The 111,005-nt window shown below is 67.5% G+C and carries 106 protein-coding genes, 1 tRNA gene and 1 other RNA gene; 55 read left to right on the top strand and 53 right to left on the bottom strand.

All coding sequences use genetic code 11. The annotated features are described in order from the left end of the window. Nucleotides 1–155 precede the first annotated feature (155 nt). The gene (gene corA / locus G315_RS0110320; protein WP_019612476.1) at nt 156–1,238 is read right to left on the bottom strand and encodes a magnesium/cobalt transporter CorA; all 1,083 of its coding nucleotides are present in this window, start codon (nt 1,236–1,238) and stop codon (nt 156–158) included. Between the two features lie 140 nt (nt 1,239–1,378). Between corA and G315_RS0110315 the strand changes: the two genes are divergently transcribed. Continuing rightward, entirely contained in the window at nt 1,379–1,864 is a 486-nt protein-coding gene (locus tag G315_RS0110315; RefSeq protein ID WP_018146349.1) for a universal stress protein, read from the top strand. 22 nt (nt 1,865–1,886) lie between these two features. Continuing rightward, nucleotides 1,887–2,141: a Smr/MutS family protein gene (locus tag G315_RS0110310; RefSeq protein ID WP_018146348.1), complete on the top strand. Its 255-nt coding sequence runs from the start codon at nt 1,887–1,889 to the stop codon at nt 2,139–2,141. A gap of 409 nt (nt 2,142–2,550) precedes the next feature. Here the strand turns inward: G315_RS0110310 and G315_RS0110305 are convergent, their stop codons facing one another. Together G315_RS0110305 and G315_RS0110300 are read right to left on the bottom strand one after the other, a co-directional pair. After that, nucleotides 2,551–3,510: a patatin-like phospholipase family protein gene (locus tag G315_RS0110305; protein ID WP_018146347.1), complete on the bottom strand. Its 960-nt coding sequence runs from the start codon at nt 3,508–3,510 to the stop codon at nt 2,551–2,553. Nucleotides 3,511–3,723: 213 nt separating this feature from the next. After that, entirely contained in the window at nt 3,724–4,161 is a 438-nt protein-coding gene (locus G315_RS0110300) for a hypothetical protein (protein WP_018146346.1), read from the bottom strand. 115 nt (nt 4,162–4,276) lie between these two features. On the opposite strand from G315_RS0110300, the gene G315_RS0110295 reads away from it, so the two are divergent. The 3 genes from G315_RS0110295 (at nt 4,277) to G315_RS0110285 (ending at nt 5,689) form a co-directional block, all read left to right on the top strand. After that, nucleotides 4,277–4,753, top strand: a complete 477-nt coding sequence (locus G315_RS0110295; protein ID WP_018146345.1) for a YbhB/YbcL family Raf kinase inhibitor-like protein — start codon at nt 4,277–4,279, stop codon at nt 4,751–4,753. Between the two features lie 424 nt (nt 4,754–5,177). Then, nucleotides 5,178–5,438, top strand: a complete 261-nt coding sequence (locus tag G315_RS0110290; RefSeq protein ID WP_018146344.1) for a type II toxin-antitoxin system Phd/YefM family antitoxin — start codon at nt 5,178–5,180, stop codon at nt 5,436–5,438. Next, nucleotides 5,435–5,689, top strand: coding sequence for a type II toxin-antitoxin system RelE/ParE family toxin (locus G315_RS0110285; protein WP_018146343.1), 255 nt, complete (start codon nt 5,435–5,437; stop codon nt 5,687–5,689). Before G315_RS0110290 ends, G315_RS0110285 begins: the two co-directional genes overlap by 4 nt. A gap of 460 nt (nt 5,690–6,149) precedes the next feature. Here G315_RS0110285 and G315_RS0110280 read toward each other — a convergent pair whose 3' ends face one another. Beyond that, complete coding sequence (locus G315_RS0110280; RefSeq protein WP_018146342.1) at nt 6,150–7,082, bottom strand: carbohydrate kinase family protein; 933 nt, start codon at nt 7,080–7,082, stop codon at nt 6,150–6,152. An 853-nt stretch (nt 7,083–7,935) separates the two neighbouring features. Between G315_RS0110280 and G315_RS14655 the strand changes: the two genes are divergently transcribed. The 6 genes from G315_RS14655 (at nt 7,936) to G315_RS0110245 (ending at nt 15,725) form a co-directional block, all read left to right on the top strand. After that, the gene (locus G315_RS14655; protein ID WP_018146341.1) at nt 7,936–8,112 is read left to right on the top strand and encodes a hypothetical protein; all 177 of its coding nucleotides are present in this window, start codon (nt 7,936–7,938) and stop codon (nt 8,110–8,112) included. Beyond that, nucleotides 8,109–8,858 (top strand): ABC transporter ATP-binding protein, encoded by a 750-nt coding sequence (locus G315_RS0110270; RefSeq protein ID WP_019612475.1) that lies wholly within the window; start codon nt 8,109–8,111, stop codon nt 8,856–8,858. The genes G315_RS14655 and G315_RS0110270 overlap by 4 nt, the downstream gene beginning before the upstream one ends. Nucleotides 8,859–8,876: 18 nt before the next feature. Further along, a complete protein-coding gene (locus tag G315_RS0110265; protein ID WP_018146339.1) occupies nt 8,877–11,237 on the top strand; it encodes an ABC transporter permease in 2,361 nt (786 codons plus the stop codon). A gap of 241 nt (nt 11,238–11,478) precedes the next feature. Beyond that, entirely contained in the window at nt 11,479–12,672 is a 1,194-nt protein-coding gene (locus G315_RS0110260) for an efflux RND transporter periplasmic adaptor subunit (RefSeq protein ID WP_018146338.1), read from the top strand. Between the two features lie 7 nt (nt 12,673–12,679). Then, nucleotides 12,680–15,187, top strand: coding sequence for an ATP-dependent helicase HrpB (hrpB, locus tag G315_RS0110255; RefSeq protein WP_018146337.1), 2,508 nt, complete (start codon nt 12,680–12,682; stop codon nt 15,185–15,187). Between the two features lie 316 nt (nt 15,188–15,503). Next, the gene (locus G315_RS0110245) at nt 15,504–15,725 is read left to right on the top strand and encodes a hypothetical protein (RefSeq protein WP_018146336.1); all 222 of its coding nucleotides are present in this window, start codon (nt 15,504–15,506) and stop codon (nt 15,723–15,725) included. A gap of 12 nt (nt 15,726–15,737) precedes the next feature. Here G315_RS0110245 and G315_RS0110240 read toward each other — a convergent pair whose 3' ends face one another. The 5 genes from G315_RS0110240 to glgA form a co-directional block, all read right to left on the bottom strand. Then, on the bottom strand, nt 15,738–17,132 hold the full coding sequence (locus G315_RS0110240; protein WP_019612473.1) for a sigma-54 dependent transcriptional regulator: 1,395 nt from the start codon (nt 17,130–17,132) through the stop codon (nt 15,738–15,740). Next, nucleotides 17,129–18,766, bottom strand: a complete 1,638-nt coding sequence (locus G315_RS0110235; RefSeq protein WP_019612472.1) for a PAS domain-containing sensor histidine kinase — start codon at nt 18,764–18,766, stop codon at nt 17,129–17,131. The genes G315_RS0110240 and G315_RS0110235 overlap by 4 nt, the downstream gene beginning before the upstream one ends. Before the next feature lie 9 nt (nt 18,767–18,775). Next, nucleotides 18,776–19,048: a PP0621 family protein gene (locus G315_RS0110230; protein WP_018168003.1), complete on the bottom strand. Its 273-nt coding sequence runs from the start codon at nt 19,046–19,048 to the stop codon at nt 18,776–18,778. Between the two features lie 65 nt (nt 19,049–19,113). After that, nucleotides 19,114–21,957 (bottom strand): phosphoenolpyruvate carboxylase, encoded by a 2,844-nt coding sequence (gene ppc / locus G315_RS0110225; protein ID WP_019612471.1) that lies wholly within the window; start codon nt 21,955–21,957, stop codon nt 19,114–19,116. 82 nt (nt 21,958–22,039) lie between these two features. Next, on the bottom strand, nt 22,040–23,527 hold the full coding sequence (gene glgA / locus G315_RS0110220; protein WP_019612470.1) for a glycogen synthase GlgA: 1,488 nt from the start codon (nt 23,525–23,527) through the stop codon (nt 22,040–22,042). Nucleotides 23,528–23,657: 130 nt separating this feature from the next. Between glgA and pgi the strand changes: the two genes are divergently transcribed. Further along, the gene (gene pgi, locus G315_RS0110215) at nt 23,658–25,301 is read left to right on the top strand and encodes a glucose-6-phosphate isomerase (RefSeq protein WP_026338871.1); all 1,644 of its coding nucleotides are present in this window, start codon (nt 23,658–23,660) and stop codon (nt 25,299–25,301) included. A 22-nt stretch (nt 25,302–25,323) separates the two neighbouring features. On the opposite strand, the gene G315_RS0110210 is transcribed toward pgi, so the two are convergent. Next, nucleotides 25,324–26,172, bottom strand: coding sequence for a bifunctional nuclease domain-containing protein (locus G315_RS0110210; protein ID WP_019612468.1), 849 nt, complete (start codon nt 26,170–26,172; stop codon nt 25,324–25,326). Between the two features lie 95 nt (nt 26,173–26,267). On the opposite strand from G315_RS0110210, the gene G315_RS0110205 reads away from it, so the two are divergent. Further along, nucleotides 26,268–26,867 (top strand): DUF938 domain-containing protein, encoded by a 600-nt coding sequence (locus G315_RS0110205; protein ID WP_018146328.1) that lies wholly within the window; start codon nt 26,268–26,270, stop codon nt 26,865–26,867. A 127-nt stretch (nt 26,868–26,994) separates the two neighbouring features. Here G315_RS0110205 and G315_RS0110200 read toward each other — a convergent pair whose 3' ends face one another. Beyond that, nucleotides 26,995–27,420 (bottom strand): DUF3617 family protein, encoded by a 426-nt coding sequence (locus tag G315_RS0110200; protein WP_018146327.1) that lies wholly within the window; start codon nt 27,418–27,420, stop codon nt 26,995–26,997. 123 nt (nt 27,421–27,543) lie between these two features. Between G315_RS0110200 and G315_RS0110195 the strand changes: the two genes are divergently transcribed. Beyond that, nucleotides 27,544–28,500, top strand: a complete 957-nt coding sequence (locus tag G315_RS0110195; protein WP_018146326.1) for a matrixin family metalloprotease — start codon at nt 27,544–27,546, stop codon at nt 28,498–28,500. Nucleotides 28,501–28,539: 39 nt separating this feature from the next. Here the strand turns inward: G315_RS0110195 and G315_RS0110190 are convergent, their stop codons facing one another. The 3 genes from G315_RS0110190 to G315_RS0110180 all read right to left on the bottom strand — a co-directional run bounded on the left by G315_RS0110190 (nt 28,540) and on the right by G315_RS0110180 (nt 30,409). Next, entirely contained in the window at nt 28,540–29,823 is a 1,284-nt protein-coding gene (locus G315_RS0110190; protein WP_018146325.1) for an OmpP1/FadL family transporter, read from the bottom strand. 113 nt (nt 29,824–29,936) lie between these two features. Next, entirely contained in the window at nt 29,937–30,134 is a 198-nt protein-coding gene (locus tag G315_RS0110185; RefSeq protein WP_018146324.1) for a DUF3185 family protein, read from the bottom strand. Between the two features lie 23 nt (nt 30,135–30,157). Continuing rightward, entirely contained in the window at nt 30,158–30,409 is a 252-nt protein-coding gene (locus G315_RS0110180) for a GlsB/YeaQ/YmgE family stress response membrane protein (RefSeq protein WP_026182156.1), read from the bottom strand. Nucleotides 30,410–30,820: 411 nt separating this feature from the next. Between G315_RS0110180 and mltF the strand changes: the two genes are divergently transcribed. Then, nucleotides 30,821–32,287 carry a membrane-bound lytic murein transglycosylase MltF gene (gene mltF / locus G315_RS0110175; RefSeq protein ID WP_018146322.1) on the top strand — a complete coding sequence of 489 codons (1,467 nt, stop codon included), beginning with the start codon at nt 30,821–30,823 and terminating at the stop codon, nt 32,285–32,287. Here mltF and G315_RS0110170 read toward each other — a convergent pair. From G315_RS0110170 to G315_RS0110155, 4 genes are read right to left on the bottom strand one after another with little or no spacing between them, the layout of a single operon-like run. After that, on the bottom strand, nt 32,274–33,368 hold the full coding sequence (locus G315_RS0110170; RefSeq protein ID WP_019612467.1) for a DUF3524 domain-containing protein: 1,095 nt from the start codon (nt 33,366–33,368) through the stop codon (nt 32,274–32,276). The two genes, mltF and G315_RS0110170, sit on opposite strands and share 14 nt — an antisense overlap. Before the next feature lie 53 nt (nt 33,369–33,421). Then, entirely contained in the window at nt 33,422–33,799 is a 378-nt protein-coding gene (locus G315_RS0110165; protein ID WP_018176524.1) for a DsrE family protein, read from the bottom strand. 36 nt (nt 33,800–33,835) lie between these two features. Continuing rightward, complete coding sequence (locus G315_RS0110160) at nt 33,836–34,396, bottom strand: carboxymuconolactone decarboxylase family protein (RefSeq protein ID WP_019612466.1); 561 nt, start codon at nt 34,394–34,396, stop codon at nt 33,836–33,838. After that, a complete protein-coding gene (locus tag G315_RS0110155) occupies nt 34,386–35,027 on the bottom strand; it encodes a TetR/AcrR family transcriptional regulator (protein ID WP_019612465.1) in 642 nt (213 codons plus the stop codon). Before G315_RS0110155 ends, G315_RS0110160 begins: the two co-directional genes overlap by 11 nt. A gap of 65 nt (nt 35,028–35,092) precedes the next feature. Between G315_RS0110155 and G315_RS0110150 the strand changes: the two genes are divergently transcribed. Further along, nucleotides 35,093–35,812 (top strand): hypothetical protein, encoded by a 720-nt coding sequence (locus G315_RS0110150; protein WP_019612464.1) that lies wholly within the window; start codon nt 35,093–35,095, stop codon nt 35,810–35,812. Between the two features lie 35 nt (nt 35,813–35,847). Here G315_RS0110150 and G315_RS0110145 read toward each other — a convergent pair whose 3' ends face one another. Together G315_RS0110145 and G315_RS0110140 are read right to left on the bottom strand one after the other, a co-directional pair. After that, entirely contained in the window at nt 35,848–39,078 is a 3,231-nt protein-coding gene (locus G315_RS0110145) for an EAL domain-containing protein (RefSeq protein WP_019612463.1), read from the bottom strand. A gap of 237 nt (nt 39,079–39,315) precedes the next feature. Next, a complete protein-coding gene (locus G315_RS0110140; protein ID WP_018146315.1) occupies nt 39,316–39,636 on the bottom strand; it encodes a high-potential iron-sulfur protein in 321 nt (106 codons plus the stop codon). A gap of 294 nt (nt 39,637–39,930) precedes the next feature. Here G315_RS0110140 and G315_RS0110135 point away from each other — a divergent pair, with 294 nt between their 5' ends. Next, nucleotides 39,931–40,473 carry an outer membrane beta-barrel protein gene (locus tag G315_RS0110135; RefSeq protein ID WP_018146314.1) on the top strand — a complete coding sequence of 181 codons (543 nt, stop codon included), beginning with the start codon at nt 39,931–39,933 and terminating at the stop codon, nt 40,471–40,473. A 121-nt stretch (nt 40,474–40,594) separates the two neighbouring features. After that, nucleotides 40,595–43,354: a cation-transporting P-type ATPase gene (locus G315_RS0110130; RefSeq protein WP_019612462.1), complete on the top strand. Its 2,760-nt coding sequence runs from the start codon at nt 40,595–40,597 to the stop codon at nt 43,352–43,354. Between the two features lie 44 nt (nt 43,355–43,398). Here G315_RS0110130 and G315_RS0110125 read toward each other — a convergent pair whose 3' ends face one another. The 3 genes from G315_RS0110125 to G315_RS0110115 all read right to left on the bottom strand — a co-directional run bounded on the left by G315_RS0110125 (nt 43,399) and on the right by G315_RS0110115 (nt 46,743). Next, nucleotides 43,399–45,474: a bifunctional diguanylate cyclase/phosphodiesterase gene (locus tag G315_RS0110125; protein WP_019612461.1), complete on the bottom strand. Its 2,076-nt coding sequence runs from the start codon at nt 45,472–45,474 to the stop codon at nt 43,399–43,401. Nucleotides 45,475–45,679: 205 nt separating this feature from the next. After that, nucleotides 45,680–46,204, bottom strand: coding sequence for a cytochrome c (locus G315_RS0110120; RefSeq protein WP_019612460.1), 525 nt, complete (start codon nt 46,202–46,204; stop codon nt 45,680–45,682). Further along, complete coding sequence (locus G315_RS0110115) at nt 46,204–46,743, bottom strand: hypothetical protein (protein ID WP_019612459.1); 540 nt, start codon at nt 46,741–46,743, stop codon at nt 46,204–46,206. Before G315_RS0110115 ends, G315_RS0110120 begins: the two co-directional genes overlap by 1 nt. Nucleotides 46,744–47,024: 281 nt before the next feature. On the opposite strand from G315_RS0110115, the gene G315_RS0110110 reads away from it, so the two are divergent. Next, nucleotides 47,025–47,285, top strand: coding sequence for a hypothetical protein (locus tag G315_RS0110110; RefSeq protein ID WP_018146309.1), 261 nt, complete (start codon nt 47,025–47,027; stop codon nt 47,283–47,285). 84 nt (nt 47,286–47,369) lie between these two features. On the opposite strand, the gene G315_RS0110105 is transcribed toward G315_RS0110110, so the two are convergent. The 7 genes from G315_RS0110105 to ispB all read right to left on the bottom strand — a co-directional run bounded on the left by G315_RS0110105 (nt 47,370) and on the right by ispB (nt 53,598). Continuing rightward, nucleotides 47,370–48,032 carry a class I SAM-dependent methyltransferase gene (locus G315_RS0110105; protein ID WP_019612458.1) on the bottom strand — a complete coding sequence of 221 codons (663 nt, stop codon included), beginning with the start codon at nt 48,030–48,032 and terminating at the stop codon, nt 47,370–47,372. Then, nucleotides 48,033–49,109: an SO_0444 family Cu/Zn efflux transporter gene (locus G315_RS0110100; protein WP_019612457.1), complete on the bottom strand. Its 1,077-nt coding sequence runs from the start codon at nt 49,107–49,109 to the stop codon at nt 48,033–48,035. A gap of 78 nt (nt 49,110–49,187) precedes the next feature. After that, nucleotides 49,188–51,368, bottom strand: coding sequence for a bifunctional GTP diphosphokinase/guanosine-3',5'-bis pyrophosphate 3'-pyrophosphohydrolase (spoT, locus tag G315_RS0110095; RefSeq protein WP_018146306.1), 2,181 nt, complete (start codon nt 51,366–51,368; stop codon nt 49,188–49,190). 12 nt (nt 51,369–51,380) lie between these two features. Then, the gene (rpoZ, locus tag G315_RS0110090; RefSeq protein WP_018146305.1) at nt 51,381–51,656 is read right to left on the bottom strand and encodes a DNA-directed RNA polymerase subunit omega; all 276 of its coding nucleotides are present in this window, start codon (nt 51,654–51,656) and stop codon (nt 51,381–51,383) included. Nucleotides 51,657–51,693: 37 nt separating this feature from the next. After that, on the bottom strand, nt 51,694–52,344 hold the full coding sequence (gene gmk / locus G315_RS0110085) for a guanylate kinase (RefSeq protein ID WP_018146304.1): 651 nt from the start codon (nt 52,342–52,344) through the stop codon (nt 51,694–51,696). 101 nt (nt 52,345–52,445) lie between these two features. Beyond that, nucleotides 52,446–52,522, bottom strand: a tRNA-Pro gene (locus G315_RS0110080). A gap of 107 nt (nt 52,523–52,629) precedes the next feature. Then, on the bottom strand, nt 52,630–53,598 hold the full coding sequence (gene ispB / locus G315_RS0110075) for an octaprenyl diphosphate synthase (RefSeq protein WP_018176512.1): 969 nt from the start codon (nt 53,596–53,598) through the stop codon (nt 52,630–52,632). A 243-nt stretch (nt 53,599–53,841) separates the two neighbouring features. Here ispB and rplU point away from each other — a divergent pair, with 243 nt between their 5' ends. The 4 genes from rplU (at nt 53,842) to proB (ending at nt 56,734) form a co-directional block, all read left to right on the top strand. Beyond that, nucleotides 53,842–54,153 (top strand): 50S ribosomal protein L21, encoded by a 312-nt coding sequence (gene rplU / locus G315_RS0110065; RefSeq protein WP_018146302.1) that lies wholly within the window; start codon nt 53,842–53,844, stop codon nt 54,151–54,153. A gap of 29 nt (nt 54,154–54,182) precedes the next feature. Next, nucleotides 54,183–54,443, top strand: coding sequence for a 50S ribosomal protein L27 (gene rpmA / locus G315_RS0110060; protein ID WP_017941884.1), 261 nt, complete (start codon nt 54,183–54,185; stop codon nt 54,441–54,443). Between the two features lie 78 nt (nt 54,444–54,521). Next, nucleotides 54,522–55,604, top strand: coding sequence for an Obg family GTPase CgtA (cgtA, locus tag G315_RS0110055; protein WP_019612455.1), 1,083 nt, complete (start codon nt 54,522–54,524; stop codon nt 55,602–55,604). Further along, nucleotides 55,601–56,734: a glutamate 5-kinase gene (gene proB / locus G315_RS0110050; RefSeq protein WP_018176510.1), complete on the top strand. Its 1,134-nt coding sequence runs from the start codon at nt 55,601–55,603 to the stop codon at nt 56,732–56,734. Before cgtA ends, proB begins: the two co-directional genes overlap by 4 nt. 310 nt (nt 56,735–57,044) lie before the next feature. On the opposite strand, the gene xseA is transcribed toward proB, so the two are convergent. Continuing rightward, entirely contained in the window at nt 57,045–58,454 is a 1,410-nt protein-coding gene (gene xseA / locus G315_RS0110045; protein ID WP_018951325.1) for an exodeoxyribonuclease VII large subunit, read from the bottom strand. 15 nt (nt 58,455–58,469) lie between these two features. Then, nucleotides 58,470–59,243 carry a DUF4197 domain-containing protein gene (locus G315_RS0110040; RefSeq protein WP_019612454.1) on the bottom strand — a complete coding sequence of 258 codons (774 nt, stop codon included), beginning with the start codon at nt 59,241–59,243 and terminating at the stop codon, nt 58,470–58,472. Between the two features lie 190 nt (nt 59,244–59,433). Here G315_RS0110040 and guaB point away from each other — a divergent pair, with 190 nt between their 5' ends. The 6 genes from guaB to G315_RS0110010 all read left to right on the top strand — a co-directional run bounded on the left by guaB (nt 59,434) and on the right by G315_RS0110010 (nt 65,753). Continuing rightward, complete coding sequence (guaB, locus tag G315_RS0110035; RefSeq protein WP_018650432.1) at nt 59,434–60,894, top strand: IMP dehydrogenase; 1,461 nt, start codon at nt 59,434–59,436, stop codon at nt 60,892–60,894. A gap of 71 nt (nt 60,895–60,965) precedes the next feature. After that, entirely contained in the window at nt 60,966–62,543 is a 1,578-nt protein-coding gene (gene guaA / locus G315_RS0110030) for a glutamine-hydrolyzing GMP synthase (protein ID WP_018650431.1), read from the top strand. A gap of 203 nt (nt 62,544–62,746) precedes the next feature. Next, the gene (locus G315_RS0110025) at nt 62,747–64,045 is read left to right on the top strand and encodes a ferric reductase-like transmembrane domain-containing protein (RefSeq protein WP_019612453.1); all 1,299 of its coding nucleotides are present in this window, start codon (nt 62,747–62,749) and stop codon (nt 64,043–64,045) included. Then, nucleotides 64,042–64,851, top strand: a complete 810-nt coding sequence (locus tag G315_RS0110020; RefSeq protein ID WP_019612452.1) for a cytochrome b5 domain-containing protein — start codon at nt 64,042–64,044, stop codon at nt 64,849–64,851. Before G315_RS0110025 ends, G315_RS0110020 begins: the two co-directional genes overlap by 4 nt. Before the next feature lie 342 nt (nt 64,852–65,193). Next, nucleotides 65,194–65,478: a YqjD family protein gene (locus tag G315_RS0110015; protein WP_018146293.1), complete on the top strand. Its 285-nt coding sequence runs from the start codon at nt 65,194–65,196 to the stop codon at nt 65,476–65,478. A gap of 41 nt (nt 65,479–65,519) precedes the next feature. Further along, on the top strand, nt 65,520–65,753 hold the full coding sequence (locus G315_RS0110010; RefSeq protein ID WP_018650423.1) for a hypothetical protein: 234 nt from the start codon (nt 65,520–65,522) through the stop codon (nt 65,751–65,753). A gap of 7 nt (nt 65,754–65,760) precedes the next feature. Here G315_RS0110010 and G315_RS0110005 read toward each other — a convergent pair whose 3' ends face one another. From G315_RS0110005 to G315_RS0109985, 5 genes are all read right to left on the bottom strand, one after another. Continuing rightward, entirely contained in the window at nt 65,761–66,210 is a 450-nt protein-coding gene (locus G315_RS0110005) for a hypothetical protein (RefSeq protein ID WP_018146291.1), read from the bottom strand. Further along, on the bottom strand, nt 66,207–67,388 hold the full coding sequence (locus tag G315_RS0110000; protein WP_019612451.1) for an AI-2E family transporter: 1,182 nt from the start codon (nt 67,386–67,388) through the stop codon (nt 66,207–66,209). Before G315_RS0110000 ends, G315_RS0110005 begins: the two co-directional genes overlap by 4 nt. 14 nt (nt 67,389–67,402) lie before the next feature. After that, on the bottom strand, nt 67,403–67,636 hold the full coding sequence (locus tag G315_RS0109995) for a DUF3185 family protein (RefSeq protein ID WP_019568800.1): 234 nt from the start codon (nt 67,634–67,636) through the stop codon (nt 67,403–67,405). A 163-nt stretch (nt 67,637–67,799) separates the two neighbouring features. After that, complete coding sequence (locus G315_RS0109990) at nt 67,800–68,207, bottom strand: PRC-barrel domain-containing protein (protein ID WP_019612450.1); 408 nt, start codon at nt 68,205–68,207, stop codon at nt 67,800–67,802. Continuing rightward, nucleotides 68,204–68,383 (bottom strand): CsbD family protein, encoded by a 180-nt coding sequence (locus G315_RS0109985; protein ID WP_018146287.1) that lies wholly within the window; start codon nt 68,381–68,383, stop codon nt 68,204–68,206. Before G315_RS0109985 ends, G315_RS0109990 begins: the two co-directional genes overlap by 4 nt. Nucleotides 68,384–68,479: 96 nt before the next feature. Between G315_RS0109985 and G315_RS0109980 the strand changes: the two genes are divergently transcribed. Next, nucleotides 68,480–68,995, top strand: coding sequence for a DUF2254 family protein (locus G315_RS0109980; protein WP_255349315.1), 516 nt, complete (start codon nt 68,480–68,482; stop codon nt 68,993–68,995). Between the two features lie 158 nt (nt 68,996–69,153). Here G315_RS0109980 and G315_RS0109975 read toward each other — a convergent pair whose 3' ends face one another. The 3 genes from G315_RS0109975 to G315_RS0109965 form a co-directional block, all read right to left on the bottom strand. Then, entirely contained in the window at nt 69,154–69,666 is a 513-nt protein-coding gene (locus G315_RS0109975; RefSeq protein ID WP_018146285.1) for a PRC-barrel domain-containing protein, read from the bottom strand. 532 nt (nt 69,667–70,198) lie between these two features. Beyond that, entirely contained in the window at nt 70,199–70,780 is a 582-nt protein-coding gene (locus tag G315_RS0109970) for a BLUF domain-containing protein (RefSeq protein WP_019612449.1), read from the bottom strand. A gap of 52 nt (nt 70,781–70,832) precedes the next feature. Beyond that, the gene (locus G315_RS0109965; RefSeq protein WP_018167949.1) at nt 70,833–71,684 is read right to left on the bottom strand and encodes an HDOD domain-containing protein; all 852 of its coding nucleotides are present in this window, start codon (nt 71,682–71,684) and stop codon (nt 70,833–70,835) included. 130 nt (nt 71,685–71,814) lie between these two features. Here G315_RS0109965 and G315_RS0109960 point away from each other — a divergent pair, with 130 nt between their 5' ends. After that, nucleotides 71,815–72,411 carry an RNA ligase partner protein gene (locus tag G315_RS0109960; RefSeq protein WP_018937979.1) on the top strand — a complete coding sequence of 199 codons (597 nt, stop codon included), beginning with the start codon at nt 71,815–71,817 and terminating at the stop codon, nt 72,409–72,411. A gap of 13 nt (nt 72,412–72,424) precedes the next feature. On the opposite strand, the gene G315_RS0109955 is transcribed toward G315_RS0109960, so the two are convergent. Genes G315_RS0109955 through G315_RS0109945 form a run of 3 tightly spaced genes read right to left on the bottom strand, consistent with a single transcriptional unit; the run spans nt 72,425 to nt 76,605 of the window. Further along, entirely contained in the window at nt 72,425–73,528 is a 1,104-nt protein-coding gene (locus G315_RS0109955; RefSeq protein WP_019612448.1) for an RNA ligase, read from the bottom strand. Then, complete coding sequence (locus G315_RS0109950) at nt 73,525–75,195, bottom strand: Na/Pi cotransporter family protein (RefSeq protein ID WP_019612447.1); 1,671 nt, start codon at nt 75,193–75,195, stop codon at nt 73,525–73,527. Before G315_RS0109950 ends, G315_RS0109955 begins: the two co-directional genes overlap by 4 nt. A gap of 9 nt (nt 75,196–75,204) precedes the next feature. After that, nucleotides 75,205–76,605 carry an MBL fold metallo-hydrolase RNA specificity domain-containing protein gene (locus tag G315_RS0109945; RefSeq protein WP_018146279.1) on the bottom strand — a complete coding sequence of 467 codons (1,401 nt, stop codon included), beginning with the start codon at nt 76,603–76,605 and terminating at the stop codon, nt 75,205–75,207. Nucleotides 76,606–76,761: 156 nt separating this feature from the next. Between G315_RS0109945 and G315_RS0109940 the strand changes: the two genes are divergently transcribed. Together G315_RS0109940 and G315_RS0109935 are read left to right on the top strand one after the other, a co-directional pair. Next, nucleotides 76,762–77,226, top strand: coding sequence for a YbhB/YbcL family Raf kinase inhibitor-like protein (locus tag G315_RS0109940; protein ID WP_018146278.1), 465 nt, complete (start codon nt 76,762–76,764; stop codon nt 77,224–77,226). A 34-nt stretch (nt 77,227–77,260) separates the two neighbouring features. Next, nucleotides 77,261–78,805 (top strand): BCCT family transporter, encoded by a 1,545-nt coding sequence (locus tag G315_RS0109935; RefSeq protein WP_018146277.1) that lies wholly within the window; start codon nt 77,261–77,263, stop codon nt 78,803–78,805. A gap of 3 nt (nt 78,806–78,808) precedes the next feature. On the opposite strand, the gene G315_RS0109930 is transcribed toward G315_RS0109935, so the two are convergent. From G315_RS0109930 to G315_RS0109920, 3 genes are read right to left on the bottom strand one after another with little or no spacing between them, the layout of a single operon-like run. After that, a complete protein-coding gene (locus tag G315_RS0109930; RefSeq protein WP_018146276.1) occupies nt 78,809–79,159 on the bottom strand; it encodes a hypothetical protein in 351 nt (116 codons plus the stop codon). A gap of 27 nt (nt 79,160–79,186) precedes the next feature. After that, the gene (locus tag G315_RS0109925) at nt 79,187–79,516 is read right to left on the bottom strand and encodes a hypothetical protein (protein WP_018146275.1); all 330 of its coding nucleotides are present in this window, start codon (nt 79,514–79,516) and stop codon (nt 79,187–79,189) included. Between the two features lie 28 nt (nt 79,517–79,544). Further along, nucleotides 79,545–80,663, bottom strand: coding sequence for a transporter substrate-binding domain-containing protein (locus G315_RS0109920; RefSeq protein ID WP_018146274.1), 1,119 nt, complete (start codon nt 80,661–80,663; stop codon nt 79,545–79,547). Nucleotides 80,664–80,748: 85 nt separating this feature from the next. Between G315_RS0109920 and G315_RS0109915 the strand changes: the two genes are divergently transcribed. The 5 genes from G315_RS0109915 to G315_RS0109895 all read left to right on the top strand — a co-directional run bounded on the left by G315_RS0109915 (nt 80,749) and on the right by G315_RS0109895 (nt 87,953). Continuing rightward, nucleotides 80,749–81,993 (top strand): methyltransferase domain-containing protein, encoded by a 1,245-nt coding sequence (locus G315_RS0109915; protein ID WP_018146273.1) that lies wholly within the window; start codon nt 80,749–80,751, stop codon nt 81,991–81,993. Between the two features lie 372 nt (nt 81,994–82,365). Further along, nucleotides 82,366–84,708 carry a DNA translocase FtsK gene (locus G315_RS0109910; protein ID WP_018146272.1) on the top strand — a complete coding sequence of 781 codons (2,343 nt, stop codon included), beginning with the start codon at nt 82,366–82,368 and terminating at the stop codon, nt 84,706–84,708. 140 nt (nt 84,709–84,848) lie between these two features. Then, a complete protein-coding gene (lolA, locus tag G315_RS0109905) occupies nt 84,849–85,520 on the top strand; it encodes an outer membrane lipoprotein chaperone LolA (protein ID WP_018146271.1) in 672 nt (223 codons plus the stop codon). A 294-nt stretch (nt 85,521–85,814) separates the two neighbouring features. Next, the gene (locus G315_RS0109900; RefSeq protein WP_018146270.1) at nt 85,815–87,191 is read left to right on the top strand and encodes a replication-associated recombination protein A; all 1,377 of its coding nucleotides are present in this window, start codon (nt 85,815–85,817) and stop codon (nt 87,189–87,191) included. Between the two features lie 9 nt (nt 87,192–87,200). Beyond that, nucleotides 87,201–87,953, top strand: a complete 753-nt coding sequence (locus G315_RS0109895) for a TVP38/TMEM64 family protein (protein WP_018146269.1) — start codon at nt 87,201–87,203, stop codon at nt 87,951–87,953. Here G315_RS0109895 and G315_RS0109890 read toward each other — a convergent pair. After that, the gene (locus G315_RS0109890) at nt 87,888–88,445 is read right to left on the bottom strand and encodes a TMEM165/GDT1 family protein (RefSeq protein ID WP_018146268.1); all 558 of its coding nucleotides are present in this window, start codon (nt 88,443–88,445) and stop codon (nt 87,888–87,890) included. The two genes, G315_RS0109895 and G315_RS0109890, sit on opposite strands and share 66 nt — an antisense overlap. 164 nt (nt 88,446–88,609) lie before the next feature. On the opposite strand from G315_RS0109890, the gene G315_RS0109885 reads away from it, so the two are divergent. From G315_RS0109885 to G315_RS0109820, 14 genes are all read left to right on the top strand, one after another. Further along, on the top strand, nt 88,610–88,852 hold the full coding sequence (locus tag G315_RS0109885; RefSeq protein ID WP_018146267.1) for a hypothetical protein: 243 nt from the start codon (nt 88,610–88,612) through the stop codon (nt 88,850–88,852). Between the two features lie 91 nt (nt 88,853–88,943). Beyond that, complete coding sequence (locus tag G315_RS0109880) at nt 88,944–89,300, top strand: DsrE family protein (protein WP_018146266.1); 357 nt, start codon at nt 88,944–88,946, stop codon at nt 89,298–89,300. Between the two features lie 126 nt (nt 89,301–89,426). After that, entirely contained in the window at nt 89,427–90,752 is a 1,326-nt protein-coding gene (locus G315_RS0109875) for a nitrate regulatory protein (protein ID WP_018146265.1), read from the top strand. 464 nt (nt 90,753–91,216) lie between these two features. Continuing rightward, the gene (locus tag G315_RS0109870) at nt 91,217–92,521 is read left to right on the top strand and encodes a CmpA/NrtA family ABC transporter substrate-binding protein (protein ID WP_018146264.1); all 1,305 of its coding nucleotides are present in this window, start codon (nt 91,217–91,219) and stop codon (nt 92,519–92,521) included. Between the two features lie 48 nt (nt 92,522–92,569). Next, the gene (gene ntrB, locus G315_RS0109865; RefSeq protein WP_018146263.1) at nt 92,570–93,508 is read left to right on the top strand and encodes a nitrate ABC transporter permease; all 939 of its coding nucleotides are present in this window, start codon (nt 92,570–92,572) and stop codon (nt 93,506–93,508) included. A gap of 25 nt (nt 93,509–93,533) precedes the next feature. After that, nucleotides 93,534–94,334 (top strand): ABC transporter ATP-binding protein, encoded by an 801-nt coding sequence (locus G315_RS0109860; protein ID WP_018146262.1) that lies wholly within the window; start codon nt 93,534–93,536, stop codon nt 94,332–94,334. Next, complete coding sequence (gene nirB, locus G315_RS0109855) at nt 94,334–96,823, top strand: nitrite reductase large subunit NirB (protein WP_018146261.1); 2,490 nt, start codon at nt 94,334–94,336, stop codon at nt 96,821–96,823. Before G315_RS0109860 ends, nirB begins: the two co-directional genes overlap by 1 nt. Beyond that, the gene (nirD, locus tag G315_RS0109850; RefSeq protein WP_018146260.1) at nt 96,820–97,182 is read left to right on the top strand and encodes a nitrite reductase small subunit NirD; all 363 of its coding nucleotides are present in this window, start codon (nt 96,820–96,822) and stop codon (nt 97,180–97,182) included. Before nirB ends, nirD begins: the two co-directional genes overlap by 4 nt. 1 nt (nt 97,183) lies before the next feature. Then, complete coding sequence (locus G315_RS0109845) at nt 97,184–99,874, top strand: nitrate reductase (protein ID WP_026182155.1); 2,691 nt, start codon at nt 97,184–97,186, stop codon at nt 99,872–99,874. A 2-nt stretch (nt 99,875–99,876) separates the two neighbouring features. After that, nucleotides 99,877–101,331, top strand: a complete 1,455-nt coding sequence (gene cysG, locus G315_RS0109840) for a siroheme synthase CysG (protein ID WP_026182154.1) — start codon at nt 99,877–99,879, stop codon at nt 101,329–101,331. Next, nucleotides 101,328–102,179, top strand: a complete 852-nt coding sequence (locus G315_RS0109835; RefSeq protein WP_018146257.1) for a uroporphyrinogen-III synthase — start codon at nt 101,328–101,330, stop codon at nt 102,177–102,179. The genes cysG and G315_RS0109835 overlap by 4 nt, the downstream gene beginning before the upstream one ends. A gap of 59 nt (nt 102,180–102,238) precedes the next feature. Then, complete coding sequence (locus tag G315_RS0109830; RefSeq protein ID WP_018146256.1) at nt 102,239–103,180, top strand: aldo/keto reductase; 942 nt, start codon at nt 102,239–102,241, stop codon at nt 103,178–103,180. Between the two features lie 36 nt (nt 103,181–103,216). Continuing rightward, nucleotides 103,217–103,885 carry a DUF6064 family protein gene (locus tag G315_RS0109825; RefSeq protein WP_019612446.1) on the top strand — a complete coding sequence of 223 codons (669 nt, stop codon included), beginning with the start codon at nt 103,217–103,219 and terminating at the stop codon, nt 103,883–103,885. A 70-nt stretch (nt 103,886–103,955) separates the two neighbouring features. Further along, complete coding sequence (locus tag G315_RS0109820) at nt 103,956–104,231, top strand: cupin domain-containing protein (protein ID WP_017941843.1); 276 nt, start codon at nt 103,956–103,958, stop codon at nt 104,229–104,231. Nucleotides 104,232–104,367: 136 nt separating this feature from the next. On the opposite strand, the gene G315_RS0109815 is transcribed toward G315_RS0109820, so the two are convergent. The 6 genes from G315_RS0109815 to G315_RS0109795 form a co-directional block, all read right to left on the bottom strand. After that, entirely contained in the window at nt 104,368–105,045 is a 678-nt protein-coding gene (locus G315_RS0109815; RefSeq protein WP_018146254.1) for a glutathione S-transferase family protein, read from the bottom strand. A 4-nt stretch (nt 105,046–105,049) separates the two neighbouring features. Then, the gene (locus G315_RS0109810; RefSeq protein ID WP_018146253.1) at nt 105,050–105,514 is read right to left on the bottom strand and encodes an EVE domain-containing protein; all 465 of its coding nucleotides are present in this window, start codon (nt 105,512–105,514) and stop codon (nt 105,050–105,052) included. An 18-nt stretch (nt 105,515–105,532) separates the two neighbouring features. Beyond that, a complete protein-coding gene (locus tag G315_RS0109805; protein WP_019612445.1) occupies nt 105,533–106,180 on the bottom strand; it encodes a 5-formyltetrahydrofolate cyclo-ligase in 648 nt (215 codons plus the stop codon). 31 nt (nt 106,181–106,211) lie between these two features. Next, nucleotides 106,212–106,397, bottom strand: a non-coding RNA gene (gene ssrS, locus G315_RS14280) — 6S RNA. A 74-nt stretch (nt 106,398–106,471) separates the two neighbouring features. Beyond that, the gene (locus G315_RS0109800) at nt 106,472–106,909 is read right to left on the bottom strand and encodes a rhodanese-like domain-containing protein (RefSeq protein WP_018146251.1); all 438 of its coding nucleotides are present in this window, start codon (nt 106,907–106,909) and stop codon (nt 106,472–106,474) included. Nucleotides 106,910–106,954: 45 nt separating this feature from the next. Then, nucleotides 106,955–107,461, bottom strand: coding sequence for a heme-binding protein (locus tag G315_RS0109795; RefSeq protein WP_019612444.1), 507 nt, complete (start codon nt 107,459–107,461; stop codon nt 106,955–106,957). 148 nt (nt 107,462–107,609) lie between these two features. Between G315_RS0109795 and aroC the strand changes: the two genes are divergently transcribed. The 3 genes from aroC to dapB all read left to right on the top strand — a co-directional run bounded on the left by aroC (nt 107,610) and on the right by dapB (nt 110,787). Next, nucleotides 107,610–108,713, top strand: a complete 1,104-nt coding sequence (aroC, locus tag G315_RS0109790) for a chorismate synthase (protein WP_018176466.1) — start codon at nt 107,610–107,612, stop codon at nt 108,711–108,713. A 44-nt stretch (nt 108,714–108,757) separates the two neighbouring features. Then, nucleotides 108,758–109,921 carry an MFS transporter gene (locus tag G315_RS0109785; RefSeq protein WP_019612443.1) on the top strand — a complete coding sequence of 388 codons (1,164 nt, stop codon included), beginning with the start codon at nt 108,758–108,760 and terminating at the stop codon, nt 109,919–109,921. Nucleotides 109,922–109,992: 71 nt separating this feature from the next. Then, the gene (dapB, locus tag G315_RS0109780) at nt 109,993–110,787 is read left to right on the top strand and encodes a 4-hydroxy-tetrahydrodipicolinate reductase (protein ID WP_018146247.1); all 795 of its coding nucleotides are present in this window, start codon (nt 109,993–109,995) and stop codon (nt 110,785–110,787) included. Nucleotides 110,788–111,005 lie beyond the last annotated feature (218 nt).

The following is a 111,005-nucleotide window of genomic DNA, read 5'->3' as shown; positions in this document are numbered from 1 at the left end:
GATCCCGGCTCTTCGCTGCGCTACGGCCGGGATGACGGGGTGTGGGGCTGCGGCGGGGGTGTTTGGCGAGGCCGGGGAAGACGGTGGGGCGGTAGGTGTGCGGAAGCGGGGCGCGGCCGGGTTGCGGCCTCGCGATGACGGGTGGGGTGTGGGGGCTACAGCCAGCCGCGGCGGCGGAAGAGGTAGAGCATGACGGCGACGACGGCGAGCATGATGCCGAGCAGGATGGGGTAGCCGTAGTAGGTGTAGAGCTCGGGCATAGACCAGGGGCTGTCGGGGTGTTCGAAGTTCATGCCGTAGATGCCGACGATGAAGGTGAGCGGGATGAAGATGGTGGCGATGATGGTGAGCACGCGCATGACGTCGTTGGAGCGCTGGTTGATGGCGGACATGTAGGCCTCGATCAGGGTGGCCGCCATCTCGCGGTAGGACTCCAGCAGATCCATGATCTGGATGGTGTGGTCGTAGGCGTCGCGCAGGTACGGGAACAGCTCCGGGGTGAAGGGCTCGAGGTCGTCGCGCATGAGGCGGGCGATCACGTCACGCGTGGGCCAGAGCTGGCGGCGCAGGACAAGGAGCTCGCGCCGCAGGATATGGATCTCGTTGAGGGTGTGGCGGTCGGGCTGGTCGAGGACGGTCTCTTCCAGTGTCTCCAGGCGTTCGCTGATGTGTTCCAGCACCGGGAAGGCCTGGTCGATCACGCTGTCCATCAGGGCGTAGGCGAGGTACGCGGCGCCTAGACGGTTGAAGTTGCGGTTGGCGTTGCGCATCCGTTCGCGGACCGGCCCGAAGGGATCGGCCGCGCCGCTATGGACACTGATGACGAGGTGGGTGCCCACCACGAACAGGTTGAGCTGGTCGAGTTCGATGTTGCCGTTGTGATGGCGCGGCTGACGCAGGATGGCGACCATTTGCGCGTCGAAGAAGTCCACCTTGGGGCGCTGGCCCTGGTGGCGCACGTCTTCCAGCGCCAGCGGGTGCAGGTCGAAGGCCGCGCCCAGGTCGTGCAATTGGCGCGGGCTGGGGGCCCCCTGCAAGTGCAGCCAGACGAATCCGCCGTCGACGGTCTGCACGCCTTCGCGCAGGGTGCGCTCCGGGTCGAGTTCGACGAGCTGTTCGCGATGGTAGTGCCAGGCGGAGACGGTGGCGTCGTCGGCGTGCGGGTGTTCGGTGGCGTGGGCGCCGTGGCCGGGGGCGGCGCCGGGCTTAAGGTAGGTCTTTTCGAACAGGCGGGTCATCGCGGTTCCTGTGCGGATTTTCTGCCCAGTATAGGGTGCTGAAAAGTGCTGCGCGCGGGGGGCAACTCTGGCAGTCTGGGCGGCGACTGAACGGCCCGGAAGCGGCTGGGTCCCACGGGGTGAGGAACAAGGAGCGCGGTATGGAACTGAAGACCATGTTGGTGCCGGTGGATGGTTCCGCCAACGCCTGGCGGGCGGTGGAAGTGGCCGCGGATCTGGCGTCCAAGTATCACGCCCGGGTGGTGCTGGTCAGCGTGCTGCTGCAAGGCGAGGTGCCGCCGCATATCCGCCAACTCTCGGACCTGCCGGACCCGAACGATCCGCCGCTGGCAGCGGGCGGTGCGGCCGTGGGCGCCGCGGTGCCGCCGAAGGTGCTGCGGGATATCGCGAAGAAGCTGATCGAGCAGGCCCACGGATACTTCACCGATCTGGGCGTGACCGACATCGAGCACCATGTGGAAGACGGCTCTCCGGCCAAGGTGATCCTGCAACAGGCCGAGTATCACGACGTGGACATGGTGGTGATGGGCTCGCGCGGCCTTGGGGGCCTGCAGGGGCTGCTCTCCGGGAGTGTCTCGCACAAGGTGCAGCAGCTGGCGCGCTGTATCGTGGTGACGGTGAACTGAGCCTCTACTCGCGGGGTTCGCGATGTCGCGGTTGTCGATCGATCTGCACGAGTGCTTCCGCAATGGCCGCCGGATCGACGCCGAGCTGAACGGCGCGATCGAGCAGGCCTGCGACAAGCGCATCAAGACGGTGGAGATCATCCACGGCAAGGGCAGCGGGCAGCTGAAGAAGCGCGTGCTGCGCTTTTTGCAGCAGCCCGAGGTCAAGGCGCGCTATCACCGCCTGGAGAAGGATTCGAAGAACCACGGGCGGCTGTTCGTGCACTTCAAGCATTGATCCGATGCCTCCTACAGTTTGGGGTTCTGTCGGCGCGTGCCTGAGTCCAATTTTGGCAGGGGCTTCGCGTGCAGGCACGCTCCCACAGGGGGGGCTTCCACAGGGGTGATGGATGTTTCTGGCGGCCGGGAAGGGGCTGTCATCCCGGAAACCGCGAAGCGGTTATCCGGGATCTCGGGCGTTGGGGGTGGGCTGGCGTTGGAGATCCCGGCTCTTCGCTGCGCTACGGCCGGGATGACGTGGTATGGCGCGGCGGCCGGGATGACTTGGTGGGGGCGCTGGCCGGGAGGATATGGGTTGGGGTTCTGTAGGAGCGTGCTTGCACGCGAACCCCACGCCCGCGTCCGACTCTGGCAGGGGCATTCGCGTGCAGGCACGCTCCCACAGTGATATTCCCACCGGGGGGCAACTAAGGCTTCTGGTGGCCTAGTTTGCGGTCGGCGAGTTCGTAGCCGAGGTCGATCATCTCGGCGGCGCGGTGGAAGTCGAATATGCCGCAGGCGTTGACCGGGATCTCGATCAGGTGCTCCGGGTTGTAGGCGGCGATGCGAAAACGCGCGATTGTGCCCTGCATGGCCTCGATGGAGTGGGAGACGATGTCGATCAGGCCCAGCGCGCGGGCCTCCTGTTCGCGGCTCAGGCCGGGGTCAGTCTCGCCCAGGCCCAGCTTGTCCTGCCAGTCCAGCAGCCAGCTGCCGACGCGATCCGGCAGGGCATCTGTCAGGCGATGGTTGAGGAACCCGCTGTCGGGTTCTTCCCGGTCCGGGTCGGGCGCCTTGGCGCGCTCGGGACGGATCAGCTCTTCGCCGACGCGGCCGTTCAGGCTGACGGCCAGGGTGATGTCGGTGTCGTCGGTCAGGGTCGGGGCGATCGGGACCGGGTTCAGCAGGCCGCCGTCCACCAGCAGCCGGCCCTTGTGGCGCACCGGGGTGAACACGGTGGGGATGGCGATGGAGGCGCGGATGGCGTCGAACAGCGAGCCGGAGTTCAGCCAGACCTCGCGTTCGCGTTCGATATCGGTGGCCACGGCGGTGAACGAGATCGGCAGGTCCTCGATGTCCATGTCGCCGAGCATGTCGCGCAGCTTCTCGATCAGGCGGTCACCACGGATCAGCCCGGCACCGCGGAAGGAGAAGTCCAGAAGTCGCCAGACGTCCTGACGGCGCAGGGACTTTACCCAGTCCTCGTAGGCATCCAGCTGGCCGGCGGCGTAGATGCCGCCGACGACCGCGCCCATGGAGGCACCGGCAATGGAGCGGATGCGGTAATCCGAGTGTTCCTCCAGCCAGCGGATCACGCCGATCTGTGCCAGACCGCGGGCGCCGCCGCTGCCGAGGACCAGGGAGATGGACTGGGGCTTTCGCGTCATGGTGGTCGGTGTGCCTGGGTGGAGTATTGGGAAATCGACGGGCGTGCGCTGCGGTTTTCCGTAGCGCGCCCATCATCGATTCGCGGAGCGGCCGGATTCGGTTGGCTTCAAGGATATGTTGGGGGTGTGATCGGGTTTTTCCAGCCTGAAGGCCCGGTTCCAGCGAATGGGTCTCACGCTCCTACCAGGGCGGATGGTATGCGGCGATGCGTGCTATTCGGGGGAGCGGTTCGGGTCGAGCAGGTGGTCGTGCAGGGCCTGGGCGGACTCGCCGGCGGGTTCTTCCACCCGCAGCTGCCAGACGGCGGCGGGGTGATCCGGCGACCATTCGCTGAAGACTACGAGGCCGGCGTATGGGCCGTACCCGCGGATGGTGCCCAGCGTCAGGCGGCCGTCCGGGTCGCCGTACAAGTGCACTTCGAACTCGGGGGCGGGTGGCGGCAGCTTCCAGTAACCGTCGCGACCGGTCTCGCGGAAGGTGGCGTCGGAAGGCTCGGCGTCGTCGCCGAAGTGGCGGCGCAGCAGCGGTACCGACAGTCGGTGCGGCAGCCCCAGGACGGTCTCGATGCCCGTGCGGCCATGGTCAACGGCCTGGGCGGCGGATGCCAGCGGATCCCGCCGGCCCAGCCATTTCTTCAGTAGCTTGCGCATGCGCGGATCATCCGTGTGCCGTCCGCGGTCTGCAAGCGCCGTCCTTCACGTATTGGCTTGGAGACCGTCGGCCGGCGGCGTTACCGTGCGGGTAGGTAATGCAAAGGAGTACGTCATGGGTTTTGCACTGTCCGCGATGCAGCTGTCGAGTTCCGCCTTTGGCCCTGGCCAGCCGATCCCCAAACGCCACAGCGGCGAGGGTGAGGACACCTCCCCGGCATTGCGGTGGCGGGACGTGCCGCAGGGCACCCAGTCCCTCGCGGTGATCTGCCATGACCCGGATGCGCCGCTGATCCAGCCGGGCACCTACGGCTTCGTGCACTGGGTGCTGTACAACCTGCCGCCGGATCTGGATGGCCTGTCCGAGGCAACCGATCTGGGCGCGACCGGCCAGACGGACTTCGGTCGCACCGGCTACGGCGGGCCGATGCCGCCCGAGGGCCATGGAAAGCACCACTACTTCTTCTGGCTGCTGGCGCTGGACGCCGACCTGCAGCTCCCACCCGGCCTGACCCTGTGGCAGTTCCTGGAGCACGCCGAGCCCCACGTGATCGGCATGAACCGCCTGGTGGGCACCTACCAGCGCGACTGAGGTCTTGTAGGAATGCCTTGTGGGAGCCGGCTTGCCGGCGAAGCCCCTGCCAGAGTCGGACGCGGGCAGGGGCTTCGCGTGCAAGCACGCTCCCACAGTGACGCCCCCACCGGCGGGGGCCAAGGCTGGCGGCGGTCTGGAAGACGGCGTCATCCTGGAAACCGCAAAGCGGTTATCCGGGATCTCGGGCGTTGGGGATGGGCCTGGCGTTGGAGATCCCGGCTCTTCGCTTCGCTACGGCCGGGATGACGGGGTATGGCGTTGCGGGCGGGATGACGGGGGCAGCGGTTGGTGCGGGCAGGGGCTTCGCGTGCAAGCACGCTCCTACTGGGCCCTGATCCCGCTTCGGGCCGTTTGGTCTTGACCGGGTGGGGCGGTGGGCGCACGATATGTACCACTTTATGTACGTTTCGGGTGACTGGCGATGACGACGCTGACGGCTACCGAGGCTCGCAAGGGTCTGTTCGATCTGATCAAGGGCGTGAACGAACAGCACGCGATCTACCATATCCGGCATCGCAACGGCGATGCGGTGCTGATGTCGGAAGACGAGTACGCCAGCCTGATCGAGACCCTGGAGCTGCTCTCCGAGCCCGGTTTCCGGCAGGAATTCGAGCAGGGCCGCCGCGAGGCGGATGAGGGCGATACGCTGGGCTTCGAGGAGGTGTTCGGGGAGAAGCAGTGACCTGGACCATTCGGTTCACCCGTCAAGCGGAGAAGGATTTGCGGCGTCTGACGCCGAAGCTGCGTGACAAGGTGAAGCAGATCCTGCGCAACCGGGTGGCGGTTGACCCGTACTGCGGCAAGGCGCTGGTTGGTGATCTGCGCGGGTACTACTCCCTGCGGATCAGCTACAAGGACCGTCTGCTGTACACGATTCGGGACGAGCAGTTGCTGGTGATCGTGATCCGGGCGCGTACGCACTCCGGCGAATAGCCTTGCAGGAATGTCTTGTGGGAGCCGCCTTGGCGGCGAAGCCCCTGCCAGAGTCGGGCGCGGGCAGGGGCTTCGCGTGCAGGCACGCTCCCACAGTGATGCCCCCCGCGGGTGGGGGCCAAGGCTTGTGTCGGTCTGGAAGAGGGCGTCATCCCGGAAACCGCGAAGCGGTTATCCGGGATCTCGGGCGTTTGGGGGTGGGCCTGGCGTTGGAGATCCCGGCTCTTCGCTTCGCTACGGCCGGGATGACGAGGTATGGCGCTACGGGCGGGATGACGGGGGATGGCGCTACGGCCGGGATGACGGCGTATGGCGTTGCGGGCGGGATGACGGGGGGTGCGGTTGGTGCGGGCAGGGGGTGGCGGCGTTGTTGGCTCCATCCACAAAAAAGGCCCGGGCCGAGCGAACTCGGTCCGGGCCTTTTGCGTTCCCGGGCGAGTGCCCGGGGCGGCGGCGTTGCTTAGTAGCGGTAGCCGAAGGCCTTTTCGAACTTGTCGGCGAACTCTTCGGCGGTGAAGTGGTGGTTCTGGGTGCCGGAGTGCGCGATCTTGATCGAGCCGATCAGCGAGGCGATACGGCCGGTGGTCTCCCAATCAAAGCCCTTTTCCAGGCCGAACAGGATGCCGGCGCGGTAGGAGTCGCCACAGCCGGTCGGGTCCTTGATCGCGGCCGGTTCGACCGACGGGATGGTGATCTTCTTGCCGCCGGTGTAGATGTCGGAGCCCTCGCCACCGCGGGTGACGATCATGGCGTCGACCATTTCGGCCAGCTGTTCCAGGCTCAGGCCGGTACGGTCGGCGGTCAGCTGCGCTTCGTAGTCGTTGAACGCGGCGTAGGTGGCGTTCTCCATGAAGCGCTTCAGGTCGTCGCCGTCGAACATTGGCAGGCCCTGGCCCGGGTCGAACATGAACGGGATGCCGGCGTCGGCGAACTGCTGGGCGTGCTCGATCATGCCGTCACGGCCGTCCGGGGATACGATGCCGACCTTGATGCCGTCGGCGTCGGTGACCTTCTGCTGGTGCGAGAAGCCCATCGCGCCCGGGTGGAAGGCGGTGATCTGGTTGTCGTCCTGGTCGGTGGTGATGAAGGCCTGACCGGTGTAGGTGTCCTTCAGCTCCTTGACGAACGTGCGCGAGATGGCGTGCTTGTCCATCCAGTCGGCGTACGGGGTGAAGTCGCCGCCCACGGTGGCCATGATGGTCGGGTCCGCGCCCAGCAGCTTCATGTTGTAGGCGATGTTGCCGGCGCAGCCGCCGAACTCGCGGCGCATGTCCGGGACCAGGAAGGACACATTCAGCATGTGCACCTTGTCCGGGAGGATGTGGTTCTTGAAGCGATCGGGGAACACCATGATGGTGTCGTAGGCCATGGACCCACAGATCAGTGCGGACATTGTTGCTCCTTAGCGTTGGCTGAAATCGTTGTCGTGCGCGCCTTTGCAGGCGGCACAGGACGTCCCGTGGCGCGCGCTGGAAGCCATGATTGCGCGCCGATGGCGGGTCGTGCGATGTGCATAGGGTAAGTATTTGGGCGCAAAACAACAAATCGGGGGGCGATGGAAGCAGGGGTCGCGCTGGTATTTCACCCCCTGTCATCCCGGCCGAAGCGAAGCGCAGAGCCGGGATCTGTGACGTCAGCGGTGCCACCGTGGGAGATCCCGGATCACCGCTGCGCGGTGTCCGGGATGACGGGGATGGGGCGCACCACATGACGCAGATCCCGGCTCTACGCTTCGCTTCGGCCGGGATGACAGAAGGTTGGGGCGGGGTGTCCGGAAGCGCCTCGTTGCGGGGCGCCGCAGGCCGCCCCGAAGGGCGAGCGCAGCGAGTAACCTCCTGAAGCTGAGACCGAAGGCGGATCTTGGAGGCACTGCCAGCTTTCGGAGGTTGCTTCGTCGCTGCGCTCCTCGCAATGACGGGGGCAAAAGCACCGTCATTGCGAGGAGCCGCAGGCGACGTGGCAATCGGGTGAAGCTGGCGGTGCGGCGGGCTCGGGTGGTTCTGGGTGGAGATCGCCACGGCGCTACGCGCCTCGCGATGACGGTGATTGTTGCCTCGTCATCGCGAGGCGCCGAAGGCGACGTGGCGATCATCCGGATGGAACCCCGACGTTCGGCCGATTGGCGCCGGGACGGCCCCGAAGGTCGCGGCGGTGCTGCACGCCACGCAATCACGCTGCGTGCGGTGCCGTTGTGCCGGGGGCTTTGTGGCAGCATGGGGTCATTCCCGCGAGCGAGGGCGTGACTGATGAATCCGCGCGTACTGATACCGATCCTGATCATCCTGCTGTTGTTGCTGAGCCTGTGGTCCATGAGCCTGGACGGCGACGGGGGTATCCTGCCCGGCGCGCCCGATACGGGTGCGGCACCGGCGGCCGAGCGCCTGGCCGCTGGATCAGGATCGGTTGCGCCCCGGGCGGCATGAATACAGCCACGGCGCCCGCCCCGGATGCGCCGCACGCCGGGCGCGAAGTGATCTTCCGCGCCGCCGGGGTGACCAAGGTCTACCGCATGGGCGAGGTGACCATCCACGCCCTGCGCGGGGTGGACCTGGAGCTCTACACCGGCGAGCTGGTGGTGATGCTGGGGGCCTCGGGCTCGGGCAAGTCGACGCTGCTGAACATCATGGGCGGGCTGGATACCGCGTCCGAGGGCGAGGTGCGCTACCGCGACCAGGATCTGGCACAGGCCTCAGAGCGCACGCTGATGAACTTTCGCCGGGACCATGTCGGCTTCGTGTTCCAGTTCTACAACCTGATCGCCAGCCTGACCGCGCGCGAGAACGTGGCGATTGTCACCGAGATCTCGCGCGACCCGATGCCGCCGGAGGAGGCGCTGGCGCTGGTCGGGCTGGAGGACCGCATGGACCACTTTCCCTCGCAGCTCTCCGGCGGCGAGCAGCAGCGGGTGGCCATCGCCCGCGCGATCGCCAAGCAGCCGGCGGTGCTGCTGTGCGACGAGCCGACCGGCGCGCTGGATTCGAAGACCGGTATCCGCGTGCTGGAGGTGCTGCAGCACATCAACGAACGGCTGGACACGACGGTGGCGATCATCACCCACAACGCGGTGATCGGCGAGATGGCCGATCGCGTGATCCATCTGAGCGACGGGCGCGTGAGCGAGATCCACGAGAACGCCACCCGCCAGCCGCCGTCCGCACTGCACTGGTAGCGACGGCGCTCCTGCCCTGTGCGTGCCCTCAACCGCAAGATCCTGCGCGATCTCGGCCACCTGAAGGGCCAGGCGGCGGCCATCGCGCTGGTGATCGCCAGTGGCGTGATGACCCTGGTGATCGCGGTCACCAGCCTCGACGCCCTGACCATCACCAAGGAGCGCTTCTACTCCGAATACCAGTTCGCCGACGTGTTCGCGGAGATCACGCGCGCGCCGGAGAGCGCGGCGGAGCGCTTCCGCGATGCGCCGGGTATCAACCAGGTCGAGACCCGCGTGCAGGCCCCGGTGCGCCTGGAGGTCGCCGGTTTCGACGACCCGATCCGGGGCACCATGCTCTCCCTGCCGGACGGGGGCGAGCCGCTGCTGAACCGGCTCTACCTGCGCGAGGGCCGGCTGCCCGAGCCGGGCCGCGCGCGCGAGGTGGTGGTCAGCGAGGCCTTCGCCGAGGCGCACGGGCTGGGCGCCGGGGATGCCCTGCGCGCGATTATCGACGGGCGCCTGACCGACCTTCAGATCAGCGGCATCGCGCTGTCGCCGGAGTTCGTCTACCAGATCAGCCCCACCGACCTGCTGCCGGACTACGAGCGCTACGGCATCCTGTGGATGAACCGCCGCGCGCTGGCGGCCGCCTACGGCATGGAGGGGGCGTTCAATTCCGTCACCGTGAGTCTGCAAGCGGGCGCCGACCCGGAGCCCGTGATCGAGGCCATGGACCGCGCGCTGGCCCGCTACGGCGGCCTGGGCGCCTACGGGCGCGAGGACCAGTTCTCGCACCGCTTCCTGTCCGAGGAGCTGACCCAGCTGCGCGCCCAGGCGGCGATCCTGCCCACCATCTTTCTCGCGGTGGCGGCGTTTCTGCTGAATGTCGTGGTCGGGCGCATCATCCGCTCGCAGCGCGAACCCATCGCGGTGCTCAAGGCCTTCGGCTATGGCAATGGCGCGATTGCCGCGCACTACGGCCTGCTGACCGGCGGCATCGTGCTGGTGGGTTGTGCGCTTGGGCTCGCGTTCGGGGCTTGGGCCGCGCAGGGCCTGGCCGGCATCTACGCCGAGTACTTCCGCTTCCCGGCGATGAGCTTTCGCCTGCAGCCCTGGGTGATGGTGCTGGCGGTGGCCGTGGCGATGGGCGCGGCCATGCTCGGCACCTTCCGTGCCGTCTGGCAGGCGGTGCGCATGGCCCCGGCCGAAGCCATGCGCCCCCCGGCGCCGGAGCACTTTCACCGCGGCTGGCTGGAGCGGTCGGTGGCCTGGCGCGCAATCGACCAGCCGACCCGCATCATCCTGCGCAACCTGGCCCGCCACCGACTCAAGTCCGTGCTGTCGGTGATCGGGATCGGACTGTCCGGTGGCCTGCTGTTGATGGGCGCCTACCAGCTGAACGCGGTGGACCAGATGCTGGATACCCAGTACGGGCAGGTGCTGCAGATGGACATCGATCTGCAGTTCACCGATCCGGTGCCGGCGCGCGTGGCCGGGGAGCTGCGCCACGAGCCGGGCGTGCTGGCGGTGGAGACCTTCCGCGCGGTGCCGGTGCGCCTGGTCGGCGTGAACCGCGAGGAGCGCGTGCGCCTGCTGGGTCTGGACGCGGAACCGCGTCTGCGCCAGTTGCCGATGGCCGGCGGTCGCGGCCGCCTGCCGGAGGAAGGCATCCTGCTGACCGACTACCTGGCGGAGCAGCTGGGGTTGCGCGTCGGCGACCCGGTAGAGCTGGAGATCCTGGAGGGGCGCCGGCGCACCGTGTCGGTGCCACTGGCCGGGGTGGTGGAGGAGCCGATCGGCGTCGGCGCCTACATGCACCGCCCGGCGCTGAATCGCCTGATCGGCGAGGGGCCGGCCGTCTCCGGGGCCTGGCTGCTGACCGACCGTGCGCAGGAGGCAGCCCTGTTCGCGCGGCTGTCCGATCGCCCGCGCGTGGCCAGCGTGGGGCTGATCGCGGAGGCCGAGCGCAATATCCGCGAGTACATCGGCGAGACCATCATCGTGTTCGCCCTGGTGTTCGTGGCGCTGGCCGTCTCCATCGCCTTCGCCGTGACCTACAACAACGCGCGCATCACCTATGCCGAGCGCGCCCGGGATCTGGCCACGCTGGAGGTGCTCGGCTACTCGCGCGGCCAGGTCAGCTGGATCCTGCTGGGCGAGATCGCCGTGCTGACACTGGCGGCGATCCCGGTCGCCTGGCTGACCGGTACCGGTTTCGCCTGGCTGCTGAACCAGGCCTTCGCGATGGATTTGATGCGTGTGCCGCTGGTGATTACGCCGCAGGCCTACGGCTTCGCCGCGCTGGGCATCCTGGTGGCGGCCAGCCTGACCGCCTTCCTCGCCTGGCGCCGCCTGCAGAGCCTCGACCGCGTGCAGGCCCTGAAGGCGGCGGAGTAATGGCCACGGCACCACTCAATCACCACGTAGGATGTGATGAGCGGAGCGAATCGCATCATCTGGAAGCCGCGGGAATCCACCGATGCAGGAATGTGGCGAAACCGTGGATGCCGGCCATTCGCGAGGCTTCCCGGCGCCGTCTTGATGCGATTCGCTTCGCTCGTCGCATCCTACGTGTGGGGGGCGTGTTGCCCGGGGGTGGCCCCGGGCGCGTCGAGGCGGGATTTGCGAGACTGAAGGCATGGCGATGAAGAAGCGGATCACGATCGGGCTGGTGGTGCTGGCGGGGGTGGCCGCGCTGGTGTGGGCGCTGCGCCCGCAGCCGGTGCCGGTGTCGCTGACCGAGGTGCAGGCCGGGGCGTTCGAGGAGACCGTGCGCGAGGAGGGGCGTACCCGGCTGCGCGAGACTTACACGGTGTCGGCGCCGATTGCGGGCTATCTGCATCGTGTGGCGCTGGAGGAGGGCGACGCGGTCGCGCTGGGCGATACGCTGTTCCGCCTGGAGCCGTTGCCGACGCCGGCGCTGGATGCGCGCTCGCGCGAGCAGGCGCGCGAGAACCTGGCCGCCGCGCGTTCGCGGCTGCAAAGCGCGGAGGCGAATCTGGAGAACCTGCGGGCCGAGGCGCGGTTTGCCGAGTCCGAGTATCGCCGCCACCAGGAGCTGTTTGACCGCGGGGCGGTGTCCGCGACCGAGATGGAGCGCATGGAGACGATGCGTGATCGGGCGCGTTCGGCCGTGCGCGCGGGCGAATCCGCGGTGGAGGTCGCCCGCAGCGAGATCGAGAGTGCCCGGGTGGTGCTGGATATCGCCAGCGGCCAGATGCCGGAATCCGAGGCGGATACCCTGTCCGTGCGTTCGCCCGCCGAGGGCGTGGTGCTGGAGCGCTACCGCTGCTGCGAGGGCACCATCGGCGCCGGCGAGCCGGTACTGGTCGTCGGCGATCTGGACGACCTGGAGGTGCAGGTGGACCTGCTGTCGATGGATGCGGTGCGCGTGGTACCGGGCATGCGCGTGCGCCTGACCGACTGGGGTCGCGATGCGGAACTGGAGGCCTCCGTGCGCCGCGTGCAACCGTTCGGCTTCACGAAAATCTCCGCGCTGGGCGTGGACGAGCAGCGTGTGCCGGTGATCCTCGATCTGGATGCGGTCGAAGCGCGCCTGGCCGGGCTGGCCGTTGGCTATCGCGTGGAGGCCGAGTTCCTGCTGTGGGAGGGTGACGACGTGCTGCAGGTGCCGACCAGTGCGTTGTTCCGCCACCGTGGCGAGTGGTCGGTGTTCGTGGTCGAGGACGGGCGTGCGGAGCCGCGACGGGTCGAGGTGGGCCGCCGTTCCGGGTTCACCACGCAGATCCTTGAGGGCCTGGAGGGGGGCGAGCGCGTAGTTACCCGTCCGGGCGACCGCGTGCAGGCCGGTACCCGCGTCGTCGAAAACTGACCTGCCCATGGCCGAACCCCCGAATGCCTCGCCCGAGGCGCTGGATGACCTGCTGAGTCCGCTGGATGCCGCGCTCGCCACGCGCGGTGCGGCCGTGCTGGTGGCCGAACCGGGGGCGGGCAAGACCACGCGGGTGCCGCTGCACCTGGCGGATTCCGTATCCGGGGGGCGGGTCATCGTGCTTCAGCCGCGCCGCCTGGCCGCGCGCATGGCGGCCACGTTCATGGCCGGGCAACGCGGCGAGCCGGTCGGGCAGACGGTGGGTTACCGCGTGCGCGACGAACAGAAGGTCTCGGCGCAAACCCGCGTCGAGCTGGTCACCGATGGCCTGTTCCTGCGCCGCATCCAGGCCGACCCGCTGCTGGAGGATGTCGGCGCGGTCGTGTTCGACGAATTCCACCTGCGCCGGCCCGAGGCCGAACTGGCGCTGGCCTTCGCGCTGCAGGTGCGCCGCCTGCTGCGCCCGGAGCTGCGGATCGTGGTGATGTCCGCCACCCTCGACGACGAGGCCGTGGCGCGGCTGCTTGCGGGGCCGGAGGCGGACCCTGTGCCCGTGCTGCGGGCTCGCGGGCGACAGTTCCCGGTGGAGGTGCGCTACGCGCCGCCGAAGAAGGACGCCCCACTGGCCGACGTCGTGGCGCAGGCCGTGCGCGAGGCACTGGAGGCCGAGCCGGGTTCCGCCCTGGTCTTTCTGCCCGGCGAGCGCGAGATCCGCGAGGTCGCTGCGCGCCTGGGGGAGACCCTGGAGACGCTGGTCGGCCCCGCGCGGGTGGCGCCGTTGTTCGGGCGGCTGTCGGCGGAGGAGCAGAACCGCGCGGTGCGCCCGGCCCCGCAAGGCGAGCGCAAGGTGGTGCTGGCCACCGACATTGCCGAAACCAGCCTGACCATCGAGGGCGTGCGCGTGGTGATCGACGCGGGACTGTCCCGCGAGCCGCGTTTTGATGCCGCGACCGGGCTGTCGCGGCTGGTGACGGTGCCCGCCTCGAAGGCCGCGGCGGAACAGCGCGCCGGCCGTGCCGGGCGGACCGAACCCGGCGTCGCGATCCGGCTGTGGGCGCGCGCCGAGGAGGTGCAGCGCCCGGACTACGCGACGCCCGGCCTGCAACAGGTCGACCTGCTGCCGCTGGCCCTGGAGCTGGCGGGTTGGGGCGAGGCGGTGGCCGAACTCGACTGGCTGGAGCCGCCACCGGCGCACGGCATGGCCGCCGCGCAGGCGATCCTCGCGGAGCTGGGCGCGGTGGATGCCGAAGGGCGGATCACTGATCACGGCCGCGGCCTGCTGCGCCTGCCGACGCATCCGCGCCTGGCTCACATGCTGCTGCGGGCGCGCGAGCGGGGCCTCTCGCGTCTGGCCTGCGAGCTGGCGGTCGTAGTCGAGGAGCCGGGAATGGCCGGGCCAGGTGCCCCGCTGGAACTGGGGGAACGCCTGGTGCAGGCACGGCGTGCGGGCGGCCGCGCCTGGAAGTCCGGGCTGCGGCGGCTGGAGCAGGCCCTGGCGCGGCTGGAGGACAGGCCCGACGCAGCGGAATCCGCCATGGACGAAGCCACGGCGCTGGGCGTGCTGGCTGCGCTGGCCTGGCCCGAACGCATCGCGCGGCCACGCGGCGGGCAGGCCGGGCGCTTCGTGATGGGCAATGGCCGCGGGGCGTTGCTGCCGGAGCGCGAGCGCCTGGCGCATGCCGAGTACCTGGTCGCGGTGGACTGCACCGACGCCGAGCGCGAGGCCCGTATCCGCTGCGCGGTGGCGCTGGACCTCGCCGTGCTGGAGCGCGAGGCGCCGGAGCTTTTCCACCGCGAGACGCGTTGCGACTGGGTGGAGGACGGGGCGCGGCTGGAGAACGCGCGCATCCGCCGCATTGGCACGTTGGTGGTCGAGCGGCAGATGGTCGCGCTGGACGACCCCGCGTCCACGATCCCGCGCTGGTGCGAACGGATGCGCCGCGAAGGGCTGGCGCTGCTGCCGTGGGATGACGCGGCGACCCAGCTGCGTGCACGCATCCAGCTGCTGCATCAGGCGATGCCGGAGGCAGGCTTTCCCGACATGGATGACGCTGCGTTACTCGCCGGTCTCGAGGACTGGCTGGGGCCGTACCTGGCCGGGATGACGCGGCTGCGCGATCTGGACCGGCTGGACCTGGCGGCGATCTTGCGCGCGCGGCTGGACTGGGGGCATCAGCAGCAACTGGAGCGCGAGGCGCCGGCCCGTATCGCGGTGCCCTCCGGTTCCGCCCACCGGGTGGACTACACCCAGGATCCGCCGGTGCTGGCGGTGAAGCTGCAGGAGCTCTTCGGCCTGGCGGAAACGCCCGCTGTGGCCGGAGGCCGTGTGGCGCTGGTGCTGCACCTGCTGTCGCCGGCGCGGCGTCCGGTGCAGGTCACCCAGGATCTGAAGAGTTTCTGGGAGAACGGCTACCCGGAGGTGCGGCGCGAACTGAAGGGGCGTTACCCCAAGCACCCCTGGCCGGAGGATCCGTGGAACGCGCCGGCCACGCGGCATGCGAAGCGGCGTGGGTAGGCAGTTCAGGTTTGGCGGGGGCTTCGCCTGCAAGCAGGCTCCCACTGGAGGGCCAGGACAACACGGGACGCCGGGCGTTCTTCCCTGTGTCGTCATCCCGGAAACCGCGGAGCGGTTATTCGGGATCTCGGGCGTCGGGGTGGCCATGGCCGCGGAGATCCCGGCTCTTCGCTGCGCTGCGGCCGGGATGGCGCCGGGGTGATGGGCGCCAGGCAGCATTGGGGCGCGGGGTGGTGTGGACGATGCGGCGGAGGGCGTTCTCCGGTAGTGTCGCGTTCAGCTCTGTTGCGAGTCCCGTGCGAGGAAGCGAACCCCGATGCTGAAGTTTCTGACCGTGATCCTGATCCTGCTGTTCGTCTGGTGGCGGGTGTCGCGCTGGATGGATGTGCGCCGCCGGCGTGCGCGGGGGGAGGATGTGTCCTATCAGGTGGACGTGAAGGGGTTTCGCCCGATCACGGTGCTCAGTGTCATCTTCTTGCTGCTGTACGGCGGCTACGTGATCTGGTTTGCCCTGAACGAGTGGTTCGATCTCCTGTAGATCAGCGTCTCCCTAGTCGATCCCGAGTTTCTTCAGGCGATAACGCAACTGGCGAAAGCTGAGGCCGAGCAGGCGTGCGGCGGCCGTGCGGTTGCCGCCGGTCTGCTGCAGGGCGGTAGCGATGGCCTGGCGTTCCTGCGCGGCGAGCTGGTCGTCCAGGGCGCTCTCCGCGCCGTCGAGGCCGTTCTCGGGTTCGCCGTACTCCGCGCCCGGGGTGAGTTCGGTGCCCAGACCGTTCGCCGGCAGGTCGATGTTGCCGGCGCGGATCAGCGGCCCTTCGCACAGCGTGGCGGCGCGTTCCAGGATGTTCTCCAGCTCGCGGACGTTGCCGGGGAAGCCGTGCCCCTGCAGGGCCGCGAGGGCGTCGGGTGCCAGCTCCAGGTCGCCGGTCTGCCACTGCTCGCCGATGCGTTGCAGGATGCGCGTGGCCAGGCGTTCGATGTCGCCGCGGCGCGCGCGCAACGGCGGCACCTTCAGTTCGATCACGTTCAGGCGGTAGTAGAGATCCTGGCGAAAGCGGCCCTCGCGCACGGCCTTTTCCAGGTCGTGGTGGGTGGCGCTGAGGATGCGTACGTCGACCGGGATCTCGCGGGTGCCACCGACCGGTTTGATGGCGCGTTCCTGGATGGCGCGCAGCAGCTTCACCTGCATCGGCAGCGGCAGGTCGGCGACCTCGTCGAGGAACAGCGTGCCGCCGTCGGCGGACTGGAACAGACCGGTATGGTCCTGGGTGGCCCCCGTGAACGCGCCCTTGCGGTGGCCGAAGAATTCGCTCTCCATCAGCTCGCCGGGGATGGCGCCGCAGTTGACCGGCACGAACGGACGTTCGGCGCGCGGGCCGAGGCGGTGGATCTCGCGCGCGACCAGCTCCTTGCCGGATCCGGACTCTCCGGAGATGAACACCGGGGCCTGGCTGCGCGCCAGCTTGTGGATGGTGGCGCGCAGACGCTGCATGGGCTCGGACCGGCCCAGCAGCGGGCTGTCATCGGGGGTGGCCGGGATGGCGTCGTCGCCGGGCTCTTCCGCGATCGAGGCAGCCGGCTCCAGGCGCAGGGCCGCGTCAATCAGTTCGCGCAGCTGTTTCAGGTCCACCGGCTTGCTGACGAAGTCGAAGGCCCCCAGCTTCAGCGCCAGGACGGCGGTATCCACGCTGCCGTGGGCGGTGATGACGGCCACGGGGAGCTCCGGGCGTTCGCTCTGGATGTGGCGGACGAGGTCCAGCCCGTCGCCGTCCGGCAGGCGCATGTCGGTCAGGCACAGGTCAAAGTCGTGCTCGGCGATCAGGACGCGGGCCGGCTCGAGGCGGGTGGCCGTGGTGGCCTCAAGGCCCATGCGGGCCAGGGTGATCTCGAGAAGTTCGCAGATGTCGGGCTCGTCGTCCACGACCAGCACGTGGCGGATACTCATGCGCCTTGTTCCTTTGGCGAATCGGTTTCCAGGGGGGCGAACAGGATCCGGAAGCAGCCGCCGATGGGTGTGTGGACGTATTCCAGCGACGCCCCGTTGTTTTCGCACAGCATGCGCGAGATGTACAGGCCAAGGCCGGTGCCCCCGGCACGCCCGGAGACGAACGGTTCGAACAGGTCCTTCTCCTGTTCGGCAGAGATGCCCGGCCCGGCGTCGATCACGTCCAGACTGACCACCCGCGCGACCTGGCCGGCGCCGCCGCGCAGCACGATGGGCGGGCTGTCGGGCTGATCGTGGCCGCCATGGATGCGCGCATTGCTGCACAGGTTCCACAGGATCTGGTTGAGCTGGGAGGGGTCGAACTGGATCTCGGAATCGGCCGGCTCGATGCGCGCATGCAGGGTCTCTCGCGGCAACTGCAGCGCACCGCAGAACTCCTCGGCGAAGCGATCCAGGGTCTCCTGAAGGTTCAGCCGCTCGCGTCCTCCGGCGTCCCTGCGTGACAGGCTGAGGACGTTGGAGATCAGTTCGTTCACGCGTTTGCTCTGGTTGTTGATGATGTCGAGCAGGCGCTGGTCGTGAGGCTTGAGATCCGGCGATTCGCCGAGCAGCTGTGCGCTGTGGCTGATGGCTCCCAGGGGGTTGCGGATCTCGTGGGCAATGCTGGCGGTCAGGCGGCCGAGGGCCTGCAGCTTGCCGGCCTGGGCCTGGCGCTGGAGTTCGGCGGCGTCCTCCAGGATCAGCAGACTGCCCTGGTCGCCGCGGTCACCCAGCGGGGCCAGACGGATCCGCAGGGCCGGCTGATTGCGGTCGCCCGGCAGCTGCTGGCTGGTCGTGGGCATGCCGTTGCGCTGCCAGTCGCGGATCACGCGTGCCACCGAGGGCGACAGGGACGACAGGTGGCGTCCCGGCCGTGGGGGGAGCAGGCGGCGCGCGGCCTCGTTGATGGAGCGGATGTACCCCTCCGGGTCGACCGCGATGACACCGGCGCTCATGCGCGCGATGATCTGCGCGTTCAGTTCGGCCAGGTTGGCCAGATCCGCCTCCTGGCGTTCCACCTGGGCGCGGGTCTCGCCGGCCCGGCGGGCGAACTGGCGGGCCAGCAGGCCGGCCGCAAACAGGGTGGCACCCAGCAGCCCCGCCTGGGTGATGGCGGTATCGGCGGGGTGCAGGAATAGTGCGCTCACGCCCTCGGCCAGCAACAGGGCCAGGGTGGCGATCGCGGCCAGGGTCAGGGCGAAGCGTGCGCTGGAGAGCAGCACGGCTGCCACCAGGGCCGGGACCAGCAGCAGGCCAATGCCGGTGCCAACCCCTCCGGAGACGATCAGCAACGCGATCAGGCCGATGCCGTCGCCGGCGCCGCCGATCAAAGCGATACGGGTGAGGCTGGTGGTGTCCGGGTTGTGGGTGCAGCGCCAGGCGAAGGCGGCGGCGACGAGTGCAAAGGCGAGATAGGCGGTGGCGATGACCGCGTAGAACTGGGGGGTGACGAGATGCAGCCCCAGCGGGGTATCCGGGAACAGCCCGAGCAGTAGCAGGACCGCCGCGACAAAGACCCGGTAGAGCGCGAAAAGCCAGGCGGAACGCCGGGTGTCGGCGTCGATCGGCGTGTTCCCCCCGGACTGGTTATCCATGGACGAGGGTCAGTCGTCTTCGGTGCGGGAGTCGGCGTCCGAGCGGTTGCGGTCGACCTCGGCGTGCTGCGGCGAGCAGTAGAGGCGGTCGCCGTCGCGGTAGGCCTCGGCCTCCGGCACGTGCACGCCGCAGAAGGCGCAGCGGATCACCGCGCCGCCCTCTTTCAGACGTTCGGGCCGTTCATCCTGGCGGACCTGCTTGCGGTTGCTGGTGGAGCGCACGAGGGTGCGCACCGCAAGGAACACGGCGACGATGGCGACGATGAGCAGCAGCAGGCGCATGGCGTGATTCTAGCAGGATGACGATCGCGGACCACCGGCTCGGGCGGCCCGTGATCAGCCTCTCCCTAACCGGTGTTGCGCATGCCTGCGGCGATCGCGTTGATCGAGCGCAGCAGGGGCGACAGCCACGGGTTTTCGTCGGCGTCGTCGTCGGCCTCGGCGTCGAACTGGCGAGACTCGCGCAGCAGGTGAATCTGGATGCTGTTGAGCGGGTCCAGGTACGGGTTGCGCCGTTGCAGCGAACGCGCCAGCAGGGGCGTCTCGTCCATCAGTCGGTCCAGTTGTGCCACGCGCAGCACTTCGGTGACCGTGCGGCTGTGTTCCTCGCGCACCAGGACGTAGATGCGCTCGGCCAGTTCCGGGTCGCTGCACAGGCGGGCGTACTCCGCGGCGGTGCGCATGTCGGCCTTGGTCAGGGCCATCTGGCAGTTGGACAGCAACGAGCGGAAGAACGGCCACTCCTGGTACATGCGCTGCAACTGGGCCAGGCGTTCGGGGTCGTCGCCGCGCCACTGTTCCAGCGCGGTGCCGATGCCGTACCAGGCGGGCAGGGTGTGGCGCGCCTGGGCCCAGCCGAAGACCCAGGGGATCGCGCGGATCGAGCTCTTGGAGCGATCGGTCTTGCGCCGGTGCGACGGCCGCGAGCCGATATTCAGGAAGCCGATCTCCTGAACCGGGGTGATCTCGTAGAAGTAATCGAGCACGCGTTCGGTGCGGTCGATCAGCTCGCGGTAGGCATCCTCGCCAGCCTGCGCGAGCTCGTGCATGGTGGCGCGGTAGTCGTCGCGATCCTTGCGCGGCGGCCGGATCAGGCTGCGCGAGGCGAGCATGACGCCGGTCGCACCCATGCCCAGCTCGTACACCGCGGTCTCCACGTTGGAGTACTTGTACGACAGTACCTCGCCCTGTTCGGTGAACTTGATCCGGCCCTGCACCGTGGCCGGGGGCTGGGCGAGGATGGACTCGTGGGTCGGGCCGCCGCCGCGCCCGACGGTGCCGCCGCGGCCGTGGAACAGCTGGCAGCGCACACCGAAGCGATCGGTAATGCCGACGATCTTCTTCTGTGCCTCGTAGAGGTTCCAGCTGGAGGCGAGGATGCCGCCGTCCTTGCAGGAATCAGAGTAGCCGAGCATGACGTCCTGGATGTTGCCGGAGGCGGCCAGCAGTTGTGCATATACCGGGTTGGACAGCAGGCCCTCGAGGACGTCCTCGACATGCAGCAGGTCCTCGATGGTCTCGAACAGCGGCGAGATGCGCAGATGGCAGAACGGGTTGCCTTCTTCGTCGTTGCCCGCGAGACCTGCCAGACGGCCCAGCAGCAGGACCTCCAGCACATGCGAGGCGGCGTGGGTCATGGAGATCACGTAGGTGCCGATGCCGTCCGGACCGACCTCGCGGCGCATGCTCTGGATCACCTCGAACACGCGCAGGGTCTCGCGGGTGCTCTCGCCCAGGGCCTTGCGGTCCACCTCGGGCAGGTTCTCCAAGGCGATCAGTTCGCTCAGCGCCTGCTGGCGGCCGGTCTCGTCCAGCGCGGCGTAGTCGGTGTCCGGTGCCAACTGGCCCAGCAGTTCCGCGATCGCGTCGGAGTGGACGGTGGACTCCTGGCGCACGTCCAGGTGGTGCAGGTGAAAGCCGAAGGTCTCGACCAGGCGGATCAAGTCGGTCAGCGCGCCGCTGGCGATGTTGCGATCACCATGGCTGACCAGCGAGTCGCGGATCAGCTTGAGGTCGTTCAGGAAGGCCTGGGCGTCGGCATAGGCGCTGTTGGTCGGCAGCACGGCGGCCTCGCCGCGGACCCGGCGCACCACGGTGTCCAGGGTCTCGCGCAGACGGTAGCGCATGATGTAGAGCTTGCGCCGGTAGGGCTCGCTCTCGAAGCGGTCGGAGGCGCCCTGGAACACCGCGTTGGCGATATTGGAGTCGGCGTCCAGGCTGTCGAGGAATGCCTGCGACGGCTGGCACATGAAGGACGAGTGAGTCAGCACGTTGCGCAGGTGGTTGACCCGCTTGAGGTACTCGCGCAGGACCTGTTCCATTGCCAGGCGGCAGGACAGCTCCGTGACCTCGGGGGTCACGTTCGGGTTGCCGTCGCGGTCGCCGCCGATCCAGGAGCCAAAGTGCAGGAAGGCCGGGATGCGTACCGGCAGGCTGCCGTCCGGGTTGACGCCGTAGATCCGGCGGATGGCCTTCTCGAGGAAGCGGTAGGACTGCGGGATGGCCTCGAACAGGCTCTCCTCGAAATAGAACAGGCCGTACTTGATCTCGTCCTGAACCTGCGGCTTTTTCACCCGCACCTCGTTGGTGCGCCAGAGGATCTGGATCTGGGTCTCCAGTTCCTCGGTGATCAGGCGGCGCTCTTCCTCGCCCAGCCCCGGCTGGTTCAGCCGGTCGGCGGTCTCGAACACGCGGCGCTGGTTCTCCATCGTGGTCCGGCGGCGGGCCTCGGTGGGGTGGGCGGTGAACACCGGCTGGTAGTGCAGCTCGTTGAGCAGGCGCTCCAGCTCCTCGGCGGTGACGCCTTCGCCATGCAGCTCGCGCAGGGTCTGGTCGAAGGAGCCGGTCCACAGCGGCTCGCCGCTGGAGACCTGGGCGCGGCGCCAGCGGTAGAACAGGTCTTCCTCGGCGATGTTGACCAGGCTGAAGTAGATGCTGAAGGCGCGGATCACGCGCTCGGTCAGCGAGGCGTCGAAGTGCGTGATGTCGGCCATCAGCTGGCGGCGCAGGTCCGGATCCTCGTCCTTGCGCAGGCTGACGAAGCCACGGCGCAGCTTCTCCACCGCGTCGAACACGGCCTGGCCTTCCAGGTCGTGAATCACGTTGCCCAGGAGTTCCCCGAATAGGCGCACGCGGGCGCGCAGTTCCTTGTCCTTGGGGAGGAATCGGTCGTGTTGATCGCTTCGAGTCATATCGGGCCTGTGCGCGCAGGACGACGATCGCCGCTGCCTGGGCTTGCCGGTTGGGGTTCGGGAGGTCGCGAAAAGGACGCGATTATAGCGCAGATGCCGCCTTCGCACGCCGGCTGCGGCGCGGAAGCTGTTCGCGGTACAGGGCGAGATAGGCATCGGCGCTGGCGGTCCAGCCGAAGTCGCGCGCCATGCCGTTGTGCATCAGCTGTTCCCAGTGGCCGTCGCCGCGCGCGGTATACAGCGCCAGGGCGCGCTCCAGGGCGGCGCCGAGGGCGGCGACGCTGTCCGGGGTGAAGCTGAAACCGGTGGCGGTGCCCGCCTCCAGATTTTCCGGCGTGGCATCCACCACGGTGTCGGCCAGACCGCCGGTGGCGTGGACCACCGGCGGGGTGCCGTAGCGCAGGCTGTAGAGCTGGTTGAGCCCGCAGGGCTCGAAGCGCGACGGCATCAGGAACAGGTCGGACCCGGCCTCGATCTGGTGGGCCAGCGGCTCGTCGTAGCTGATGTGCACGCCGACCTGGCCGGGGTAAGCGCGGGCGAGGGCGCCGGTGGCGTGTTCCAGGTCCTTCTGGCCGGAGCCGACCAGCGCCAGCTGGATGCGCCCAGCCTCCAGCAGCGGCGTGCAGGCGGCATGCAGCAGATCGACACCCTTTTGCTCGACCATGCGGCCGACATGGCCCAGCAGCGGGGTCTCCGGGTTGGTCTCCAGGCCCATGCGGGTCTGCAATGCCGCCTTGTTGGCGGCCTTGCCCGCGAGGTCCTCGGCGCTGTAGCGCGCGGCGATGTGGCGGTCGCGCGCCGGATCCCAGTCGCTGTAGTCGACCCCGTTGAGGATGCCGTGCAGGTCGGCGCTGCGGGCGCGTAATACGCCGTCCAGACCCATGCCGTGGGCCGGTTCCTGGATCTCGCGGGCGTAGGTGGGCGAGACGGTGGTGATCGCGTCGGCGAAGATCAGGGCCGCCTTCATGAACGAAAGCTGGTCGTGAAATTCGAGGGCCTCCGGGTGCCACAGGTCCGCGGGCAGGTTCAGATCCTGCACGGTGCTCGCCGGGAACAGGCCTTGGTAGGCCAGATTGTGGATGGTGAACACCGTCCGCGGGCGTTCGACGCCGGTGCGCTCCGGATCCAGCAGCAGAGGCACGAGACCGGTCTGCCAGTCGTTCAGGTGAATCAGTTCCGGCGCCCAGTCCAGCCCGGCCTCGTCCCGCGCCAGCGCCACGATGGCGCGGGCGAAACCGGCAAAGCGCTGGGCGTTGTCCGGCCAGTCCATGCCGTTGCTGGCGCTGTAGGGGTTGCCGGCGCGCTGGAAGTATTCTGGCCAGTCGATCAGGTAGACCGGGAGCCGGGTCCCGGGCAGTCGGCCCTCGATGATCTGCCAGGGGGCGCCGTCCGGACCCGGGCGCGGGGTGGCATCCACCAGGTTGCGACAGGCCTCGGGGTAGCCGGGTAGCACCAGACGGGCATCCTGGCGCCGCCGGCGCAGGGCGGCGGGCAGGCTGGCGCTGACATCGGCGAGACCCCCGGTCTTGACCAGACCGTAGGCCTCGCTGCTGGCGAACAGGATGCGCATGCAAAAAACCCCTAAGTGCGGAACCGGCCGCGCCGGATGACTTTCTATTAATTGTAACGCAGGGGCCGGGGCGGCACTCTGGGCTTGGGACAATCGAGGAAACAGGATGACGGCAGGAATGGGTGCGGTGATGGAGAGTGCCTTGCGGGTCGAGGCCCGACGGCTGGCGGACGAGCCCCTGCGCGAGCTGTTCGCGCGCGATCCGGATCGCGTGCAACGGGACGTACAGGAGGTCGCCGGGTTGCGCCTGGACTGGACGCGCCAGCGCCTGGACGGTGCGGCCTGGGATGCCCTGTACGAGCGCGCTGCGGCCTGTGAGGTATCGGAGGCGGTGCGCGCGCTGTTTGCCGGCGAGCGGGTCAATACCACCGAGGGACGGGCGGCCCTGCACACGGCCCTGCGCCTGCCGCGCGACGCCCACTGTGAAGTGGATGGCGCGGACGTGGTTCCGCAGGTGCATGCGCAGCTCGACCGGGTCGAGACGTTCGTGCGGCGGATCCACGACGGGGCCCACCGTGGCTACAGCGGGCGTCCGATCCGTCGCGTGGTGAATATCGGCATCGGCGGCTCCGACCTCGGGCCGCGCATGGTCTGCCGGGCGCTTGCGCCGCATGCACAGGCGCCGGCCGACGGCGTGCCGCTGACCGTGCAGTTCGTCTCCAACGTGGATGGCGCGGCGCTCTCCGCCGTGCTGCGCGAGGCCGATCCGGAAACCACGCTGTTCATCGTCGCATCGAAGACCTTCGGCACCCAGGAGACCCTGACCAACGCCCGTGCGGCCCGCGCCTGGCTGCTGCGGCATGCGCCGGACGACACGGCCGTCGCGCGCCACTTCGTGGCGGTCTCCACCGCGCGCGATCGGGTAACGGAGTTCGGTATCGACCCGGACAACATGTTCGGCTTCTGGGACTGGGTCGGGGGGCGCTATTCCGTGTGGTCCACCATCGGGTTGCCGGTGGCGCTGCTCCTCGGCATGGACGGCTTCCGTGCGTTTCTCGGCGGGGCCCATGCCATGGACGAACACGTGCGCCAGACGCCGGTCTCCAGCAATGCCGCAGTGCGCATGGCGTTGGTGGATTTGTGGAACCAGAACCTGCTGGGGGCACAGTCGCGCGCGGTACTGCCCTACGACGAACGCCTGTCGCTGCTGCCGCCGTACCTGCAGCAGGCGGAGATGGAGAGCCTGGGCAAGCGCGTGGGGCTGGACGGGCAGGTCGTGACGGATGCAACCGGCGCGGTGGTCTGGGGTGCGGTGGGCACCGATGGTCAGCACGCCTTCTTCCAGTTGCTCCACCAGGGCACGCGCTTCATCCCGGCCGAATTCATCGGCGTGGCCCGTCCCGAGCACGACCTGCCGGCGCAGCACCCGTTGCTGCTGGCCAACCTGGTGGCGCAGGCCGAGGCGCTGGCGATGGGCAAGGACGAGGCCGCGGTGCGCGCCGAGATGGCGGCGGCCGGGCAGTCGCCGGAGGCGATTGATGCGCTGGCGCCGCACCGGACCTTCCCCGGCAATCGGCCGAGCACGCTGATTCTGCTGGAACGCCTGGATCCGGCCACGCTGGGCGCGTTGATCGCGCTGTTCGAGCACAAGATCTACGTGCTGGCCACGCTGTGGGGGATCAATGCCTTCGATCAGTGGGGGGTGGAGCTGGGCAAGCAGCTGGCCGGTCAGGTGCTTGAGGATCTGGCGCCCGGCGCGACCGCCGGCGAGCACGATCCGGCAACCACCGCCACGCTCGACTGGCTGCGCCCGCGGCTTCCGCCGCGGGACTGACCCGCGTCCGTTCCGGCTCTGCTCAGACGGTCAGGGCGTCGTCGGACTCCTCGATCTCGGGGACGTCCGTGGGCAGCGTGATACTGCGGGTCTCGCCATCCAGCCAGTAGCGGATTTCGGCTGGCTCGCCCTCCGGTGTGGCGGAGATCGCCTCGAGGAAGTCCATCGGGGTGGTGGGCGTGCGCCCGTTCACTTTCAGAATCAGGGCGCCGTGGGTCAGGCCCGCGGCGGCGGCGCGGCCCGCGGCACGGCTGACCAGCACGCCGGATTCGTCCGGCAGTTGCAGGGCTTCGCGCAGGTCGTTGCGGGCCTCCACAACGGTGATGCCGAGGGCGGTGACGACCTCGTCCTCGCCCGGCGGGGTGTAGTCGAAGGTGACATCGGCCTCCAGGATTTCCGGCGCGACATGGATGGCGGCCCCGCTGCGTACCGCCAGGGCGAGCCCGTCGCTGGGGCGGGTGTCGATCAACCGGGGTTCGGCCTCGCCGGCGATCCGTACCTCCAGCCAGCCGAGATAGGTACCGTTCTCCAGGCCGTCAATGATCACCCGTTCCAGGCGTGCATCCATCTGCTCCAGCAGGTTGATCATCAGGTCGTGGGTCTGCGGGCGCGACAGTGTTATGTCGTGCATGGCCAGCAGGATCGCGCGGGCCTGGTCGGTCCCGATCACGATCGGGACCACCTCGCCGGACGCCGGGTGTCGCAACAGGGCGATGGGCGTGCCGGAGCCGGCATCCACCCCGACGGTGGCCAGTTCGACCGGCAGCAGGCGCTCCGGGTCGGTCGCCATGTCGCGGGCCAGCGCCTCGCCGCCCATGACCAGCAACAGGACGAGCAGGGCGGGCAGGAACAACCGGAAGCGGGGTGTCATCAGGGCAGCCTGGAAATAGGGTGTGTCCCGATCATGGCAGTGCGGTTGCGGGGCGTCCAGAATACCGCCTTGTCCCCCGTGAACGGATCGCTGCGATGACCTCCGACAAGCCCTATGCCCCGGCCGCGGATCAAAACCGCGCGCCGATCCTGGCCCAGCTGCGCGAGCAGTTCCTTGCGCATGGACGGGTGCTGGAGATCGGCGCCGGCACCGGGCAGCACGCGGCGCATTTCGCCGCGGCTTTGCCGCATCTCGACTGGTATCCCAGTGACGTGGCAGAGAACCTGCCGGGCGTGGAGGCCTGGCGACGCGACGCGGCCCTGCCCAATCTGCGGCCCCCGCTGGAACTGGACGTGCTGCGGGATGCCTGGCCGGAGGGACCGTTCGAGTACGTCTACAGCGCGAATACCGTGCATATCATGCACTGGCCGGCGGTGGAGGCGCTGTTTGCCGGCGTGGCCCGGGTACTGGCGCCGGGTGGGCTGTTCGCGCTGTACGGCCCGTTTGCCCACGACGGTTCGCATACTGCCGAATCCAACGCCCGGTTCGACCAGATGCTGCGGGCGCAAGATCCGGGCATGGGCGTGCGCGACCGCGCCGACCTGGATGCCCTCGCCACGGCCGCCGGCCTCGAGCCCGCGGCGGTCATCGACCTGCCGGCCAACAATCAGATCCTTCTCTGGCGCAGGGCTTAACGACCACGAAGGCACGAAGAAAAGTCCGGGGGCTGAAGCGACGCAAGTCGCGCCCCGTACTTGTGGCTCTTTCCAGATCGTTCTTCTTCTCCGTGCCCTCTGTGACCTCCGTGGTGAATACGGGGGGTCAGCAGTCGCCGATGCGCTGGCTGCGCATCTCCATGCGCACGTTCATCGGGCCCATGGGGGTGTCCATCTCGCTGGTCATTTCGCCCTCGGCGCGGTCACCCATGAAGCGCATGCTGCCGTCCATCTGCATGCGTCCGCCCTGCGGGCCGGGGCAGCTCATGGTGTAGTCCATGCGGTCGGCCGTCATGTCCATCTGGTCCAGGGTGCAGCCTTCCGGCGCTTCTATGATGTTCTCGCCGCGGTCGATGTCTTCCTGGGTGACGCACTCGGTGCTGGTCTCGGTCTGGTCCGGCATGCCGCCCATGCCTTCCATGATCATGGTGGTCTGGTTTTCCCAGAGACCGGGCTGGATGTTCGGGGTCTCGGCCTGGACGACGAGCGGCAGGGCAACGAGCGGCAGGGCGGCAAGAAGGGTGCGCAGCATGGCAGTCTCCTGAATCGGGGGTATCGAATGGGTTCAATGGTGCCTGGCGCGTCATGACGGGGCAAACGCGGGTGGCGGTGCCCGCTGGCTGGTACCTTGGGTGTGTGCGAGGGAGGAACTGTAATGGCAATACCGTTATGGCTGGTCGGCGGTGTCGGGGCGCTCGCGCTGGGCGGTGTCCTGTGGCAGGAGGGGCAATTGTCGGGCGGCTCCGCGGGGCATGCGCACTTGGCCGCGCCGCGCTGCGAGGTGCCCATCACCCTGCATCTGGAGGCTGTGGACCCGCGCTTCCGGCTGGAGCGTGACGCGGTGCAGGCGGCCCTGGATGCGGCCGTGAGCATGTGGGACGGGCAGACGCCGGAAACACTTTTCCGTCAGCGCGAGGGCGAGGGCATGCCGGTCCGGCTGGTGTTCGACGAGCGCCAGGCGGGTGCCGAGAGCCGCGACCGGGCGCGCGCGGAGCTGGACCGGCTCAAGCGGGGGATCGCCGAGCGCGAGGAGCGTCTGGATCACCGTCACTCGGCGCTGGCGGCGGATGCCGCGGGCTACCAGCGGCGCCTGGAGGACCTTCAGGCGCGCCAGCGCGAGTACGAAGAGGCAGTGGCCGCCTGGAATGCCGGACGCATGGCGCACAGCGCGGGGAACCGCGAGCGGCTGGAACGGCAGCGCCGGGCGCTGGATGCGGCGCGGGACGACCTGGAGCAGCGCCGCCGCACGCTGGAGCGTCGGCGCGACGAGCTCAACCGCGAGATCCGCGACCTCGAGGGCCAGATCGATGGCTTCAACGAACGGGTCGCGGAACTGAACCGCGAGATCGGCGCGACCGGTGCCTTCGACATGGCGGTCTACGAGCAGCAGGGCGCGCGGCGCTCCATCACCGTGTTCAAGGCCAGTGACGCGGACGAGCTGCGCCTGACGCTGGCGCACGAGCTGGGGCACGCCCTGGGGATCGAGCACGTGGACGACCCGGCCGCGGTGATGCACGCGATCCTGGGCGAGGCCAACGCCGGGCGGCGCGATCTGAGTGACGCCGACCGGCGCGCCCTGGCGGCGGCCTGCGAAGTGGAGCTGGAGCGGTGATGAACGGGGCGGGGCGTATGCCCGGCCCCGGATTCGGCGCTAGAAGTGGTAGCGCATGGCGGCCGACAGGACGTGCACGTGACCCTTGGTCGTCCCCTGCATGTTGATGTCGGTCCCGTTAAAGCTGCGCGTGATGTCGAGATCCTCGCTGGCGATGTGGATGTAGCTGTAGCCCAGGTCGAAGGTGAAGCGCTCGCTGCGGGCGTAGCTGGCGCCGAAGGAGAACCAGGTGCGGTCGCCATCCGGGGTGCGCGTGCCGCGCCCGTTGGTCTGCGTCGGGGTCTGGTCGTACTGGATGCCGCCACGCAGGGTCCAGCGCGGGTTCATCGCGTACTCGGCCCCCACCGCCAGGGCGTAGCTGTTGCGGTAGTTCTGTTCCAGCACCTGCTCGTTGCCCTGGGGCAACTGAATCCGGATCTCGTCGAAGTTCGACCAGTTGAACCAGGTGTACTGGGCCAGGCCCGTCCAGCGATCGCTGAAGCGATGACGAATGCCGATCGAGGCGATATCGGGCAGCTTCAGGTCGGCCTGGCCACCTTGAACGATGGTGTCGCCTACTTGGGCGCGTAGGGGGTCGTTTGTCGATAGCGTCGCGGTGGCTGTGCCCTGGAGGGTATGGGTGACGCCTTCACGGTAATGGATGCCCAGGCGGGTCGCATCGCTCAGGTCGAACAGCATCCCGATGTTGAAGCCGACATCCCAGTTGTCGCCCTCGAGTTCGAATTTCCCGTCGGTGTCCGGATTGAGACCGGCCGGGTCCGGTGTCGCGCTGCGCAGGGTGGCATCGGCGTACTGCAGGTCGAGGCCGCCGCCGATGGAGATCCGGTCGGTCAGCTCGAACGCGATGCTCGGTTGCAGATTGAGCACGCGCAGGTCGGATTCCAGTGAGTCGTAGCGGGCGAAGAAGTCGTCGTTGTACTCATTCTTCAGGCCGAACGGGGCGCTGAGGCCGAAGCCCAGCCAGACTCGGTCGGAGTACTGCTGTGCCCAGTACAGGTTGGGCACCGGGGTCGGGTCGTAGGGGTTGCTGCTGTCGCGCCCGGGGATCTGGGTGCTGCGCTGATTGACCTCGGAGTTGGGCATCAGCAGATGCACACCGGCCTGGAGTTCGTTGCCCTTCAGGCGGGTCATGCCGGCCGGGTTGAAGTAGATGGTGGAGGCATTTGAGGCGACGGCGACATCCCCCGCATGGGCCCGGCCGAGGCCGGACGCGCCCTGCGTCTGGATGTAGAAGCCGGCGGCCATCAGGGTTGCGGGGGCGGCAAACAGGGCGGAGCTAACGGCGATCGAGAGCGCCAGGCGGCGCGACGGTGTCAGAGTCATGCGGTCTCCCCTCGTTTTTTGTTCCAGGGGGCCGCAGCGATGCCGCGTCCGGTGTCGGTCGCAGGCTCCCCCGAGGCGGACCCTACCGCCTCGGGAAGATCACGCCAACCGCATCACATTTTCGAGGTCATCAGGATCAGGCCGATCAGCGCGGCCACGCCGCCACCGATAAGCAGCGCGAGGGTGCGCCGGGTGAAGCGGCCAAGGAACAGCCGCGCCGCGCGCTCGCGCATGCCGAAGGCGTCCTGAACACCGACCAGGGCGGCGATCAGGCCGCCAACCAGCAGGATGATGCCGAGGATCTGGATCATGAGAACTCCTTGGATCGGGTGGATCAGGCCTTTCGGATCAAGCGAAGCAGACCGAGCAGCAGCACGGCGCCCACGGTGGCGGCGGCAAGGCTGCCGATCAGTCCGCCTGCCTGCACCCCGAGCTGGGTGAACAGCCAGCCGCCGAGGAAGGCGCCGATCACGCCAACCACGATATTCAGCAGGATGCCCTGCCCGGACCCGTGTACCAGCAGGCCTGCGAGCCAGCCGGCAATGCCGCCGATGAGCAGGAGGAGGAGAAGGGATTCCACGGGCATGTTGTTGCGCTCCTGGCAAGTGACGGGCGATTGGATCGTGCGGATGTCGAGGTGTTCCCCCTGGGCGTCACCGATCAATTCGCACGCCCGCGCTCGAGTTGTTGATCAGTGTCGCCCTGGGCCTCAAGGATGCCCGCTGGGTTTGGCGGGGCCTTGGGTCTTGTTCCGGGCCGCGGTCGTTCGCTCGGCGATGGGCCGGACTTCGACTGTACAGGGCGTGTCGCCCTTGTGCCCACCGGCACGGGTGAGCCGAACATCCGTGAACGGATACTTGGTGATTCTGCAACCCCTCGAGTGTGGGTATTTTTGAGAACCATTCCGCAAAACCCTAGTCTCGGTATCGGACATTCATGGATCCGTCATGGAATCGGTTGGCGTTTGACGCCGGCTGCCGACGGGAAGGAAACCGGTATGACCGAAGAATCGAAGCGCAAGGGACGGGTCACTCGCTCCGCGCGCTGTGGGCGAGCCTTCCGGGCATTGATCCCGGCGGCCCTGCTGGCGTTACTGGCCGGGTGTGGTTCGGAGAACGGGCAATCCGGAACGATGGTTTCCAACGCGGCTGCGGGCGATCGCCTGGCCTCCGTGGAGGAGACCGGGACGCTGCGCGTGGTGACCCGCAACGCACCCACCACCTGGTACTTTGACCAGCATCTGGAGACATCCGGCACCGAGCACGACCTGGTCGAAGGCTTTGCCCTGGCGCATGGCTGGAAGGTGGAATGGGTCATGGCCGACTCGGTTTCCGGTGTCCTCGAGTCGCTCGAATCCGGCGCGGCGCACATGGCGGCAGCGGGTCTGACCCATCTGCCGTCGCGTGACGAGCGCTTTCGCCGCGGTCCGCACTACATGGAGGTGAGCGAGCAGGTGGTCTGCCATCGCGACTTGTCCGGCCTGCCGGGTTCGACGGACGAGCTGGAGGGCGTCGATCTGGTCGTCTCGGCCGGCAGCAGCTACGTCGAAACCCTGGAGGAGGCGCTGCCGGAATCGGTCGAGTTCGAGGTGCGCGAGATCGGCACCGAGCGCCTGATGGCGCAGGTCGCCCGGCAGGAGATTGGCTGCACCGTGGCTGATTCGCACATCGTGCGCTACAACCGCCGCTCCTTCCCGCATCTCGACATCGCCTTCGATCTGTCCGCGCCGCGCGCGCTGGGGTGGTATGTCGATCCGGAACACGCCGAGCTCGCCGAGCTGGCCGCGACCTGGATGCAGGGCGCCGGTGGCCGCGAGCTGCGCGACCTCGTGGACGAGCGCTATTACGCCTACATCAACCAGTTCGACTTCGTCGACCTGCGCGCGCTGAACCGGCGCATAGAGGATCGCCTGCCCCAGTACCATCCCCACTTCGAGGAGGCGGCCGAGCGCACGGATCTGCCCGCGGATCTGCTGGCTGCACTGGCCTATCAGGAGTCGCACTGGGATCCGGAGGCGCGCAGCCCGACGGGTGTGCGCGGGCTGATGATGCTGACCCGTCGCACCGCCGAGTCGCTGGGCGTGGATCGCCTGGACCCGGTGGAGAGCATCGACGGCGGGGCCCGCTACCTGCAGCGTCAGCACGGGTTGCTGCCGGATGACATCGTCGAACCGGATCGTACCTACCTGGCGCTGGCGGCCTACAACATCGGCCGGGGCCACCTGCTGGATGCGCGCCGCCTGGCGCGCGAGCTGGGACGGGACCCGGATCGCTGGGCCGACATGCGCGAGATCCTGCCGCTACTGACCGAGGAGCGTTATTACAAGGATCTGCGCTACGGCTATGCGCGCGGGTATCAGCCGGTGTACTACGTGCAGCGCATCCGCAATTACCGCGACGTGATCCGCCCGGTGTTCGTGGCCGAGGACGAGATGTCGGATCGGGTCGTCGTCAGCCGCGATTGACCCGTGATCCCTTGCGGTCGCCCATAACGAGGTCGTCCAGCATCCCTTTCCAGTCCGGCTCCAATCGCCCCGGCGTCCACGCGCGGACGTCGGGTGCGGGCGGGGGCCCTTGTTGCAGCCATGCCTGCAGGCGCTCCGTCAGCGTGTCTACATCGCCTTGCGGGTAGCGACAGGCATCGGGGTATTGTTCGCGGTAGGCCAGGGCATCCGGGACCAGCGGTGTGGCACCAGCGGCGCTGGCCTCCAGCACCGCCAAGCCCTGGAACTCGTGCCGGGCGGTACTGACGACGATCCCTGCGCGGCCCAGTAACGCGTCGTATTCGCCGCGGGGCAGCTTGCCATCGGCGATGATCCGGTTCCCCAGGGCCTCGCGCAGCTTTTGCAGGGGTTCGGGGGCGTTCGCCGGCCGCGGCCCCAGCAGGGCAAGACGGAAATCCACGCCTGACCCGGCCAGCGTCAGCATGGCCTCGGTAAAGACCTCCGGGGCCTTGTCGTATTCCCAGCGGTGATTCCAGAGGATCAGGCCCGGATCGCGAGTGCCGCCGGTCACGGCCGTTGGCTGGATCGGCACCGGGAGGATCGCGCTGCGCTGCGTCAGTCGGTCCCGTATCCCGGGAGGTACCGCATCCGGCATGCGTCCGAGCAGGGTCGCCATCCCTTCCAGGAACGAGTCGCGGTTGAACGCCGAGTTGAAGGCGATGCGGTCCGCGGCCAGCGCCGCATAGATCTGCACCATCTGCGGGTCTACCGAATCCACCTGTTGCGGGCCCAGCGGATAGGCAAACTGGTTCTCGTGCACATAGTAGAGCGTGGGCAGGGCGGCGAGGTGGGGCTGGAGTCCGCGCAGGGTGGCGAGATCCACCATCGAGGTGGCGATGACTGCGTCGGCTTCCGTGGTCGCCAGTTCGTCCAGCCAGGAGATCGGGTTGCCGCGGATGCGCCAACGGAAGTGGCGCCCCGGCAATTCCAGTAGCTGCCAGTCGAACGCATCGAAGGTGCTGGTTAACCAGTCCGCCCAGGCCGCGTGGCTGTCGGCGCGATAGGCGGACAGCAGGAGGATGCGCTTGCGATGGTCCGGCACGCCCCTGTACGCCTCCGGTCGGAGAGGGGCCACCGGTGCGGCCCCTCGTGTGATTACCAGGTCAGGACTTTGCCGGCCGACCCCAGCGAAGGCAAGGCCTGCGAGGGCGTAAGCAAGGGGAGGTCCGGGTAGGCCAGATCCGATTCATCCATTCCGTTCAGCTCAAGCGATTGCCGGCAGCCCATCATCTGGACGCCGTTGTCCATGGCGTTCTTCATGAAGTCGGCGATGCTCTTGCCGCCCTCCATGGGATGGATGTTCTCGGCGACGCCGGTTTTCAGCAGTTCCGTGGCCGGCCCGGTGAAGTACATGATGACGTTCTGTTCGCTTGCGGCGGCGGTGGCCGCCAGAAAGAAGGCCGACGGCAGACGGCGCTTGTTCTCCGGCCCGGTGATCATGATGACAACAAGATCGGCGGTTTCTTCGCTCATGTGGGTTTCTCCTTCGGGGACGTTGGGACGGCGCGGTTATGCGCCCGGTGCCGTCCAGCGCTCGCCGGCCATGGGCTCGTCAACCGGGGTGCCGGCGATGTGGTTGGTGTAGTTGGACAGGGTCTTCAGGCCGATCGCCAGGATCACCTCCAGCATCTGTGGATGCGTGTAGCCGGCGTCCAGGAAGGCCTGCTGGGTGGCCTCGTCGACCCAGCCACGCTGTTCGATCATGGCGCGGGTGAACTGGCGCAGTGCCTCCAGCTTCGGGTCCTCGATCGGCCGGTCCTCGCGCAGCGCATCGACCACGCCGTCCGGAACGCCGGTCATGCGGCCGGTCATGCTGTGCGCGGCCATGCAGTAGTCGCATTCGTGATAGCGGCTGACCGTCAGCAGCAGGGTGCACTGCTCGGTCGGGCTCATGGAGGTCTGCTGCAGCAGGGTATTGAGGGACAGATAGGCCTCCGCCAGGGCTGGCGCACTGGCCATCTTGCGGATCAGGTTGGGGACCATGCCGAAGGTCTGCTCGGCCTGCTCGAAGGCCGGCTTCGCGGCGGGGGCGCTGGCGGCGTCATGCAGGGGGAAGTGTTCATCGCTCATGGTGGACCTCCGGGGTCGGGTTGAGCAGGAGCGCCCCGAGCGCGGGGCCCAGGCGCAGGATCGTGGCCGGATCCTGGTCGGCCTTGGCCATCACCAGGATCCCTTCCATCAGCGCCAGCCACTGTTCGGCGGCGGCAGCGGTGTCGGTTTCGGGCGGAAGCTCGCCGTTCTGTACGGCCGCGTCCAGCACGGCGCGAAAATGTGCGGTGACCGCATCCAGGTGCTTCCGGATCGCCTGGCGCAGGGCCGGGTTGTGGGTGCCCATCTCCACCGCCAGGTTGCCGAAGGGGCAGCCAGGCAGCTGTCCGGATTCCGACTGCATCCGCGCCTCGAAGGCATGGATCGCGTGGACGAACGCGTCGATGCGAGCGCGGAGCCCGTTGGCGCCCGACAGCCCGGGGATCAGCACGTCGCGCTCGAAGTCCGCGTAGAGCGCGTCCAGCATCGCCAGGGTGAGCGCCTCCTTCCCGGGGAAGAAGTGGTACAGACTGCCCTTGCGCACGCCCGCCTGCGCGCAGATCTCGGCGATGCCGACGGAGGCGTAGCTGCGCGTGACGATGAGGTCGCGGGCGGCCTGCAGCAGGGCTTCGCGGCTTGCACCGCGGGTGTCGTTGGGTGTGTTGGCTTCCATGTCTTTGCACACTAGTTGACCGGTCGGTAAAGTGCAAGGACGACACCTTGAACGGAGAGGAGCCAATGACGCGCGAACGAGGTCTGCAGGATGGGGACGAGGGTGGCGTGGCCATCCCGGTGCACTACGCCGAATCCTGGGCGGATGGCTTTGGGGTGCGTGGCTGGAAGCTGGATCTGCCAGGACGCGGCGCGGACGTGATCGCGGCGACGCCCTTCGCCGGCGAGCGCATCCCGACGTCGGTGTTCGTGCACGACATCGTGGACCATCACTTGTGCGGGTTTGCCCTGTCCGGTTATCGCGACGAGGCCGGGGCATTGATCCAGCTGGCGCAGCGCACGGGTTCCGACCCGGTCCCGGACTTCGTTCAGATTATCGACGAGGATTTGATGCCAGGCGCTTTCGAGAGCGATGACTGGCGCGAGCTGTTGCCCGCATCGCTGGTCGCGACGGTGGAGGCCGCCGCGGATACGCGTTCCGGGATGGCGCAGTTGCGCCAGCAGTGGGGTGACGGGGTGCTGCGCGCGCTGTGGATTGCCGGGTTCGTCGAGACCGGCTGGAGACTGGCGGATGCGGCCCGTGCCGGATGGGAGCGCCACGGCCTGGAATACGCGGCCCGGGGTGCCACTGCGTTGGCGCTGCAGCGGCTGTTCGAGCGGGTTGACGCGAGCGTCCTGGAACAGGGCTGGATACAGGCGGAAGGCGAGTTCCGGGTCGCGACGGATGCCGTCGGCTTTCGTTTCGAGGGGGGTGGGGCGGAGCTCGTTGAGTGTGTGTCGAAGTGATGGACTGAGCCGCTTTCCGGAAAGGAACGCTGGGCCTATTCCGTGTCGCTCCGTTCGCGGGGGATCTCCAGGGATGGCCGGTGCAGGTGATAGCCCTGCGCCATGTCCACGCCCAGTTCGGCCAGCATCGCGAGGGTCGGGCCGTCTTCCACGCACTCGGCGACGGTGCGTTTGTCGAGACCGCGGGCGACATCGACCATCGCGCGGATGAAGGCCTGGTTGTCGCGGTTGTTGGGCAGGTCGCGCACAAACATGCCGTCGATCTTGAGGATCTGCACGCCCAGGTACTTGAGATAGGCGAAGGTGGAGAAGCCGGAGCCGAAGTCGTCCAGGCACACCGTGCAGCCGGTGTGCTGCAGCGCCTCGATGAAGCGCTGGGCGTCCTGCATCTCGGACACCGCGGCGGTCTCGGTCAGCTCGATGATCAGCCGGCGGGGTTCGACCGCATGCTGTTCCAGCTGCTGGGCGATGTACTGCGGAAGGCTGGGTTCGTCGAAGCTGCGCCCGGAGATGTTGATCGCGATGCCGGCGATCGTCGGGTCGCCGGCCAGGCGGGCGATGCTCTCGCGGATCACCCAGCGGTCGATATCCAGGATCTGGCCGGTCTTCTCCGCGATCGGGATGAACTGGCCGGGCATGGCGATCTCGTCGGGTTTGGTCGGGTCGCGCATGCGCACCAGGGCCTCCAGGTGGTGCAGGTGGCCGTCATCGATGGCGTAGATCCCCTGGTAGTGCAGCTCCAGATGACCCAGTTCCAGGGCCGAGGCGATGCGCTGGCTCCAGGACATCCGCTCCAGCATGTGCTCGGCGGTGTTGCGGCTGCGGTCGAATACCGCCCAGGTGTTCTTGCCCAGGTCCTTGGCCTGGTACATCGCGGTGTCCGCGTGGGCCACCAGATCTTCGACGTTGTCACCGTGCTCGGGGTAATGGGCGATGCCGATGCTGGCGGTGAGCCGGTAGTTCTGGCCGCGGAAGCGGAACGGGATCGAGGCGATCGCGCGACCGACGCGTTCGGCCAGCTCGATCGGTTCCTGATCCGATTCGCGGTCGACCAGGATCGCGAACTCGTCGCCGCCCAGGCGGGCGAAGATGTCCTGGCTGCGCACCAGTGCCGCGATCTCGCCGGCGGCGCGTACCAGCACGGTGTCTCCGGCGCGGTGGCCGAAGGTGTCATTGATGGTCTTGAATTCGTCGAGATCGAAATACAGCAGGGCAAAGCGGCCGTTGCGGCGGCGTTCGCTGTGGATCATGTGTTCCAGGTGCTTCTGGAAGTGATGGCGGTTGTAGAGCCCGGTCAGGGCATCATGCTCGGCCAGATAGACCAGCTGCTGGGCGGTCTGGCGCTCGTGGGTCACGTCCTCGTACAGCCACAGGCGGCCGATGGTGCGCTCGTCGGTATCGTGCACCGGGTAGGAGACCTGAGTCAGGATGCGCCCGTCGTACAGGTCGACCTCGAAGCGTTCGCTGATCTCGTGGGTGTCCAGCACGTGCAGCACATGGCGCGAGGCGTGGTCCGGCCGGGCGAAGCGGTGGGTGGAGTGCTCCAGCACCTCGCGTGAGGCCCGTCCCACCAATTCCAGTTGGTTGTCGATGGCCCACATCCGGCGGAAGGCCGGGTTCACGTATTCCACTCGCCCTTCGCGGTCCTCGAACAGGATGCCGATGCTCATCGCGGAGAGCAGGGCGGCCATGCGCCCCTGTTCGCGCTGGGTCAGTTCCAGCAGGCGGGATTGTTCGTCGCGCGAGGTCTCCAGCTCGGCCAGGGCCTGCAGCAGCGCCTCTTCGTTGCGCTTGCGCTGGGTGATGTCGTGCGAGATCGCCACATACCGGGCCGTCTCGCCGCGGGGTGCGACCAGCTGCAGGGAGATTTCGACCGGCACATCGAAGCCGTCGCGATGCCGGTGGCTGGTATCGAAGCGGAGCTGGTCGCGTATGCCCCGGCGCAGCGGCTCGATCAGCTGACGAAAGCGGCCTTCCGGGAAGTCCGGCTTGATATCAAAGGGGTGCAGGGTCAGCAGTTCCTCGCGCGGGATGCCGGTCTGGTCCACCGCCCCCTGGTTCACGTAGATGAAGCGCAGGGTCTCGACATCGAACAGGAAGACCGCGTCCAGGGTCAGATCGAGGGTGGACCGAAAGGCCTCCAGTTCGTCGGTCTTGGCGCGCAGGCTCTCGCTGGTGGTGACCAGTTCGTCGGCATCGATCACGTGGCCCTGGATGTACCGAAGCCGGCCCCGGTCGTCGTAGGTGCCGGCCCCACGCTCGAAGACCCAGCATACGCCCCCATCCTGCCGCATCATGCGCCACTGGATCTGAAACTGACCGGAGCGCTGAAGGCCCTCCGAGACCTCGCGCCATACCCGTTCGCGATCATCCGGATGGACCAGGTCGCCGAACGTCATGCCGCCCTCGACAAAATCCCCGCGCCGGTATCCGGTGAATTCCTCGAGTGCGCCCTCGGCATTGATCACGTCCCAGGTCGGGTTGTTGCGGCAGCGATAGACGAAGCCGTTGAGGGTGTCGAGGATGCGCAGCAGGTCGTTGCCCTGCTGGGTGCCCAGGGTGCGGGTCAGGCTCATCAATGCGATGCCGGCGAGGAGGGCCGTGAACATGCGCAACAGCTGTACCGGCAGCCCGGTCGCCTCGAGGAAGTCGCCATAGGTTGGCAGCCAGCCGGGAAGCCCCGGATCGACGATCCCCGGGAACGGGGTCAGCAGGGCATAGCCGAGGAAGGTCAGTGCGAGGGTGGCTACGGCCGGATAGTGGCGGCCATGATCGCCGGGTTGCGGGGCGCGCAGGGCGGGGCGCCGCAGCAGGAACCAGAAGGCCAGGCCGACGAGCAGTGCGCCGGGGACGCCGACCAGGTAGCGCCCGCCATTGGCGAGGCCGCGGCCCGGATCCTCCGCCATCCCGATGACGAGCAGCAGCCCGGCAACGATGACCGGGTACAGCCACAGGGCATCCAGGCGGATGCGCGTATGGCTGGCGATCAGGGCGCGCCGTCCGAACTCCAGCAGCGGCACATAGGAGAGCAGTTGCCAGGTGGCGTTGAGCCACAGGTCCCGGGCGGGCGGATAGTGCAGGCCTGCGGCCTGCAGGAATTCGTAGGTGCCATGGACCAGACCGAACAGGGCCAGGAGCCAGAAATGCCGGGCAAATGGCAGCGTGCCATCGCCCCGCGGCAGGATCAGGGCGACCACACCCAGCGAGAAGAACGCCAGGCCGTAGACCAGGTAGAGGATGGTGAAAGCGGCGGGCGAGGGGTCCATCAGCGGCCGACTCGCGAGTCGGGGCGTGGGTCGCCGGAGGCGATGCGGCGAGACGGCCGGGATGAGTGGTCAGGCACGCACATTCCTTTCGGCCACGTTCGGCAAGAGTGAGGCCGGTTTACGGAATTGAGGGTCTAGCTTGCGGGGTGGTGCGGCGGGGATGCAAGTCGCAGCGGGGGAGTGCTGCGGGAGGCCAGCGTCCGGCCCGGATACCCGGGCCGGACAGAGGTGTCAGGATCAGGCCCCGACGTACTCGTCACACCAGCCAGAGGCGTTCACCTGAACACCCTGGAAGTCGGCGTGGAAGCACTGGCCCCATTCGGCGTCGCCGCCGCCCCAGAAGGCGCAGTTCTTGCACTTCTCGCCTTCCGAGTAGTCCTCGTGACCGGCAGCGTCTGCTGCATTGTTCACGTAGTCGTGGCGGTGGCCGTCCTCGGCCTTGGGGTTGTCGGCCTTGGCCGTGGACATCCCAGCCAGACTGATCACCGGGATGGCCGCCACGGCCGCGGATGCCTGACGCAGGAACTTTCGACGGTTTGCATTCGGTTGGTCGGACATGAGGTCCTCCGTTTGCTTCTGAGTGGATGGGTCTTCTTGTTGCTTGGAACAGCGAACTTCGCCCTTTCCGGGTTGGGCGGGTTCACCCCCTTCGAGGTCTTCGGCCGCCGAGGGTTCCCCTGAATTTTTCAGGGATCAGGAAAACCCTTCCGGGGTCGAGCTTCGGCTGAGAGATGCAACTGCGGGGAGGAAAATTCCATTCCGGGCCACGCGTTCCGTGAGCGCGTGATGAAGATCACGCCATGCTGGTCTACCATTAGCGTCTGCTTATTCATGTCGATCAGGAGGTGTGCGATGCAGCACAAGAAGACGATGTCGATGTTGGCCCTGGGTGCATTGGTGCTGGTGCCGTTCGCGCAGGCCAGCGCGGTCGAGCGCGGCATGGAGCCCAGCGTGGCCCTGCTGGGCGGGGTGGTTTCTCCGGACCTCTCCGATGCCAGTTCCGATGCGGCCTATGGGGTCGAGATCGGTGCCAACTGCCAGTTGTTTCAGCCAGCCACCGGGGTGCTGCGTCATCACTTCAGCGTGAGCCGCTACAGCGACGACCCACTGAAGATGACCAGCGCCGAGATCAACAGCCACTGGATGTTCGAGCCGAACGAACGTCTGTCGCTGGGCTTCGGTCCGGGCATTGGTTACGTGCGGGCCGAACTGGACGACGAGACGAACGGCCTGTGGGCGGCCCAGGTGGGCGGCAGCCTGAAGTACCAGCTGGATCGCCAGTGGTTCCTGGGGCTGGAGGCGCGCTACCAGTTCACCGAGAACGACCGTTTCGACGGCCGCCGCGCGGATGCCGACAACATGCGCGTGATGGGCAAGGTCGGGATGCAGTTCTGATCCGTTCGCCGAGGCGACAGGCAGGCATCCAGGGATACACCGATCAGGGTTTCCCTGGGGCTTGCCGTCCCCCGGGTGCCGGGGGACGATAGGGCAACGCTGACACGCGAATGGGTTGCCCATGGCCGAAGTTTCCGACCCCCAGTCCCCCCGTGCGGATCGCGATGTCCCGGCATGGCACAGCCAGAACGCGGATGCCGCGTTCGAACACTGGGGGACCTCGCGCGAGGGGCTGACGGCCGTACAGGCCGAGGAGCGCCTGGCGCACTACGGCCCCAATCAGTTGCGTCCGCCCGAACGGGCGGGTGTTCTCCGGCGCTTCCTGCGCCATTTCCACAATGTCCTGATCTACATCCTGCTGGTAGCCGCGCTGGGGACGGCGCTGCTGGGTCACTGGGTGGATACCGGTGTGATCCTGGCCGTGGTCCTGATCAACACGCTGATCGGGTTCGTCCAGGAGGGCAAGGCGGAGAAGGCCCTGGACGCCATCCGCCGCATGCTCTCCCCGCGCGCGCTGGTGGCGCGCGGCGGCGAGCGGCGCGAGATCCCCGCGGAGCAGCTGGTCCCGGGGGACATCGTGTACCTGCAGGCCGGGGACCGGGTACCCGCGGACCTGCGCCTGTTCGAGACCAAGAATCTGCGCCTGGAAGAGGCCGTGCTGACGGGTGAGTCGGTGGCGGTGGAGAAGGACGCCGCCGCGGTAGAGCCGGAGGCGGACCTGGGGGATCGCCGCGGGATGGCCTTCTCCGGCACGCTGGTCGCCTTTGGCCGCGGTATGGGCGTAGTGGTGGCGTCCGGTGAGCATACCGAGATCGGGCGTATCTCCACCATGCTCGGCGAAGTCGAGGGGCTGGAGACGCCGCTGGTGCGCCAGATGGAGCAGTTCGGCCACTGGCTGGCCGCGGTGATCGTGGTGCTTGCGCTGGCCACCTTTGCCTTCGGCTACTGGGTGCGCAGCTATCCGCTGGACGAGATGTTTCTGGCTGCGGCCAGCCTGGCGGTGTCCACCATCCCCGAGGGATTGCCAGCGATCATGACCATTGCCCTGGCCATCGGGGTGCAGAAGATGGCGCGGTGCAATGCCATTATCCGCCGCCTGCCGGCGGTGGAGACCCTGGGTTCGGTCTCCACGATCTGTTCCGACAAGACCGGCACGCTCACGCGCAACGAGATGACCGCCCAGACGCTGCGTACGGCCACCCGCGAGATCCTCGTCAGTGGCGTGGGTTACGCGCCGCAGGGTCAGTTCTCCGAGGACGAGCGGGACATCGACCCGGATGACGACCCGCTCTTGAGCGAGGTGCTGCGCGCGGGTCTGTTGTGCAACGACGCCCGGCTTTACGAGAAGGATGGCGACTGGGTGATGGAGGGTGACCCGACCGAGGGCGCGCTGATTACCCTGGCGCGCAAGGCTGGGCTCGACCTGCACCTGGAGGGCGAACGGTTGCCGCGCACCGATGTGATCCCCTTCGAGTCGGATCATCGCTACATGGCCACCCTGCACCACGACCACGAGGGGCATGCGTGGATCTTCCTGAAGGGCGCGCCCGAGCGCGTACTGGAGCTTTGCAGCGAGCAGCAGGTGGATGGCGAGACCCGCGAGGCGCTGGATCCGGATCACTGGCACGCGGCGATGGAGGCGGTGGCGGCCCGCGGCCAGCGCCTGCTGGCGGTCGCGGTGCGCGAGGCCGAAGCGGACGGTGGCGAGCTGCGCTTTGACGATGTCGAGGCCGGTGGCTTCACCCTGCTGGCGCTGGTGGGCATTATCGACCCGCCGCGCGAGGAGGCCATCCGCGCGGTGGCTGACTGTCGCGCGGCGGGGATCGACGTGAAGATGATCACCGGGGACCACCTGGCCACTGCGCGGGCGATCGGCGAGCAGCTGGGCCTGGGGCGGGAGGCCGAGGCACGCGCCGGTCACGAGCTGGATGCGCTGGACGATGCCGCGCTGGCGGAGATCGCGGAGCGCACGGATGTCTTCGCGCGGACCTCGCCGGAGCACAAGCTGCGTCTGGTGAAGGCGCTGCAGACGGGCGGACGGATCGTCGCCATGACCGGCGATGGGGTAAACGACGCCCCGGCGCTGAAGCGCGCGGATGTGGGCGTGGCCATGGGCGGGAAGGGTACCGAAGCGGCCAAGGAGGCCTCGGAGATGGTGCTGGCGGACGACAACTTCGCGTCCATCGCCCACGCAGTCGAGGAGGGCCGCACGGTCTACGACAACATCCGCAAGGCCATCCTGCACATGCTGCCGACCAACGCCGGGCAGTCGCTGACCATCATGATGGCCATCCTGATGGGCCTGGCCCTGCCGCTGACCCCGGTGCAGGTGCTGTGGGTCAACATGGTGACCTCGGTCACGCTGGCGATGGCGCTGGCCTTCGAGCGCGCCGAGCCGGGGGTGATGCAGCGCCCGCCCCGCGCGCCGAATGCCCCGTTGCTGTCCGGCTTCCTGCTGTGGCGCATCCCGTTCGTTGCCTTGCTGCTGTGGGTCGGCACCTTCGGTCACTTTGTCTACATGGAGAGTCTTGCCGGGGTCGCCGACGAAGTCGCGCGCACGGTGGCGATCAACACTCTGGTGGCCGGGCAGGCGTTTTACCTGCTGAATCTGCGGCTGATCCACCAGCCGGTGCTACCGGGCGGGGAGCTGTTCCGCTCGCGCGCGATGTGGCTGGCGATCGGGGTGCTGGTGGTGCTGCAGCTGGCGTTTACCTATGTCCCGCTGATGCACACGCTGTTCGGGACCACCGCCATCGGTGCGGACGACTGGGCGCGCATCCTGGCATTCGGGCTGGCGGTGTTCGTGATCGTGGAGCTGGAGAAGCTAGTGGTGCGTCAAGTGATCGCGCGCCGGCGTGGGGTGGCACCGCAGGCCGTGTGACAGGTGCCCCATGCTTTTCCGAGTCCATGCAGCCGTCGGTCGTTCTACCGACAGCCCACCAGGGCATCGCCGGAAAGCAGGGCCGTGGCGTTGGCGGCGTCCACCGGTGGGGAATAGTAGTAGCCCTGGGCCAGGGTGCAGCCGAGGGCGCGCAGCGTCGCGGCGTGGGTATGGCTTTCGACGCCCTCGGCCACGGCCTCCAGACCCAGGTTGCGGGCCATGTGGATTACGGTCTGAACCAGGCGCTGGCTGTATTCGTCGTGGTCCAGCCCGGAGACGAAGCTGCGATCGATCTTGAGGATGTCCAGTGGTAGCCGGTGCAGGTAGCTGAGTGACGAGTAGCCGGTGCCGAAGTCGTCCATTGCCAGGCTGATGCCCAGGGCCTTGAGCCGGTGCAGGGTCTCGATTAGTTCGTCGAGATTGCCGAGCGTCGCGGTCTCGGTGATCTCCAGGCGCACCTGGGAGGCCGACACCCCGGTGCCGGCAAGAATCGTCTGCACCTCGTCGACCAGTCCCGGGCGCGTGAGCTGCCGGGCGGAGAGGTTGGTGCTGATGGTCAGTGGCATCTCGGGGTGGTCGATCCCCCATTGCACCAGCTGACAGCAGGCCGTGTAGAGCACCTGCATGTCGATCAGGTGGATTTGCCCGGTGTCCTCGGCGATGGGAATGAAGTCGTCCGGCGCGACCAGCGCGCCGTTGCGCTGCCAGCGCACCAGGCCCTCGAAGCCGGTGATGCAGTCCTCGCCGAGTGACACGATGGGCTGGAAGTGGACGATGAAGTCGCCGCGCTCCACCGCATGGCGCAGGTCGGTCTCGAGGGCCAGGCTTTGCAGCGCCTGGGTCTGCATGCCGGGGTCGCAGAATTCGCAGCGGGCCTTGCCCAGTGACTTCGCGCGGTACATCGCCATGTCTGCCTCGCGCATCAGGTCGTCCGGCGTGGCCGGGCGCGCGGGGTCGTCCGCCGCGTTGGTCTCGCGGGCGGGGCAGCTCTGGCCGTAGGGGCGGGTGGCAATGCCGATGCTGACGGTGACGTAGATATCCTGTCCGGCGATGGTGAACGGCTCGTGCAGCACGGCCTGCAGGCGTTCGGCCACGCGCAGGGCGTCCACCGGCTCATGCAGGCCCTCCAGCAGGATGGTGAATTCGTCGCCGCCCAGGCGCGCGAGGGTGTCGTCCGGGCGGTTGGCCTTGTCCCCCTTGGGCCGCGAGACGGTGTCGTTCCGGCGCAGGGCGTTCAGCAGGCGCCGCCCGACCTGCACCAGCAGTTCGTCGCCGGCCGGGTGCCCGAGGCTGTCGTTGACAACCTTGAAGCGGTCGATATCCACGAACAGCACGGCGAACAGGTTGAAGGGTTCGCGGGTGGCGCGGGCAATGGCATGGGCCAGCCGGTCGTGGAACAGACGGCGGTTGGGGAGCCCGGTCAGCTGGTCATGGGAGGCGTTGTGGAGCAGGTGCTCTTCGTGGCGGTTGCGCTCGATCACGCGGCCCAGTTGCACGCCGATCTGCCACATCAGCCACAGCAGGTCGGGGTCGGTGGTGGTGGGTTCTGTGGCAAAGAACTCGAGGACGCAGGCGACCTCCTGGCCGACCATGACCGGGAAGGCGAATCCGGACCGCAGGCCACTGGCGGCGGCCTGCGGTGCCCGCGGGAAATTGTCGTCCGCGGCCAGGTTCTCGATCCATGCCGGTTCGCCGTTCGCGAGTACCCGGCCGGGTAGCCCGTGGCCACTAGCAAAGGGTGTGCTGTCGGTGTTCTCGCGGAACTCGGTGAACGGCTCGGCGGTGGCGAGGTGCCAGATGCCGGTGGGGTTCAGTTCTCTGCAGCCGCTGTTTTCGTCGTGTCGGGCCAGATAGACATGCCCCACCGGCCAGTCGAGGTACTGCCCGATGGCCGCGAGGGCCGCGCGCAGAACATGCGCGATGGAGTCCGACTGGTTGGCCGTCGAGGCAATGGTGTTGAGCAGCTCGATCTGTTTCTGCTTGGCGTAGACGTCCTGCAGCCGGGTCTCGGCCAGGGTCTCGGCGCGGCGCCTTGCCTGGCGTTCCTGCTCGACCAGGCCTTGCAGACGGGCTTGTTCGCTAACCGCCGCGAAGTCGTTGGCGCGTCGATTCACGCGCACCCCCGGTGCTCGCTGTGACACGCGCGCTGTTTGGCATCATGCATGGGCCCCTCCCGGCCGTCCTTGTTTTACTGCATTCCCTGCCATGCGGTGACCGCGCAGCGTCTCATTCGAATGACTGACGCCGGAACAAGCCGACGCATTCCGTGTGCATTGTATCGGGACTGCGGCGGTGTGCGTATGGCTCGGCGTCGGGTTAGTCGGGTTAGCCGTCGGGGTGGGTCACCCAGGGTTCGCCCATGGCCTCTTCCCAATCGGCCTGGGTGGGGTGGTTGCGGTCGTAGCGTGTCCAGGCCTCGAAGATCTCGTCCGGCCAGTGCGACTGCAGCCAGGCGATGATCGCCTCGACATCCGCCTCCGAGAGCGTGTCCTCGAAGCTGGGCATTGCGCCGCCACGCGCCTCGGCGCCGTAGCGGATCATGTCCTTCAGTTGCCAGTACGGGTGGTGCCAGGTATGGGCGCTGCCATCCAGCGGCGGCGGGGGCAGGGTGCCGTCGGGGTTGCGCTGGCGCCAGTCCTCGGCGCCCTCGCGCTGCGCCCCGTGGCAGGCGATGCAGTGCTGCTGGTAGAGGCGCTCACCGCGCTGGAGGACCTCCGGATCGGTGGTGCGCTCCAGGTGGTCGGGGGTCCCGGACGCGCCGCCGAACCCGTCGCAACCGGTCAGGCTGGCGGATGCGAGGATCAGCGCCGCGCTGCCGATCCAGGGGGTGAGCGATGGGTGTCGCCGCATCAGTCCTGAACGTCCGGCTCGCCCGCATTCCCGGCCGGTTCGTCGTCGCCGCGGAAGGCGTCACGCACCGAGCCCCAGGCCTTGCGCGAGCCGTCGCGCACGCCGCCCCAGGCGTCCTTTGCCCCGTCGCGAATACCGCCCCAGGCGCCGGAGGAGCGCTCGCGCATCTCGCTCGACCATTCGGCCAGGCGGTCACGTTCCTCTACCAGTCCGTCGTAGGCGCGTTCGCGGCGCTCGCGAGTCGCGTCGCTCAGGTCATCCCAGCCCTCGCGGAGGTTGTCGCCCAGGCGGCCGAGTTCGCGGTCCATCGCGTCCAGGGTCTCGCGGGTGCGCGAGCGGGTGGCCTCACCGGCCTCGGTGCTTTCTTCCTGGATCTCCTCGCGGGTCTCGGCCCAGGATTCGCGCAGTTCTTCCATCTCGCTGGCGGTGGTGTCGTCCTCTGCGGCCCACGCATGCTCGTCGGAGTGGAGCGGGCTTGCGGCCAGCAACAGGGCGCAAAGGCTCGTCATCAGGATGTGGCGCAGCTTGAACAGTTTCATGGTGTCTTCCTCCCGGTCCGCGCAGGGCGGCGGACTGATCTGGTCTTTCTGCCATGGTAGGACGTTTGGCGGTCGGGTATGTTCGTGCGCAGGGAAATTTTTGCGAGAGGAACCACGGGATGCGATGGGGATGGCGGGTTGCATGGGGGTGTCTGACGGTACTGCTGGCGGGCTGTGCCACGTCCGCTTCGGGCCCGGAAACGGGCACTGCGCCGGACGGCTGGGAGTCGGCGCCTACCGCCTTCGAGGCGCAGGCGGTGCCTTCGCAGGCGCCCACGGTGATGCCCGGTGCCGCGGTGATGGCGTGGCTGGCGGCCAGCCCCTGGCATTCTGGACTGGCGGTTGACTACGCCGGGCTGGAGATCGACCAGCCGCGTCCGGAGCGCGCCGAGGTCCGCCTGACCGGGTTGCGCGACGATGCCGTCAGTGCCTACGAATTCCGCCTGGAGCTGGACGAGGTCGAGGCGGGCTGGGTGGTGCAGTCAGTGGAGCGCCGTGCCATATGCCGCCGTGGCCTTGGCGACAGCGGCCTTTGCCTGTAAAGGCTTCGTGGAGGATTCGCCCTTGACCTGGTCCTTCACGATGCGCTCCGGAGGCTTTGTGCTGAATCCAGGGCAGCCTCTGCTTCAGCGGCGGCGGGCCAGGGTCAGGCCGTCGCCGATGGGGGCCAGCGAGAGGTCGATGCGCTCGTCGGGATGCAGGGCGTCGTTGAAGGCGCGGATCGCGCGGGTGTCGTCTCGCTGGTCGTCCGGGTCGGCGACGGTACCGTGCCACAGGGTGTTGTCGATCAGGATCAGGCCGCCGGGGCGTACCAGGCGCAGGCAGTGTTCGAAATAGTCGGGGTAGCCGGTCTTGTCGGCATCGATGAAGGCTAGATCGAAGCGACCGGTCTCGCCGGCGGCCTCCAGCGCCTGCAGCGTGTTGCGCGCCTCGCCCAGCTCGAGCCGGATGCGTCCGGCGACCCCGGCGCGCTCCCAGTAGCGCCGGGCCGTGGCGGTCCAGTCCGCGCTGTTGTCCAGGGTGACGACCTCGCCGTCCTCCGGCAGGACGAGGGCGATGGCCAGCGCGCTGTAGCCGGTGAAGGTGCCGATCTCCAGATAGCGCTGTGCGCCCATGAGCTTCGCCAGCAGCGCCATGAACTGTCCCTGCTCCGGGGCGATCTGCATGTTCGCCTGCGGCAGGCCGGCCGTTTCGGCGCGCAGCTGCGCCAGTACGTCGGGCTCGCGCAGCGAGTGCTCCAGGAGGTAGCGGTACAGCGGTTCATCGAGTCCGATGGAACGATTGGACATTCACGCGCTCCGCGGCTGGGGGTGAGGGATCAGGCGGTCCAGCCACCGGCGCAGGACCGGTGTGGCCAGGACGATCAGGATGACCAGGGTGCTCCACTCGAGCCAGGCGGGCAGCAACTCGCCGGCGGCGCCCATCTGGGTTGTGATGTCGACCCCGGTACGGGCCAGTCCGGCGTCCAGGGCGAGTCCCAGCGCGATGGTGGTGGCTGCGATTCCGGCCAGGTAGAGCACTAGCGCCGGGGTGCCGAGTTCGCGGCGGAACACGCCCAGCGTCGCCAGGCTGGTGATCGGCGCGGCCAGCAGGAACACCAGCACGGTGCCGGGCGAAACGCCGGCCGCGATCAGACCCACGGCGATGGGTGTGGCGGCGGTCGCGCAGAGGTACATCGGGATGCCGATGACGGCCATCACCAGCATCGCCGGCAGGCCCGAGCCCCAGGCGGCCAGAGTGGCCGGCGGGACCAGGGCGAGCAGGGCGCCGGCGACCAGCAGGCCGATCACCAGCCACAGGCGGATATCGTCGAGGACGTCGTGGAAGGCGTAGTGCAGTCCGCTGCGGAGCCGTGCGGAGAGGCGTTTTGGGGCTTCGGGCGTGGCGCAGTCCGTGTCGTTCGCGCAACATCCGCCGCAGGTGTCGGGTTCGGCCCCGGTCGCCTCCGGGGGGTCCGTCGCGGCGCGCGTGCGCCCCACCAGTAACCCCGTGGTAATGGCCGTGACGATGGCGCCAAGGGCGCGGGCCACGGCCATTACCGGGCCCAGCAGGGCGTAGCTGATGGCCAGCGAGTCCACGCCGACACCCGGCGTTCCGATCAGGAAAGCGGTGGTGGGCCCGCGACCGGCACCGCCGCGATGCAGGGCCAGGGCGGTGGGGATGGCCCCGCAGGAGCAAAGCGGCAACGGGGCCCCGACCACGGCGGCGCGCGCGGTAGCCGCGAGGCCGGCGCCGCCGAGCCAGCGCTGCAGGGCGGCCTCCGGGATCAGGGCCTTGACCGCGCCGGCGGCCAGCAGACCCAGCAGCAACCAGGGGGCCGCGGTGAGCGCGACGCCCAGGGTTTCGTTGAGGATGTCGGCGATCATGCCTCGATCTTCCGTTGCGCACGGGGCGCCTGCAAGAAGCCCGTCCGCCGGGTGGCGGATCAGCGGGAGCGTTGCGTGTCAGCCGCGCTGGCGCGAGATGCGCAGGACGTCGGACAGCCGCCGCAGGCCACGCATGATCTGGGCCAGGTGCTGGCGGTCACGGACGGTCAGCAGGAAGGTCATCGCGGTGGAGTGGCCGTCCTGCTCGTTGAACGAGATGTGCTCGATGTTGGAGCCGTGATCCGCGATGACCGCGGCCATGTCGGCCAGCGCCCCGCGGCGGTTGGCGGTGCGGGTGCGTACGGCGGCGGTGAATTGCAGCTGGGGCTCATGCGACCACTCCAGCGCGATGGTGCGGTCGGACCGGTCGCGGCTCTCGTGCAGGACGTTGCGGCAGTTCTCGCGGTGGACCACCAGGCCGCGCCCGGCGCTCAACTGGCCAATGATCGGGTCGCCCGGGATCGGGTGGCAGCAACGGGCGTAATTCAGCACCAGCCCTTCGGTGCCGTTGACCGCGAGCGTGGTTGTAGTGGCGGGCTCTGTGGCGGTCGGGTCGGGGCTTTCCTTGCCCACCATCTGGCGGGCCACCAGCGAGGCCATGCGATTGCCCAGGCCGATATCGATCAGCAGCGCGTCCAGGTCTTCCAGCTGCATCGCGTCCAGCATCTGGTCCAGGCGGGCCGGCGAGATGCGGGGCAGGCTGGTATCCATGGATTCCAGCGCCTTTTCCAGCATGCGCTCGCCGAGGGTGCGGGCCTCCTCGGACTGCATGGACTTGAGGCAGTGGCGGATGCCGGTGCGCGCCTTGCCGGTGACCACGAAGGACAGCCAGGCCGGGTTGGGGCGGGCGCCGGGCGAGGTGACGATCTCCACCGTCTGGCCGCTTTGCAGGCGTACCGACAGCGGGGCGAGCTGGCGATCGATCTTGGCGGCCACGCAGCGGTTGCCGACGTCCGAGTGCACGGCGTAGGCGAAGTCAATCGGTGTGGCGTCGCGTGGGAGCACCAGGATGTCGCCCTCGGGGGTGAAGGTGTAGACCTCGTCGGGGAACAGGTCGACCTTGACGTTCTCCAGGAACTCGATGGAGTTGCCGACGCTGTTCTGGATCTCGAGGACATCCTTCAGCCATTCGCGTGCCCGGCTCTGGGCCGTGCGGCTGGATTCGCTGCCGGCCTTGTACTGCCAGTGTGCGGCGATCCCGCTCTCGGCCACGCGATCCATCTCGGTGGAGCGGACTTGCACCTCGATCGGGGCGCCCTGCGGGCCGAACAGGATGGTGTGCAGCGACTGGTAGCCGTTGGACTTGGGGATCGCGATGTAGTCCTTGAAGCGTCCCGGAACCGGCTTGTAGAGGTTGTGCACCACGCCCAGGGAGCGGTAGCAGGTGTCCACGTCGTCGACAATGATGCGGATGGCGAAGACGTCGAACACGTCTTCGAACGAGTGGTGCTTGTCGCGCATCTTGCGGTAGATGCTGTACAGGCTCTTCTCGCGCCCGGAGATGCGCCCGATGATCCCGGAAGCCTCCATGCGCGAGCAGATCGCCTGTTCGATGTTCTTCATCGGCTCGCGGCGGTTGCCGCCGGCCCGGTGGACTGCGCGTTCCAGTACCGCGGCGCGCCAGGGGTGCTTGGCCGAGAAACCGAGTTCCTCCAGCTCGCGGCGCATGGCATTCATGCCCAGGCGCTGCGCGATCGGGGCATAGATCTCGAGGGTTTCCTTGGCGATGCGGCGGCGCTTGTCCGGGCGCATCACACCGAGGGTGCGCATGTTGTGCAGGCGGTCGGCCAGCTTGATCAGAATCACCCGGATGTCGCGGGTGATCGCCAGCATCATCTTGCGGAAGTTTTCCGCCTGCGCCTCGGCCTTCGACTGGAACTGCAGGTGGGTCAGCTTGGACACGCCGTCCACCAGCTCTGCGACCTCCTCGCCGAACTCGGCGCGGATACGGTCCTTGCTGGTGGCGGTGTCCTCCATCACGTCATGCAGGATGGCGGCGCTGATCGCCTGGTGGTCCATCCGCATCTCGGCCATGGTGCGAGCCACGGCGAGCGGGTGATAGATGTAGGGTTCCCCGGTCTTGCGGGTCTGGCCTTCGTGCGATTCCGCGCCCAGGAGATAGGCGCGATAGACCTCCTCGACCTCTTCCGGCTCGAGGTAGGACTCGAGCTCGGAACATAAATCGCTGATCAGGAATCGGGTCGAGTCGCCCGGTACCGAGGAGGGGGCCCCGGGCGAAGCTGGCTGCCCAGCGGCCATTCAGGAAATCTCCTAGCGCTCGTCGGCTTCCAGCTGTTCCAGATGACGGATGGTGCTGAAGTCCAGCATCTGGTTCTGGGGCCGTTCGTCGTGTTCGTCGAACACCTCGATACCGACCACGCCGGCGGCGATTTCGCGCAGGGCGATTACCGTGGGCTTGTCGTTGTCCTCGGGTACGCGGGCTTCCTTCCCGTGGGCAATGTGGCGGGCCCGGCGGGCAGCCATCAGCACCAGCTGGAAACGGTTTTCGACATTTTCGAGGCAGTCCTCGACGGTGACGCGTGCCATCGGATACTCCGGTCAGTAAATTCTTGAAACTTGCATGTTACGCCGACCCATGCGCGCCCGCCAACAGATTCCCGATCGTGGATGCGGATCGGATCTCCTGTTCCACGGTGCGCAGGCGGTTGGCGCGGAAGATACAGGCCAGATCGCGCACGGCCTGGTCGAAGTCGGCATTGACCACGGTGTAGTCGTACTCGCGGAAATGCGTGCAGTCGGATTCGGCATCCCGCAGACGGCGCTGGATCACGTCTTCTTCGTCCTGCCCGCGGCCGCGCAGGCGGCGTTCCAGCTCGTCGCGCGAGGGCGGCAGGATGAAGATGGAATGCGCATCCGGCACGGCGGCGCGCACCTGGCGCGCGCCCTGCCAGTCGATCTCCAGGATCACGTCCACCCCGGCGTCCAGGCGTTCGTCGACACTGGCGAGCGCGGTGCCGTAGAAGTTGTCGAACACCTTGGCGTGTTCCAGCAGCTGGCCGTCCTCGATCATCCCGAGGAAAGTCTCGGCGCTGACGAAGTGGTAGTGCTGTCCGTCGACCTCGCTGGCGCGCGGCGTCCGTGTGGTATGCGAAACCGAGACCTCCACCGCCGTCACCGATTCAAGCAGGGCGGCGACCAGGCTGGTCTTGCCGGCACCCGAGGGCGCGGAAACGATATAGAGGGTGCCGCGAACGGCCGGGGTATTGGCGGTCATGGACGTGTCCGCAGGGCCTGAACGTGATCGGGATCTGGCCGCTTCCGGATGGGCCGCTTGAATCGGGCCACAGGCCGGAAGACCAGGGTCAAGAAGAAGGTTGGTCGGAGTGAAAGGATTCGAACCTTCGACCCCTGCCTCCCGAAGGCAGTGCTCTACCAAGCTGAGCTACACTCCGAACCGAGCCCGCTATTATGCCGAGCCTCCCGGGGCGTGTCCATGCCCCGAGCGCTGAAAATCCTGTCGGTAACGGTCGACCCGCCATGCGGCGTGGGTCGCGCCGCGTCAGTGGTTGCGCCCGACGGCGAAACGGGCGAGATCGATCAGGGCCTGACGCTGGGGCGAATCGGGCAACGTGGAGATCGCCTCGATGGCGGCGTCGGTTTCGGCCTCGGCGCGAGAGCGGGTGTAGGCCAGGCCGTCGGTTCCGTGTACGGCCTGCAGCACGGCGTCGACCTGATCGCGGCCGCCTTCTTCGATCGCCCGGCGCACGACGGCCTGCTGATCGGGGGAGCCCACGCGCAGCGCATGGATTAGCGGCAGCGTGGGCTTGCCCTCGGCGAGGTCGTCGCCCATGCGCTTGCCGGTCACCTCGTCATCGGAGGAGTAGTCCAGGACGTCGTCGATCAGCTGGAAGGCGGTGCCCAGGTGCATGCCGTAGCGGGCCAGCGCCTGCTCGTCGTGTTCCGGGCGTTCGCCCAGGATGGCGCCCAGCTGGCAGGCGGCCTCGAACAGCTTGGCGGTCTTCGACTGGATCACGTGCATATAGCGCTGCTCGTCGACGTCGGCGTCGTGGCAGTTCATCAGCTGCATCACCTCGCCCTCGGCGATCACGTTGGTCGCGTGGGAGAGGATCTCCATGACCCGCATGGAGCCGACTTCGACCATCATCTCGAACGCGCGCGAGTAGAGGAAGTCACCGACCAGGACGGCGGCCTCGTTGCCGAAGATGTGGTTGGCGGTCTCGTTGCCGCGGCGTAGTTCGGAGGCATCCACCACATCGTCGTGCAGCAGGGTCGCGGTATGGATGAACTCCACCACCGCCGCCAGGGTCACCGGATCCTGGCCCTGCACATGGCAGGCCCGCGCTGACAGGGTGGCCAGCAGCGGTCGCAGGCGCTTGCCGCCCGAATGGATGATGTAGTGTCCGAGCTGGTTGATCAGCACCACCGGCGAGCTAAGGCGCTCGCGGATGCACTGGTCGACGGCCTGCATGTCGTCGGCCGCCAGTTCTCGGATTGCTTCAATGGGCATGGGGGTAGGCAAGCACGCTTGTGAGGTGGTCGGGAGGGGCGAAGGAATGCTAGGGAAACGCCGGGGAATGTACAAGTTCGCGCGCGGGATCGCGAAAGCGCCGAGAGTGGCCGCGGTGCGGTCCTTTCGCGTCCACGCCGGCATTGACCCGGACGAGAAGCGCTGCTAGCATTTCCGCCCTTTCGCGAGACCAGCTCCCAGTCAGCTGGTCCACACAAGGTATCGCAACGGAGTCCCAGGGAAATGTACGCGATCATCGCAACAGGTGGTAAACAGTACCGCGTCGCCGAAGGCGACGTGATTCGCATCGAGAAGCTCGAGGCCGAGGCCGGTTCCGAGGTCGAGTTTGACCAGGTGCTGATGGTCGGTGCGGGTGACGATGTCCGCGTCGGGGCCCCGCTGGTGGACGGTGGCAAGGTCACCGCCAAGGTCGAAGACCATGGCCGCGCCAAGAAGATCCACATCATGAAATTCCGGCGGCGCAAGCACTCCCAGAAGCAGATGGGACACCGCCAGCATTACACCACCGTGCGCATCACCGGCATCGCCGGCTGATCGCCGCAGGCATTCAGGAGAGCTGAACCATGGCACATAAAAAGGCAGGCGGCAGTACCCGCAACGGGCGCGATTCCGAGAGCAAACGCCTGGGCGTGAAGCGCTTTGGCGGTCAGGTCGTGCGCGCAGGCAACATCCTCGTTCGTCAGCGCGGGACGCAGTATCATCCCGGCGAGGGCGTGGGTTGTGGCAAGGACCATACGCTGTTCGCCAAGGTTGACGGCCAGGTCGTCTTCAAGGTGGGTGGCCCGCACAACCGTCGTTTCGTGAGCATCCAGCCGCAGCAGTAAGCCGGCCGGACAGCGAAGCGTTCGCGAAAAGCCCCGTTCGACGGGGCTTTTTTTGTTCTGTACTTCGGGAAGCAAGCAATGAAGTTCATCGACGAGGCCACCATTACCGTAAAGGCCGGCGACGGCGGGAATGGCTGTGTCAGCTTCCGCCGCGAGAAATACATCCCCTTTGGCGGGCCCGACGGGGGTGACGGCGGAGATGGCGGCTCCGTATGGCTGGTGGGCGACGAAGGCCTGAACACCCTGGCCGATTTTCGCTACCAGCGCCGGTTTGATGCCGAGCGTGGCGAGAACGGCAAGGGGCGCAATCGTACGGGGTCTTCCGGCGAGGATCTGGAGATCGCAGTGCCGATCGGCACCCAGGTGCGCGATGCCGAGACCGACGAGATCCTGGGTGATGTGACCCACGAGGGTCAGCGTCTGCTGGTCGCTCAGGGTGGTTTCCACGGGCTCGGCAATACCCGGTACAAGTCCTCCACCAACCAGGCGCCCCGTCAGAGCAAGCCGGGCACCCCGGGCGACCTGCGCAAGCTGTCGCTGGAGCTGATGGTGCTGGCCGACGTCGGTTTGCTGGGGCTGCCGAATGCCGGCAAGTCCACGCTGCTGGCGCGGGCCTCGGCCGCGCGCCCGAAAATCGCCGACTACCCGTTCACCACCCTGATCCCGCAACTGGGCGTGGTGCGCATCGGGGTCAACCAGAGCTTCGTGATCGCCGACATCCCCGGGCTGATCGAGGGCGCGGCCGAGGGCGCGGGTCTGGGTACACGTTTCCTCAAGCATCTGGCCCGCACCCGCTTGCTGCTGCACGTGGTGGACGTGTCTCCGCCGGACCCCGAGGCCGATCCGCTGGTGGACCTGCGCACCGCGATCACCGAACTGGAGCACCACAGCGACAAGCTGGCGGCCCTCCCGCGCTGGATCGTGCTGAACAAGAAGGAGCTGCTGGACGCCGAGGAACTTGCGGCGCTGGTCGAGCGCGTGCGTGCGGACCAGGGCGAGGCGCATCCGGTATTTACCATCTCCGCGGTGACCGGCGAGGGCGTGGACGCCCTGCTGCAGGCGGTGATGCGCCATGTCGAGGAGGCCGCACAGGCGGCGGCCGAGGCCGATCGGCGGGGTGCGATAGGGACGCCGGAGGAAAAGCCGGAGGACCCCGCGTGACAGCGTCTGCCACACGGGCGCTCCCCGCCATTCGCCGGGTCGTCGTCAAGATTGGCAGCGCGCTGATCACCGCCGATGGCGCCGGGCTCGACCGCCCGGCGCTGGAGTCCTGGGCGCACCAGATCGCGGCGCTGCGCCGGCGCGGGCTGGAGGTGATCCTGGTCTCCAGCGGGGCGGTGGCCGAGGGCATGCGCCGGCTGGGCATGACCGAGCGCCCGCACCAGTTGCACCACGTGCAGGCCGCCGCCGCGGTCGGGCAGATGGGCCTGGTCCAGGCCTACGAGCGCGAGTTCGCCAGCCACGATCTGCATGCGGCGCAGGTCCTGCTGACCCACGATGACCTCGCCGACCGCTCGCGCTACCTGAATGCCCGCAGCACCATGCTGGCTCTGCTCGAGATGGGGACGATCCCGGTGGTCAACGAGAACGACACCGTGGCCTACGAGGAGATCCGGCTCGGCGACAACGATACCCTGGCCGCGCTGGTGGCCAACCTGGTGGTGGCCGACCTGCTGCTGATCCTGACCGACCAGGATGGCCTGTTTGATCGCGATCCGCGCAAGCATGCGGATGCCCGCTTGATCCAGGAGGGCCGGGCCTCGGATGCCGGGCTTCACCGCTATGTGGCAGCCGATTTCGGTCGCCTGGGCCGGGGTGGCATGGCAACCAAGCTGCTGGCTGCCGAACGCGCGGCCCGTTCCGGCACGCATACCGTGATTGCCTCCGGACGCGAGGCGCAGGTGATGGGGCGGGTGCTGAAGGGCGAAGCACTGGGCACCTGGCTAAAGCCGGACCGCGAACCGCTGGCGGCGCGCAAGCGCTGGCTGGCGGACCAGCTGCACTCGCGCGGGCAGTTGCAGCTGGACGCCGGGGCCGCACGCGTGCTGCGCGAATCGGGCAGCAGCCTGCTACCGGTAGGTGTGGTCAGCGTCGAGGGGGATTTTCGCCGCGGCGAGGTCGTGACCTGCGTGGATCCGGACGGGACCGCCGTGGCACGGGGGCTTACGAACTACGCGGCCAGCGAGATTCAGCGTATCCGCGGCCAGCGTGCCGATCGCATCGAGGCCGAGCTCGGCTACCTGCTCGAGCCGGAGCTGATCCATCGGGACAATCTCGTCCTGCTCTCCTGACCGCCACCGGATGCTGCTGTCCTGCGTGGGTCTGTGGAACCACAGCTGTGGGAGCGTGCAAGCACGCTCCTACGGGATTTGGGGTGTGCTGACCAGGTATCCGGGTTCCCGGCGGTGGGGGCGGGCACGTTGGTGGGGGTGTGCGTGACGGAGGCCATCCCGGCTCTCCGCCGCGCTGCGGCCGGGATGGCCTTGCAGGTGCTGACCCCAGGCTACCCACTTCCTTCTTACCCCTTCGCGCGCTTCCCGTCTTCCTGTTACACGCGATTGTCTGTGTGCCGTCGGTGGTTAAAGGCCGGGAGACCGCGGCTCAGTTGTCGCCGTGTGTGGCGGTGACTTCCAGGTCCAGGCGCCCGCGCGCCAGACGTGCATGCACGCATTCGCCGCTGGCGGTCTGATCCGCGGCGCGCAGGACTTCGCCCTCTGTGGTCTGCAGGATCGCGTAGCCGCGTTCCAGCACTGCCTCCGGGCCCAGTGAACGCAGCTGGCGCGCGGTGGCGTCCAGCTGCCGCTGGCGGGCGACGAGGGCCTGGTGGGTGGCCGTTTGCAGTTGGCGTTGCAGGCGGGCGAGGGCCTCGCGCCGCTGCAGGATGTCGTGGTCCGGGCGTACCCGCACCAGGCGCTGGCGCAGGTGATCCAGGCGCATGCGGGCGGATGCCAGGCGGGTGCCGGGCGAGGCGCCGGCCAGACGCAACCGGGCGTGTTGCAACCGCACCCGGGCGCGTTCCTCGAGGCGCGACCAGGCGCGCTGCAGGCGTTCGCGCTGGTCGTCCAGGCGTTGGGCATCGCGTTCCAGCATTTGCCGCGGGTGGCGGCGTTCCAGGCGCGTATGCAGGGCGGTCAGGGTCTGCTGGTGGCGCGCCACGCGCTGGCCCAGCAGCCCGCTCAGGCGTTCGCGGGCCCGCGCTAGCTGGTGGCGCAGGGTCGCGGCATCCGGGCTGACAGCCTCCGCCGCGGCGGTGGGCGTGGAGGCGCGCAGGTCGGCGACGAAATCGGCGATGGTGGTGTCGGTCTCGTGCCCCACGCCGCTGACCACGGGGATCGGGCAGGCGGCGATGGCGCGCGCGACGCTCTCCTCGTTAAAGGCCTGCAGATCTTCCAGGGAGCCGCCGCCGCGGGCGAGGATGAGCACGTCGACCCGGCCCTCGGCCGCAGCCTGTTCCAGGGCCGCGACAATCTGGCCGGCGGCCTGGGCACCCTGCACCGCGGTGGGGTAAAGCGTGACCGGTAGCAACAGCGGGAAGCGCCGCGCCAGGGTGCGTTCGATGTCGTGGCGCACATCGCCCTGGGTGGAGGTGATCACGCCCAGGCGGTGGGTCCAGGCGGGCAGTGGCTGCTTGCGCTCGGCGTCGAACAGGCCCTCGGCGGCGAGCTTTTCCTTCAGGCGCTGGAAGGCGGCCAGCAGGCGGCCCTCGCCGGCCGGTTGCAGGGCCTCGACGATCAGCTGGAACTGCCCGCGGGCGCCGTAGATTCCGGCACGTCCCTGGATCTGTACGGCGTCGCCGTCGGCAAAGCGGGCGGCCTGGCGGGAGCGCCCGCGGAACAGCACGCAGCTCACCGAGGCGTTCTCGTCCTTCAGCGAAAAGTACTGGTGCCCGGATGCGTATTGACGCAGGTTCGATACCTCGCCCTCCACGCGCACGAGACCAAGCCCGTCACGCAGCAGGCCGTCGGCACACTGGTTGAGCTCGGTTACGGAAAAGACGGGGGCGTCGCTCATGGGGGGGCTCGATGGTTACAGACGGATGAAGACGCGCTGGAAGACATCGGTGCCGCGCCCGACGGGGTCGACCCGCAGGCGGGCCTCTTCTTCCGCGAGGGCGTGGAACAGGCCGTCCATGGTGTGCTCCAGCACATGCTCGGCCAGGTCCAGGCGGACGTTTGCCAGAAACGGGATGTCGCGCATCCGCGACTCCAGCTCGCGGTGGGTCGTCATGGCCTCCACGGCGTCCAGGCTGTGCTCGATCGCGGGACGCATGGCCTCAGTCAGGCGCGGCCGCATCTGTGTTTCCAGATGGCGGGTGGCGGCGTCCTCGGGCCCCAGCAGGATGCCGCGGGCATCGTCGAGATCGAGCGCGAAGATCGCCCGGATGAAGGGTTCCCGGGCCTGCCATACCGCATCCTCGGCCGCGCGGTTCATGCGCTCCTCCAGGGTGTCCAGCGGCGCGGCCATGCCGAGTCGGCCCAGCGATCGCCGTGTGGTGGCGAGCACCTCGGGCAGGGGGATGCGCACGTCCGGGTTGCCGTAGAAGCCGTTGCGCCGGCTGAGGGTCTCGGAGGCGGCGTGGGTCGCGATGACCAGGGCCTCGTGCACCGCCTCGATCAGCTCGGCGGTCGACAACCCGGCGAATTCCGGTGGCCGGGTGATCAGCGAGCGGAACATGTCCTGACCGAAGCGCCACCAGTCGGCGCGAGCGCTGGACGCAGTGGCCAGGCCGAGGCCGGGGGCCAGCAACAGGGCCAGCGCGGTGCGTCGGGTGATGCGGGCCGTAGGCGCGCGCTCGGGCATGGGTCTCGCCTGGCAGGGGGCTCGGGATGGATTCGCATCCTATCAGGGTGCTGTCCGGGCGTCTGCGCACGGCCCTTGCATGTGTGTCTGTGCTTGTCCCGGAAGGGCCCGAATTCTATACTGAACGGCTATTTATCCGCCCCCGGGATTTTCCCCCTTGCGTCCCGGCGGGCCTGGCCTGGAGTGGTGCATGCGGATACTCGGTGAAGCCCTTACCTTTGATGATGTACTGCTGATCCCGGGGCATTCGAATGTCGTTCCGCGTGATGTCGACCTGAGTACCCGGATTACCCGCGAGATCACGCTGTCCGCCCCGGTGGTGTCGGCCGCGATGGACACGGTCACCGAGGCCAACCTGGCGATCGCGATGGCCCAGGAGGGCGGGCTCGGGATCGTGCACAAGAACATGTCGGCGGAGGCCCAGGCCGCCGAGGTCCGGCAGGTCAAGAAATACGAAAGCGGTGTGATCAGCGAGCCGATCACCATCGGCCCGGATGCGAGCATCGGCGACGTGGTTGCGCTGACCGACGCCAATCACATCTCCGGCGTGCCGATCGTTTCCGGCAACGACCTGATGGGTATCGTGACCTCCCGCGATCTGCGCTTCGAGACCCGCATGAACGCCCCGGTCTCGGAGATCATGACCCCGCGCGAGCGCCTGGTTACCGTGCCCGAGGGGGCCGACCGCGAGCTGGTGCTGGAGCTGCTGCACAAGCACCGGATCGAAAAGGTGCTGGTCGTCAACGACGACTTCCAGCTACGCGGGATGATCACGGTCAAGGACATCCAGAAGTCCACCGAGCACCCGCATGCCTCCAAGGACGAGCGGGGCCGTCTGCGCGTGGGTGCCGCGGTGGGTGTGGGTGAGGGCACCGATGAGCGCGTGGCCGCGCTGGTCGAGGCCGGGGTGGACGTGCTGGTGGTGGATACCGCGCACGGGCATTCCCAGGGCGTGCTGGATCGCGTCGCCTGGGTAAAGAAACACTACCCGGACGTGCAGGTGATCGGTGGCAACATCGCCACCGCCGATGCGGCCAAGGCGCTGGTCGCGGCCGGGGCCGACGGCGTGAAGGTCGGAATCGGGCCGGGCTCGATCTGCACCACCCGCATCGTGGCCGGCGTGGGCGTGCCGCAGATCACGGCGATCTCCGATGTGTCCGAGGCGCTGAAGGGCACGGGTGTGCCGATGATCGCCGACGGGGGCGTGCGCTTTTCCGGGGACCTGGCCAAGGCGATCGCCGCGGGCGCCGATTGCGTGATGCTGGGCTCGATGTTCGCCGGGACCGAAGAGGCCCCGGGCGAGGTCGAGTTGTACCAGGGCCGCTCCTACAAGATCTATCGTGGCATGGGTTCGCTGGGCGCCATGCAGCAAGGGTCCTCCGATCGCTACTTCCAGGATCCGAACAGCTCGGCCGACAAGTTCGTGCCCGAGGGGATCGAGGGCCGGGTGCCGTACAAGGGCTCGATCGTCGCCATCATCTACCAGCTGATGGGCGGGCTGCGCTCGTCCATGGGCTATGTCGGCGCACACAACATCGAAGAGATGCGGACCAAGCCGCATTTCGTCCGCGTGACCGCCGCCGGCATGCGCGAGAGCCATGTGCACGACGTGGCGATCACCAAGGAAGCCCCGAACTACCGCATGGACTGACCCGGCCACGATGGCCGGGTATCCCTACCTGACATACTCCCGGCCCGCAGGCCGGGATACCGGATGACCTCATGACCCAGGATCTTCACGCCCACCGCATTCTGGTGCTGGACTTCGGTTCCCAGTACACCCAGCTGATCGCCCGCCGCGTGCGCGAGGCCAGGGTCTACTCCGAGGTGCATGCCTGGGACATGCCGGCGGCCGACATCCGTGCGTTCAATCCCACTGCGATCATCCTCTCCGGCGGCCCCGAGTCGGTGAATGTCGACCAGCCCCCGCGCGCCGAGGACGCGGTGTTCGAGCTGGGGGTTCCGGTACTGGGCATCTGCTACGGCATGCAGACCATGGCCGCGCAGTTGGGTGGTCGGGTCGAGCCGTCGGAGCGTCGCGAGTTTGGCTATGCCCAGGTGCGCGCCCGTGGCCATACGCCGCTGCTGCGCGACATCGAGGATCACACTACGCCGGAGGGCTACGGCCTGCTGGACGTCTGGATGTCGCACGGCGACCACGTGACCGAGCTGCCGCAGGGCTTCCGCCTGATGGCCTCCACCGATTCCGCACCGATCGCCGGCATGGCCGATCCGGATCGCGGCTTCTATGGCGTGCAGTTCCACCCCGAGGTGACCCACACCACCCAGGGCCAGCGCATCATCGAGCGCTTCCTCCACGATATCTGCGGCTGTGCGGCGTTGTGGACGGCCGACAACATCATCGACGACATGGCCGCGCGGGTGCGCGAGCAGGTCGGCGACGATCACGTGGTACTGGGCCTGTCCGGCGGGGTGGACTCCTCGGTGGTGGGCGCGCTGCTGCACAAGGCGATCGGCGACCAGCTGACCTGCGTGTTCGTGGACACGGGTCTCTTGCGGGAGGGCGAGGGTGACCAGGTCATGGCGACCTTCGCTCGCCACATGGGTGTGCAGGTGATCCGCGTGGATGCCGAGGAGCGCTTCATGAGCGCCCTGGCGGGTATCCAGGACCCGGAGGCCAAGCGCAAGATCATCGGCGGGTTGTTCATCGACGTGTTCGACGAACAGGCTGCAAAGCTCGACAACGTGCAGTGGCTGGCCCAGGGCACGATTTACCCGGACGTGATCGAGTCGGCCGACTCCAAGACCGGCAAGGCCCACGTGATCAAGTCGCACCACAACGTGGGCGGCCTGCCGGAGAACATGAAGCTGGGGCTGGTCGAGCCGCTGCGCGAGCTGTTCAAGGACGAGGTGCGCAAGATCGGTGTCGAGCTGGGCCTGCCCACCGAGATGGTCTATCGCCATCCGTTCCCCGGGCCGGGCCTGGGCGTGCGCATCCTCGGCGAGGTGAAGAAGGAATACGCCGACCTGCTGCGTCGCGCCGACGCGATCTTCATCGAAGAGCTGCGCAAGGCGGATCTCTACGACAAGACCTCGCAGGCCTTCGCGGTCTTCCTGCCGGTGAAGTCGGTAGGCGTGATGGGCGACGGTCGGCGCTACGACTACGTTGTGGCGCTGCGCGCGGTGGAGACCATCGACTTCATGACCGCCCGCTGGGCCCACCTGCCGTACGATTTCCTCGACCATGTCTCGCGGCGGATCATCAACGAGATCCCCGGCATCTCCCGCGTCACCTACGACATCTCCGGCAAGCCCCCCGCCACCATCGAGTGGGAGTGAGTGGAAAGACCCGCAATGGCGGGTGCTGACCGGCGTCATAGCGGAGGCTTCAGGATCCTGCTTAGCCCACGGCCGGTAGCACGACTACCGGCCGTGGGGCTACGCCTTGCCTCGGAAGACACGGTGCACTAACGCGAGCGTGTACATTGATCGGCGGTTACCTAGACTGTGCCGAGGTGGACTTCCTGGAATAAACGGATCCCATGTTCAGACGCATCAGAGCGGGTGACTGGATTGTCGTGGTGTTGCTGCTGCTGCCGGTGCTGGTGGCGTGGCCGCGTTGGTGGCCGCGGCCGGGCGCCGGCGCGGCCGAGGTGCTCTCGGCGCTCGGTCACCTGGCCGGCGTGCTGGGTCTGAGCGCGCTGCTGGTCGGTGCAATGCTGAGTGTGCGCCTGCCGGGCCTGGATCGCTGGTTCGGCGGTTTGCCGCGCATCTGGACCCTGCACCGGATACTGGGTTTCGCGGCCTTCATCCTGATCATGCTGCACGTGGTGTGGCTGGCCTTCGGGGCGCTGCCCATTTCTCCGGAAGCGGCCGTCCAGGTGATCTTTCCGCCCCTTGAACACGGGGCGGTGTGGATGGGCTGGGGCGCACTGGCGCTGATGGTGATCTTTCTCGCGCCCACCTTTCAGTTTTTCGGCAGGCCGCATTACCAGCGCTGGAAGCGTCTGCACCTGTTGTCGGTGCCCGCGTTCCTGCTGGCGTTAGCGCACGCGGTCATGCTCGTGGAGCATGCGCTGCTCTGGTGGGGGCTCGCGGCCTTGGCGGTTGCCGCAGTGCTCTGGCGCAAGGTGCTGTCGCCCCGGCTGGGGCGCCATGATTATACCGTCGAGGCCGTGACCGCCCTTGCGTCCAACGTGGTGGAGATCACCCTCGCCCCGAGGGGCCGGCCCATGTCGCATGCCGCGGGACAGTTCATGTACCTCACTCCCCACGACCCGGGCCTGGAAGCGGGCCGGGGAGAAGAGCACCCCTACACCATCTCTTCGGCGCCAGGCGAGGACGTTGTCCGGGTGGGTATCAAGGCCCTGGGCGACGCCAGCCGGGCATTGCAGGCGGTGACGCCGGGAACCGCCGTGCAGATCGAGGGCCCCTACGGGCAGTTCTTCGAGCGATGCGAGCCGCAACGCCGGCAACTCTGGTTCGGTGGCGGCATCGGCATTACGCCCTTCGTGTCCGGCGCCCGGGCCCTCCAGCGGGAGCCCGGGGCCGGGCCGGAGGTCACCCTGATCTACCTGGCCAATCGACCGGACCGCGCCTATTACATGGACGAGCTTCGGGAGATCGCGCAGGGGCATCCGCGTTTCGATGCACAGATCCATTATTTCCAGGATCGCGGCCCCGTGGACGAAGCGTTCATCCGCGCCCATTGCCCGGATCTGGCGGAACGGGAGATCTACATCTGCGGGCCGCCCGGCATGGTGCAGCACCTGATGGGGCTTCTAAGCCGCGCCGGTGTACCCAGGGGCCGTATTCATACGGAGGCGTTTGATTTCCTATGACCGTGAACAAGATTGCCTACACCGCGTTCGTGGCCTTCTGCGCCGTGATCATCACCCTTTGGGCCGTCAGCGCGCTGGTCGCGGAGACTCGCGAGACCCACGACGATCAGCGCCTGGTGACGGAACCCGAACTCGCTGCCCACGACAGTGCCGAGAGCTGCTGGAAGGCCATCGACGGCCAGGTGTACGACGTGACGGACTATATTCCGCGTCACCCCAGCTCCGAGGACGTGATGCTGGAGTGGTGCGGCCGTGATGCCACGAAAGGCTGGTACAACAAGACGCCCGGGCGTCCGCACAGCCCCAGGGCCGCCGCCACGCTGGAACAGTACCGGGTCGGGCAACTTGCCGATGCCCCGGCACCCCAGGCACGGCCCGAGGCCCCAGCACCCACGCGGCAACCCGCCACCCATCCGCCGGGCCGGGTGCTGCTCGGCCTGTCACCGGGGACGTACCTGGACGGGCGCTATCGAGGCGTGTTTTCGGACCGGGGTGCGATGCAGGTCAATATCCAGTTCGATTTGCGGGACCATCATTTCCACAACGTCCGGTTCCGGTACCTGAGCTACCAGGGAGTGGATTATCTGGCGCTTGAGGAGCACGAGGAACTTCATGCCGTGATGCGCCAGCACCGTCAGGCCATCGATTACCTCGAAGGCCGGCCGCTATCGGCCCTATTCGATCTCTACGCGCCGGAGGAGGTGGTGGACGACATCGACGCCTTTACCGGCGCGACGCTGAGAGGCAACAAGCTGATCTCGGCCATCCGGGACGCGCTCAATCGCGGTGTCTATCAGTGGCCGTGATAGGGCCGGCATCCCCCAGGGCAGGAGGGTTGCTGCCGGCCATTTGTAGTGCTCCCGGCAGGCCCATGAACCCCAGCGGGTAGCCCCCGTGAGCGAAGTCCTGGGCCTTGAGTGTCAGCCCGGGGTGCGGTCGGCAGTGTCCCCCGAGATTACCCACACCACCCGCGACCACGGTACATCCAGCGCAGTCAGGTGTGCCTGGTTCAAAGAAGGTGGTGGATTTGGCGCTTTTGTTCGCTACCGCGCAGACGGGTGGTGGTATTTTCGAGAAACTTTCCGTTGCTTGTCGGTGGATGCTGATCGGCATCCACCTTTATCCCACCACAGCAACGGGAAATAGCCATGAATACACCAGGCAGTAGTGAACACGCCACCACCGATCGCATCTCGGAGCGCGCTCACGAGACTGTAGACCAGGCCGCCAGGGGCGCCGGCAAGGCCGAAGAACGGATCCGCCATGGGGCGGCGAGCGCGGAGGAGAAAGCCAAGGAGGCCGGGGCGAAGGTCAAGGAGCACTCCGAAGAGGCCCTGCAATCGGTTAGTGGCTTCGTGCGGGAAAATCCTTTGCTTTCCCTGGGTCTCGCATTCGCGGCGGGGACCTTGGTGGCTGCTTTACGGCGCCGTTGATCGTGTTCCGTGGCCACCAGTTAAGGCAGGAGGCCGCGCATTTGCGCGGCCGAATTGATCACGGTGCCGGCCTTGTTCGCTGGCGGATCGACCGCTTGCTGCACCGGGCACGGGCCCTGGCCCGCCGGCCTGCTGTGCTGGCCATTGCCTTTGGGTGTGGCCTGTTGGCCGGTCGCCTGGATATGCCCGGCATCAAATATGCCTATGGAATCCTGGCAGGCCAGATGAAAGCCTGGCGGATTGCCTCCAGTCTGATCGGCTCGCCGCTTCGCTGACCGCGACTTATTTCTCGGGGCGCTGCGGTTCTGCTTCCGGGGGTTGCTGCTCTGCAGCGTCAACGAGCGATCTCGCCTGGACGAGCAAGCTGTTCACGCTCGCCCGGCTTTCACGGAACGTGAGGTCCCGGGTGATGTGCCGGAGTCGCCAGAAGGCCAGCGCCGCCAGCACCAGATGTGCCAGCGTTACCGTCAGCAGCGCGCCCGTCAGGCTGAAGGCCTGCAGGCTGGCCAGGGCGACCACCAGACTCGCCCCGGCAAACAGCCAGCCGCCCACCAACAGAAGCGCAATCATCACGGTGAGCCCGAGCATCATCAGCACCGTGTGTCCGAACAGCCGCGCCTCTACCGCAAGAAGGCGAGTGATGTCCGCCGCCAGGGTCTTCAGGATTTGCGTGATGTCCTGGCTGCGGTCGTGACCGCCGTCCTCGTCCTGACTGGGATCCGTTTCCTTCATGGTCGTGCGTCCTCCCGGCTACTCAGCGCGTGTTTCAGGCTGGTCTTGATCTCGCCCCAGATGGCCACAAAGAACGCCGTCAAAGGAATCGCGAGTACCATCCCGATCATACCGTTCAGGGCTGTCCCCCAGAAGAACAGGGAAATAATGACGAGTGCGGGGTGCAGGCCAGAGCGGTTGGACATGATCTTCGGCGTCAGCAACCAGCTTTCGATCAGTTGTATCACTGCGAACGCCAGTACGGTCAGCATCAATAGCTCAATGCCGCCATCCGGTTGAAGGTAGGCCAGGGGCAGAATCACCAACAGTCCGATCAGGGTTCCCAGGAAGGGGACGATATTCAGCAGTCCCAGCACGAGCCCGGCAAGCACGCCGTATTGCAGGCCGATCAGCGTAAAGCTGAGCGCATACAGGGCACCCATGATCATGGCGATCAACAGTTGGCCCTGGAAGAAGGCGGTGATGTATCCCACGAAAACATCCATGAAATAGAGTATTTTCTGCTGAGTGCGCCCTTGGAATATGGATAACAGTTCCGATGCCTTTCCCCGCAGCGAGTCACCCGAGAGCAGCGCGAAGAAGAGAAACAGCGGAACGAAGCTGATACCCGCCAACATCCCCAAATAGGACATAACGGTCTCTCCGGTGACTTCCAGAGAAGACTCGGACTCCCCCCCTTTGCCGGCTTCCAGGCGTTCCGAAATCATCGCGCTAATTTCTGGAAAGTAAAAAGAAAAATGATCCTCCCAGCGCGCCAGGGTCTCGGGCAAGGCGGTTACCAGCTGAACGATCTGGGCGGTCAGGGTGGGGACAAGAAAGAACAACAGGGCGCCGACCCCAAGAAAGAAGATCGCCATCAGCAGCATGATGGCCAGCCATCTGGGCAAGCGAAGCCGGGTCTCGAGAAAATTCACCACTGGATGAAGCACCAGCGCCAAGATGCCTGCGAGCGAGAGCGACAGCAGGAGGTTGTAGAACGTACTCAGTATCCAGCCTAGAGCCCACGCAACAACCGCAATCAGCGCGGTCAACGCCACCAGGGACAGCAAGACCGCCGTATAGCGGAACAAGCGAAGCTCGGCCGCGTTGAACAGTCGTTTACGCGGGCGTAACCCGGCTCGGTCCTGAGCAGCCCTCCTGCCCCCTTCATCGAGGGATTCCTCCGTGTCGTGGGGCATTGTCGGGGCCTGGCTCAGGTCCTTGACGATTTGCCGAAGAAGAACAACCCAACACCGGCCGCTGCGGAAGCCGCGCCCAAGACCAGAAACCAAATCGTGGAGTCCGTGAAACGGCCGGTAACGGCCTCGGTCACCTGGTCGCCGAGACTTTGGGAGGAGCGATACGCAAAGAACAGCAGGATCAGGCCCACAACAATCAGAACAACTGCGAGGATCTTGTTCAGTGCCAGAGTTTCATTAGTCGCCATGGTTAATCGTCCTAATGGATGAGGGGTCGTTAATCCGTTATTCAATGATGGCGTTCGGGAAAAGTCGCGGTGCTGGAAACCGCGACCGTTAAGAGTGTCCACCATGCATGGGGGCGCCCACACGGTTAAGCCGGCCACAAGGTTCCACCGGTACCTCGCGCGATCACCCTGCAGCGTGATCCCTGGCGTAGTAGGAATCCACAGTTGAATGCCAGGTGGCGTCGGCCATGTTGGGCCATTCATCCTTGGGAAACCCTGGTGCGTTCTTCAACCACTCGGGATCGGCGTCAAGCAAAAATCGCTTGTGCTCCTTGTCGTGCTTCAAGGCCTTCCACGGGATCGCGAATAAACGGTCACCCATGCCTAGAAAACCGCCTGAGGCCAGGACCGCATACCGTATTTCGCCCTCGCTGATGTCAAGCATCACGTCCAGGATCTTGCCGAGCTTTTCTTCCCGCAGGTTGCAGACCTCGTCACCGGTAATGGTGCTGGCGCTCACTAGCGTGGGTCCGACATGCGTGTCGTTGGAGGCTTCTTGGCCACCTTTCGCGCCGGGTGCAGAGCCGATCATTCGGTTTTCTTCTTGGCGTCGCTCTTGAGGTCCCCGTACTTGGCTTGCGCCTTGCCAGCATGCTTTTCGGCCTTACCCTTGACCTCGGTGCTCTTGTCGCCGGTAGCCTTGCCAGCAACTTCTTTTAGCTTCCCTTTGGCTTCTTTCCCATGACCTTTGGTTTGATCCTTGTTCATCAGATAATCTCCAGGTAGTGGTACCGCTCGTTGTCGGCCTCTTCCACGCGGTCAGTAGAGGCAGCTTGAAGCTTCCAAACTAGGGCAAGCCCGGGGATGGGTCTGTGCGCTGCCCAACATATACAGAGGCCCTGGAAGGCCTTGGGATCAAGAGCGCGTGTGCAAGGATGCTGGAGGCGAAGTGGACAGACATTCGCGCTTGTCGCGTTGTCGGAGATCGCCGACAAGGCGCTGTCGCCTGGCACCAATGATCGGGGGACTGCGATCAATGTAACCGGATCAATGGTCCGGCTGTTTACACTTTGGGTATCACCGCTGGAGAAGGACAGGGTGGCGGAAATCACCTATGACCGGGTATTCGTGCCGAGCTTGGAGGTCGACGACTTGTTCGACGACGCATGTACGGCTCTGGCTCGTGACGGTGCCGGTTTCGTTGAAGTTGCGATCCGACTGCAGAAGGCTTTTTGTGCGTTGGCCGAGACCGATGACCAGGCGATGATCGCGGTCGCCAGAAGGCATCCACGCATGGCACTGGCCCGCTCCGAACACGCCATGTCATTGCAGGACGATATCGAGGCAGTGCGCAGGGCAGCAGCATTTTCGGCCGTGTAGTACAGGACGAGCAGAACGCGGCCGGGCGGAAATCGATACAGCGAACACTATCGCGTGCAGGTATGTGGTACTGGAGCTGTGGAGTCCAGGCATAAAAAAGGCAGGGGCTTTCGCCCCTGCCGTCTGGTCATCCCACTAGATCTGGGTTGTGCTTGCGATCAATCGCGGCGTTCGAACTCCGGCGCAGAGCGCAGCTCTTCACGGGTTACGTCAACGCGAAGCTCCCGATCATCCGCCGAGCCGGAGGTGGTCACGTGACCCCAGCCAATGGCGACGTCTTTCTCGCCCATGCCCAGGAATCCGCCAACACCGATCACAATAGCGACGACCTGGCCGTTCTCGTCAATGATCAGGTCATCGACCGAACCGAGATCTTCATCGCTCGTGGTTTTAACATCAGTGCCGATCAGCTCGCTCACGTGCATGCTGTTGGCCGGTGAAGAGTCCATATAGCCGCGGTGTTGCATGCGAGCCTCGTCGCGGGTGGCACGGTAATCTTCCGCACTTTTCGAGTCAGACTGGCCGGCGCGCTGGCCCTGTTCACTCTGGGTGCTCTGCGCTTCGCGATCAACGTCCTGCTCATCGTACTGCTGTGCCAGCACAGAACCTGCGCCGAGGGTGATGGCTGGGGTGACCAAAGCGTAAAAGGCAAATGAATGTAGCTTGTTCATGTGAATCTCCTTCGAAACGGATATCCCGGCTTGGAAAAATGTCCGTTTTAACGGCTTCATCAAAACCTGTCCTTCCTGGCGACATTGCCGGGAGGGGACTGAATCGCCACGTTGCAGCGGATTCAGGATGAGGGTTCAAAATAGGCGCAGGACGTTAACGGGTCTGTTCGCTGGCACACTGACGGCGGCCGTTCGCCTTCTTTGTGGTCGCTGAGTGTTGAAAATGTGAAGGGATTTGCGGTTCTAAAAAGCGATGGGTCAAGGTGCCCCGGCGTGGCGGGTCGGACGACAGGACCTGAACGTACCCGGGAGGGAGCGTGAAGCACCATGGAAATGGCTCTTGCGGACTGCGTATTCGAACGCCGCGAGCCGGTGGTGGGGTGGACCGGGGGCCTTGGCAATAGGTGAGGTGCGTGCGCCAATCCCGGGGTTGTATGCGCGCGGGGTGCATGAAGGCCGGGCGAAGGGCGCCATCGGGGTGGGTTCCGAATGCGCGCATCTCGCGAGCGACGAGCGCGCGCGAAGTGTTTCCCTAGGTGGCCAGCAGCAGGTAGGCGGCAGCCCCGATCACGCCGGCCAGAATCGCGACTGCGATCAGCCCAACGCCGAACAACAGGCGATTGGTGCGGCGGGCGGCGTCTTGGGGACTGGCCGGCGCCGGTCGCTCGGGTTCGGCGTGCGCGGTATCCCGCCCGTGGCGCAGGAGGTCCAGCATCGCGTCGATGCGGTCGTTGTCGAAGGCGAAGGGGTCGAACCGGCGTTGGCCGAAGCGTTGCAGTAGTTGGCGAACGTCCACGGCCGCCGGGACGTATTTCATCGACCATTCGCCGAATCCCGGGGTATCCAGTGACTGCTCGCGCAGCACCCGGACCTCTTCGTGGCGACGATCACGGCGGATGCGGTCGATGGTTTCGCGCACCGCATCCGGGTCGCCCTCCAGGCACTGGAAGAAGTGCCCGTCGCCGTAGTAGAGCGCGCCGACAATCCCGCTGCGCGGGTTGTTCTGGCGCGACTGCATCAGGATACGACTGACTTCGGGCTCGATGCCCTGGTTGGACGTGTTTTCGCGAAACGTGGCGCGCGAGGCGTAGACGAGCTGGAGAATGGCGGGCATGCGGACGTCCTTCCTGGGAAGTAAGGAGAAGACCGCCCCCGCTGCGCGGGGTTCACTCAATCATCTGGTTTACGTGTTCCAGACCGATCGCGTCGTCTTCCCAGTTCAGCTGGGTCGTGCCGGGCTTGGCGGCTAGGCGGCGGATGGCGGCAACCGCGTTGCGGTCGATGGAGGCCAGGCGATGCCGCGTGGCGTTGTGACTCTCGATGTTGGCCGCCTGCAGGATGTCGCTGTAGTTGACCGGTTCGCCATCCTCCGGCTCGCGCTTGAGGTTCTCGTGTTCGGCCACTGCACGGATGATCTCCGGCTCGAAATTCCAGTTCTTCAGCATCGCGCGGCCGATGGGGACATGCGCGGCGTCGGCGGCGGCCTGCAGGGCGCGCGGGTCCTCGTAGATCTCGGGTGTCTTCTCCGCGCGGCGCAGGATCGGGATCATGCCGATGTCGTGCACCAACCCGGCGAGCAGTGCGGTATCGGGGTCCAGGTGCGGGTGCCGGCGGGCCAGCAGATAGCTGATGATCGCCACCTCCAGGCTGTGGTTCCACAGTTCTTCCATGCGTGCGCGGATCATCTCGTTCCCGCTCTGGAAGACCTCCTTCATCGACAGCGCAATGATGGTCTGGCGGGCGCGTTCCATCCCCAGGCGCGTGACGGCGGAGCGAATGGTCGCGCAGCGCGTGAGTCCACGATAGGCCGGGCTGTTGGCGTGCCGTACCAGGCGCGAGGCCAGGGCCGTGTCGCGCGAGATCAGGTTGACCAGGTCAACAATGGAGCTGGACTCGTCCTGGGTGATGAACAATGCCTGCACCGAGACATCGGGCAGGGTCGGGATCTCGATCTGGTGACGTTCGAGATCCTCGCGCAGGCGTTCCAGAAACTTTTCGACTTCCGCTCGGGTGGCCAAGGGCAATCCATGTCCGGCTGGGAAATGACGCGCTGATTATGCCATACCCGTCCTCGCGGACGGGGGATCCGCGCCGGTTGACGGGCCGCTGGCCCCTGCCGATGATGAAGGGAGCCGACAGGAGGTCGTGATGCGCCGATTCGTGCTGGATACCAGTGTCTTCACCAACCCGCATGTGGCCGGGCAGTTCGGCGAGGATGCCGAAGACATCCTGCGGACCTTCCTCACCCTGGCGCGCCATTGCCCCGCCGAGTTCTACATGCCGTTGTCGGTGTACGAGGAGTTTCGCGGCATGCGTGACCTCGAGGCCATGGCGGCCGATTTCGAGACCGTGGTCTGGGTGCGTTCGCCGCGGCGCTTCGCCCTGATGCTGCCGAGCGACATCCTCTACGAATTCATCGACGAGGTGCGTACGCGGATTGACCGCGGCCTGCGCATTGCGGAGGAGCATACCCGCCAGGCGGGGGCGGCCGAATCGCTCAAGCCCGAGCTGATCACCCAGCTGCGCGAGCGTTTCCGCGAGGCGATGCGCAAGGGGCTGGTGGATTCGCGCGAGGACGTCGATGCCGTGCTGCTGGCGATGGAGCTGGACGCCGAGCTGGCCAGCGCCGACGAGGGCATGCGCAAGCTGGGCAACCGCATGGGCATCAAGCTGGTCACCGCCGACTACCTGCGTAGGGTGATGGAGAACCTGGCCGAGTCCGGCGGCCACTCGCGCGAGCTCTGAGCGCTTCCCGGGTTCAGTCGTACTGCCGTTCACCGGCCAGGGCCGAGGCCAGGGTGCCGGTGATCCGGTCGAACAGGCGCTCGAACTCCAGCAGCCAGTAGCCGTTCGCCTCCTGGCGCGGCGTGTCCGGCAGGAAGCGCACATGGCGTCCGCCGGTGGCCTGCATGTGATCGATGAAGCGCTGGGCCCCGGCACGCTCGCGGAACCGACAGCGGTAGGTGTGGCCGACGCGTCCCTCGCGCCGGCTCTTGTCCACCGCGGTCGCCAGCCCGGACAGCAGGGCCGCGCCCAGTTCGCGTTCCACGGCGGCGCGCTCCGCGGGCGGGTGTTCGGCGAGAAAGATGGCCAGGCGGGTCAGACGGTTGGTGAAATACTCCGGCGGCAGGTCCAGCAGCTGTTCGGAACACACGCGGATGTCGTTGATGCAGGAACCCCCGGCCACGTACTTGGCGCGGTGCTCGCCATCCGCGGTCTTCAGTACCAGGCCCTCGGCACCCTCGGCATCCAGTTGCCGGATCAGGCGGCCCAGGGCCTCGGTGTCTGCGGGCGTGAACCGTCCATGCAGCGGCGCCGGTGGCAGGTCATGGCGCTCCATCAGTGCAAACTTTTCGTCCTGCGGCACAAAGCCCGGCTGGCCGAGCCGCATCAGGTCGAACACGAACAAGCCGACGTCGTCCGCGACGCGCGGGGTGGAGCCCTCCAGATAGGGCGTGTCCGGTCCGGCGATCTCGGCACACAGCACCAGATCGGGTTCCGCCTCGAACACCGCGAGGTCCACGAAATCCGGCACCCGGTCGGTACTGAATGCACAGACAAACCCGCCCCGGCTGAAGGCGACGACCCGGCCTTCCCAGCGCAGGATGCGCACGTTGAAGCCGTCGATCTTCTCCTCCGCCCAGAACGGCTGATCGAACTGGCGCGGTAGCCCGGCCTCCAGCGACTGGATGCGCCCGATGGCCGGGTAGCCGGGGACCACCGAGCCATCCGGAAGCACCACGGAACCGCGCGGGTAGTGATTCACCGGCTCCAGCAGCCGGGCGTATTCCAGCCCGTCGAACATCAGCGGCTCGGCCCGGTGGTTCGTGATGGCGTCCTGCATCGCTTCGGCGTCGATCATGCGTTCTCCGGTTCCAGCGTCTTGCGCAGCCCCTGGATCTGGTCCTCCAGGGCCTCGGTGTGGCGGCGGGCCTTGTCGGCCTGGGTAACCAGGCGTCGCGCCATACTGATGATGCGGAGTTGGCGTTCCATCTCGGTCATGCTCAGCGAGCCGAAGGTGCCTTCGCGCAGCAGGGCTGCCTTCAGTTCGGCATAGGCCGTCTCCACCGTGCTTACGGCCTCGGTGGCCGCCAGGTCTCTGCCGTTCTCGCTTTCCAGGTTGGCGAGATCCAGGGCGCGGATCGCTTGCTCCTGCCAGGCGCGGCGCTGTTCGCTGACGATCGGGCGTTCCTCGCCGGTCGAGTGGCGGCGAAGCTCGGCGATCTGGTCGGCCAGCACCGCAGTCTCGCGATGATAGCGGGCGATACGTACCGCCTCGGCGATGCCGTGCCCGACCGCCTCGGGCATCGGGTGGTTGGCCGTGCGGGCGGCAAAATCGCTGATGGCAGCGGTCAGCTGTTCCACCGCGGCCCGCCGCGCGTCCAGGGTGCCCGCGGCCGGCGGGTCCGGGCGCAGGGCCTCGCGCGCCATGGAGTGGCTGATGTCGGCCAGGCGCTCGGTTTCCTGTAACAACGACTGCAGCGCCAGATCGGGGACGCCCCCGCTGTGCTTGTCGAGAAAGCGCGGCTGGGCGATGTCTTCCTCCCGGGTGCGGAAGCGCGTCTGCAGAAAGCGGATCATCGGCGGGGCGACCGGGACCATCAGCGCCACGCCCAGCAGGTTAAAGGCGGTGTGGAACAGCGCCAGCAGCACCGCGGGGGCCGGGGCCTCTCCGGTGCTGCCCCAGATCCAGGCGATCACGGCCAGGAACCACGGCAGGATCAGCAGCGCAACGAGCGCGGTCAGGCCGTTGAACATCACGTGCGCGGCCGCGACGCGCTTGGCGTTCGGGGTGGCACCGATGACGACCAGCAGGGCCTTGACCGTGGTGCCGAGGTTGGCGCCGATCACTGCGGCGGCTGCGGCCTCTAGCGGTACCGCGCCGCTCATCGCGGCGGTCAGGGCCATCGCCATTGACGCGGACGAGCTTTGCATCAGCACCGTCAGCAGCGCACCGATGCCGACCATGATCAGGAGCCCGACAAAGCCCGGTCGCGCCAGGGCGCCGAGGTCGAAGGTCGCGCTCAGGCCCTCGAAGGTCTCGCGCAGCACGTCGATCCCGAAGAACAGCAGGCCGAAACCGGCCAGGGCCAGACCCAGGTAGCGCGGGCGTGCGGCCTTCATGAACAGGTAGAGCAGTGCGCCGATGCCGATGGCCGGTAGGGCGAAGGCCTCGATCCGGATGTTGAAGCCGATCAGGGCGACCAGCCAGCCGGTCATGGTGGTGCCGACGTTGGAGCCGAAGATCACCCAGACCGACTGGCCGAGGGTCAAAAGCCCCGCGTTGGCGAAGCCGATGGTGGCGACGGTGACCGCGCTGGAGGACTGGACCAGCGCGGTCACGCCCATCCCGGAGGCGAGCGCGCGCGGGCGAGTCCGCGTCCACACGCCCAGGATGTGTTGCAGGGCCTTGCCGCCGGCGGTCTTCAGCCCGTCGGTCAGCAGCGTCATGCCGAGCAGGAACAGCCCGAGACCGCCGAGGAAGCCGGCGATCAGGGCGTAGGTGCTGACGGCTTCGGCCTCCGGCATGCGAGCGGATTACAGCGTGATGGTCTCGCCAAAGGCCGGCACGTGGGCCTCGGCGCCCAGCTCGTCGCGCAGTCCGGCAGCCAGCGCATCACGCGCCTCCGGCTCGCCGTGAACCAGGTGGAACATCGGCTGGTCGCGGAAGCCGCGTGCCCAGTCCAATAGCTGAGTACGCCCGGCATGGGCGGAGAAGCCGCCCAGGGTGTGGACCTTCGCGTTGACCGCGACCTCGTCGCCCAGCAGCTTGACCCGCTCGGCGCCATCGACCAGCCGCCGTCCCAGCGTACCCGAGGCCTGGAAGCCGACGATGACCAGGTGCGCCTCGCGCCGCCACAGGTTGTATTTCATGTGATGACGGATGCGCCCGCCGTTGCACATGCCGGCCCCGGCGATGATGATCGCGCCGCCGGTGATGCGGTTGATCGCCATGGATTCCTCGACCGTGCGACAGACCTGCAGCCCGGGCAGGTAGCCACTCGGGTCGCCGTTCGCGGCCTTGTGCAGGCGCTCCATATCCTCGCTCTTCAGCGACTTGTGCAGCCGCGCGTAGAGTTCGGTCACCTTGATCGCCATCGGGCTGTCGAGGAATACCTTCTGCTGCGGCAGGCGCCCGGCGTGGTGCAGCATGCCCAGGTGGTAGAGGATCTCCTGGGTGCGCCCGACCGCGAAGGCCGGGATCATCACGTTGCCACCGCTGGCGGCGGCCTCCGCGAGGATCTGCGCGAATTCCTCGATGGTCTCGTCCATCGGCCGGTGGTCGCGATCGCCGTAGGTGCTTTCCAGCAGCACGTGATCTGCGTGTTCCATCCGCGCGGGTTCGTGCATCAGCACGGCGTCGGGGTTGCCCAGGTCGCCGGAGAAGACCAGGTGCCGGTCGCGCCCGCCGGACGGCACGATCAGGTCGACGATCGCGGAGCCGAGGATGTGCCCGGCATCCCGGAAGGTCAGCCGGATGTCGCCGGCAATGGTTTGCGTGTCACCGTAGGGCACGGCCTTGCAGAGTCCCAGAGTGGTCGCGACGTCGTCGATGTCGTAGACCGGCTCGACCAGGGGCTTGTCCGCGCGCCGGCGCCACTTGTTCTCCCACTCGATGTCCTTGCTCATCACGAAGGCGGCGTCCTCGAGCATGATCTCGAGCAACTCCTCGGTCCCCGGTGTGCAGTAGATGGGGCCGTGGTAGCCGTCGCGCACCAGCTTGGGCAGGAGCCCCGAGTGATCCAGGTGGCCGTGGGACAGGACGACGGCGTCGAGCTGACCGGCGAGTTCCGCGAGCGGTTCGCGGTTGGCCTCGTCGGCGTCATTGCCGCCCTGATGCAGGCCGCATTCCAGCAGGATGCGGGCGCCGTCGGTCTCGAGGAGATAGCGCGACCCGGTGACCTCGCCGGTCGCGCCCTTGAAGGTGAGCTGTGCCATGTCTCGAAGTGTACGCACGGAGCGGGCTCTGTGTGCAACCGTGCGGGGTTGGTTCGTTGACCGGGAGCAATTCCGGTCGCGATCCGGTCTCGCGGCGGTTGACCCGCTGGCGGCGGCGGGGGAGGCTGAGGATCTGTGGATACAGGAGACGAGGGGATGCGGCTGATCAGTCCTGCCTTCCGTGACGGCGAAGTGATGCCGACCGAGGTGTCGGCCCGCGATGCCAACGAGCTGCCACCACTGGAGATTCATGAGGTTCCGGATGGCGCACAGAGCCTCGCGCTGATCCTCGAGGACCTGGATTCGCCGCTGGGCGAGGTGACGCACTGGCTGGTCTGGAACCTGCCGCCAGACACGCATCGGGTGGACTCGCTGCATCTGCCGAGTCAGGGGCGCGTGGGCCTGGATGCCTTCGGCAAGGCCGGGTATCTGGGCCCGATCCCGCCGGAGGGCTGCCACCACTATCGTTTCCGCCTGCTCGCCCTGGATGAGGCGCTGGATTTGGCGCCGGGTGCGACGCGTACGCAGTTCGACGTCGCGGCCGAGGGGCATGTGCTGGCCAAGGCCGATCTGACCGGCGGGCTTTGTGCGGGCACCCCGGACTCCGACGCGTCGAACTGATGCCCATCCCCGGACTGAAGCCAGGCCGTTCATCATGAGCCAGTACCGCCCGGAAGCCTTTTTCTCCACCGTCAACCCCACCGTGTTCACCGCCTCCGGGATCATGGTGGTGGTGTTTGTTGCCTTCGGGGTGGCCTTGCCGTCCACCGCCAGCATGGTGTTCGACGGCATCCACGGATTCATTACCGAATACCTCGGCTGGGGCTACCTGCTGGTGGTCACGTTCTTCCTCGGGTTCCTGGTCTGGCTGGGGTTCAGCCGCTACGGCGCGATCCGGCTGGGGCAGCCGGACGACCGGCCGGAATTCGGGTTCGCCGCCTGGTTCGCGATGCTGTTCTCGGCCGGCATGGGCATTGGCCTCGTGTTCTGGAGCGTGGCCGAGCCGGTCCTGCACTATCAGAACCCGCCGACCGGTGATGGCGAGACCGCCGAGGCCGCGCGCCAGGCGATGGTCTACACCTTCTTCCACTGGGGGCTGCATGCCTGGGCGGTGTACGTGGTGCTGGGGCTGTCGGTGGCGTACTTCAGCTTCCGCCACCGCCTGCCGCTGACCATCCGCTCGATCTTCTACCCGCTGCTGGGGGATCGCATCTACGGCCCGATCGGGCACGTGATCGACATCCTTGCGGTGTTCGGCACGTTGTTCGGGCTGGCCACCTCGCTGGGTTTCGGCGCGATGCAGCTCAACACCGGGCTCAACGTGCTCGTGGACATGCCGGTCTCGCACTGGTACCAGGTCGGCATCATCACAGCGATCACGGCGGTGGCCGTCTTGTCGGTGCTCTCCGGACTGGATCGCGGGCTCAAGTGGGTCAGCGTGTTCAACCTGGTGCTGGCGATCAGCTTCATGCTGTTCGTGCTGTTTGCCGGGCCGACGCTGTTCATCCTGCGCTTCCTGCTCGACTCCACCGGCGGCTACTTCCAGCAGCTGATCGAGCTGAGCCTGTACACCGACGCAATCGGCGGCTCCGAGTGGCAGAAGGACTGGACCATGTTCTACTGGGCCTGGTGGATCGCCTGGTCGCCGTTTGTGGGCATCTTCATCGCGCGCATCTCGCGCGGGCGTACCATCCGCGAGTTCATCGTCGGCGTGCTCGCGCTGCCCACGCTGTTTGTGTTCGCCTGGATGGCGATCTTCGGCGGGACCGCGCTGCACATGGAGCTGTTCGATGAAGGCGCGGGCATCGCCGCTGCGGTCGCCGAGGACACCACCGTAGCCCTCTACGCGACCCTGGCCCAGCTGCCGTGGACGACCCTCGCCTCCGGGATCGCCACGCTGCTGATCGCGACCTATTTCATCACCTCCTCGGCTTCGGGTACCTTCGTGGTGGATGCGCTGATCTCGCGCGGCTCGAAGCACTCGCCCAAGCGCCAGCGTGTGATCTGGGGCATTATCGAGGGCGCGGTGGCTGCCACGCTGCTGATCGTCGGCGGCGAACGCGCGCTGGACAGCCTGCAGACCGGCTCGCTGACCGCCGGGCTGCCGGTCGCGATCATCCTGGTCTTCTGCTGCTTCAGCCTGATGCGCGCCCTGCGCCGCGAATACCGCGTCGAGGGCGTGGAGCCGCCCTGGCGTTGAAGGCTACGCGGGGCCGTCCGGGAGCGTGCGCAGCAGGTGTTCGATCTGCTCCGGCTTGATCCCGGCGATGTCCTTGATGGGCAGGGTGACGGCAAAGCCGTTGCCCAACTGGCTCAAGTCCAGTTCCGTGTCCAGCCGCTCCAGCATGCGTCGGGCCAGTCCGGCCTCGAGGACCATCAGTAACACCTTGCGGCCGGACGAGTCTTTCAGGTCCATCACCGGGTTGCGCCGCAGCTGGGCGATGCCCTGACCGTCCAGCAGGGTCAGTCCGGCGGCTCCGACACGCTGAACAATCTCGATGGCGCGATCGGCCTGACTGCGAGGGACTACGGCGACGAGCAGAACGAATTGCATGGCGAAGTCTCCGGCGTTCGGAACGTGTCAGGGCGTATGCGTCAGGTGGCCGACGAATTCCATGCCCTGCAGCGCGGCGGTATCCAGGGTAAAGGCAAGTCCGTTGTAGGGCTGAAACAAGTCCATCTCCAGGTTCAGACGGCGGGCGATGCGTTCGGCCTGCTCGGTCTCCAGTTGCCATACACAGACCGATTCGTTGCCCTGGTAGGTCACACCGAGGAAGGTCATGTGCTCGGGGAAGCCGAGGCCCGAGCCGTGCAACACCGTGCCGTCCGCGCCGCCTTCTTCGTCGGCGATGGCCAGGGCCTGTTCTTCGCGGTCCTGGTCGATGATGGCCACCAGAAAGGTCTCCGCCATGAGGCGTCTCTCCCTGCTGCGGTTCGCGTCAATTACCGAGGTAGCGGCGCAGCACCCGCTGCCACTCGTCGGATTCCAGAATCTCGAGGATAGCCACGTTCATCGGGGCGCGCAGCGGCGAGCCCTGGGGCAGGGCCAGGGCATAGTCCTGGCGCAGGAACTCGACGGGTAGCACCTCCAGTTGACCGGCGAAGTGTTCGCGCACCTGGTAACGCAGCAGCGGGGCGTCATAGACCATCGCGTCGGCGTGCCCGTTGGCGACCGCGTCGAGGGCGGAGCTCAGGTCCGCGTGGTCGCGGTAGGCGAAGCCCTGGTCGTCCAGCCAGGCGGCGGCACTGGAGCCGCCGATGGTGGCGATGCGCTGGCCCTCCAGGTCGGAGACATTCTGGATGCCGGTATCCAGTGAGCTGACGGTCAAGGTGGTGGCGATTGCGGCGGTGAAGGTGGAAACCAGGATCAGGGCCGCGAACATCCAGACCAGCGCGATCGCGCGGCCGGGCAGGGTGCGCGGGGCCTTGTCGCCGTAGCCGACCGTGGTCATGGTGACGGCGGCCCACCAGAAGGCCGAGCCCAGCCCCTGTGCGGAGCTGCCGCCGAACTCGTCGGCGTTGCGGTGACGCTCGAACAGCCACAGCAGTGCGCCGACCAGCAGGAGCAGGCCGGCGAGCGCGAGGATGACCATCAGGAATGGCATCGAGATGAATGCCCGCAGGGCGCCGGCGACCGGGTTGCCCTGCTGGGGCACGGCAATGGACAGCCCGGTGCTGTAGTACGGATGGGTGAAGTCGACGCGCTCGGCGCGCTCGGCGGTCGCGGTGAGGGCCGCGACCGAGACATCGATGCGGTCGTCCCCCAGGCCTGTGATCAATGCCTCGAGGCTGACCTCCCGGTACCCGTAGTCCAGTTCCAGGCGTTCCGCTACCCGTTCCCAAAGCTCGATCGCGATGCCGGTCGGGGCCGCGTCGGCCGCGTCCGGGGCGATCACGAACGGCGACACAAAGCGGGTGCCCACGCGCAGGTTGGAATCGAGGTCGGCGGCGCTGGCCCCCGTCTCCTGGGCCTGGGCGGCGGGGATCGCCAGCAAGGCGGCGAGCAACCAAAGGGCCGTGGCGAGCAGTGCGGAGGGCGCGATCAGGGAGCGGGGCATGCGAGCTTCCGGTGCGGGCTTGGTCGTACCATAACCGGTACGCTGTCACCGTGGCAGTCCGTGTTGCCGCGTCAGGAGAGAGCCCATGCGGGACCCGTTTGCCAACTGGATCGAGGCGCCATCCCGGTCGAACCCGGGCGACGTAGCGGATATCGGGTTCATGCTGGACTGGGCGAGTGACGAGGCCCGTCACCGCGAATGTCTGTTTCTGCCGAGGCTGTTGCCGGAGCGGGACCACTGGCCGGGTGATCTGGGCGCCGCCCTGCACGGGCTGGGAGTGGGGGCGGTACACGAGGCCTCCCGGGCGTCAGCCGCGGCCCTGGTCCCGCCGTCCGAGGTGGATCGGGTGCGGGAGCTCCCGGCGTCGGCGTTCAATCGTGGCCTGCGCAGGCATCGCCGGGTGGAGCCCCGTGCCGGTCGTTTTTACCCGAGGGCGTTCATTGCCGGCCATGCGGGCATCGATGCCGGGGATCGCGAGTTGTTCCGGGTCGGGGCGCTGGAGGAGGACCGCCTGGTGGCGGATCTGAACCATCCACTGGCGGACCATGAGCTGCGGTTGCAGGCGCGGGTCATGGCCCGCCACGCCCACGGGCGTGATGACGACCACTCGGTGGATGTGGCCCGGCTGCTGACGGCCCGCGGGCCGGGCATGCAGGCCCGCTGGCGCGGACGGCCGACCGACTTCTGGACCGACGGCGCGCTGGAACGCGAGGATCCGGACCCCGATGCCGCGTTTTATGCCGAACCCCGCCGGGTACACCACCTGGATGCCACCGCGCGCGCCGAGATCGCCGCACTGTATGGCGCCTGCATCCCGCCCGGTGCGCGGGTGCTCGACCTGATGAGCAGCTGGGAGTCGCACCTGGACCGGGTGGAGACGCCGGAAGCGGTGATCGGGCTGGGTATGAACACGCAGGAGCTGGCGGACAACCCCTGCCTGGCGTCCGCGCATGTGCAGGACCTCAATGTGCAGCCCGAGTTGCCGTATGCGGCGGGGAGCTTCGACGCCGTGGCCTGTACCGCGTCGGTCGAGTATCTGACGCAGCCGGAGGCGGTGTTCCACGCGGTCCGCGAGGTGCTGCGCCCGGGCGGGGTGTTCGTGGTGACGTTCTCCAACCGCTGCTTCCCGACCAAGGCGGTTGCGGTCTGGGAACGCCTGTACGACTTCGAGCGCATGGGGCTGGTGCTGGACCTGTTCCTGCGCGCCGGTTTCGCGGGTCTCGCGACCTTTTCCCTGCGCGGCCTGCCGCGGCCGGCGGATGATCCCTATGCCGGCCGGCTGAAGCATGCGGACCCAGTGTTTGCGGTATGGGGTTATCGATGGGACTGAGGGATGGGCCTTTGCCGACACGGGCGGGGGCTTCGCGGGCAGGCCCGCTCCTGTAATGGCAGGGCTCGCTGAGCCGAGGCAGCCTGCCGGAAAGCGATCGGACCGGACTCGGTTCTCAGGCTGGGCAGGTCTGGCCCCCCGAAGAACGTTTTAACCGGTAAACTGCGCGATGATCCCGGGAAACGCCGATTCATCGGCGTTTCCCGGCGGCACAAGGAGGTGCCGCCGCAATCGACCACCGCAGGGGGTTGATTGTGAAGCAAGCTGCAAACCGCGTTTGCAGTGCAGCGTGCGCTGAGAAAGCCAGGATGGCTTTATTCAGCGCTTCCTTGAAAAGTTGCCCGCGCCGCGGGCCGGACCAGTGGGGAGCGCATGGCCGCAAGCAAGGCCAAATCCGGGGGCAAGGGTGCCAAGGGCAGCAAGACGGCAGAGCCGGCCGCACCGCCGAGCCTGAGTGGGCAACTCCTGCGTGGGCTGCGCGAGGGTGCGCTGCTGATCTTTGGCATGCTGGCGCTGTATCTGCTGGTGGCGCTGGCGAGCTATCACCCGGGCGATGCCGCCTGGTCGACCACCGGCGACGGCGAGGGTCTGCGCAATCTGGGCGGCACCACGGGCGCCTGGTTCGCTGATATCGCTTTTCATCTGCTCGGCTATCTGGCCTACCTGATCCCGCTGGCCGTGGGTGGTATTGGCTGGTGGCTGTTCCGGCATCGCCGCGAGGCGCAGATCGCCAGCCCCATGGAGCTCACCGTGCGCGGGCTGGCGTTGATCGTGGCGCTGATCGCCGGCTCGGCCCTGGCCGCGCTGCACCTGTTGCCGGGCGGGATGCCGGTCCATGCCGGCGGCATCCTCGGCGACCTGTTCGGCGGCTGGGCGGTCGCCGGGCTGAGCCTGGTGGGCGGGACACTGGTTCTGCTGGCGCTGTTCCTGGCCGGGGTGACCCTGTTTACCGGGCTTTCCTGGTTCCTGCTGATGGATCGTCTCGGCCAGCTGGCCGTGCGCGGCTGGGAGCGTGCCCGCGTGGCGATCGACTCGGCCCGCGACCGCCGTATCGGTGCCCGCGAACGGGCCGAACGCGAGACCCGGGTAGAGAAGGAACGCAAGCGTACCGAGAAGCGCATGCCCTCGCGGGTGGAGCCGCGTATCGAGGCGCCGCCACCCAGCCCGCGGGTGCAGAAGGAGAAGCAGGTCCCGCTGTTCTCCGAGGGGACGGGCGCGGATCCACACCCGCCGCTGGCCCTGCTGGACGAGGCGCCGCCGCCGCCCGACGGATTCTCCGAGGAGTCGTTGCAGGCGCTCTCTCGCCTGGTGGAACTGAAGCTGAAGGACTTCGGTGTGGAGGTCGAGGTGGTTGCGGTGCAGCCGGGGCCGGTGATCACCCGCTTCGAATTGCAACCGGCGGCCGGGGTGAAAGCCTCGCGCATCTCCGGGCTGTCCACCGATCTCGCGCGTTCGCTGTCGGTGATGGCGGTGCGCATCGTCGAGGTGATCCCGGGCAAGTCCACGGTGGGGCTGGAGATCCCCAACGAGAACCGCGAGATCGTGGCCCTCTCGGAGATCCTGCGTTCGGATCTGTTCGACTCGAACAAGTCGCCGCTGACCATGGCGCTGGGCAAGGACATCGGCGGCGGGCCGGTGATCGCGGATCTGGCGAAGATGCCGCATCTGCTGGTCGCCGGGACGACCGGTTCCGGGAAATCAGTGGGCGTCAACGCGATGCTGCTGTCGCTGCTGTACAAGTCCACGCCGGAAGACGTCCGCCTGATCCTGATCGATCCGAAGATGCTGGAGTTGTCGGTCTACGAGGGCATCCCGCATCTGCTGTGTTCGGTCGTCACCGACATGAAGGATGCCTCCAACGCCCTGCGCTGGGCGGTGGCGGAGATGGAGCGGCGCTACAAGCTGATGTCGGCGATGGGCGTGCGCAACATCGGCGGCTTCAACAAGAAGGTGCGCGATGCCCAGGCCGGTGGCGAGCCACTGAAGGACCCGTTGTTCAAGCCGGAGGAGGCGATCACCGAGACCGAGGCGCCGGAACTGGAGCCGTTGCCGTTCGTTGTGGTTGTGGTCGACGAATTCGCCGACATGATCATGGTGGTGGGCAAGAAGGTCGAGGAGCTGATCGCCCGGCTGGCGCAGAAGGCCCGCGCCGCCGGCATCCACCTGATCCTGGCCACCCAGCGTCCGTCGGTGGACGTGATTACCGGGTTGATCAAGGCGAACATCCCCACCCGCATCGCCTTCCAGGTCTCCTCGCGCGTGGACTCGCGCACCATCCTCGATCAGATGGGTGCCGAGCACCTGCTGGGTCACGGCGACATGCTCTACCTGCCGCCGGGCAAGGCGATGCCCGAGCGCGTGCACGGCGCGTTCGTCAGCGACAACGAGGTGCATCAGGTGGTCGAGTACCTCAAGTCCACCGGCGAGCCGGACTACAACGACGCAATCCTCGACGAGCCCGAGGCCGGTGCGGCCAGCATCCCGGGGTTGGAGTCGCCCGAGGGGAACGGCAACGAATCGGACCCGCTGTACGATCAGGCCGTGCAGGTGGTCATCGAGTCACGCAAGGCCTCGATCTCGTTCGTCCAGCGCCGGCTGAAGATCGGCTACAACCGCGCCGCGCGCATGGTCGAAGACATGGAGGCCGCCGGCCTGGTCAGCCAGGTACAGTCGAACGGCAATCGCGAGGTCCTGGTTCCCGGCCCGAACGACTGAGCGCCCCGAACCCGAGGGCGTGGTTGGTGTCCATGTCCCTGATCGCGTGACGCGGTTCGTCATCCCTGTGCGACACATTCACGCCGGGTTAAGCCTCGCGGCGCATCATGAATCGCATACTCATCCATCCTGGAGACTGCATGAACGCTCGTCCCCTTACGTGTCCGGGCGCCCTCTGGCGGGCCCTGTCCCTTGGCCTGGTACTGGCCTTGACCGCCGTTCCGGCCCTGGCCGCCGACCGCGGTATGGAGGATGCCCGCGCGGCGCTGGATCGCTTTGTCGATGGCCTGGAAAGCTTCTCCGCCGAATTTACCCAGACCGTGCGCGACGACACCGGCTACGTGCTGCAGGAGTCCGATGGCCGCATGCAGCTGGGGCTGCCCAATCGCCTGCACTGGGAGGTGACCGAGCCGTTCCCGCAGACCATCGTCTCCGATGGGCAGGATCTGTGGATGTACGACCCGGACCTGTCGCAGGCCACGGTGCGCCCGCTGGGGGATGCCTTCGACGCCACGCCGATCGCCGCGATCACCCAGCCGGAGCGTCTGGACGAGCACTTCCGCATGTCACTGCGCCCGGTGCCGGGCGGCGATGCCTTGCGCCTGGTGCTGGTGCCGCGCAACGAACAGGCCGACTTCACCAGTCTGGACCTGGACCTGACCGCGGATGGCGACCTGACCCGCATGGCCTTCCGCGACATCTTCGGCCAGGAGACCGTGATCCTCTTCCACGAGACCGAACGCAATGGCGAACTCGACCCGGGCGTGTTCACCTTCGACCCGCCGGCCGGGACCGACATCTATCGGCCTTGAGCGAGGTCCGCTCGCGGGTTATCTGCCACAAAGCGCACAGAGGCCACGGAGAAAACAAAGGCTTTCAGGGAGCGTAGGATGCGTTGAGCGCAGCGAAACGCATCGGTCGGAAGGCGGCGATATTCCGGGTGATCGATGTTGATGCGTTTCGCTTCGCTCAACGCATCCTACCCATGGGCTGTGATACCCCCTTGGGTTGTCTCCGTGCCCTCCGTGGTTCAATAGCCCTTCTTCGTACCTTCGTGCACTTCGTGGTGAACAAGGCTCTTCGGCTCGAGGGGTTACAATCCCTCCATGAGTGATTCCCCCGAAGGCGATCTGTTCGGCCCCGATCCGGACGTGGCCTCGCCCGAACCCGAACCGGCCCCGGTAGCCCCGGATCCCTCGGCGCCGCTGGCCGAGCGCATGCGTCCGGCGCGTCTCGACGAGATGGTCGGCCAGGACCACCTGGTCGGCGCCGATGCCGCGCTGCGCCAGGCGATCGAGCAGGGCCAGACCCCGTCGATGATCCTCTGGGGCCCGCCCGGCTGCGGCAAGACGACGCTCGCGCGGCTGGTGGCGGCGGCCGGAGCCCAGCGCCTGGTCACGCTGTCCGCCGTGCTGGCGGGGGTCAAGGACGTCCGTGCGGTTGTCGAAGCCGCGAAGGCCCGCCGCCGCAATGGTGTCGGGACGCTGCTGTTCATCGACGAAATCCACCGCTTCAACAAGGGCCAGCAGGACGCCCTGCTGCCGCACATTGAGGACGGTACGCTGACCTTCGTCGGCGCGACCACCGAGAATCCTTCGTTCGCACTCAACAGCGCGCTGCTGTCGCGCGCGCGGGTCTATCGCATGGAGGCGGTCGGGGCGGAGGCCATCGAGGCCCTGATCGACCGGGCCCTCAATGACCCCGAGCGCGGTCTGGGCGGGCGTGGCCTGACGCTGGACCCAGAGGAGCGTCAGCGTCTTGCACGCGCCGCCGATGGCGATGCCCGGCGTGCCCTGAACTGGCTGGAGACCGCCTCGGACCTGGCGCGCGATGGCGCCATCACCGGCGACGCGCTGCGCGCGGTGATGGGGGCGCAGTCACTGGCCTTCGACCGTCAGGGCGATGCCTTCTACGACCAGATCTCCGCCCTGCACAAATCCGTGCGCGGGTCCGATCCGAACGCCGCGGTGTACTGGCTCACCCGCATGCTGGATGCGGGCTGTGACCCGGACTACCTCGGTCGTCGCCTGCTGCGCATGGCCTACGAGGACATTGGCCTGGCCGCGGTTGGCCTCGGTGCGCGGGTGCTGGCGGCCTGGCAGACCATGGAACGTCTGGGCCGGCCGGAAGGCGATCTGGCGCTGGTACAGGCAGTGATCGAACTGGCCTCCGCACCCAAGAGCAACAGCGCCTATGCCGCGCTGAACGGCGCGCGGGCCGCGATCCGCGACAGCGGCAGCGCGGGCGTGCCCCTGCACCTGCGCAATGCCCCGACCGAGCTGATGCGTGCCGAGGGCTTCGGTGCCGGGTATCGCTACGACCACGACGAACCGGACGGGTTTGCGCGTGGACAGGTCTATCTGCCCGAAGGGCTGGAAGAAGCGCGCTTCTACAGTCCGCGCCGGGATGGTACCGAGCGCGCGCTGGCGGAGCGTCTGGAGCGTCTGCGCGCCGGCGGTGAAGATCCCGGGGACGGGGGCTGACGGGGTGACATGAGGATTCGACATCACAAGAGCTGGCTGACGGTCGCGGCGATCCTGTTCGGGATCTCGCTGGCGTGGATCCTGTTGACCACCGAGTGGCCCAGCCTCGGCGTTCCGCTGGGCGAGCTGGAGGTCTGGCTGCTCAGCTGGGGCCCTGGGGCCTACCTGGTATTCGTGCTGGCGTTTGTCGTGCTGGCCCTGTTCCCGCTGCCGAGCACCTTCTGGATCCTGCTGGGCGGCGCCTTGTTCGGCCCCTTCACCGGTGGCGCCCTTAGTCTGCTGGCGGCCACCGTGGCGGCGGTCATCGCCTTCATGCTGGCCCGCACCTGGCTGCAACCCTGGCTGGTCCCGCGCATGGGGCCGCGCAGTACCCGGCTGCGCGAGGATGTAGAGGCCGAGGGCTGGCGTGTGGTGGCCCTGACCCGGCTGGTGCCGGTGTTTCCGTTTGCGCCCACCAACTATGCCCTGGGACTGGTGCGCCTGCCGCTGCCCGTGTTTGCACTGACGACGGTGGTGGCGCTGATCCCGGGCCTGTTCGCCTATGCCTGGCTGGGGCATGCCACCCGCGAGGTGGCCAGCGGGGCCGACAGCGGGGTGCAACTGGGTCTGGCGCTGCTCGCGGTGCTGGCATTGCTGCTGTTGCTACCGCGCCTGGTGCGGCGCATCTGGCTGGGACAGAAGATGCTGCGCTCGGAGTCAGACCCAGGCGAGCAGGACTCCGAGGCCCAGGGCGAAGAACAGCAGCGCGGCGAGCGCGCGTAGCAGCCGCAGCGGCAGGTGGCAGGCGAAGCGCTGTCCCAGCCATACGACCGGCGCATTGGCCACGACCATGCCGATGGTCGAGCCGATCACGACCAGGATCAGGTTGTCGAAGGTCGCGGCCAGCGCGGCGGTAGCCACCTGCGTCTTGTCGCCCATCTCGACCAGGAAGAACAGCACCGTGGTGGTCCAGAACACGCCGTGTTTCGAGGGGGCTGGCAGCTCGTCCTCGCTATCCGGCACCAGCACCCAGGCGGCCATGACGATGAAGCCGAGCCCCAGCCCCCAGCGCAGCCACGCGTCCGGCACGCTCGCGCCGATCCAGACGCCGGCCAGCGCGGCGAGGAAGTGATTGGCCAGGGTCGCCACCACGATGCCCCAGATGATGGGCCAGGTCTGCTGGTAGCGGCAGATCAGGAGCAGCGCGAGGAGCTGGGTCTTGTCGCCCATCTCGGCGATGGCGACGATGACGGTGGAGACGAGCAGGGCTTCCATGATGGTCTTCCGGGCCAGGCGGCCAATGCGGGCAGCGGTGAGGCCAGGGGGTTCCCGGGCCTGCCGCGTCGCGCCCCCCTGAAGCAGGCAAAAGTGTAGAAGGCGGCCCCGTTACCGGCAAGAACGGGCTGCGCCGTGCGCGGGCCTTGGGTAGGATGCGCGCGATGAAAGCCTTCGTACGCTGGGTCGATCGCGCACCGCTGTGGCTGTTTGCCCTGCTGGTGGCCACGCTGGGCCTGGCCCCCTGGATCCCCGAGCCGCATGTCGCGGAGAAGCTGCGCTGGCTGTTGGCCGGCGAGCTGAACCGGTTGTGGGACATCCTCGACCTGGTCATGCACGCCATCCCCTGGCTGCTGATGGCCTTCAAGCTCTACCGGACCAGCGTTACGGCGAGGGGCAGGCCCTGATCCGAGTGTTTCTCCGCGGCTTGTGGGAAATCGACGCCGGGCGTGCCTGCCGCTACGGTTGCAGCACGTTTCAAGCACTCAGGAGAACCCCATGCGCTTTATTGTTGCTGTCACCGCCGGTACCGACGACCCCACCCGTGCGACGCTCGGCATGATCGCCGCCAACGTGGCCAAGCAGCAGGGCCATGACGTGACCGTCTGGCTGCAGGGCGAGGCCGTGAACATCGCCAACCGCAATGTCTACGACAAGATCGTCGGCCACAACATGCCGGCAATGAAGGACATCGTCGATTCACTGGTCAGTGAAGGCGTCCCGTTCTGGGCCTGCGAGGCCTGCGCCAAGGGCCGCGACGTCGGCGAACACAACTTCCTGCCGAACGCCGAGATGGCCGGCATGGGCCAGTACGTGCAGGCCGTCGCCGAGTTCGACCGCTCGATGAGCTTCTGATCGTTCATCGTTGCTCGCGGGCGGGGGTGTGATCCCCCGCTCGTTCTGATCTCCCGCCCCTGCCAGTGCCCCGAACTGGCACATCGCGTGCTTGTTTGTTCCGCGAGGCATCCGCGGATCATGAGCATGAGTCAGAATCTCCCCCAGAATACCCCGTCCCCGAGCGTTTCGTATGAAGAGGCTATTGGCGATTTCCTGGTCGCCTCGCGCAAATGCGAGGTAGTGAGCCTGGAGCGCCTGCTGGAGGCCGTGCAACTGGTCGGGCGCATCCGTGCCCTGGTGCATCAACTGCAGCGTGAACGCGGCGCTTCCAGCCTCTGGATCGGCTCGGCTGGCCAGCGTTATGCCGAGGAGCTGGGGCAGTATCGAACCGAATCCGACACCACGGCGGCGGCCTTTCGCGAACACCTTGATGGCTGGTTACAGCCGGGGGCCTGTGCCCATGCACGCGGCCGGTTGCTGGGACGCATGGCACTGGCCTTGCACGGACTGTCCGGGCTGCCCAGCCTGCGCGAGGAGGTCAACGAGCGCACGCTTTCGCCAATGGAGGCGATGCGCGGCTTCAGCGAACTGATCCGTTCGCTTCTGGGCGTGGTATTCGAGGCTGCGGACTCGGCTACCGACCCGGAGGTCTCCGGTGCACTGGTCGCTCTTTTGAACTTCATGCAGGGCAAGGAGCTTGCGGGTCAGGAGCGTGCGATCGGCGCGGCCGGCTTTGGCCAGGGCGTGTTCGACGGCGAGTTGCGTCAGGCCCTGCTGCACCGCATCGATGCCCAGGAGCGTTCGTTTCACATCTTCTCCGAGTTTGCCCCGGAATCGGCCTGCGGTGCCTGGCGTCAGTTGCAGGGCGCGAGCTTCGCGGCCGAGGTCGAGCGCCTGCGCCGTCAGGCCTGCACCCAGGCCGATGGCCAGCCGGACCCGGCGCGGGCCGAGGCCTGGTTTGCCTGCGCCACCGCGCGGATCGACGCGATGAAGGAGATCGAGGACCGGCTGGAGATGCATCTGAACGAGTGCTGTTCGGCGCGTATCGCGGCGGATCGCGCGGACCTGGGTGCGGTGCGTGACCGTATCGCGCAGCTGGCCGAGTCGGAGCTGCGTGACAGCGTGCCGTATGCGGTGTTCTTCGGTGCGCCCGAGGGGCTGGATTCCGACGGCGTGGGCGGCGATAACCCGCTCAATGTGCCGATCGTCGGACATTCGGTGATGGACCTGGTGCAACGCCAGGCCAGTCGTCTGCAGTCGGTGGAGGACGAGCTGCAGGCGGCGCGCCAGGCCTTGGCCGAGCGCAAGACGATTGAGCGAGCCAAGGCACTGCTAATCCAGCATCGCGGCCTGACGGAGGACCAGGCCTACAAGCTCCTGCGCCAGACTGCGATGAACCAGAACCGGCGTCTGGCCGAGGTGGCCGAGGCGACCGTCGCCATGTCCGACCTGCTGGGGAAGGGCCTGTAGGAGCCGCCTTGGCGGCGAAGCCCCTGCCAAAGTCCGGCGCGGGCAGGGGCTTCGCCGCCAAGGCGGCTCCTACGGCGGGTTAGGTCGCCCTCTGGCAGCGCACTATTGCAGGTCAACTGCACCGCAAGTGCGCCCCAGGCTGGTGCCTTAGGGATCGGCTTCCGGACTTCGGGCTTCCCGCAAGCGTTCGACCCGGTGTTCGAAACCATCCGATTTTTCCGCGCCACGTGGCGATTGTTTCCCGCATGGTCGCCTAGCAACGGCTAATTGGCACACCTCCTGCAGGAGTATGGGCAAGACGAGCCAACGGCGGTTCGTCGCCTGACAACAGGGAGACCCGATGACCGGGGCTCCCGTGAGACTGGACAAAGGCGTCCATCACCCGGCTGCACAAGCGGCCGGGCTGATGCGACGCCTTTTGTCGTTTTTGGGATGTGTTTGCTGACAAGGGGAGTGAACCCGTAATGACCGATCAAACGAACGACACGAAGAACACCTCCGGCCTGTCGCGCCGGCGTTTCCTGGGCGGCATGGCCGCCGGAATCGGCGCCACGGCAATGGGCCTTTCGGGCGCGGCGCCCTGGGGCTATGCGAAGGCCGGCAATGGCAAGCCGGAGACCACCGAGGCGAAGCTCGGCTTCATCGCGCTGACGGATGCCGCACCGCTGTTCATTGCGCTGGAGAAGGGCTTTTTCGCCGCTCACGGCATGCCCGATGTGCAGGTGCTGAAGCAGTCCTCCTGGGGCACGGTGCGCGACAACCTGGATCTGGGGTCGCAACGCGGCGGAATCGATGGATCGCACATTCTCACGCCAATGCCCTACCTGATCCATCGCCGGGGCACGCCGATGACGATCCTCGCGCGACTGAACCTGGCCGGGCAGTGCATCTCGGTCGGGGACGAGTACGCGGACCTGAAGGTCGGCACCGACACCACGGAGTTCAAGGGCGCCCTGGCCGAGAAGGCCGCCGGCGGTGACGACATTCGTGCGGCGATGACCTTCCCGGGCGGGACCCATGATCTGTGGATCCGCTACTGGATGGCCGCCGGCGGGATCGATCCGGACCGCGACATCGCCACCATCGTGGTCCCGCCGGCGCAGATGGTTGCCAACATGCGCGTCGGGTCCATGGACACCTTTTGTGTCTGCGAGCCGTGGAACATGCAGTTGATCAATCAGGGCATCGGCTACACCGCCAACACCACCGGCGAACTGTGGCACAACCACCCGGAGAAGGCGCTGGGCATGCGTGCCGACTGGGTGGAGGCTCATCCGAACGCGGCGCGCGCCCTGACCATGGCGGTGATGGAGGCGCAGATGTACTGCGAGGACCCGGCGAACAAGGAGGAGGTCGCCGAGATCTGCTCGCGCCGGCGCTACATCCACGCCCCGTACGGCGACATCATCGACCGCATGCAGGGGAACTTCGACTACGGCACCGGCCGCGTGGTCGAGGACCACCCGGACCAGATGCGCTACTGGAAGGACCACGCCTCCTACCCGTTCAAGAGCCACGACCTGTGGTTCCTCACCGAGGACATCCGCTGGGGTTATCTGCCGCCGGATCTGGACATGCCGGCGCTGGTGGACGAGGTCAACCGCGAGGACATCTGGCGCGAGGCGGCCGCCGAGCTCGGTATCGACTCTGCCGACATCCCCGCGTCCACCTCGCGCGGCAAGGAGGCCTTCTTTGACGGCAAGGTCTTCGATCCCGAGAACCCGCAGGCCTATCTCGACAGCCTGGACATCAAGGCGATCGCGTCCTGACGCGGTGGCCCGACGACACCCGAAAAAACGATTCAAGAGGATTCCGCCATGAGTGCCATTCTCGACCGCACCATGACCTTCGGCTCCGGGCGCGAGCGCCCGGTGGTCGAGGCATCGCCCACCCGGCCCGTGGCCCGGAAGGCCACCACCATTGCGGCCAGACCCCAGCCGCGCCCCGGGGCAGATCCCGGGGCCTGGGCCCGGCGCCTGCGCAATACTGCCGCGGTCGTGGTGCCGCCGGTGGTCGTCACAGCGCTTTTTTTGCTTATCTGGGAGATGATGGCGTCCTCCCCGGGAGCCGTGTTGCCCGCCCCGAGCCAGGTGATTACCGACACCTGGGAACTGATCGTCAATCCCTTCTATGACTACGGCGGCAACGACGTCGGCATGGCCTGGCAGTTGCTGGCCAGCCTCGAGCGCGTGGCCTATGGCTATGCGCTGGCGGTGGTCGCCGGCATTGGCCTGGGCGTGCTGGTGGGTCAGTCCACCTGGGCGATGCGCGGTCTGGACCCGTTGTTCCAGGTGTTGCGCACCGTGCCGCCGCTGGCCTGGCTGCCGATCTCGCTGGCCGCGTTCCAGGCCAGCAATCCGTCGGCGATCTTCGTGATCTTCATCACCGCGATCTGGCCGATCATCATCAACACCTCCGTCGGTATCCGGAACATCTCGCAGGACTACGTGAACGTGGCCCGCGTGCTGCGCCTGAACGGCTTCGAGTACTTCACCAAGATCATGCTCCCGGCCGCCGCGCCGTATGTCTTTTCCGGTTTGCGCATCGGGATCGGTCTCGCCTGGCTAGCGATCGTGGCCGCCGAGATGCTGATCGGTGGTGTTGGTATCGGCTTCTTTATCTGGGATGCCTGGAACGCCTCCATGCTCAGCGACATCGTGCTCGCGCTCGTCTACGTCGGCCTGGTCGGGTTCTTCCTCGACCGTCTGGTTGCCATCGTCGGCAACTGGGTTACCCGTGGCACGCAGGCCGGCTGAGCCGGCCCCTTACAGGAGAAACATCATGACCAGCTATCTCTCCATTGAACACGTCCACAAGACCTTTGGCGAAGGGCCTTCGGCTACCGAGGTGCTGCGCGACGTCGACCTGCACGTGGACCGCGGCGAGTTCATCTCCATCATCGGCCACTCCGGCTGCGGCAAGTCGACGGTGCTCAACATCGTCGCCGGGTTGCTGGAGACCAGCACCGGCGCGGTGATCCTGGACGGGCGTGAAGTGAGCAAGCCGGGACCGGATCGCAGCGTGGTGTTCCAGAACCACTCGCTGCTGCCCTGGCTGACGGTGCGCGACAACGTCGCTCTGGCGGTGGACAAGACCTTCAAGGGCACCAAGTCGGCGGCCGAGCGGCGCGAGTGGATCCTGCAGACGCTGGAGATGGTCGGCATGGGCCATGCACTGGACAAGCGCCCGGACGAAATCTCCGGCGGCATGAAGCAGCGTGTCGGCATCGCCCGGGCACTGGCGATGGAGCCGAAGGTACTGCTGATGGACGAGCCGTTCGGGGCGCTGGATGCGCTGACCCGGGCCCACCTGCAGGACGAGGTGATGCGCATCCAGTCGGATCTTGGCAACACCGTGCTGATGGTTACCCACGACGTCGACGAGGCGGTACTGCTGTCCGACCGCATCGTGATGATGACCAACGGCCCGGCCGCGACCATCGGCGAGATCCTGGAGATTGACCTGCCCAAGCCGCGCGAGCGTCTGGCGATGGCCGACAACCCGCAGTACAACCACTACCGGGCCGAGGTCCTGCGCTTCCTCCACGAGCGTCACAAGAACCCGGAAGCGGAGGCTGCGTAATGAACACGTCAAACGACAAGCCGCGGCTGGTCCTGATCGGCAATGGCATGGCCGGGATGCGCACGGTCGAGGAGCTGCTGAAACTCAAGCCCGACATGTACGACATCACCGTGTTCGGGGCCGAGCCCTGGGGCAACTACAACCGCATCATGCTCTCGCCGGTGCTGGCCTCGGAGAAGACCGTCGACGAGATCATGCTGAACGACGATGCCTGGTATGCCGAGCGCGGGATCACCCTGCACAAGGGCAAGCGCATCGAGCGGATCGACCGCGTAAGCCGCCGGGTGATCGCCGAAGACGGCACCGAGGCGCCGTATGACCGGCTGTTGCTGGCGACCGGCTCGGATCCGGTGATGATCCCGGTACCGGGGGCCGACCTCGACGGCGTGGTGGGCTTCCGCGACATCCACGATGTTGAAGCGATGCAGGCCTCTAGCCGTGAGCACAAGCGCGCGGTGGTCATCGGCGGTGGCCTGCTGGGGCTGGAGGCCGCCAACGGCCTGATGCGCCAGGGCATGGACGTGACCGTGGTGCATCTGATGGATCACCTGATGGAGCGCCAGCTGGACCCCGCGGCGTCCGGCATGCTGCGCGCCTCGCTGGAGGAACGCGGCCTGCAGTTCCGCATGGCGCACCAGACCCAGGCCATCCTCGGGAACCAGCGGGTGACCGGCGTGCGCTTTGCCGATGGCAGCGAGATCGCCACGGATCTGGTGGTGATGGCGGTCGGCATCCGCCCCAACACCGCGCTGGCCGAGTCCGCCGGGCTGCACTGCGAGCGCGGCGTGGTGGTGAACGACACCATGCAGACGTATGACCCGGCGATCTACGCGGTCGGCGAGTGCGTGCAGCATCGCGGTACCACCTATGGCCTGGTCGCGCCGCTGTGGGAGCAGGCCAAGGTCTGCGCCAATCACCTCGCGGAATACGGTATCGGGCGTTACGAGGGCTCGATGACCTCGACCAAGCTGAAGGTGACCGGGATCGACCTGTTCTCCGCCGGCGACTTCACCGGTGACGAGACCACCGAGGATCTGGTGTTCCAGGACGCCGCGCGCGGCGTCTACAAGCGCCTGGTGCTGAAGGACAATCGCATCCAGGGCGCGGTGCTCTACGGCGACACCCTGGATGGCTCCTGGTACTTCCAGTTGATGCGCGACGGCACGCCGGTCGCCGACATCCGCGAGAACCTGCTGTTCGGGCAGGCGCATATCGGCGACTCCGGCCACGGCGACGAGGCCTCGCGGGTGGCGGCGATGCCGGACAACGCCGAGATCTGCGGCTGCAACGGTGTGTGCAAGGGCGAGATCGTCCAGGCGATCAGCGAGCACAAGCTGTTTACGCTGGAGGACGTGCGTGCCCATACCAAGGCCTCGAACTCCTGCGGCTCCTGTACCGGGTTGGTGGAGTCGCTGCTGGCGACCGCGCTGGGCGGCGACTATTCCGACGCCCCGGCGAAGAAGCCGGTCTGCGCCTGCACCGACCACAGCCACGACGAGGTGCGCGCGGCGATCACCCGCGACGGCCTGAAGACCATGGACGCGGTCTTCCAGGCCCTCGACTGGCGGACCCCGAACGGCTGTCACGTCTGCCGCCCGGCGCTCAACTATTACCTGCTGGCGGCCTGGCCGAAGGAGTACCAGGACGACGCCCAGTCGCGCTTCATCAACGAGCGCGCCCACGGCAACATCCAGAAGGACGGGACCTACTCGGTGATCCCGCGCATCTGGGGCGGGGTGACCACGCCGGCCGAGCTGCGCGCGATCGCCGAGGTGGCCGAGCGTTACGAGGTGCCCACGGTCAAGTTCACCGGCGGCCAGCGCATCGATCTGCTGGGCGTGGAAAAGAGCGACCTGCCAGCCATGTGGCGCGATCTCGGCAAGGCCGGGTTCGTCTCCGGCCATGCCTACGGCAAGGCCCTGCGCACGGTGAAGACCTGTGTTGGCTCCGAGTGGTGCCGTTTCGGCACCCAGGACTCCACCGGCCTTGGCATCCAGCTGGAACGGATGAGCTGGGGCTCGTGGACCCCGCACAAGTTCAAGATGGCCGTTTCCGGCTGCCCGCGTAACTGCGCCGAGGCGACGATCAAGGACCTGGGTGTGGTCTGCGTGGACTCCGGCTACGAGCTGCATGTCGGAGGTAACGGCGGGGTGAAGGTTCGCGCGACCGACTTCCTCTGCAAGGTGGAGACCGAGGCCGAGGTGCTCGAATACGCCGGGGCCTTCATGCAGCTCTACCGCGAAAGCGCCCGCTACCTGGAGCGCACCGCGCCCTGGATCGAACGTGTCGGGCTGACGCAGGTGAAGGACCGCCTGGTGGACGACGCCGAGAACCGTGCCGCGCTGTACGCCCGCTTCCTTCAGTCGCAGGAGGTGGCGCAGGTGGACCCCTGGGCCGAGCGGGCCGCCGGCCATGCGGCGCACGAGTTCATTCCCATCCGGCCGGTGGATGGCCCGCCGAAGGGCCCGCGCCCGGAGGTGTCGGCATGAGCTGGATCGCGATCTGCCATCTCGCCGAGATCCCGCCGCTGGGCGCGCGGGTCGTCGCCGGCCCGCAGGGTGACATCGCCGTTTTCCGCACCGCGGACGACCGCGTCTTCGCCCTGCGCGACCAGTGCCCGCATAAGGATGGGCCGTTGTCGCAGGGCATCGTCCACGGCGAACGTGTGACCTGTCCGCTGCACAACTGGGTGATCGACCTGCAGTCTGGCGCGGCCACGGGCGCGGATTCGGGCTGCACACATGCCTTCCCGGTCCGTGTGACCGAGGGCCAGGTGTGGCTGGACCTGGCCGCCTCCGCCACCGATTCGGACGCGGCGCCGGTGGTTGACTGCCGCGAGGCGGGCTGAGATGGCCACATCCGACGCCGTGACGCGCACCACCTGCCCCTATTGCGGGGTTGGCTGTGGTGTGGAGGTGACTGCGACACCGGGAGCCGAGTTTCCGGTGGCGGTGCGCGGCGACGCCAGCCATCCGGCGAACGCCGGGCGCCTGTGTTCCAAGGGGGCTGCGCTGGCCGAGACCCTGGGGGACGAGGGGCGGCTGTTGCACCCGGAAATCGAGGGGGTGCGGGTCGACTGGGACGCAGCACTGGATCATGTCGCGGGAGGCTTTCGCGACGTGATCGACCGGTATGGGCCCGACGCGGTGGCGCTGTACGTCTCCGGGCAGATCCTGACCGAGGACTACTTTGTTGCCAACAAGCTGATGAAGGGCTTCGTCGGCTCGGCTAACATCGATACCAACTCGCGGCTTTGCATGTCCACGGCCGTGGCCGCACACACCCGGGCCTTTGGTGTGGACGGCGTACCGGGTAGCTACACCGACTTCGAACAGGCGGACCTGGTCGTGGTGGTCGGCTCGAACATGGCCTGGGCGCATCCGGTGCTGTTCCAGCGCCTGCAGGCCGCCCGCGCGGCGCGCCCGGAGATGAAGCTGGTGGTGATCGATCCGCGGCGCACGGCCACTGCCCAGGCGGCCGATCTGCACCTGCCGCTGGCGCCGGGCACGGATGCCTGGCTGTTCAACGGCCTGCTGGATCACCTGCGCCGCGAGGATGCGCTGGACCCGGCATTTCTCGAACGCCATGTCGATGGCTTTGCCGACGCCCTGGCGGCGGCCCGCGCCTCCAGCCCGTCGATTGCCGTGACCGCCGAGACCTGCGAACTGGACCCCGAGGCGGTGGCCACCTTCTTCCGCTGGTTTGCTCGAACGGAGCGGACGGTTACCGCGTTCTGTCAGGGCATCAACCAGTCCGACAGCGGCGTGGACAAGGCCGGGACGATCCTCAACGTGCACCTGGCCACCGGCCGCATCGGCCGCCCGGGCATGGGCCCGTTTTCGCTGACCGGTCAGCCCAATGCGATGGGTGGGCGCGAGGTTGGCGGACTGGCCAGCCAGTTGGCCGCGCACATGGGCTTCGACGAAGTGTCCCTGGATCGCGTAAGCCGCTTCTGGAATGCACCGAATCTCGCCCGCAAGCCGGGGCTCAAGGCGTTGGATCTGTTCCGCGCGGTCGAGTCGGGGCAGGTGAAGGCGATCTGGGTCATCGGGACCAACCCCTTGTTCAGCCTGCCCGAAGCCGAACGCTTCGAGCGGGCCCTGCGCGACTGCCCGCTGGTCGTGGTCTCCGACTGCGTGCGCGAGACCGAGACAACCCGCGTAGCCGACGTGCTGTTGCCGGCGACCACCTGGGGCGAGAAGGACGGCACGGTGACCAATTCCGAGCGGCGCATCTCGCGCCAGCGCCCGTTCCGGGAACCCCCGGGCGAGGCGCGTCACGACTGGTGGGCGCTGGCCGAGGTCGCCCGCCGCCTGGGCTTTGCCGAGGCCTTCCCCTATACGCAGCCGGTGGAGATTTTCCGCGAGCATGCGGCCCTGTCCGCGTTCGAAAATGACAGCACGCGGGACTTCGATATCGGCGCGCTGGCCGCGACCGACGCGGCCGTCTTTGAGGCCCTCGAACCGGTGCAGTGGCCGCTGCCCGCCGGAGCCGAGGCGGGAACGGCGCAGCTCTACGCCGATGGCCGCTTCTTTACGGCCAACGGTCGTGCGCGGCTCGCCGCCGTGACCCCGCAATCGCCGACCGACACGATCGATGCCGAATACCCTTTGCGCCTGAACACCGGCCGCATCCGTGACCAGTGGCACAGCATGACCCGCACTGCGAGTACCCCGCGCCTGAGTGCCCACCAGCCGGAACCCTTCGTCGAGATCCATCCGGTGGATGCCGGCCTGTTCCGTGTGCAGGCGGGTGATCTGGCCGAGGTGACCAGCCGACATGGGCGTTTACTAGCGCGGGTGCAGGTGAGCCGCGAGCAACGCCCCGGCAGCGTGTTTGTGCCGATGCACTGGAGCCGCCCGATCGCCCGCCTGGCGCGGGTGGATGCCCTGGTGCCCGCGCATGTCGATCCGGTCTCCGGGCAGCCGGCGTTCAAGCACACGGCCGTCTCGGTGCGCCCAGCGGCGATGGACTGGCACGGCTTCGTGCTGAGCCGCGAGCCGGTGAGTCTCCCGGAGGCCGACTACGCGGTGACTGCGCGCGGCCCGCGGCATCTGCGCTTCGAACTGGCCGGACGCGGCGCGCCACCCGAGATCGCCGACTGGCGGGCACGGCTGGATGGCCCCGGCGAGTGGCTGGAGTTCGCCGACCCCGCGGGCGGGCGCTACCGCGCCGCGCGCATCCACGAGGGCCGGCTTGCCTGCGTGCTGTTCGCGGGTCCCGACCGGGGCCTGCCCGAGCGCGAATGGCTGGGCGGTCTGTTCGCGGCCGAGTCGATCACCGATGACGAACGCATGGCCCTGCTCACGGGCCGTCCGCCGAATGGACAGGCCGCGCGCGGGCGCCTGGTCTGCGCCTGTTTTGGCGTCGACGAGACGCGCATCCGCACGGCGATCCGCGAGCAGGGGCTGGCGAGCTGCGAGGCCGTGGGTGCCTGCCTCGAGGCCGGCACCAACTGCGGCTCCTGCCGCCCCGAGATCCAGACCCTGTTGAATGAAGAATCCGAGGCGCCCACGGATCCCGTGGCGCGGGAGGGATGAGCATGGAACACCTGCCGATCTATATGCAGTTGCACGGCCGCGAGGCCCTGGTGGTCGGGGCCGGTCCGGTGGCCACACGCAAGGCGGCGCTACTGCTGGAGGCTGGGGCGCGGGTGCGCCTGCGGGCCCCTGAGTACAGTGATGCCGCCGAGCGCTTGTTGCGCGAGCACCCGGAGTCGATCACCCGCGAGCCGGGTGCCTACCGAACCGAGTACCTGGGGCAGGTGGCGATCGTGATCGCCGCGACCGACGACGAGACGGTGAACCGCCAGGTCTCGGAGGACTGTGTTGCGCGCTCGATCCCGGTGAATGTGGCGGACCAGCCCCACCTTTGCAGCTTCATCCTGCCGGCCATCGTCGAGCGCGGCCCGCTGACCATCGCAATCGGCTCCGGTGGCCGCGCCCCGGTCCTGGTGCGTCTGCTGCGCGCGAAGATCGAGAGCCTGATCCCGGCCGGCTACGGGCGCCTGGCGGAGCTGGCCGGTCGCCTGCGTGACCGGGTGCGCGCCCACTTCGACAGCGTGAACGCGCGGCGCGCCTTCTGGGAGCGGGCGTTTGCCGGGCCGGCCACCGAGCTGGCCCTGGCCGGGCGCATGGACGCGGCGGCAGAGCGCTTGGAGCTGGAATTGAATGAGGCGGATGCCGCCACGCCGGGCGAGGTCTACCTGATCGGCGCCGGGCCGGGCGATCCGGATCTGTTGACCTTCCGCGCGCTGCGCCTGTTGCAGCAGGCGGACGTGGTCGTCTATGACCGGCTGGTGTCCTCCGAGGTGGTGAACCTGGCCCGGCGCGAGGCCGAGCGTTTCTATGTCGGCAAGGAGCGCGATCACCACTGCGTGCCACAGGCGGAGATCAGCGCGCTGCTCTCGCGGTTGGCGCGCGAGGGCAAGCGCGTGGCTCGGCTGAAGGGCGGCGACCCGTTCGTGTTCGGCCGCGGCGGCGAGGAGCTGGACGTGCTCGCCCGCGACGGCGTGGCCTACCAGGTGGTGCCCGGCATCACCGCGGGCAGTGGCTGTGCCGCCTATTCGGGCATCCCGCTAACCCACCGTGATCATGCCCAGTCGGTGCGCTTCATTACTGGCCATACCCGCGATGGCCGGCTGGACGTGGACTGGTCGCAGCTGACGAACACCCGCGAGACGCTGGTGTTCTATATGGGCCGCAAGGGCGTGGGCGAGATCTGCCGGGGCCTCAAGGGTGCGGGCCGTGCCGGGCGGACCCCGGCCGCGATTATCGAGAACGGCACGACCGCCCGTCAGCGTGTCGTGACCGGCACGTTGGATACCCTGGCCGCCCGCGCCGAGCGCGAACAGGTCGGCTCGCCCAGCCTGATCGTGATCGGCGAGGTCGCCGCCTGCCACCAGCGCCTGGCCTGGTTCCGGCCGGATGCCGGGTCGGCCACGACGTTCCCGCAGCTGATGCCGGCATCCGGTGTCGTGACCGCGAGCGCGGCGTGAGCGGATTGGAGGATCGTACGCATGCGGTCTCTGGCGAGCTGGCCGGCGTCCGAGTCGCGCTCCCGGAGAGCCGTGCACTGGAGGTGTTTGCCGGGCTGCTGGAGCGGCGCGGGGCCGAGGTGTGGCGCTGCCCGCTGGTCGCCATCCACGACAGCCTCGACCAGGCGGCCATCGAGTCCTGGCTGGCAACCGCCATCGATGCCCCGTTCGATCGGCTGATCTTCCTGACGGGGGAGGGGTTTACTCGGCTGACCGGCTTTGCTCGGCGCGCCGGGTGCGAGGCTACCTGGCTGACGGCCGTGGCCGGAACCCCGACGCTGGTACGGGGCCCCAAACCCGGCCGCGCGATGAAACCGTTCGGTGTGCGGCCCGACGCGGTGGCGGCGGCACCGACCACCGAGGGGATCATCCAGACCCTGTCCAGTCAGGACCTGCACGGAGAACGTATCGGTGTGCAGCTCTACGGTGCGGAACCTAACCGTCGTCTGCTGGATTTCCTGGAGCAGGCGGGTACGGAGGCGTTCCCGGTCTGGCCCTACCGCTACGCGGATGCCGCCGAGACCGGGCGCGTAAGCGAACTGATCGAGGCCCTGATCGCAGGGGAGGTGGATGCGATCGCCTTTACCAGCCAGGCCCAGGTCCGGCGTCTGCTGCGGGTCGGCCAGGCCGAGGATCGTCAGGATGCATTGCGGGAGGCGTTGCGGCGCATCATCGTCGCGGCGATTGGCCCCGTGGTGGCGGATGAACTGCACGCTCACGGTATTACCCCCACTGTGGTACCGGATGGTCGATACTTCATGAAACCGCTGGTCTCGGCGCTGGCCCGGCACCTGCAGGCCGTCGTATAGGGAACTTGTGGTGCGGCCGGATGGCCCACGGATGGAGTCTTCTTCGGTGATCACGTGCCATGAAACATCCATTTCCGCGGCGTTCACGCCGATCCTTCCTGCGCTGGATGGCCGGGTCCGCGGTGGCGGTCGGCGCGGGGTGGCCCCTTGTCGGTGGGACCGCCGAGGGGCGTGAGCCGCAGCGCAAGCCGATCCCCTCTTCCGGGGAGGAGATCCCGGTGATCGGGATGGGAACGTGGATTACCTTCAATGTGCCGGAGGATCCGGAAGCGCTGGCGGTGCGTACCCGGATCCTGGATACCTTTGTCCGCCGTGGCGGCGGGATGATCGACTCCTCGCCGATGTACGGGCGCGCGGAGGCGGTGGTCGGTCACGGCCTGCGCGAGCTGGCGCATCCCGAGGGTGTGTTCTCGGCGACCAAGATCTGGACGCGCAGCACCTCGACCGGCCGCGACCAGCATGCGGAGTCGCGGGATCTGTGGGGTGTCGACACCCTGGGCCTGCAGCAGGTGCACAACCTGCAGAACTGGGAGGCGCACCTGGAAACCCTGCGCGAGCGCCGTGAGGCGGGGGAGGTTCGCTATATCGGCGTGACTACCTCGCACGCGCGGCGCCACGATGAGCTGGAGCGCATCCTGCGGCGCGAGGACCTGGACTTCGTGCAGCTCACCTACAACATCCTGGATCGCGAAGCGGAACAGCGCCTGTTGCCGCTGGCGCGGGAACGCGGGGTGGCGGTGATCGCGAACCGCCCGTTTCGGCGCAAGGCGCTGATCAACCAGTTCGAGGGGCATCCGCTGCCGGACTGGGCGGCGGAGATCGAATGCGAGAACTGGCCGCAGCTCCTGCTCAAATTCATCGTCTCGCACCCGGACGTGACCTGTGCGATCCCCGCGACCTCGGTGGTGGCCCACATGGAGGAGAACATGGGCGCGCTGTACGGCCCCATGCCGGACGCCGGGATGCGCAGCCGCATGGTCGCGTATGTGCAGGACCTGTAGGGTTGGCCTCCGAATCCTTGCGACCGGGGAGCCGACATGCTGCCGTTTGAGGCCTCGACCTGGCTGGCTATCCTGGGCCAGTACAACACCGCGATCTGGCCCCTGCACGGGATCGGTGCACTGCTTGCCCTGGTGGCTGTGGGGCTGGTGATTCCGGGTTCGCGTGCGGCTGGTCGTGTCATTGGCCTGCTGCTGGGCGTGCTGTGGATCTGGACCGGGGTGGCCTTCTTCGGTGGTTCGCTGGCGCCGTTCCACTTCGCCTCCGAGTGGCTGGCCGGAGTGTTCGTGGCCCAGGGCCTGATGCTGGTGTTCGCGCTGACTCTGATGGGCCAGGCCCGCTTCGGCTGGCCCGGCCGGCTCGCGGGTAGCGGCGCGGTCTTGATGATCGTCTACGCGCTGGTGGGCTATCCTTTGCTGGATCTCGCGCTGACCGGCACGTCCTGGACGCAGCTGCAATATGTCGGCGTGGCCCCGGGACCGGTGATGCTGCTGACCCTGGGGCTGCTGTTGCTGGTGCCGTCGCGTCCGCCCCTGGTCCTGGCGATCATCCCGCTGCTGTGGGCGCTAGTCACCGGCTACATGGCCTGGGGCCTTGGCCAGTGGCTGGAATTCCTGCCAGCCGCCCTCGGCGTGGGGGCGTTTGTGCTCCTGCTGCTGCGGCGCTTCGCAGGTGCGGCGCGGGCAGGCCCGCGCCCGGGTGTTTGACCGGACCGGCGGTTGGTCTGCGAACGAGTTGGGTTTAGGCTCGCGTGCTCTCGGTATTGAGGAGGCTGTCATGTCGATCGAAGTGATTCATCGCCCGGACCATGATCATCTGGAACGCCTGGGGGTGTTCGACTGGCCGGTCTGGGAGAAGGAGGTCTCGACCTTCCCCTGGCGCTACGACGAGCGCGAGGTCTGCTACATCCTGGAGGGGCAAGTCACGGTGACCCCGGACGGTGGCGGCGAGCCGGTCACGGTCGGCGAGGGCGACCTGGTCACCTTCCCCGAGGGCATGGACTGCACCTGGGAGATCCACCGCGACATCCGCAAGCACTACCGTTTTGGGTGAAATGACTCTGGCCTGCGCTTGGGCCGGGGTCCCTGCGAGATCGCCACGTCGCTGCGCTCCTCGCGATGACGACGAGTCTGAGTGCTGTGGATGAGGGACGCGGGGCATGGCCCGTTGAAGGGTTGTCGCCAACCGGTCAGCGGGCGAGCCAGTGGGTGTCGAGGGGGGTGTTGAAGGTCTCCTCGACGCGGCGGAGGTAGTAGAGCATGTCGACGGGCAGGTTGATGCCGTCGTGCATTTGTAGCGGGTAGAGGTCGGCAGCGATCACGCAGTCGGCGATGGACGGGTGGCCGAGGTAGAAGCGGTTGGCGGCCAGGTGCTTGGCCAGTTCCGGCAGGTGGCTCAGTTTGGCGAGCTGGTTGTAGCCGTCGTAGCGGTCGTTGGCCAGTTCCTCCAGCGACAGGCCGAAGCGGTGCTGCACATGCGCCTTGAAGTCGGCCAGGGCCTCGGCGCTCTCGCCGATGCCGTGAAAGCCCGGCGCCAGCGGGGCGTAGAGTCGGTCCAGCACGATCTCCACCTTGGCGCGCCAGTCCACCAGGGCCTGCCAGGCGTCCTCGGCGATCACGCCGTCGGATAGCGGCTCGCCGGTCGGGAACAGGTGGTCGATATCGCGCAGTGCCGTGACGGTGTCGGTGTGCAGCGTAGCGTCGTCGGTCTGCAGGATCGGCGACTGGCGGGCCACGCCCAGTTCGAAGAAGGTCTCGTCGTCGAACCAGTCCAGCGCGCGGGTCTCCAGCGCGACGCCCTTGTAGCCGCAGGCCAGGCGCAGGCGGTCGGCCTTCGCGTCGTGCGGGAAGTGGTAGAGCGTGGCCACGCGGTTACTTCACGCGCTGGGCGTGGTTCAGGATGAAGTCCCACTGGTCCCGGGTGATGGGCATTACCGACAGGCGGTTGCCGCGGCGTACCAGCGGGCAGTCCTCGAGCTGCGGCTGCTGCTTCAGCCAGTCGAGCGTGATGATGTCGCCGAATTTCTCCTCGAAGGCGACATCCACGCGCAGCCAGCGCGGGTTGTCCGGGTCGCTCTTTGGGTCGTAGTGCGGGTCTTCGGGGTCGAAGGCGCAGGCGTCCGGGTAGGCCTCTTTCTCGATGCGCAGGATGCCGACGATGCCCGGCGGCTTGGCGTTGGAGTGGTAGAAGAAGGCGAGATCACCCTTCTTCATCTCGTCGCGCATCATGTTGCGCACCTGGTAGTTGCGGATGCCGTCCCACGGCTCCACGCCGACGCGCTCCAGGTCGTCGATGCTGAACTCGTCGGGCTCGGACTTCATCAGCCAGTAGGCCATGCGGGCTCCTTCAGGGGTTTAGTCCAGCGTATTGTGCCGCGCGCGGTCTGGAAGCGCATGCCAGCCCTGCTCGGTGACAACGCCATCCAGCGGGACGTCCCAGGGCTGGGTTGGCAGCGTCGGGACGCCCTGCAGCGAGTGGGCCACGCCGATCAGTTTCGGCCGGTGGATGCCGAAGCGGCGCCGGGCGAAGTAGCGATCGTAGTAGCCCGCGCCCATGCCCATGCGGTTGCCGGCAGTGTCGAACGCCACCAGCGGCATCAGCACCACCTGCATCTCGCGGCGCCAGATGCGCGGGGCGTCCGGGCAGGGCTCGGCGATGCCGAAGCCGTTGTGGCACAGCGGCTCATCCGGGGCCCAGGTGTGGAAATGCATGTGCCCGGGGCGTTTGTCGTCCATCACCGGCAGGGCGATGCGGGTGCCGCGCCGGGCCAGGGCGACGGTCAGTGGGGTCAGGTCGACCTCGCCGCGCAGGCCGCGATAGGCGCCGACACAATGCGGCTGCCAGCGCTCGAACCAGCGCAGCAGGTGTCCGCAAATGGCGGCAGAGTGGTGGTCGAGCTGGGCGTCCGACAAAGCCGCCCGAGCGCGGCGCAGGCGCAGACGCAGGGCACGCAGATCGTCGGGCGATAGCGAATCTTGAACGGAGTCGGTTTCCGCAGACATAAAGGAAATCGGGATCAATTAAAGAAGTGGACGCGCCCCGCAGGCGCCGGCGTGGCCCTTGACCTTGAACCTAGGGCTCAGGTGGGAGAAGTCTCCGAATCTTTAGGCTTTCCGCTCGAAGACGGACATGCACAGCGAAACGGAAGTACTCGGTCCCGTGGTGAAAAATTAAGGCTCAAGGGTACCACCGGGCCACAATCGAACGCCGCAGTGACGCGTCCGAGTTCATTATGAACCAAACCCCCCGGGGTGCGCGCAACCCCCGTGGCTGTAGGGGATCCATCGCGGGCCTCAGCACTGCTCCCAGGGCAGGCCGTGGTAGCGCCAGCCGCTGCGGGTGGAGCGCTTGTGGTTCTCGTCCAGCGGCCCTTCAAAGCCCTCGTCCACCGAGAAGACATGCTCGATGCCGGCATCCACCAGGGCCTGCCCGGCATCCAGTGTGCGCTTGCCGCTGCGGCAGATCAGGTACAGGGCCGGGGCTTCTTCGCTGTGATCGCTGACGCCGCCCAGCAGCAGCTTGCGCACCTGGGGCACGAACTGTGGGTTCACGGTCCAGTCGGGTTCGTCGATCCACGGGATGTGGATGGAGCCGGTCGGATGGCCGACGAACAGATACTCCATGGTCGAGCGGACGTCGATCAGCAGGTCGCGCGGGCGTGCCTGCAGGCGCTCGTAGGTCTCGACCGGCGAGATGCGTTTCGGGGCGGGGCGGGGGGTGTCGGTGGTCATGGTGTTTTCCTGGGGGCGGGCGCCGTTCCCTGGCACCCGCAATGCTTACATGGCGAAGTCGAGGCGTTCCTGGACCCGGTCGATCCCGGCCTGGGCGCATTCCTCGTCGAGATCGCCGCCGGGCGCACCGGACACGCCGACCGCACCGAGCATGCTGCCGGCCGCTTCGATTGGCAGGCCGCCGGCCAGCATGATGATGCCATCCACGTGGTTCATCTCCATGCGGATGTCTTCGCGGTTGTCGCGGAAGTTGGCGGAGGTGGTGCCGGACATGGTCACGGCCCGGGCCTTGTCGCCGGCAATCTGGATGGTCTGCACGCCGGCCATGCGATCGCGCAGGACCACCTGATCGTTGCCGGTCCGGTCGACCACGACGACCGCGGTCTGGTAGCCCATCTCGCGGCAGGCCTCGACGGCGCCCATGGCGATGTCGTTGGCCAGTTCCAGGGTCATGAAGCGCTGGGTGTAGACATCGGCCTGCGCGCTGCTGGCGAGGCCAAGGCAAAGGGCCGCGGCGGTGCCGGTCACCAGGCGGGTCAGGGATTTCGTCATGGGTTCCTCCTTTCTGGTTATGGGTGCTGCACGTCGATCATGGCAGATAGGGGACGTGGTTGCCGAGCGTGCCATTCCGGCCGTCGCCGACCGGCCGCCGGGTGGGGGAACAGGCGACAGGCGGGCATGGCGCGGCTACACTACGCGCATGTCGGGAAACAGCTTTGGGCGACTGTTCGTCGTCAGTACCTTTGGGGAGAGTCACGGGCCGGCCCTGGGCGCGGTGGTGGACGGTTGTCCGCCCGGTCTGGAGCTCTGCGAGGCGGATCTGCAGTTTGACCTGGATCGCCGCCGGCCGGGCCAGTCGCGCCACACCACCCAGCGTCGCGAGCCGGATCAGGTCCGTATCCTGTCAGGGGTGTTCGAGGGGCGTACCACGGGTACGCCGATCGGGCTGCTGATCGAGAACGTCGATCAGCGCTCCAAGGATTACGGCGACATCCAGGACCGCTTCCGCCCGGGGCATGCGGACTACACCTATCACCAGAAATACGGCGTGCGTGATTACCGCGGCGGCGGGCGCAGTTCTGCGCGCGAGACCGCGCTGCGGGTGGCGGCCGGCGGCATCGCGCGGCGCTATCTCGAGCAGCGCTACGGGATCACGATCCGCGGCTGGTTGTCGCAGCTCGGCCCGATCGAGCTGGAGCCGAAGCAGCCGGAGATCGCGAACGACAACCCGTTCTTCTCCCCGGATCCGGACAAGGTCGCGGAACTGGAGGAGTACATGGACGCCCTGCGCAAGTCGGGCGATTCCATCGGGGCACGGGTGACGGTCGAGGCGACCGGGGTGCCGGCTGGCTGGGGCGAGCCGGTGTTCGACCGCCTGGACGCCGACCTGGCCCACGCGCTGATGAGCATCAACGCGGTGAAGGGCGTGGAGATCGGCGCGGGTTTCGAATCCGTGACCCAGCGCGGCACCGAGCACCGCGACGAGATCACCCCCGAGGGCTTTCTGTCCAACCACGCCGGTGGCGTGCTGGGCGGGATCAGCACCGGTCAGGCGGTGCAGGCCAGCATTGCCATGAAGCCGACGTCCAGCATCCGTCTGCCCGGACGCAGCATCAACACCGCCGGCGAGCCGGTGGAGGTGATCACCAAGGGGCGGCACGACCCCTGCGTGGGCATCCGCGCGACCCCGATCGCCGAGGCGATGATGGCGCTGGTGCTGATGGACCACGCCCTGCGTCACCGTGCGCAGAACGCCGATGTCCCGGACTCGGGGCTGGAGCTGCGCGACCATCCCGGCGAATGACGCGGCCTTCGGCCGTGTCGTCCTGATCGTGTAGCGGTCCCGTCATGGCAGTGACGCAGAACGCGCGCCTGTCCGCGGTCTACTTTTTCTATTTCGCCAGCCTCGGCGCCTTCATGCCGTTCTGGGGGCCGTACCTCTCCGAGGAGGGGTTCAGCGGCGCCCAGATCGGCGAGCTGATGGCGATCGTGCTGGCGACCAAGATCATTGCGCCCAACGTCTGGGGCTGGCTGGCGGATCGCGCCGGCGCGCACATGCCGATCGCCCGCTGGGGCGCGCTGGGCGGGGCGGTCGCCTTTACCGGCGTGCTGCTGTACACCGGGTACTGGTGGCTGGCGGTGGTGATGGCCGCCTACAGTTTCTTCTGGAACGCGATCCTGCCGCAGTTCGAGGCGACCACGATGCGCTCGCTGGGCCGGGATGCACATCGCTACGCGCTGGTCCGGCTGTGGGGCTCGGTCGGCTTCATCGTGGCGGTGGCCGTGCTCGGCTGGGCCTTCGACCGGATCGCGGTGGCCTGGCTGCCGTGGATCGTGCTGGCGGTCCTGATCGCGGTGGTGGCCGCGTCGCAGTTCGTGCGTGAGCCGGCGCGCAACCTCGACGAGGACAATAACGCCCCGCCCCTGCTAACCGTGCTGCGCCGCCCCGAGGTGATCGCGCTGTTCGTGGCCTGCTTCTTCATGCAGGCGAGCCACGGGCCGTACTACGCCTTCTTTACCCTGTACCTGGAACAGGCCGGCTACTCGCGCTCGGTGGCCGGGCAGCTGTGGGCGCTGGGGGTGGCCGCCGAGGTTGTGCTGTTCCTGTTGATGCCGCGCCTGATCCTGCGCTTCGGCGCGTGGATGCTGGTCTCCGCGGCGCTGGTGCTGACCACCCTGCGCTGGGGGCTGCTGGCGGCGGTCCCGGATTCCTTGGTGATGCTGCTGTTCATTCAGATCCTGCATGCGGCCAGCTACGGGGTGTACCACGCGGCGGCGATCTCGCTGATCCACTATTTCTTCCCCGGGCGGTTGCAGGGGCGCGGGCAGGCCCTGTATTCGTCGCTGGCCTTCGGGTTGGGCGGTGCCTCGGGATCCCTGGTGGCCGGCTATCTGTGGGATGGCATCAGCCCAGCCTCGGTGTATGTGTTCGCGGCGTTCCTGGCAGCGGCCGGGGTGATCGCCTCGGTGTATGGCGAATGGCGTTTCCGCACCCCGGTGCGAACCCTGTAACTGGCGTGCCGGGGCAAAGCTTCGTAGGGTGCGCGTAACCCGATGGATCGATAGCACTGGATGGAACAAAGATGATTCGAATTGCGATTGCGGGCGCCGGCGGGCGCATGGGCCAGAACCTGGTGCAGGCGGTGGACGAACACCCCGATGCCCAGTTGGGGGCAGCCAGTGAGCGGCCCGGCAGCGAGACCATCGGTCAGGCGGTGGGCGCGGAGGGCCGGGTGCGCCTGGTCGAGGATCTGGCGACCGTCACCGACGATTTCGATGTGCTGATCGATTTCACCTCGCCGCAGGCGACCATGCAGCACCTGGAGCTGTGTGCGAACGCCGGCAAGGCACTGGTGATCGGCACCACCGGGCTGGATGCGGAGCAGGAGCAGCGCCTGCAGGCGGCGGCAGGGGATCTGCCGATCGTCTATGCGCCGAACATGAGTGTCGGGGTCAATCTGACCTTCAAGCTGGTGGAGCTGGCCGCGCGGGCGCTGGGCGACAGCGTGGATGTGGAGATACTGGAGGCCCATCACCGGCACAAGGTGGACGCGCCCTCCGGTACCGCGCTGAAGCTCGGGCGTGTGGTCGCGGAGACCCTGGGCCGCGATCTGGAGCAGGACGCCGTCTACGGGCGCGAGGGCCAGACCGGAGCCCGTGACCGGCGCACTATCGGTTTTGCCACGGTGCGCGGCGGTGACATCGTCGGCGAGCACACTACGCTGTTCGCGGGTGATGGCGAGCGTGTGGAGATCACCCACAAGGCCTCCAGCCGGACGGTGTTCGCCTCCGGTGCGGTGCGTGCGGCGGTCTGGCTGGCTGGCGCCGGCAATGGCCTGTTCGACATGCAGGATGTGCTGGGGTTGCGCGACCTCTAGTCGGTTGGGGCTGCGTTTGGCGAAGGCTAGGCCTGGTTCGTCATCGGTGTTTACGTGCCTTCGTCCGGCCACCTGCCAGGCGCTCTCTCGCGAGCGCACCGCGAGGTACTTTCTTGCTTGCCCAAGAAAGTACCCAAAGAAGGGCACCCGGATTCCGCCCGGGAACCTTGCTCCAGGGCCCTCGGGCCGGCGGCGCTGAACTCGCTGCGCCTTCGGCT

It is taken from the genome of Thioalkalivibrio sp. AKL7 (genome assembly GCF_000381705.1).
Lineage (GTDB): Bacteria > Pseudomonadota > Gammaproteobacteria > Ectothiorhodospirales > Ectothiorhodospiraceae > Thioalkalivibrio > Thioalkalivibrio versutus.
The sequence above is the reverse complement of the archived record's forward strand: the minus strand, read 5'-3'. Positions and strand labels throughout refer to the sequence as shown.

Bases quoted from the DNA above. Each gene is read 5' to 3' on its own strand.
- corA (WP_019612476.1), bottom strand. From the start codon at position 1,238: ATGACCCGCCTGTTCGAAAAGACCTACCTTAAGCCCGGCGCCGCCCCC.
- G315_RS0110315 (WP_018146349.1), top strand. From the start codon at position 1,379: ATGGAACTGAAGACCATGTTGGTGCCGGTGGATGGTTCCGCCAACGCC.
- G315_RS0110310 (WP_018146348.1), top strand. From the start codon at position 1,887: ATGTCGCGGTTGTCGATCGATCTGCACGAGTGCTTCCGCAATGGCCGC.
- G315_RS0110305 (WP_018146347.1), bottom strand. From the start codon at position 3,510: ATGACGCGAAAGCCCCAGTCCATCTCCCTGGTCCTCGGCAGCGGCGGC.
- G315_RS0110300 (WP_018146346.1), bottom strand. From the start codon at position 4,161: ATGCGCAAGCTACTGAAGAAATGGCTGGGCCGGCGGGATCCGCTGGCA.
- G315_RS0110295 (WP_018146345.1), top strand. From the start codon at position 4,277: ATGGGTTTTGCACTGTCCGCGATGCAGCTGTCGAGTTCCGCCTTTGGC.
- G315_RS0110290 (WP_018146344.1), top strand. From the start codon at position 5,178: ATGACGACGCTGACGGCTACCGAGGCTCGCAAGGGTCTGTTCGATCTG.
- G315_RS0110280 (WP_018146342.1), bottom strand. From the start codon at position 7,082: ATGTCCGCACTGATCTGTGGGTCCATGGCCTACGACACCATCATGGTG.
- G315_RS14655 (WP_018146341.1), top strand. From the start codon at position 7,936: ATGAATCCGCGCGTACTGATACCGATCCTGATCATCCTGCTGTTGTTG.
- G315_RS0110270 (WP_019612475.1), top strand. From the start codon at position 8,109: ATGAATACAGCCACGGCGCCCGCCCCGGATGCGCCGCACGCCGGGCGC.
- G315_RS0110260 (WP_018146338.1), top strand. From the start codon at position 11,479: ATGGCGATGAAGAAGCGGATCACGATCGGGCTGGTGGTGCTGGCGGGG.
- hrpB (WP_018146337.1), top strand. From the start codon at position 12,680: ATGGCCGAACCCCCGAATGCCTCGCCCGAGGCGCTGGATGACCTGCTG.
- G315_RS0110245 (WP_018146336.1), top strand. From the start codon at position 15,504: ATGCTGAAGTTTCTGACCGTGATCCTGATCCTGCTGTTCGTCTGGTGG.
- G315_RS0110240 (WP_019612473.1), bottom strand. From the start codon at position 17,132: ATGAGTATCCGCCACGTGCTGGTCGTGGACGACGAGCCCGACATCTGC.
- G315_RS0110235 (WP_019612472.1), bottom strand. From the start codon at position 18,766: ATGGATAACCAGTCCGGGGGGAACACGCCGATCGACGCCGACACCCGG.
- G315_RS0110230 (WP_018168003.1), bottom strand. From the start codon at position 19,048: ATGCGCCTGCTGCTGCTCATCGTCGCCATCGTCGCCGTGTTCCTTGCG.
- ppc (WP_019612471.1), bottom strand. From the start codon at position 21,957: ATGACTCGAAGCGATCAACACGACCGATTCCTCCCCAAGGACAAGGAA.
- glgA (WP_019612470.1), bottom strand. From the start codon at position 23,527: ATGCGCATCCTGTTCGCCAGCAGCGAGGCCTACGGTCTGGTCAAGACC.
- pgi (WP_026338871.1), top strand. From the start codon at position 23,658: ATGGAGAGTGCCTTGCGGGTCGAGGCCCGACGGCTGGCGGACGAGCCC.
- G315_RS0110210 (WP_019612468.1), bottom strand. From the start codon at position 26,172: ATGACACCCCGCTTCCGGTTGTTCCTGCCCGCCCTGCTCGTCCTGTTG.
- G315_RS0110205 (WP_018146328.1), top strand. From the start codon at position 26,268: ATGACCTCCGACAAGCCCTATGCCCCGGCCGCGGATCAAAACCGCGCG.
- G315_RS0110200 (WP_018146327.1), bottom strand. From the start codon at position 27,420: ATGCTGCGCACCCTTCTTGCCGCCCTGCCGCTCGTTGCCCTGCCGCTC.
- G315_RS0110195 (WP_018146326.1), top strand. From the start codon at position 27,544: ATGGCAATACCGTTATGGCTGGTCGGCGGTGTCGGGGCGCTCGCGCTG.
- G315_RS0110190 (WP_018146325.1), bottom strand. From the start codon at position 29,823: ATGACTCTGACACCGTCGCGCCGCCTGGCGCTCTCGATCGCCGTTAGC.
- G315_RS0110185 (WP_018146324.1), bottom strand. From the start codon at position 30,134: ATGATCCAGATCCTCGGCATCATCCTGCTGGTTGGCGGCCTGATCGCC.
- G315_RS0110180 (WP_026182156.1), bottom strand. From the start codon at position 30,409: ATGCCCGTGGAATCCCTTCTCCTCCTCCTGCTCATCGGCGGCATTGCC.
- mltF (WP_018146322.1), top strand. From the start codon at position 30,821: ATGACCGAAGAATCGAAGCGCAAGGGACGGGTCACTCGCTCCGCGCGC.
- G315_RS0110165 (WP_018176524.1), bottom strand. From the start codon at position 33,799: ATGAGCGAAGAAACCGCCGATCTTGTTGTCATCATGATCACCGGGCCG.
- G315_RS0110160 (WP_019612466.1), bottom strand. From the start codon at position 34,396: ATGAGCGATGAACACTTCCCCCTGCATGACGCCGCCAGCGCCCCCGCC.
- G315_RS0110155 (WP_019612465.1), bottom strand. From the start codon at position 35,027: ATGGAAGCCAACACACCCAACGACACCCGCGGTGCAAGCCGCGAAGCC.
- G315_RS0110150 (WP_019612464.1), top strand. From the start codon at position 35,093: ATGACGCGCGAACGAGGTCTGCAGGATGGGGACGAGGGTGGCGTGGCC.
- G315_RS0110145 (WP_019612463.1), bottom strand. From the start codon at position 39,078: ATGGACCCCTCGCCCGCCGCTTTCACCATCCTCTACCTGGTCTACGGC.
- G315_RS0110140 (WP_018146315.1), bottom strand. From the start codon at position 39,636: ATGTCCGACCAACCGAATGCAAACCGTCGAAAGTTCCTGCGTCAGGCA.
- G315_RS0110135 (WP_018146314.1), top strand. From the start codon at position 39,931: ATGCAGCACAAGAAGACGATGTCGATGTTGGCCCTGGGTGCATTGGTG.
- G315_RS0110130 (WP_019612462.1), top strand. From the start codon at position 40,595: ATGGCCGAAGTTTCCGACCCCCAGTCCCCCCGTGCGGATCGCGATGTC.
- G315_RS0110120 (WP_019612460.1), bottom strand. From the start codon at position 46,204: ATGCGGCGACACCCATCGCTCACCCCCTGGATCGGCAGCGCGGCGCTG.
- G315_RS0110115 (WP_019612459.1), bottom strand. From the start codon at position 46,743: ATGAAACTGTTCAAGCTGCGCCACATCCTGATGACGAGCCTTTGCGCC.
- G315_RS0110110 (WP_018146309.1), top strand. From the start codon at position 47,025: ATGCCCGGTGCCGCGGTGATGGCGTGGCTGGCGGCCAGCCCCTGGCAT.
- G315_RS0110105 (WP_019612458.1), bottom strand. From the start codon at position 48,032: ATGTCCAATCGTTCCATCGGACTCGATGAACCGCTGTACCGCTACCTC.
- G315_RS0110100 (WP_019612457.1), bottom strand. From the start codon at position 49,109: ATGATCGCCGACATCCTCAACGAAACCCTGGGCGTCGCGCTCACCGCG.
- spoT (WP_018146306.1), bottom strand. From the start codon at position 51,368: ATGGCCGCTGGGCAGCCAGCTTCGCCCGGGGCCCCCTCCTCGGTACCG.
- rpoZ (WP_018146305.1), bottom strand. From the start codon at position 51,656: ATGGCACGCGTCACCGTCGAGGACTGCCTCGAAAATGTCGAAAACCGT.
- gmk (WP_018146304.1), bottom strand. From the start codon at position 52,344: ATGACCGCCAATACCCCGGCCGTTCGCGGCACCCTCTATATCGTTTCC.
- ispB (WP_018176512.1), bottom strand. From the start codon at position 53,598: ATGCCCATTGAAGCAATCCGAGAACTGGCGGCCGACGACATGCAGGCC.
- rplU (WP_018146302.1), top strand. From the start codon at position 53,842: ATGTACGCGATCATCGCAACAGGTGGTAAACAGTACCGCGTCGCCGAA.
- rpmA (WP_017941884.1), top strand. From the start codon at position 54,183: ATGGCACATAAAAAGGCAGGCGGCAGTACCCGCAACGGGCGCGATTCC.
- cgtA (WP_019612455.1), top strand. From the start codon at position 54,522: ATGAAGTTCATCGACGAGGCCACCATTACCGTAAAGGCCGGCGACGGC.
- xseA (WP_018951325.1), bottom strand. From the start codon at position 58,454: ATGAGCGACGCCCCCGTCTTTTCCGTAACCGAGCTCAACCAGTGTGCC.
- G315_RS0110040 (WP_019612454.1), bottom strand. From the start codon at position 59,243: ATGCCCGAGCGCGCGCCTACGGCCCGCATCACCCGACGCACCGCGCTG.
- guaB (WP_018650432.1), top strand. From the start codon at position 59,434: ATGCGGATACTCGGTGAAGCCCTTACCTTTGATGATGTACTGCTGATC.
- guaA (WP_018650431.1), top strand. From the start codon at position 60,966: ATGACCCAGGATCTTCACGCCCACCGCATTCTGGTGCTGGACTTCGGT.
- G315_RS0110025 (WP_019612453.1), top strand. From the start codon at position 62,747: ATGTTCAGACGCATCAGAGCGGGTGACTGGATTGTCGTGGTGTTGCTG.
- G315_RS0110020 (WP_019612452.1), top strand. From the start codon at position 64,042: ATGACCGTGAACAAGATTGCCTACACCGCGTTCGTGGCCTTCTGCGCC.
- G315_RS0110015 (WP_018146293.1), top strand. From the start codon at position 65,194: ATGAATACACCAGGCAGTAGTGAACACGCCACCACCGATCGCATCTCG.
- G315_RS0110005 (WP_018146291.1), bottom strand. From the start codon at position 66,210: ATGAAGGAAACGGATCCCAGTCAGGACGAGGACGGCGGTCACGACCGC.
- G315_RS0110000 (WP_019612451.1), bottom strand. From the start codon at position 67,388: ATGCCCCACGACACGGAGGAATCCCTCGATGAAGGGGGCAGGAGGGCT.
- G315_RS0109995 (WP_019568800.1), bottom strand. From the start codon at position 67,636: ATGGCGACTAATGAAACTCTGGCACTGAACAAGATCCTCGCAGTTGTT.
- G315_RS0109990 (WP_019612450.1), bottom strand. From the start codon at position 68,207: ATGATCGGCTCTGCACCCGGCGCGAAAGGTGGCCAAGAAGCCTCCAAC.
- G315_RS0109985 (WP_018146287.1), bottom strand. From the start codon at position 68,383: ATGAACAAGGATCAAACCAAAGGTCATGGGAAAGAAGCCAAAGGGAAG.
- G315_RS0109980 (WP_255349315.1), top strand. From the start codon at position 68,480: ATGGGTCTGTGCGCTGCCCAACATATACAGAGGCCCTGGAAGGCCTTG.
- G315_RS0109975 (WP_018146285.1), bottom strand. From the start codon at position 69,666: ATGAACAAGCTACATTCATTTGCCTTTTACGCTTTGGTCACCCCAGCC.
- G315_RS0109970 (WP_019612449.1), bottom strand. From the start codon at position 70,780: ATGCCCGCCATTCTCCAGCTCGTCTACGCCTCGCGCGCCACGTTTCGC.
- G315_RS0109960 (WP_018937979.1), top strand. From the start codon at position 71,815: ATGCGCCGATTCGTGCTGGATACCAGTGTCTTCACCAACCCGCATGTG.
- G315_RS0109955 (WP_019612448.1), bottom strand. From the start codon at position 73,528: ATGATCGACGCCGAAGCGATGCAGGACGCCATCACGAACCACCGGGCC.
- G315_RS0109950 (WP_019612447.1), bottom strand. From the start codon at position 75,195: ATGCCGGAGGCCGAAGCCGTCAGCACCTACGCCCTGATCGCCGGCTTC.
- G315_RS0109945 (WP_018146279.1), bottom strand. From the start codon at position 76,605: ATGGCACAGCTCACCTTCAAGGGCGCGACCGGCGAGGTCACCGGGTCG.
- G315_RS0109940 (WP_018146278.1), top strand. From the start codon at position 76,762: ATGCGGCTGATCAGTCCTGCCTTCCGTGACGGCGAAGTGATGCCGACC.
- G315_RS0109935 (WP_018146277.1), top strand. From the start codon at position 77,261: ATGAGCCAGTACCGCCCGGAAGCCTTTTTCTCCACCGTCAACCCCACC.
- G315_RS0109930 (WP_018146276.1), bottom strand. From the start codon at position 79,159: ATGCAATTCGTTCTGCTCGTCGCCGTAGTCCCTCGCAGTCAGGCCGAT.
- G315_RS0109925 (WP_018146275.1), bottom strand. From the start codon at position 79,516: ATGGCGGAGACCTTTCTGGTGGCCATCATCGACCAGGACCGCGAAGAA.
- G315_RS0109920 (WP_018146274.1), bottom strand. From the start codon at position 80,663: ATGCCCCGCTCCCTGATCGCGCCCTCCGCACTGCTCGCCACGGCCCTT.
- G315_RS0109915 (WP_018146273.1), top strand. From the start codon at position 80,749: ATGCGGGACCCGTTTGCCAACTGGATCGAGGCGCCATCCCGGTCGAAC.
- G315_RS0109910 (WP_018146272.1), top strand. From the start codon at position 82,366: ATGGCCGCAAGCAAGGCCAAATCCGGGGGCAAGGGTGCCAAGGGCAGC.
- lolA (WP_018146271.1), top strand. From the start codon at position 84,849: ATGAACGCTCGTCCCCTTACGTGTCCGGGCGCCCTCTGGCGGGCCCTG.
- G315_RS0109900 (WP_018146270.1), top strand. From the start codon at position 85,815: ATGAGTGATTCCCCCGAAGGCGATCTGTTCGGCCCCGATCCGGACGTG.
- G315_RS0109895 (WP_018146269.1), top strand. From the start codon at position 87,201: ATGAGGATTCGACATCACAAGAGCTGGCTGACGGTCGCGGCGATCCTG.
- G315_RS0109890 (WP_018146268.1), bottom strand. From the start codon at position 88,445: ATGGAAGCCCTGCTCGTCTCCACCGTCATCGTCGCCATCGCCGAGATG.
- G315_RS0109885 (WP_018146267.1), top strand. From the start codon at position 88,610: ATGAAAGCCTTCGTACGCTGGGTCGATCGCGCACCGCTGTGGCTGTTT.
- G315_RS0109880 (WP_018146266.1), top strand. From the start codon at position 88,944: ATGCGCTTTATTGTTGCTGTCACCGCCGGTACCGACGACCCCACCCGT.
- G315_RS0109875 (WP_018146265.1), top strand. From the start codon at position 89,427: ATGAGTCAGAATCTCCCCCAGAATACCCCGTCCCCGAGCGTTTCGTAT.
- G315_RS0109870 (WP_018146264.1), top strand. From the start codon at position 91,217: ATGACCGATCAAACGAACGACACGAAGAACACCTCCGGCCTGTCGCGC.
- ntrB (WP_018146263.1), top strand. From the start codon at position 92,570: ATGAGTGCCATTCTCGACCGCACCATGACCTTCGGCTCCGGGCGCGAG.
- G315_RS0109860 (WP_018146262.1), top strand. From the start codon at position 93,534: ATGACCAGCTATCTCTCCATTGAACACGTCCACAAGACCTTTGGCGAA.
- nirB (WP_018146261.1), top strand. From the start codon at position 94,334: ATGAACACGTCAAACGACAAGCCGCGGCTGGTCCTGATCGGCAATGGC.
- nirD (WP_018146260.1), top strand. From the start codon at position 96,820: ATGAGCTGGATCGCGATCTGCCATCTCGCCGAGATCCCGCCGCTGGGC.
- G315_RS0109845 (WP_026182155.1), top strand. From the start codon at position 97,184: ATGGCCACATCCGACGCCGTGACGCGCACCACCTGCCCCTATTGCGGG.
- cysG (WP_026182154.1), top strand. From the start codon at position 99,877: ATGGAACACCTGCCGATCTATATGCAGTTGCACGGCCGCGAGGCCCTG.
- G315_RS0109830 (WP_018146256.1), top strand. From the start codon at position 102,239: ATGAAACATCCATTTCCGCGGCGTTCACGCCGATCCTTCCTGCGCTGG.
- G315_RS0109825 (WP_019612446.1), top strand. From the start codon at position 103,217: ATGCTGCCGTTTGAGGCCTCGACCTGGCTGGCTATCCTGGGCCAGTAC.
- G315_RS0109820 (WP_017941843.1), top strand. From the start codon at position 103,956: ATGTCGATCGAAGTGATTCATCGCCCGGACCATGATCATCTGGAACGC.
- G315_RS0109810 (WP_018146253.1), bottom strand. From the start codon at position 105,514: ATGGCCTACTGGCTGATGAAGTCCGAGCCCGACGAGTTCAGCATCGAC.
- G315_RS0109805 (WP_019612445.1), bottom strand. From the start codon at position 106,180: ATGTCTGCGGAAACCGACTCCGTTCAAGATTCGCTATCGCCCGACGAT.
- G315_RS0109800 (WP_018146251.1), bottom strand. From the start codon at position 106,909: ATGACCACCGACACCCCCCGCCCCGCCCCGAAACGCATCTCGCCGGTC.
- G315_RS0109795 (WP_019612444.1), bottom strand. From the start codon at position 107,461: ATGACGAAATCCCTGACCCGCCTGGTGACCGGCACCGCCGCGGCCCTT.
- aroC (WP_018176466.1), top strand. From the start codon at position 107,610: ATGTCGGGAAACAGCTTTGGGCGACTGTTCGTCGTCAGTACCTTTGGG.
- G315_RS0109785 (WP_019612443.1), top strand. From the start codon at position 108,758: ATGGCAGTGACGCAGAACGCGCGCCTGTCCGCGGTCTACTTTTTCTAT.
- dapB (WP_018146247.1), top strand. From the start codon at position 109,993: ATGATTCGAATTGCGATTGCGGGCGCCGGCGGGCGCATGGGCCAGAAC.